We start from the raw sequence: 115,343 nt of genomic DNA, 5'->3' as shown, positions 1-115,343 counted from the left end.
GAACAGCACCGGCAGCGCTGATGAGAAGAAGAAGCAGCAGGAACTTATTCAGACCCAGATCAAAGTGCTTCAGGCGCAGCTCGCCTCACTGCAGCGCCAGCAGGCAGAAGAGGCCCAAAAGAAGCAGGATCAAAAGCTGGGCAAAGTGGAAGGTGTGAATAACCCTTCAGACAATAATCAGATTGATATCTACATCTAATCTTCTGATGCGTTAAACAGTGGGTCGCGTATGCGGGCTTCGGTTAATCGTTGTGCCTGGATACGCACCACTTCCCAGATAGCCTGCGCCGCCCCCGAGAGTGAGCGATTTTTTCTCCGCACCAGCATCAGCTTTCGCTCAACAACGGGCGCTAATCGCCTGACGGCCAGCCGGCTTCCCTGCGGCAGGGGAAGCGCCAGGGCGGGCAACACGCTGATGCCAATGCCGGCTTCCACCATGGGAAACAGCGTCGCCGGGTGACCAATCTCCTGCACGATCGTTGCTTTTACGCCCTGATTCACCAGCGCGGAATCAATCAGCGGACGACTGCCCGAGGCATAATCCTGTAAAACCAGGTTCGCGCCCGTCAGACACTGCCAGCTGACTTCCGGCAACGTGGCCAGCGGGTCGTCGTCACGGCAGAGCAGCAAGAATGGCTCGGAAAGTACGCTTTCACACGCCAGATCGCTCGCCTGGCCGGGATCGATCACAATACCAAAATCCACATCGCCCTGGCGGATGCTCTCCAGCACCCACTGCTGCGGCCTGTCATGCAGGACAAAATCAATATCCGGATAGCGGTGGCTTCCCTCGGCAATACACTGCGGGATAAGGTGCGCAGAGATTGTCTGGCTGGCCGCGACGCGCACGGTCCCCGAAAGCTGCTGCCCCAGCCTCCCCACGTCTCTGAGCGTGCTGTTCAGCTCATCCAGCAGCCGTTCAAGGCGCAGGGCCAGCTGCTGCCCCGCTTCGGTCAGCACTACTTCGCGCGTGGTGCGATCAAGCAACTTCACCCCGGTCTGATTCTCCAGCTCTTTCACGCTGTGGCTGACCGCCGACTGGCTCAGGCCAATCTTCTCGCCTGCCCGGCTAAAGCTGCGGGCGTGAGCGACGGTGACGAAAATACGAAGCTGACGTAAGGAATAATTCATCTGTTTCATTCATGAATGGATGCAATAAATCAATTTTATTTCTCAAATAGAAAAAAGCACAATAGCGACATCTGATTTCAGGAGTCATTATGAAACTATTTCGTATTCTTGATCCGTTCACGCTTACCCTGGTGGTTACCGTTTTACTGGCCTCGTTTTTCCCCGCCCGCGGGGGCTTCGTCCCGTTTTTTGAAGGGCTGACGACGGCCGCCATCGCGCTGCTGTTCTTTATGCACGGTGCAAAACTCTCCCGCGAAGCCATTATTGCCGGCGGTAGCCACTGGCGGCTGCATCTCTGGGTGATGTGTAGCACGTTCATTCTGTTCCCAATCCTCGGAGTGCTGTTTGCCTGGTGGGCGCCGGTTAACGTCGACCCGGCGCTCTACACCGGTTTCCTGTATCTCTGTATTCTGCCGGCTACCGTGCAGTCCGCCATTGCCTTTACCTCTCTCGCCGGAGGGAACGTTGCGGCCGCGGTCTGCTCGGCATCGGCATCCAGCCTGCTTGGGATTTTCGTTTCCCCGCTGCTGGTGGGCCTGCTGATGAACATGCACGGCGCGGAAGGCAATCTCGAGCAGGTTGGAAAAATTTGCCTGCAGCTGCTGCTGCCGTTTGTCCTGGGACATTTATCCCGTCCATGGACCGGGGCGTTCGTGGCAAAGCACAAGAAATGGATCTCAAAAACCGACCAGTCGTCGATTCTGCTGGTGGTCTATTCCGCCTTCAGTGAAGCGGTCGTTAACGGGATCTGGCATAAGGTAGGCGCAGGCTCGCTGCTGTTTATCGTGGTGGTCAGCCTCGTCCTGCTGGCGATTGTGATTGCGGTAAACGTCTTTGTGGCACGCAGGTGCGGCTTCAGCAAAGCGGATGAAATCACCATTGTCTTCTGCGGTTCGAAGAAAAGCCTGGCTAACGGTATCCCGATGGCCAATATTCTGTTCCCGACCTCGGTGATTGGGATGATGGTGCTGCCGTTGATGATTTTCCACCAGATCCAGCTGATGGTCTGCGCGGTGCTGGCGCGTCGCTACAAGCGCCAGACTGAAAAGCTGGCGCAGAAAGAGACCCGCGCCGCGAAGGCTTAAGGACGTTTCAGGGGCTGAACCAGCTGGGTCAGCCCCTCGGTTTTGATCAGTAACGTGATAGCCATCAGCTCGCCCAGTCGCCCTGCCGGGAATTCATCCTTGCGGGCAAACCACAGCAGATACTCCTCCGGCAAATCAATCAGCCTGCGGCCCTTGTATTTACCGAACGGCATCTCCGTATTGGCAATCTCAACGAGCTGTTCTTTCTCCACGTTACTCTCCTAACAGACGCATCATTTCCGCTTCGTCGATAACTTCAATGCCGAGCTCCTGGGCTTTCGCCAGCTTCGAGCCCGCCGCTTCCCCGGCGATCACCAGGTCGGTTTTCTTCGACACGCTGCCCGCCACTTTGGCCCCCAGCGCCACCAGGCGCGCTTTCGCATCGTCGCGTGAAAGCTGGCTCAGGCTGCCAGTCAGGACTACCGTTTTACCGGCGAACGGGCTGTCGATCTCTTCGGCGTTAACCACTACCGGCGCGGGCCACTTAATGCCCTCTTCCAGCAGCTTGCCGATAACTTCACGGTTGCTCTCTTCGGCGAAGAAGTTAAAGACGTGCGTGGCGACCACAATGCCAACGTCAGGGACTTTCTGCAGCTCGTCGATGCGAGCCTTTTCCAGCGCCTCCAGCGTACCAAAGTACGCCGCCAGACCCGCCGCCGTCGCCTCACCCACTTCACGAATGCCCAGCGCATACAGGAAGCGGGCAAAGGTCGTCTCTTTTGCGGCTTCCAGCGCGTTAACCACATTCTGGGCAGACTTTGGTCCCATGCGGTCGAGACCGGTCAGTTTACCTGCCGTCAACCTGAAGAGGTCCGCTGGCGTGTGGACATACTCTTTCTCGACCAGCTGATCGATAATCTTGTCGCCCATGCCGTCGACGTCCATCGCCCGACGGGAGACGAAGTGCTTCAGCGACTCTTTACGCTGCGCACCACAGATTAAGCCTCCCGTACAGCGCGCCACCGCTTCGCCTTCCACACGCTCAACGTCGGAGCCGCACACCGGGCAGTGGGTCGGGAAGACGATCTCGCGCGTATCGGCAGGACGTTCTGACTCCACAACGTTAACCACCTGCGGGATAACGTCGCCCGCGCGGCGAATCACCACTTTGTCACCAATGCGCAGGCCGAGGCGTTCGATTTCATCGGCGTTATGCAACGTGGCATTACTCACCAGCACGCCCGCCACCTGCACGGGCTCCAGACGGGCGACCGGGGTAATCGCCCCCGTACGGCCAACCTGGAACTCCACGTCGCGAACGAAGGTCATCTGCTCCTGAGCAGGGAATTTAAACGCCACCGCCCAGCGCGGAGCGCGCGCCACAAAGCCCAGCTGCTCCTGCAGCGCCAGTGAATTCACCTTGATGACGACGCCATCAATATCAAAACCGAGCGTCGGGCGGTCCTCTTCCACCTTGTGGTAGAACGCCAGCACCGCTTCCGGCGAGTCGCAAAGCTGAACGCGGTTGCTCACCGGCAGACCCCACGCTTTAAACTGCAGCAGACGTCCGAGGTGCGTATCCGGCAGCTCGCCGCCCTCCAGAATACCGACGCCGTAGCAGAAGAAAGTAAGCGGTCGCTTCGCGGTGATACGTGGATCAAGCTGGCGCAGAGAGCCTGCCGCCGCATTACGCGGGTTAGCAAACACCTTTCCGCCGGTGCGACGCGCCTCTTCGTTAATTTTCTCGAAGCCCGCCTGGGGCAGGAACACCTCGCCGCGCACTTCCAGACGTGCGGGAATGTTGTCACCCTGCAGCTTCAGCGGGATCGCGCGGATGGTACGCACGTTGGTGGTGATGTCTTCGCCCGTTGTACCGTCGCCACGCGTTGCGGCACGCACCAGCACGCCGTTTTCGTAGAGAAGACTGACCGCCAGGCCATCCAGCTTGAGCTCGCAGCACCAGGTGAGGGAGTCGCTGCTTTTAAGGCGATCCTGCACGCGTTTGTTAAACGCGAGGAAGCTCTCTTCATCGAAGACGTTATCCAGCGACAGCATCGGCACCTCATGGCGCACCTGGCTGAAAGCGCCCAGCGGCTCAGCGCCGACGCGCTGGGTGGGGGAATCCGGCGTGATGAGCTCTGGATGCTGCGCCTCTAACTCGCGCAGCTCGCGCATCAGGCGGTCATATTCCGCATCCGGGACTTCCGGCGCGTCCATAACATGATAGAGGTATTCATGATGGCGAAGCGTGGTTCGCAGTTCAGTGAGTTGTTGTTCGATTGAGTCCATATCGCACCATCAATGAGAAAAAACCCCCGACAGGCGGGGGTTGAGGAGGAGTTGAAGTAAACGCGACGATTACGCGTTAGCTTCCTTAACTTCGCGGATGCGGTCCTGATACTCGCGCAGCTTCTGCGGGGTCATCATTCGACGCTGATCGTCAAGCACCACGCCACCGACTTCGTCAGCGATGTGCTGAGCGGACTGCAGCATCAGCTTAAAGTTTTGCAGTTCGTCGCCGTAAGAAGGCACCTGCATAAAGATAGTGACGCCCGGGGTCACGAAATCACCGGTCATTTCCGGATCAAAGGTACCAGGGTTAACCATGTTGGCCAGGCTGAACAGCGCCGGGCCGCTACCGTCAGGGCTCAGGTGGCGATGGAAAATGTTCATATCGCCAAACTTGAATCCTGCCTGTTGAATACTGTTGAGCAGCACGTCACCGTTGAGATGGCTGCCGTGATGCGCGGCCACGTTCATGATGATCACCGCTTCTTTACGCTGTGGTTTTTCAACAACCGGCTCTGGCTCTACAACGGGCTCAGGCTCAACGTGCGGGGCCGGAGCAGGCTGAGGCGCAGGCTGTACGTGAACAGGCTGCTGCGGTTGTTGTACCGGCTGAGCAGGCTGTTGCTGCACGGGCTGCTGCACCGGCTGCTGTTGAACCGGCTGTGGCGCAGCAGGCTGCTGATAAACAGGCTGTTGCGGCGGCTGGCGCACCGGTTCTTCCACAGGCTGCGGCGCTGGCTGGCGCGGCTGTGCAGAAGCATACGGCGGTTGATACTGGTGCTGCGAAGGACGAGGCGCTTCATGCTCCCCATGGCCTGCGCCGGGCGCAGTATTGACCCGATGAACACGAACTTCACCCACGCCGTCGTCATCGCTGCCGTCGATGTCATCTTCACTGTCATCGTCGTCACGACTGGACTTCATGCGCTTCAGTGGGCGATCGCGGAACATCGAGGAACGCTCTTTACGGCTGGTCCAGAAACCATGTACCAGTAAAGCGATTATGGCGATCGCGCCAACAATGATTAATATCAGACGCAAATCCTGCATCATTATATTCTCTGTTGTTCTAACACCTTGCCACCACGGCAAACATTTACTCACTAAGAGTATTTGCCGTTTACGTCAAGTGCAAGTGTGTGCAGAGCATTCACAGCATAAAGATGAAGGAAATCGTGCTTTTTGCTGGTTTTTCGAACATTTCCGAACTGGTCATTGCTCCGTAAGTGGATAATATAGGCGGGCAATTCCACTGGTTGTGTAAAAAGGAGTACAGCCTGGCTATGGTTTCAACATCTTCTTCTCCCCCGCGCAGCGGCGTCTGGTATTTTTCTCAGGGCTGGAAACTGGTCTCCCTGCCGGGGATTCGACGCTTCGTGATTCTGCCGCTGTTGATCAACATTATTCTGATGGGCGGCGCGTTCTGGTGGCTGTTCACAAAGCTGGAGAGCTGGATCCCGTCGCTGATGAGTTACGTTCCGGACTGGCTGCAGTGGCTTAACTACCTGCTCTGGCCGGTGGCGGTAATCTCCGTGCTGCTGGTGTTTGGGTACTTCTTTTCGACGATTGCCAACTGGATAGCCGCACCGTTTAACGGTCTGCTGGCGGAACAGCTTGAAGCGCGGCTTACCGGCGCGACGCCGCCGGACACGGGCGTGCTGGGGATCATGAAAGACCTGCCACGCATCATGAAGCGCGAGTGGCAGAAGTTTGCCTGGTACCTGCCCCGCGCGATTGTGCTGCTTATCCTCTACTTTGTGCCAGGCATTGGCCAGACGGTGGCGCCGGTGCTGTGGTTTCTGTTCAGCGCCTGGATGCTGGCCATCCAGTACTGCGACTATCCGTTCGATAACCATAAGGTGCCGTTTAAAGAGATGCGCACTGCCCTGCGCAGTCAGAAGGTCGCCAATATGCAGTTTGGCGCGCTGACCAGCCTGTTCACCATGATTCCCTTCCTGAATCTGTTCATCATGCCCGTCGCCGTCTGCGGCGCGACGGCGATGTGGGTCGACTGCTACCGTGCTAAGCACGCGTTATGGAAATAATGCAAAAATGTGTAAAGCAGGGGTGGCTTATGCCGCCCCTTATTCCATACTGATCCCCATTATTTCCTTGCAGTATATAGATATGCGAATTCCTTACTTCCCCCTACCTGCTCAACAGGTATGCTGGGTCGGTATCCCAATTTCATACAGTTAAGGACAGGCCATGAGTAAGATTTATGAAGACAACTCGCTGACTATCGGTCATACGCCCCTGGTTCGACTGAACCGTATCGGTAATGGACGCATTCTGGCGAAGGTCGAATCACGTAACCCGAGCTTCAGCGTAAAATGCCGTATCGGTGCAAACATGATTTGGGATGCTGAAAAACGTGGCGTACTGAAGCCTGGCGTTGAGCTGGTGGAACCGACCAGCGGTAACACCGGTATTGCTCTGGCCTATGTTGCTGCCGCACGCGGCTACAAGCTGACGCTGACTATGCCAGAAACCATGAGCATCGAGCGTCGTAAGCTGCTTAAAGCGCTGGGCGCGAACCTGGTGCTGACCGAAGGCGCGAAGGGCATGAAGGGCGCCATTCAGAAAGCTGAAGAGATTGTGGCCAGCGATCCGGCGAAATATCTGCTGCTGCAGCAGTTCAGCAACCCGGCTAACCCGGAAATTCACGAGAAGACCACCGGTCCGGAAATCTGGGAAGATACCGACGGCCAGGTTGACGTATTTATCTCCGGCGTGGGTACCGGCGGTACGCTGACCGGCGTGTCACGCTATATTAAAGGCACAAAGGGTAAAAAAGACCTGATTACCGTTGCCGTTGAGCCAACTGACTCACCGGTTATCACCCAGGCACTGGCGGGTGAAGAGCTTAAACCAGGCCCGCATAAAATTCAGGGTATTGGCGCAGGCTTCATTCCGGGCAACCTGGATCTGAAGCTGATCGATAAAGTGGTGACCATCACTAACGAAGAAGCCATTTCTACCGCGCGTCGCCTGATGGATGAAGAAGGCATTCTGGCGGGTATCTCTTCCGGTGCAGCCGTTGCGGCAGCACTCAAGCTTCAGGAAGATGAAGCCTTTACCAACAAGAATATTGTGGTTATCCTTCCTTCTTCGGGCGAGCGTTACCTGAGCACCGCACTGTTTGCCGATCTGTTTACCGAAAAAGAACTGCAACAGTAGTGCCAGCATGTTAATAACGCGTAAAAAAGCACCTTTTCAGGTGCTTTTTTGTGGCCTGCTTCAAACTTTTGCCCCTCCTGGCATTGCTTCACCCCGTTGGGTCTGGTATTTAAACCAGCAATTATTTTGATGCGTGAAATTAATCGGTGAATGAAATAGCCTTGCTGAATCGATTTTATGATTTGGTTCAAGTCTTGCTTTCGCTGCATAATGTTTAATGACGATCGAAACGTCAGCGCTAACAATACAGGCTAAAGTTCAGTCGCCAGGCTAGACTTTAGTTCCACAACACTAAACCTATAAGTTGGGGAAATACAATGTTCCAGCAAGAAGTTACCATTACCGCTCCGAACGGTCTGCACACCCGCCCTGCTGCTCAGTTTGTTAAAGAAGCAAAAGGCTTCACTTCTGAAATCACTGTGACTTCCAACGGCAAAAGCGCGAGCGCAAAAAGCCTGTTCAAACTGCAGACTCTGGGCCTGACTCAGGGCACCGTTGTCACCATCTCTGCAGAAGGTGAAGACGAGCAGAAAGCAGTTGAGCATCTGGTAAAACTGATGGCTGAGCTCGAGTAAGTTTCCGGGTTCTTTTAAATATCAGTCACAAGTAAGGTAGGGTTATGATTTCAGGCATTTTAGCATCCCCGGGTATCGCTTTCGGCAAAGCACTGCTGCTGAAAGAAGACGAGATCGTCATCGACCGGAAAAAAATTTCTGCCGACAAGGTTGATCAGGAAGTTGAACGTTTTCTGAGCGGTCGTGCCAAGGCATCTGCGCAACTGGAAGCAATCAAAACTAAAGCTGGCGAAACTTTCGGTGAAGAAAAAGAAGCCATCTTCGAAGGGCACATCATGCTGCTCGAAGATGAGGAGCTGGAGCAGGAAATCATAGCCCTGATTAAAGATAAAGGCATGACGGCCGACGCGGCTGCGCATGAAGTTATCGAAGGTCAGGCAACTGCCCTGGAAGAACTGGATGATGAATACCTGAAAGAGCGTGCGGCTGACGTACGTGACATCGGTAAGCGCCTGCTGCGCAACATCCTGGGTCTGGCCATCATCGACCTGAGCGCAATTCAGGATGAAGTCATCCTGGTTGCCGCTGACCTCACTCCGTCTGAAACCGCACAGCTGAACCTGAAAAAGGTCCTCGGTTTCATCACCGACGCGGGTGGCCGTACTTCCCACACCTCTATCATGGCGCGCTCTCTGGAACTGCCTGCCATCGTGGGTACCGGTAGCGTCACCTCTCAGGTGAAAAACGGCGACTATCTGATTCTGGATGCCGTAAACAATCTGGTTTACGTCAACCCAACTAATGAAGAGATCGATAAACTGCGCGCGGTTCAGGAGCAGGTTGCGACTGAAAAAGCGGAACTCGCTAAGCTGAAAGACCTGCCAGCCATCACCCTGGACGGCCATCAGGTAGAAGTGTGCGCAAACATCGGTACCGTCCGCGACGTTGATGGCGCTGAGCGCAACGGTGCGGAAGGCGTCGGTCTCTATCGTACAGAATTCCTGTTCATGGACCGCGACGCGCTGCCAACGGAAGAAGAGCAGTTTGCTGCTTATAAAGCCGTGGCTGAAGCCTGCGGCTCTCAGGCGGTTATCGTCCGTACCATGGACATCGGTGGCGACAAAGAGCTGCCGTACATGAACTTCCCGAAAGAAGAGAACCCGTTCCTGGGCTGGCGTGCAATCCGTATCGCGATGGATCGTAAAGAGATCCTGCGTGACCAGGTTCGCGCGATCCTGCGAGCCTCTGCTTTCGGTAAACTGCGCATCATGTTCCCGATGATCATCTCTGTTGAAGAAGTGCGTGCACTGAAGAAAGAGATCGAAATCTACAAACAGGAACTGCGCGAAGAAGGTAAAGCGTTTGACGAGTCAATCGAGATCGGCGTGATGGTGGAAACACCTGCGGCGGCGACCATTGCGCGTCATTTAGCCAAAGAAGTTGATTTCTTTAGTATCGGCACCAATGATTTAACGCAGTACACCCTGGCAGTTGACCGTGGTAATGATATGATTTCACATCTCTACCAGCCAATGTCACCGTCCGTACTGAACTTGATCAAGCAAGTTATTGATGCTTCTCATGCAGAAGGTAAATGGACTGGCATGTGTGGTGAGCTTGCAGGCGACGAACGTGCTACACTTCTGTTGCTGGGTATGGGTCTGGACGAATTCTCTATGAGCGCCATTTCCATCCCGCGCATTAAGAAGATTATCCGTAACACGAACTTCGAAGATGCGAAGGTGTTAGCAGAGCAGGCTCTTGCTCAACCGACAACGGACGAGTTAATGACGCTGGTTAACAAGTTCATTGAAGAAAAAACAATCTGCTAATCCACGAGATGCGGCCCAAATTACTGCTTAGGAGAAGATCATGGGTTTGTTCGATAAACTGAAATCTCTGGTTTCTGATGATAAGAAAGACTCCGGAACTATTGAGATTGTTGCTCCGCTCTCCGGCGAGATCGTCAACATCGAAGACGTGCCGGATGTAGTGTTTGCTGAGAAAATCGTTGGTGATGGCATTGCTATCAAACCAACTGGCAACAAAATGGTTGCTCCAGTTGACGGCACCATCGGTAAAATTTTTGAAACCAACCATGCGTTCTCTATCGAATCTGATAGCGGTATCGAACTGTTCGTTCACTTCGGTATCGACACCGTTGAACTGAAAGGCGAAGGCTTCAAACGTATCGCGGAAGAAGGCCAGCGTGTTAAAGTTGGCGACCCGGTAATTGAATTCGATCTGCCACTGCTGGAAGAAAAAGCCAAGTCTACCCTGACTCCGGTTGTTATCTCCAACATGGACGAAATCAAAGAACTGATCAAACTGTCTGGCAGCGTCACCGTGGGTGAAACCCCGGTTATCCGCATCAAGAAGTAATTCTTGCCGCACAGTAAAATGGCGCCTTCGGGCGCCATTTTTGTTTATGCCGGCAGGATAAGCTCGTCGTAGCCTTTCGACTGGGTATAGAGCATCACGTCCGTCACCCGATCGCCAGCCATGCGAATGGCATCGGCAACGGTTTTCCCCTCAACAATGCCGCTCACCAGCTCTGAACAGAACAGATCGCCCGTCCCTTTCAGATCGGTTTCTACCCGCGGATGCGCGCTAACGGTAACGCCCTCGCGGGTGACCAGCACCACGTGGATGTTTTGCGGGTCGTCAGCGACCGGCGCACTGGTGATCGCCACCCATTTCAGGCTCTCAGAGAGCAGTCCCTGTGCCGCCGCGATGGCGCTTTCCGGCGTACGGCACGGTTTGCCGCTTAGCACTTCCAGCTCATAGACGTTTGGCGTAATCCCCTGCGCCAGCGGCAGCAGGTGCTCCCGATACGCCTCGGGGATCTCGGGCTTCACGTACATCCCGCTGTCGATATCGCCGATAACCGGGTCGACCAGCACCAGCAGGTCAGGATGCTGCGCTTTGACCGCCTTCAGCCACTGCGCCAGCAGGACGATCTGGCTGGCATTTCCCATATAGCCGGTAGTGACCGCCTTAAGCTCGCGCAGGATCTCGCGCTCTTCCAGCGCCTTCAGATAGCCGCTGAACCACTCGTCGGGGATCACGCCGCCGTAGAACGTGTCATAGTGAGGCGTGTTACTGAACAGTACCGTTGGCACGGCGGTGACGTTCAGCCTGTGGGTACGAATATTCGGTACCGCAATGCTGTTCCCCACGCTGCCGTAAACCACCTGCGACTGCACGGCGACAATGTCGGTTTGCTGCGCCCGGGTGTTATCCCGGAATAAAATCATCTCCATGACGCTTAAATCCCCGCCCCCTGCGAATAACTCTCTTCACCAAAGACGCCGGTAGACAGATAGCGATCGCCGCGATCGCAAATAATCGCCACCACTACGGCACCCGGGTTTGCCTGCGCTACCCGAATCGCACCCGCTACCGCGCCGCCCGAGCTGACGCCGCAGAAGATACCTTCGCGCACGGCCAGCTCACGCATGGTATTTTCCGCCTCGCGCTGGTGAAGATCCAGCACCTGATCCACCAGCTGCGCATTAAAGATGCCGGGCATATACTCCGCCGGCCAGCGGCGAATGCCCGGAATGCTGCTCCCCTCTTCCGGCTGGAGGCCAACGATGGTGACGGCTTTTACCTGCTCGCGCAGAAAACGCGATACCCCGGTAATGGTGCCGGTGGTGCCCATGCTGGAGACAAAATGGGTGATACGCCCGTCGGTTTGCTGCCAGATTTCCGGGCCGGTGGTGGTGTAGTGCGCGTACGGGTTGTCCGGATTGTTGAACTGATCCAGCAACTTACCTTCACCGCGTTCAGCCATCTCCAGCGCTAAGTCACGCGCCCCTTCCATCCCCTGCTCTTTGGTCACCAGAATCAGCTCGGCCCCGTAGGCACGCATCGCGGCGCGGCGCTCCTGGCTCATATTGTCCGGCATCAGCAGCTTCATGCGGTAGCCTTTCAGCGCCGCAATCATCGCCAGGGCGATACCGGTGTTGCCGCTGGTGGCCTCTATGAGCACGTCGCCTGGCTTAATTTCTCCGCGTTTTTCGGCCTGGACAATCATCGACAGCGCCGCTCGGTCTTTCACCGACCCCGCCGGGTTATTGCCTTCGAGTTTGACCCAGATTTCGCTGCCGTTGTCCGGCCCCATGCGCTGAAGCTTGACCAGAGGAGTGTTGCCGATGGTATTTTCTAATGTATTCATGATCGCCGTCCAATAAAAAGCCCGGTGGCGCTTCGCTTACCGGGCCTACAGACGTCATATTGTAGGCCGGGTAAGCGCAGCGCCACCCGGCAAAACTACGTAATCCTAACCTATCAGGCTGACTCCGCCAGAGCAATATCCTCGCGCGTCTCGATGCGCTCCTTCCCGTGATAAATCCGGGCATGCTGCAGCCCGACAAACAGGCGCTCACCCCGGTGCGGCGGCACGTCGTCGCGCATGACCACGGTCAGCGGCTCGGTATACCAGCCCAGCGGCTGTACCACCAGTTGGGTGTAGTGCCCTTTAGGGCTAGCTTCCAGCACCTGCACCGGCAGCGGTGAATCCAGGCTGGTTCGGCGGCTCACGTCCACTTCCCACGGACGCAGGAACAGATCGACCGGCCCCTGATGCGCGGAGGTATAGCCCAGCGGCCAGCGGTGCGCGCCCACGTGGAACTGTCCACCGCGAATAGTACCCTGAAGACGGTTTACCTCGCCCATAAACTCCAGCACGAAGCGGGTCGCCGGTTCACGCCAGAGCTGCTCCGGCTCGTCAACCTGCTCAATGTTGCCCTGGCTCATGACCACCACGCGATCCGCGACTTCCATCGCCTCTTCCTGGTCGTGGGTCACGAAGACGCTGGTAAATTTCAGCTCTTCATGGAGCTGACGCAGCCAGCGGCGCAGCTCTTTACGCACCTGCGCATCCAGCGCGCCGAAGGGTTCATCCAGCAGCAGAATTTGCGGCTCAACGGCCAGCGCGCGCGCCAGCGCCACGCGCTGTTTCTGCCCGCCGGACAGCTGGGCCGGGAAACGGTCCGCCAGATGAGCCAGCTGCACCATCTCCAGCAGTTTGGTCACTTTAGCCTTAATGGTTGCCGTATCCGGACGTTCGCGACGCGGCAGCACGGTCAGGCCAAACGCGATGTTGTCGAACACGGTCATGTGGCGGAACAGCGCGTAATGCTGGAATACAAATCCTACTTTACGATCGCGGGCGTGCAGGCGGCTCACGTCGGTGCCGTGAAAGCGGATGTGCCCGCTGGTCTGATGCTCAAGCCCGGCGATAATACGCAGCAGCGTGGTTTTGCCCGAGCCGGACGGCCCCAGCAGCGCCACCATTTGTCCGGAAGGGATATCCAGCGAGATATCATTCAGCACCTGGGTGCGACCAAAAGACTTCTTAATATTGGCAATCTCAATGCTCATGATTTCCCTCCTGATGCTGACGTTTTTCCTGATTTTCTAAACGCCACTGCACCACACTCTTCAAAAACAGGGTCAAAATGGCCATCAGCGTCAGTAACGCTGCGGCAGTAAACGAGCCGATGGTATTGTAGTCCTGCTGCAGCAGTTCAATCTGGAGCGGCAGCGACAGAGTTTCACCCCGGATGGAGCCGGAGACGACGGACACGGCACCAAACTCACCGATCGCACGGGCGTTGGTCAGCACCACGCCGTAAAGCAGCGCCCAGCGAATGTTCGGCAGCGTCACGCGGCGGAACATTTGCCAGCCCGAAGCCCCCAGCAGCACCGCCGCTTCGTCTTCGTTGCTCCCCTGGCTTAACATCACCGGCACCAGCTCACGCACCACAAACGGACAGGTCACGAAGATGGTGACCAGCACCATGCCCGGCCAGGCGAACATGATCTGCAGGTTATGCTCGTCCAGCCAGCCGCCCAACGGACCGTTGGAGCCGTAAAAGAGCAGGTACACCAGACCCGCCACCACCGGCGATACGGCGAAAGGAATGTCCAGCAGGGTCAGCAGCAGCTGACGTCCCGGGAAGTTAAAGCGGGTTACCAGCCAGGCCAGCAGGGTCCCGAACACGAGGTTCACCGGCACGGTGATCAGCGCAATCAGCACCGTCAGCCAGATGGCATGCAGCATATCCGGGTTCGCCAGATTTTCCAGCGCGGGCATCAGCCCTTTGCTGAACGCCTGGACGAAGATATAAACCGTCGGCACGACGAGAATGAGGGCGGAAACCAGCACGCCCGCCCCAATCAGAAACCATTTACCCCAGTTGATGCGGGGTGCATCGTATCGCTTCAATTGCGTAACTTCCGCCATCAGTGACCTACCACACGTCGACCAAAGCGACTTTGCAGAGTGTTAATCGAGTACAGCAGCAGCAGCGAGGCCGCCAGGATCACCGAGGCAATCGCGCTCGCTGCCGGATAATCAAACTCCTGCAAACGGATGAAAATCATCAGCGAGGTGACTTCAGTTTTCCAGGCGATGTTCCCGGCGATAAAAATCACCGCGCCGAACTCACCGAGGCTGCGGGTAAACGACAGCGCAACGCCCGCCATCAGCGCCGGAGAGAGTTCCGGCAGAACCACCTTGCGGAAGCTCTGCCAGCGCGTGGCACCCAGCGTTTCCGCCGCTTCTTCGTATTCCGGACCCAACTCTTCCAGCACCGGCTGCACGGTACGAACCACAAACGGGATGCTGGTAAAGGCCATCGCCACCGCGATACCGAGCCAGGTGTAGGTCACTTTGATATCAAATTTCGCCAGCCACTCGCCGTACAGCCCGTTCACCGAGAAGAGCGACGCGAGGGTTAAGCCCGCCACCGCCGTCGGCAGCGCAAACGGCAGATCCATCAGGGCGTCAAGCAGCGTGCGGCCCGGGAAGCGATAGCGGGTTAAGATCCACGCCATCAGCAGGCCAAACACGCCGTTAAAAATGGAGGCAACAAACGCCGAGAGCAGCGTCACCTTGTAGGCCGCCACCACCTGCGGGTTGGTGACCACGTCCCAGTACTGCGCCCAGCTCATCTGAGCAAGCTGCATCACCAGCGCGCTGAGCGGCAACAGCAGGATCAGGCAGACGAACAGCAGGCTTGTCCCGAGGCTCAAGGTAAAGCCCGGCAGCACGCGTTTTGTCGAAACTGCAAACATTACTTATGCCCCGCCGCCAGCAGTTTGTCTAACTCACCGCCGCTGGCAAAATGCGTTTTCATCACATCAGGCCAGGAGCCGAAATGATCTTCCACGCGGAACAAATCGGTCTGCGGGAACTTATCTTTCAGCTTGTTCATTACGTCCGGGTTGTTCACGCGGTAGTAGTAATCGGTAATGATGGTCTGCGCCTGCGGGCTGTACAGGTAGTTGAGATAGGCTTTTGCCGCTTTCTCGGTACCGTTTGCCTGCACGTTTTTATCCACCCACGCCACCGGGAACTCGGCCAGGATGTTGGTTTTCGGGATAACGACCTCGAAGCCCTGCGCTTCGTACTGTTTGCGGATGTTATTCACTTCCGATTCAAAGCTGATCAGCACGTCGCCGAGACCACGCTCCGCGAAGGTCGTGGTCGCCCCGCGGCCGCCGGTATCAAACACTTCGACGTTTTTCAGGAACTGGGTCATGAACTGCTCGGTTTTGGCTTTATCATTACCGTCAGCCTTGTCGGCCGCGCCCCACGCGGCTAAATAGGTGTAGCGAGCGTTACCGGAGGTTTTTGGGTTCGGGAAAATCAGCTTCACGTCGGAACGCACCAGGTCGCTCCAGTCGTGGATATTCTTCGGGTTGCCCTTACGCACCAGGAAGCCCATGGTGGAATAGAACGGGGAGCTGTTGTTCGGCAGACGACTCTGCCAGTCCGCCGGGATGAGCTTGCCTTTGTCATGCAGGATCTGCACGTCAGTCACCTGGTTGTAGGTCACCACATCCGCTTTCAGGCCCTGCAAAATCGCCAGCGCCTGCTTGGACGATCCGGCGTGGGACTGCTTGATGGTCAGCTTGTCGCCGTTATTGTCTTTCGCCCACTGCTGTTCAAACGGGGGATTAAGGGCGGCAAACAGCTCGCGGGAAACGTCATACGAACTGTTTAACAGTTCAGTCGCCTGCGCCTGTGCCACCAGCAGTAAACCTGCCAGCGCCAGAGTTCCTTTTTTCAGTACAGTAACGGCCATTACGCACCCTTATAAATGTGATGACTATCTTATAGTCATAATATTTATAACGGGGATGAAAGGAGTAACGGTTTTATATACCGTTTGGTGATTTAGAAGCAGAAAAGGGAATAAGGGTGAGGCCTGATGCCTTCACCCCAGCCCTCTCCCGCAGGGAGAGGGAGAAAGGACATTACAGCGCCAGCAGACGCTCAACGGACGGCGCAAAATAATAGCCGCCGGTCACCGGTTTGGTGAAGCGCAGCATGGCGTCGCGCTTGCCGTCGGTATCACCGAACATGCTCAGCAGCTGCTGCTCAATGTTATACAGGCGCGCGCAGTACGCGCAGAAGTAGAGGCCGTGCGTGCCGCTTGCCGTGCCGTAAGGCAGGCTCTGGCGAACAATCTTCAGCCCTTTTCCGTCTTCTTTGAGATCAACGCGGGACAGGTGAGAGGTTACTGGACGGTCGTCGCCGTCGATCTCTTCGTTGGCTTCTTTAGTGCGGCCAATCATCATCTCCTGATCGTGCACGCTCATGCGGTTAAGCTGCTTGAGGTTGTGCTCCCAGCGCTGCACGAACACGTAGCTGCCGCCCGCGTCCACGCCGTCTTTGATCACCGCCACGTCGCGACGCGTCTCTTCACCCGCCGGGTTTTCGGTGCCGTCGACGAAGCCGCTCAGATCGCGCTCTTCCACCCAGCGGAAGCCGTGAACCTCTTCCTGCACCTCAATGCTGTCGCCAAAAGCCGCTACTGCCGCCTGGGCAACGGAGAAATTCACGTCGTGACGCAGGGAGAGAATATGGATCAGCACGTCGTACTGAGTTGCCGGAGCCAGACCTTTGCCGTAAGGGATGAAGTCTTTCAGCTCTTCCGCCCCTTCGCCACCGCTCAGCTGACGCCAGACGTTATTGCCAAAGGCAACAACGGCGCCGAGGTGGGCTTCCGGGAATTTGGCCTGGAAGGTTGCCAGCTTATCAACAAACGCTTTACTGGCCGCACGCAGGGCATCCACGTCCCCTTTAACATTGGCTTCAATCCAAATCGCCGCGCGGCAATGTTCTGGCAAAATGCCACTCTGAACCTGAGACATCGCTCCTCCTGAAATAAAGATGCCACGTCAGCGTGGCATTGATGGCGGCTATTATACCCGGATTTCAGCGAGGCGGTTTGTTCAGGCGCAAATTACTGCTTCCAGAGTATTTTGCTCACTTTCCAGCTCTTGAGCGTGTCGTCAGACGGCATCAGTCCTTCCGGACCGCTCCAGGTTCCGGTGAAGACATAGCTGATGTGCTGGCTGCCTTCAGCCTTACATTCCACCGCGACTTTGTCGTCAGACGGCAGGCTGGTGCAGTTGCCAAAAGCCTGCTTATAAAGTTCGCTGAACGGCGTACCCACTTTTACACCGCTCGCCGTCGGAATATCTTCATCCATCACAGCGATACGGTTTACGGTGCCTTTGTCACCGTTGATCACCAGAGCAAGCTTGTCACCCTTCAGCGCTTCGTAATAGCGAACAATATTGCCATTCTCCGTTTTCATGCCGCTGCGCAGGCGGTAATCGCCGCTGAGCGCATCCTGAATAGCGTCCTGATCCAGCGCCGTCGCGGCGGTAATTTTCCCCACGCCCTGCTCGGTCACTTCCGTTGATGAGCCAAACCAGTTCCACGGGTACGCGGCGGACCAGTTAATGGAGGAGAGCGTCGAACAGCCGGTCAACGCCAGCGGGAGAGCGCATAAAAATAAACGCAGCGATTTCATTGAAACGTCCTTTCTTGTTAAATCAACGCTTGTTGGAGTGCGACATCGGCAAAAAGTGCCGGATTAATCATCCTGATGCGCAAAACAGGCGCGAAGACGCGGGTTGGTCAGCAGCCACAGCAGGGCCACAATATCGGCAACCACCAGCGCAACGCCGGTGCCCGTCAGCGGTTCACCGTACCACCAGAGTACCGGCTGCCAGAAGAGCAGCGCAACCTGGGCGAGGACCAGCAGCCAGCGAAGCGCGCCCCAAAAACGGGGGATCGCATGCCGTCGTCCGCTGCATAAAAAAGCGACCACCGCCGGTACGCCCGGCAGCAAGCCGAGCCAGAAGGCGTCATGATCGGGATAAAAGAGATTCAGCAGCGTGTCGCCCTGCCCGCGCGACGCGGCGGCCATCACAAACAGCACCCAGGTCCGGGCCTGGAGCAGCAGAACGCACCAGAATAAAAAGGGCAGCCTGACGCGGCCCTGCGCGTCATAGTCTGCCGGGTGGATCTCAGTACTCTTCATCTTCGATCAGACGCTTTCCTAAACTCAGCACGTCGGAATGCTCGTAGCCCAGGCGCTCATACATGCCCAGCACCACGTCGTTATCTTCCCGCACCATGATCTGGATTTTCGGGCAGCCGCGGGCGATCAGCTTCTTCTCGAGCCGGTTCAGCAGCGCATTGGCAATGCCGCGGCCACGGTATTCGGGGTGGACGCCCAGATAATAGGCCGAGCCGCGGTGGCCGTCATAACCGCCCATGACCGTCCCCACAACCTCGCCGTTGACTTCCGCGACCAAAAACAGACTGACGTCGTGATTCACCTTACGTTCGATATCCATTTCCGGATCGTTCCACGGACGCAGCAGATCGCAGCGCTCCCAAAGGGTGATCACCTCTTCGAAATCTTCCTGGCGAAAAACGCGTATCTCCATGGTATTAACCGCCTTTTCGGGTTTAAAAACAGTGATTATGGCGCGAAGCTCGCCTTTCGCCAATAACCGGGGAAAATCTCGCCAAAATTTGGCATAATGTCACTTTGTCACGTATTGAAATGAAAAGTAAAACAATTATCAATATGGACTGTCGTAACGGGAAACACGATACGATATAACACCAGGACCCCATTTTTTAGTATTCAGGCCGCATGAGCACATTCAAACCATTAAAAGCACTCACATCGCGTCGTCAGGTTCTCAAAGCGGGGCTGGCGGCCTTAACGTTAACGGGCATCGCAAAGCAGGCTCAGGCAAAAGACGAGAGCACGCTCAAAACCAGTAACGGACACAGCAAACCGAAAACCAAAAAGCCGGGCGCGAAGCGCCTGGTGATGCTCGACCCGGGCCACGGCGGTATTGATACCGGTGCTATAGGCAAAAACGGGTCGAAAGAAAAACACGTCGTGCTGGCAATTGCAAAAAACGTGCGCGCAATTTTACGCAGCAACGGCATTGACGCCCGTCTGACGCGCTCTGGCGACACCTTTATTCCGCTGTATGACCGCGTTGAGATCGCCCACCAGCACGGTGCGGATCTGTTTATGTCGATCCACGCCGACGGCTTTACCAACCCTTCCGCGGCCGGCGCCTCGGTGTTTGCGCTTTCCAACCGTGGCGCCAGTAGCGCCATGGCAAAATACCTCTCCGACCGCGAAAACCGCGCGGATGAAGTCGCCGGGAAGAAAGCCACTGACAAAGACCACCTGCTACAGCAGGTGCTGTTCGACCTCGTGCAGACGGATACGATCAAAAACAGCCTGACGCTCGGCTCGCATATTCTGAAGAAGATTAAGCCGGTGCATCGTCTGCACAGCAAAGGCACCGAGCAGGCGGCGTTCGTGGTCCTGAAATCGCCGTCCATCCCGTCCGTGCTGGTGGAAACGTCCTTTATTACCAACCCGGAAGAAGAGCGGCTCCTCGGCACCACGGCGTTTCGTCAGAAGATCGCCAACGCCATCGCCTCCGGCATTATCAGTTACTTCAACTGGTTCGATAACCAAAAAGCGCACTCCAGGAAACGTTGATGAAACCCGATGCTCAACTGGTCAAAACCTTCCTGCTGCAGCTGCAGGATGAAATCTGCCAGAAACTCGCCGCCGCAGACGGCGGTGAATTTCAGGAAGATACCTGGCAGCGCGAGGCCGGTGGCGGCGGGCGCAGCCGGGTGCTGCGTAACGGCGGCATCTTCGAACAGGCGGGCGTGAATTTTTCCCACGTTCACGGCGACGCCATGCCCGCGTCTGCGACGGCGCATCGTCCTGAACTCGCGGGCCGCAGCTTCGAGGCGATGGGCGTCTCGCTCGTAGTGCACCCGCACAACCCGTTCGTGCCCACCAGCCATGCCAACGTGCGCTTTTTCATTGCGGAAAAACCGGGCGCCGACCCGGTCTGGTGGTTCGGCGGCGGTTTCGATTTAACGCCCTACTACGGCTTCGAAGAGGATGCCGTGCACTGGCACACCACCGCGCGGGACCTTTGCCTGCCGTTTGGCGAAGACGTCTACCCGAAATTCAAAAAGTGGTGCGATGACTACTTTTACCTGAAGCACCGCGACGAGCAGCGCGGCATCGGCGGGCTGTTCTTTGACGATCTCAACGCGCCTGATTTTGATACCGCGTTCAGCTTTATGCGCGCGGTAGGCGAAGGCTACACCGACGCCTATCTGCCGATTGTCGAGCGTCGTAAAAATACCGATTACGGCGTGCGCGAGCGCGAGTTCCAGCTTTACCGCCGCGGGCGCTACGTGGAGTTCAACCTGGTATGGGATCGCGGGACGCTGTTCGGCCTGCAGACCGGCGGGCGCACGGAGTCGATTCTGATGTCGATGCCGCCGCTGGTGCGCTGGGAGTACTGCTACGAACCAAAAGAAGGCAGCCCGGAGGCTGCCTTGCGTGAGTTTATTCAGGTTCGGGACTGGGTGTAACCCTCCCTTCACCCCGGCCCTCTCCCTTTGGGAGAGGGTTAGGGTGAGGGTAAAAATTACAGCGGCTGCGTCTGCGCCTCAACCACCGCCAGCGCCACCATATTCACGATACGGCGCACGGAGGCAATCGGCGTTAACACATGCACCGGTTTCGCTACGCCCATCAGTACCGGTCCTACGGTCACCCCTTCAGAGCTGGAGACGCGTAGCAGGTTATAGCTGATACGCGCCGCTTCCACGTTCGGCATAATCAGTATGTTGGCCGATCCCTTCAGCGGGCTGTCCGGCATACGTTCGTTACGGATGCTTTCCACCAGCGCGGCATCGCCGTGCATTTCCCCGTCAATCATCAGCTCCGGCGCACGCTCGCGCACCAGCTCCAGCGTCTGACGCATTTTGCAGGCCGCCGCGGATTTAGACGAACCAAAGTTAGAGTGCGACAGCAGCGCCACCTTCGGCTCGATACCAAAGCGACGCACGGTCTCGGCGGCCATCACCGTGATTTCCGCCAGCTCGTCCGGGGTCGGATCGTCGTTAACGTAGGTGTCCGCAATAAAGGTGTTGCCGCTCGGCAGCAGCAGCGCGTTCATCGCCCCGGCGGTATGGACGCCGTCGCGATAGCCGAAGATCTCCTGCACCACGCTAAAGTGCTCGTGGTAATCGCCGATTGTGCCGCAGATCAGCGCGTCCGCCTCGCCGCGATGCACCATGATCGCGCCGATCACCGTCGTGTTGCTGATCACCGCTTTCTGCGCCTGCTCCTGGGTGATCCCCCGGCGCTTCATGATCGCGTAGTATTCGCTCCAGTACTCTTTGAAGCGCGGATCGGATTCGTTGTTCACGATCTCGAAGTCGACGCCCGGCTTAATCTGCAGGCCCAGCTTCTGGATACGCATCTCAATCACGCTCGGACGACCAATCAGGATCGGCTTCGCCAGGCCTAAGGTGATCAGCTCCTGGGTGGCGTGCAGCACGCGCGCCTCTTCCCCTTCCGCCAGCACCACGCGCTTCGCGTCGGCGCGCGCCTGGGAGAAGATCGGCTTCATGAACAGGTTCGTTTTATAGACGAACTCGGTGAGCTTATCGACGTACGCGTCGAAATCGTGAATCGGACGCGTCGCCACGCCGGAGTCCATCGCCGCTTTGGCAACGGCTGGCGCAATTTTAACAATCAGACGCGGGTCGAACGGTTTTGGAATGATGTAGTCCGGGCCGAAGCTCAGATCCTGATCGCCGTAGGCAGAGGCAACCACTTCGCTCTGCTCGGCGTGCGCCAGCTCCGCGATGGCGTGAACGGCGGCGAGCTTCATCTCTTCGTTGATCGCCGTTGCGCCGACGTCCAGCGCGCCGCGGAAGATGAACGGGAAGCAGAGCACGTTGTTGACCTGGTTCGGGTAGTCCGAACGGCCGGTACAAATGATGGCGTCTTCACGCACCGCTTTCGCCAGCGGCGGCAGGATTTCCGGTTCCGGGTTCGCCAGGGCCAGGATCATTGGCGCACGCGCCATCTTCTTCACCATCTCCTGGGTCAGTACTTTCGGACCGGAGCAGCCGAGGAAGATATCCGCGCCGTCAATCACGTCGTCCAGGGTGCGTTTACCGTCGTCGTCGACCGCGTACGCCGCTTTGGTTTCCGCCATGTTCGGCTCGCGGTCTTTATAGATAACGCCTTTGGAGTCGCAGACCACAATGTTGTGTTTCTGCATACCCAGCGCCACCAGCAGGTTCATACAGGCGATGGCCGCGGCGCCTGCGCCAGAGACCACCATGCGCACGTCGGAGAGATTTTTCTCGACCACGCGCAGGCCATTCAGAATCGCGGCGGTGCTGATAATCGCGGTTCCGTGCTGGTCATCATGGAACACGGGAATGTTCATACGCTCGCGCAGCTTCTGCTCGATATAGAAACATTCCGGCGCTTTGATGTCTTCCAGGTTGATCCCGCCGAAGGTCGGCTCCAGCGCGGCCACCACGTTGATGAATTTGTCAGGATCGAGTTCGTCCACCTCGATATCGAACACGTCGATACCGGCGAATTTCTTGAACAGTACCCCCTTCCCTTCCATCACCGGCTTACCAGCCAGCGCGCCGATGTTGCCCAGACCCAGCACCGCCGTGCCGTTAGAGATCACGGCGACAAGGTTGCCACGCGCGGTGTATTTGTAGGCCGCCAGCGGGTCTTTTTCGATTTCCAGACACGGTGCAGCCACGCCCGGCGAATAGGCCAGCGCCAGATCGCGCTGGGTTGCCAGCGGCTTGGTTGGGGAGACCTGGATTTTCCCCGGGACAGGAAACTCGTGAAAATCGAGGGCACTCTGTTTCAACTGCTCATCCATCTTATTTTTCCTTTCACGTATCGGTCAAAAGGGTGACGTAAGCGATCCTGATGCACACCCTGGTGTGCCGCCTAGTATCGCCTCAGGCCGCCTCCTAAACTTTGAAGGCAGCCAAACTCTCACCATCACACATTAAAAATTGTTATCAATTTATAACAGCCATGTTACCCGTCTCAAAAGCAATGCCTCCCCCGTCTGCTATGCTTTTTTGTTAAGTCCATCATGATTTTTTCAGAAGTGTGAACTAACGCACTCATCTAACTCTTTTATTTCCAAGGAGTAATCATTTATGAACCAGCTAGACGGCATCAAAAAATTCACCACCGTGGTTGCAGACAGCGGCGATATCGAGTCGATTCGCCACTATCAGCCGGAGGACGCGACCACCAACCCTTCGCTACTGCTCAAAGCGGCAGGGCTTGCCCATTTTAGCCATCTGATTGATGACGCCATTGCCTACGGTAAACAGCGCGGGAAAACGCAGGAGCAGCAGGTCGCCGAAGCCAGCGATAAGCTGGCGGTTAATTTTGGTGCGGAAATTCTTAAAAGCATCCCGGGCCGCGTCTCGACCGAAGTCGACGCCCGCCTCTCGTTCGATAAAGAAAAGAGCATTAATAAGGCGCGTCGCCTGGTGGAACTGTACGAGGAGCAGGGGATCGATAAATCACGCATTCTGATCAAGCTGGCCTCCACCTGGGAAGGCATCCGCGCGGCAGAGGTGCTGGAGAAAGAAGGCATCCACTGCAACCTGACGCTGCTGTTTTCGTTTGCCCAGGCGCGCGCCTGCGCTGAGGCGGGTGTGTTCCTCGTCTCGCCGTTTGTCGGGCGCATCTACGACTGGTATCAGGCGAAACAGCCGATGGATCCATACGTGGTGGATGAGGATCCGGGCGTGAAATCGGTCCGTAATATCTACGACTACTACAAACAGCACCGCTACGAAACCATCGTGATGGGGGCCAGCTTCCGCCGTACCGAGCAGATCCTCGCCCTGGCAGGCTGCGACCGTCTGACCATCTCCCCTAACCTGCTTCAGGAGCTACAGGACAAAGAAGAAACGGTGATCCGCAAGCTGGTGCCGACCTCCACCGTTCTGCCAAAACCGAAACCCATGACCGAAGCGGAGTTCCGCTGGGAGCACAATCAGGACGCCATGGCCGTGGAAAAACTGGCGGACGGCATCCGCCAGTTCGCCGTCGACCAGCGCAAACTTGAAGATCTTCTCGCCGCCAAACTTTAACCTTGCCACGGAGTGAACTATGTCCCGTAAAGAGCTAGCCAATGCCATTCGCGCCCTCAGCATGGATGCCGTGCAAAAAGCCAATTCCGGCCACCCCGGCGCGCCGATGGGCATGGCTGATATTGCCGAAGTGCTGTGGAACGACTTTCTGAAGCACAACCCCAATGACCCAACCTGGTACGATCGCGACCGCTTTATTCTCTCCAACGGTCACGCCTCAATGCTTCTTTACAGCCTGCTGCACCTTTCCGGCTACGATCTGCCGCTTGAGGAGCTGAAAAACTTCCGCCAGCTGCACTCCAAAACGCCGGGGCACCCTGAGATTGGCTATACGCCAGGGGTGGAGACCACCACCGGGCCGCTCGGTCAGGGGCTGGCCAATGCGGTTGGGCTGGCAATTGCCGAACGCACGCTGGCGGCGCAGTTTAACCAGCCGGACCACGAAATTGTCGACCACTATACCTACGTGTTTATGGGTGACGGCTGCCTGATGGAGGGGATTTCCCATGAGGTCTGCTCCCTGGCGGGCACGCTGGGGCTCGGCAAGCTGATTGGCTTCTACGATCACAACGGCATCTCCATCGACGGGGAGACCGAAGGCTGGTTTACCGACGACACGGCAAAACGCTTTGAAGCCTATCACTGGCACGTGGTGCACGAGATCGATGGCCACGACCCTGAGGCGGTGAAAAAAGCGATTCAGGAAGCGCAGAGCGTGAAGGATAAACCGTCCCTGATTATCTGCCGCACGGTCATCGGCTTCGGCTCGCCGAACAAGGCGGGCAAAGAGGAGGCGCACGGCGCGGCGCTGGGCGAGGAGGAAGTCGCGCTGACCCGGCAAAAGCTGGGGTGGAAATATCCGCCGTTTGAGATCCCGAAAGAGATCTACAGAGCCTGGGATGCCCGTGAGGCGGGTGAAAAGGCCCAGCAGGCCTGGAACGAGAAGTTTACCGCCTACAAAAAAGCGCACCCGGATCTCGCCGCCGAGTTCTCCCGCCGCATGAGCGGCGGCCTGCCGGAGGACTGGGACGATAAAACCCAGGCGCTGATTGAAAACCTGCAGTCCAACCCGGCGAAAATCGCCACCCGCAAGGCGTCGCAAAATACCCTCAACGCAATCGGCCCTCTTCTGCCCGAACTGCTCGGCGGCTCGGCGGACCTGGCACCGAGTAACCTGACCATCTGGTCGGGCTCAAAATCGCTTAAAGAGGACATTGCCGGGAACTACATCCACTACGGCGTGCGCGAGTTCGGGATGACCGCCATTGCCAACGGCATCGCCCATCACGGCGGGTTTGTGCCGTATACCGCCACCTTCCTGATGTTCGTCGAGTACGCCCGCAACGCGGCGCGCATGGCGGCACTGATGAAGGCGCGGCAGATTATGGTCTACACCCATGACTCCATCGGGCTGGGGGAAGACGGGCCTACGCACCAGGCGGTTGAACAGCTGGCAAGCCTGCGTCTGACGCCGAACTTCAGCACCTGGCGTCCGTGCGATCAGGTCGAAGCGGCGGTGGGCTGGAAGCTGGCGGTAGAACGCCACAATGGCCCAACGGCACTGATTCTGTCACGCCAGAACCTGGCGCAGATTGAGCGAACTCCGGAGCAGGTGAAGAACATCGCCCGCGGCGGCTACATCCTGAAGGACAGCGGCGGCAAGCCGGACGTGATCCTGATTGCGACCGGCTCCGAGGTGGAAATTACGGTGAAAGCGGCGGAGAAACTGACTGCCGAAGGACACGCGGTGCGCGTGGTGTCCCTGCCCTCAACGGATATTTTTGATGCCCAGGACGAGGCATACCGTGAATCGGTCCTGCCGTCCAGCGTCGCGGCTCGCGTAGCGGTGGAAGCCGGTATTGCCGACTACTGGTACAAGTATGTCGGGCTCAAAGGGGCGATTGTCGGCATGCGGGGTTACGGTGAATCCGCCCCTGCCGATAAGCTGTTCCCGTACTTCGGCTTTACCGTTGAGAACGTGGTGGAGAAGGCGCTGAGCGTGATCTAGTGCGGTCTGCGTTGCCGGGTGGCGGCTACGCCTTACCCGGCCTACAAAACCGCCAAACCGTAGGCCGGGTAAGCAACAGCGCCACCCGGCATAAAACTAGCGCGTGATCCATAGCGTGGGCCAGGCATCTGGCCCGTTCCAGTTGTCGCAGCTGGGCTCCTCGGCGTAGCGCACCAGGCGGAAACGCTGGCCGTCAAAACGCCAGCGCGTCTGGATCCCGCAATCGCCCAAACCGCGCCCCAGCGCGAGCGTTGTCAGCTCGCGCGTCTTTTCATCGAAGCTGGCGTTCATCAACTCCATTTCGCTCCCGTCGCCTGACGGCGTAAACGGCAGACGCAGCCTGACGCTGCGTGCGGTGAACGGTTTTTTACGCGATACCAGCCACGCCAGATCGACCGTGTTATAGGCCCCCGCCTCGCAGCTAACGATCAGTAGCGCTTTGTCATCGGTTAACGCGGTGACGCGTACTTCCCGACGGTTAGGATCCAGCGAGCACTGGCTGGCGTTCATCCGCCCGGTGCCATAGTCCAGCAGGTCGTTCAGTTCGGCGTGGGAGAGCGGCGTCGGGGTCGGGTTGACGACCGCCACCTTTTTAAGGGCAGGAGCAGGCGGAACGCTTAACGGCGGATCGTCACCTTTCTTGATCCACGCGGTTTCGCTGCCGACGCGCTTTTGCTGCGCATCAATGAACAGCAGCGCGGCTTTCAGACCGCTCAGTGAAATAACCTGCTTACCGTCGCGCAGGGTCAGGGCCTTCCCTTCCTGGATGTTTTTCAGAAAGGCGGTGATGGTGGCCGCATCGTCCGTTTTCAGATGCCAGGGCGTGAGCTGCCAGCGCTGTTTGTCCAGCTTCAGGGGAACGTTATCCAGCAGCAGCCGGGGGGCAATCTCTGGCTCTTTGACCGAGGGCGCATCAAGACCGCCGAGATCGATACGCAGCGTGGCGTCCGTTTTCGCCCCGGCGCTACGGGTGAGCGTCATTACCAGACCACGGTGTTCACCGGTATTGCGTGCGAGGCAAAAATTCTGGTTATTGCAGGTTACCTGCCAGTCGGAGAAGGCTTGCTGGGCAGGTGCAGCCCGCACCTGCGGCGCGAGGAGCACACAAAACAGGTAAAACAAAAAGACGCTGTAGCGCATGAATGACACAATCCCGGAACGAAAACGCTTAACTGGGCAGTATCTTCGTGTTCCCGACGGGGCTGCTCAATCGGATTTATCAGATATACCCGAAAAACAGGCTATATCCGTTCGAAAGTGGTGTTCATCAGCCCGGTTGTCTGTAAATACTGCAGTAATATCACCGCTTTACCATCCCTGATTTCGCCTGAACGCATCATCTCCAGCGCCCGGGCAAAAGGAAGCTCCAGCACTTCGATATCTTCATCCTCCACGCCACCGCCGCGGTGAGTGCGCTGCGCGTCGCTGTATTCCGCGATGAAGAAATGCACAATTTCCGTTACGCCGCCCGGCGACATAAACAACTCGAAGACCTTTTTGACCTCGCCCACTTCGAAGCCGGTTTCTTCCACGGCCTCTTTGCGGATACAAACTTCCGGCTCATCATCATCGAGCAGGCCCGCGCAGGTTTCAATCAGACGTCCGTCAGGGTTGCCATTAACCCATGTCGCCACCCTGAACTGACGGATCAGCACCACGCTCTGCTTTTCACGGTTATAGAGCAGAATGGTTGCCCCGTTGCCGCGGTCGTAGACCTCGCGTTTGTGGCGGATCACCTCACCGTTGTTACGCGTAAGGTCATAGGTGATGTTACGCAGGACAAAGTAGTTTTCAGAGAGAATTTTGTCTTTGATAACGTCAATTTTCAGGGTCATACGGGCTCCACAACACAATGAGTCGTCCTATACTACGCCGTGAATCCCGCTTTGTCGCCCGCCGGTTTAATGATGTTTTGGCGCGTTAACCCCAAGCCAGTCGAGTATCCCCTGCGCCGCATGACGCCCTTCCGCCATTGCGGTCACCACCAGATCCGCACCGCGTACCGCATCGCCCCCGGCGAAGATCTGTGGGTTAGTCGTCTGATAACGGTAGCGGCTCTCGACCGAAGCAACGATCCGCCCCCGGTCATCCGTTTCGACACCCTGCGCCTGCAGCCACGGCATCGCGTGCGGGTTAAAACCAAACGCCATGATGACCGCATCTGCCGCCATCACGAACTCGCTGCCCGCTACCGGAACGGGCCGACGCCGTCCCTGCGCGTCCGGTTCACCGAGCTCGGTACGCAGCATCCGGATACCGTTGACCTTACCGTTCGGATCCAGCGTCAGCTCAACCGGCTGAACGTTAAATTCAAACGCCGCGCCCTCTTCTCGGGCGTTCTTCACCTCTTTCTTCGAGCCCGGCATGTTGGCCTCATCCCGACGATAGGCGCAGGTTACCTTCGCCGCGCCGTGGCGTAACGCGGTGCGGACGCAGTCCATCGCGGTATCGCCGCCGCCAAGCACCACCACGTTTAAGCCATGGGTGTCGATGAACGGTTCGCTGGCCGTCGCCTCCAGCCCCATAACGTGTCGCGTGTTGCCCACCAGGAAAGGCAGCGCGTCATAGACCCCAGGCGCGTCCTCGTGCGGGATACCCGCCTTCATCGAGCGGTAGGTTCCCACGCCAATAAACAGGGCGTCGTAATCCTGCTTTAACTGAGACATCGACACGTCCTGACCCACCTCGCAGTTCAGCTCGAAGCGGATCCCCATCGCGGTAAATATCTCTCTGCGCCGCGCGAGCAGCGATTTGTCCAGCTTAAATGCCGGGATGCCAAAGGTCAGCAATCCGCCAATTTCCGGATGCCGGTCATAGACCGTCACACTCGCTCCGCGGCGCGCCAGCACGTCGGCGCACGCCAGCCCGGCGGGCCCGGCGCCGACGATCGCGACTCGTTTACCTGACGGCGTGACGGCGGAAATATCCGGCCGCCAGCCCATCGCCAGCGCCCGATCGGAGATATAGCGCTCGATGTTACCGATGGTCACGGATCCCGCCTCTTCACGTATTGTGCAGGCACCCTCGCATAATCGGTCCTGCGGACAGACGCGGCCGGTAATTTCAGGTAAACAGTTGGTCTGATGAGAAAGCTCGACCGCGCCGGCGATATCCCCCGCGTTGAGGCGCTCGATCCACTGCGGGATGTGGTTATGCAGCGGGCAGGTCCATTCGCAAATGCTGTGCTCGCCGCATTTCAGGCAGCGCGACGCCTCGCGGGCGGCCTGTTCGGCCCGAAACGGCAGGTAAATTTCGTTAAAATGGCCCACGCGCTCTGCGGCAGAGAGTTTATCGGGCTCGCCGCGTGGCGGGGTTGTTTGCATCTGCTGCAGTTTGGTGCGCGAAGCGTCTTCTCTGACGGCCTCCGCATGCCAGGGCTGCGCTTCCAGGCAGGCCGTGCGCTGGCGGCGCGATTTCGCCAGATTATCAAGGACAGCAGGCGTCGCGAGGGAGAGAACGTCTGCCGGGCAATTTTCGATACAGGCCGGGCCGCGTGGCCGCGTCAGACAGAGATCGCATTTATTCGCCAAAGCCTTCACGCTGCCGCTGTCGAGCGGGGTGACGATAATCTCCATCGTGCCAAACGGGCAGGCCACCGCGCAGGCCTTACAGCCGATGCATTTTTGTTGATTCACCTGTACGCTGTCATCGCATTTGCTGATGGCGCCGTTTGGACAGCTTTGCGCGCAGGGCGCATTTTCACAGTGATGGCAGGTGACGGGGCTACTCTTCTCGCCGGACCTCAGGACCGTAATGCGGGGGTGAAAATGGCGCTCGCTCAGGACGTGCTGCTCATCGTTGTGCGCCATCACGCAGGCCACTTCGCAGGCGCGACACCCGATGCACTGCTGGCTGTTAGCCATAATAAAACGATTCATAACCACACCTGTTTTTGGTTCAATAACCTTATTCTTTATATGAATATGGTATTTACGCATCACGGCGCGATCGGGCAATGTTCAAATGCCCGGAATGCCGAATTATTTACAGTGAACCTGTAGCAGATCAATTTTATTCAGAGAGCCGTTCTGTGACCGTCAAACGACCCGTTTCCGGAAGCCTTGCCTGGGCTTTCTTTTCGATAATTGCCTTATCCGTGCTGACCAGCACCGTCGCGCTGCTGACGCTTGCCAGCAGCCAGCGTGACGCCGAAGCCATTAATATCGCGGGTTCGCTGCGCATGCAGAGCTATCGTCTGGGCTACGAGATGCAGCGCAACAGCCCTTCCCTTGCCGCGCATCGCGACAGCTGGCAACGGACGCTGAGCGCGCCTGCCCTGCAGAAGCTGAACCGCTGGTACGTCCCGGACGATGTAAAAGCGCGCTACCAGCAGCTGCACGTGGCGTGGCTGGAAATGGATGCGCGCATCGCCCGCGGCGACAGCGCGTGGTATCAAACCCACATTGAGGATTTTGTTGGCCGCATTGATGCCTTTGTGCTCGCTCTTCAGCACTACACCGAACATAAAATTCAGACGGTGACCCTGCTCTCGCTGGCGGGCGCTCTCGGGATCCTGCTGCTGACGCTGTTTACCCTGCGACGCATCCGTCGCCAGGTGGTATTGCCGCTTAACAATCTGGTGGCGGCCAGCGAACGGGTTGAGCGTGGCGAATTTACAACCCCGGCACCGGATACCGCCCTGCCGAACGAGCTGGGCCAACTCTCCCGCGCCTTCAACCACATGTCCGCCGAGCTGGCTACGCTCTACCGTTCGCTCGAAGCCTCGGTCGCGGAAAAGACGCGGCATTTGCATGAAGCCCACCAGCAGCTCGACATGCTGTTCAAATGCTCTCAGGCGCTGAATACCGGCCAGATAGACAGCCACTGCTTCCGGCATATCCTGCAGATTGTCCATGACTATACGCAGATGAATTATCTCGAACTGCGCACCAGCGACGACTGGCGGCTGTCTGAAGGGACGGAGTCACATGGCATTCCTCTGCAGCACCTGCCGGTACTGATGCAGGACACCCTTTATGGCGAGCTGCGCTGGCAAAGCGAGACGGACAGCGTTCCCCTTCCGCTGATGAGAAGCGTGGCGACCATGCTCGGGCGCGGGCTGTACTTTAACCAGGCGCAAAAACATTACCAGCAGCTGCTGCTGATGGAAGAGCGCGCCACCATTGCCCGCGAGCTGCACGATTCGCTGGCGCAGGTCCTGTCGTATCTGCGCATTCAGCTTGCGCTGCTCAAACGCGCAGTGCCCGAGGAAAATATCCCGGCGCAGACCATCATCACCGACTTCTCCCGCGAGCTGAACAATGCCTGGCAGCAGCTGCGCGAGCTGCTCACCACCTTCCGCCTGACGCTGAACCACGCGAACTTACCCGCGGCGCTGCAGGAGTCTCTCGACGTCCTTCAGAGCCAGACGCAGGCGAAGCTGCATCTCGACTGCCGTCTCTCCTCGCTGGCGCTGGACGCGCAAAAGCAGGTGCATTTGCTGCAGATCGTGCGTGAGGCCGTGCTGAACGCCATTAAGCACGCGCAGGCCAGCGAGATCACCGTCAGCTGCGTGACCGCCATGGACGGTACGCACAGCGTCAGCATTCGTGACAACGGCATCGGGATTGGCGAAGCCAGCGAGCCGCCGGGACACTACGGCCTGAACATTATGCGCGAACGCGCGCAGCGGCTCGGCGGGATGCTGCACTTCTCGCAGCCGCAAAACGGCGGCACGCTGGTCAGCGTGACGTTCCCGGCGCCCACGCCGTTAACGGGTAAATAACGGTAAAGAGGGAAGCGCAGGGAAAAGCGCATGATAATTTACATTATCTCCTTTATTTCTCCACGTTTGGCCTGGGCCTTACCGCTAAAGTTATGCGGGCAATAAACAATAATGACGTGCAGCAAAACGAGGTCACTCTTTCATGGCGAATTTTTTCATCGATCGCCCCATTTTTGCCTGGGTGCTTGCCATCCTGTTGTGTCTGACAGGTGTCCTGGCGATTACTTCACTGCCTGTTGAGCAATACCCCGATCTGGCACCGCCTAACGTGCGCGTAACGGCAAACTACCCCGGCGCTTCCGCACAAACGCTGGAAAACACCGTGACGCAGGTTATCGAGCAGAACATGACGGGTCTGGATAACCTGATGTACATGTCCTCGCAAAGTAGCGCCACGGGCCAGGCGACGGTGACCCTGAGCTTTAAGGCGGGCACGGACCCGGACGAAGCGGTGCAGCAGGTGCAAAACCAGCTGCAGTCGGCCATGCGCAAGCTGCCCCAGGCGGTGCAGAATCAGGGCGTGACCGTGCGTAAAACCGGTGATACCAACATTTTGACCATCGCGTTTGTCTCAACAGATGGCTCGATGGATAAACAGGACATCGCGGACTACGTCGCCAGTAATATTCAGGATCCCATCAGCCGTATCAACGGCGTCGGGGATATCGACGCCTACGGCTCACAATACTCTATGCGCATCTGGCTCGATCCCAACAAGCTGAACAGCGTCCAGATGACGGCAACCGACGTGACGAATGCCATCAAGGCCCAGAACGCCCAGATTGCGGTGGGGCAGCTGGGGGGAACGCCGTCCGTCGATAAACAGGCCCTGAACGCCACCATTAATTCACAATCTCTGCTGCAGACGCCGGACCAGTTCCGCAACATTACCCTGCGCGTGAATCAGGACGGGTCGGAAGTGCGTCTCGGCGATGTCGCCACGGTGGAAATGGGGGCGGAGAAATACGACTACCTGAGCCGCTTTAACGGCAATCAGGCCTCCGGTCTGGGGATAAAGCTTGCCTCCGGCGCGAATGAAATGGCCACGGCGAAACTGGTGCTGGACCGTCTGGACGAGCTTTCACAGTATTTCCCGCACGGGCTGGAGTATAAAGTCGCCTATGAAACCACCTCCTTCGTTAAAGCGTCGATCGAGGACGTGGTGAAGACCCTGCTGGAAGCCATCGCGCTGGTGTTCCTGGTGATGTACCTGTTCCTGCAAAATTTCCGTGCGACGCTGATCCCAACCATTGCCGTCCCCGTGGTGCTGCTGGGGACTTTTGCGGTGCTTTACGCGTTCGGGTACAGCATTAACACCCTGACGATGTTTGCGATGGTGCTGGCGATTGGCCTTCTGGTGGATGATGCCATCGTGGTGGTTGAAAACGTCGAGCGCATCATGAGCGAAGAAGGACTCTCGCCGCGCCAGGCGACGCGCAAATCCATGGGGCAAATTCAGGGGGCGCTGGTCGGTATTGCGATGGTGCTGTCGGCCGTCTTTATCCCGATGGCCTTCTTTGGCGGCACAACCGGGGCGATCTACCGCCAGTTCTCGATAACCATCGTCTCGGCAATGGTGCTCTCCGTGCTGGTCGCATTGATCCTCACCCCCGCGCTCTGCGCCACAATCCTGAAGCCGCTGCACAAAGGGGAGCATCACGGCCAAAAAGGGTTCTTCGGCTGGTTTAACCGGATGTTCAACCGCAATGCCGCGCGATATGAATCTGCCGTCGGGCGAGTGCTTCACCGCAGCCTGCGCTGGATGATGATTTATGTTGTGCTGCTGGGCGGCATGGTCTGGCTGTTTATGCATCTCCCCACCTCGTTCCTGCCGATGGAAGACCGGGGTATGTTCACCACCTCGGTGCAGCTTCCGAGCGGCGCAACGCAGCAGCAGACGCTGAAAGTGGTCCAGAAAGTGGAGCAGTACTTCTTCACCAAAGAGAAAGATAACGTTGTGTCGGTCTTCTCCACCGTGGGCTCTGGCCCGGGCGGAAACGGGCAGAACGTCGCCCGCATGTTTGTTCGTCTGAAGGACTGGGACGAGCGCGATACCAAAACCGGAACGTCATTCGCCATCATTGAACGTGCGACTAAAGCCTTTGCGCATATTAAAGAGGCGCGCGTCTTCGCCAGCAGCCCGCCGGCGATAAGCGGTCTGGGCAGTTCTGCCGGGTTTGATATGGAGCTGCAGGATCACGCCGGCGCGGGCCACACGGCGCTGATGGCGGCACGCGATAAGCTGTTAGCGCTGGCGGGCAACGATCCTGACCTGACCCGCGTTCGCCACAACGGTCTTGACGACAGCCCGCAGCTGCAGGTGGATATCGATCAGCGTAAGGCGCAGGCGCTGGGCGTCTCGATCAACGATATCAACGACACCCTGCAAACGGCGTGGGGCTCGAGCTATGTGAATGACTTTATGGATCGCGGCCGCGTGAAAAAAGTGTATGTCCAGTCCGCCGCGCCGTTCCGCATGCTGCCGGACGATATTAACCGCTGGTTTGTCAGGAATAACGCTGGCGGCATGGTGCCGTTCTCTGCCTTTGCGACCTCGCACTGGGAGAGCGGTTCGCCGCGTCTGGAGCGCTATAACGGCTACTCTGCGGTTGAAATCGTCGGGGAAGCCGCGCCGGGCGTCAGTACCGGTACCGCCATGGATACCATGGAAAAACTGGTGCAGCAGCTGCCCGCCGGTTTTGGTCTGGAGTGGACGGCCATGTCCTACCAGGAGCGTCTCTCCGGCGCGCAGGCTCCCGCACTTTACGCACTCTCTCTGCTGGTGGTCTTCCTCTGCCTTGCCGCACTGTATGAAAGCTGGTCAGTCCCGTTCTCCGTCATGCTGGTCGTGCCGCTTGGGGTTATCGGTGCGCTGCTGGCGACCTGGATGCGCGGCCTCGAGAACGACGTTTATTTCCAGGTGGGTCTGCTCACCGTAATTGGGCTATCGGCGAAAAACGCCATTCTGATCGTTGAATTTGCCAACGAGATGAATGCCAAAGGCCACGAGCTGATGGCCGCCACGCTGCACGCCTGCCGTCAGCGCTTACGCCCGATCCTGATGACGTCGCTGGCGTTCATCTTTGGCGTACTGCCGATGGCAACCAGTACGGGCGCAGGCTCCAGCAGCCAGCATGCCGTCGGGACGGGGGTGATGGGCGGCATGATTTCGGCAACCATTCTGGCCATTTACTTCGTGCCGTTGTTCTTTGTGCTGGTGCGTCGTCGCTTCCCGCTAAAGGAACGCGCTGAGTAAGTGATTGAAATAAAAAAAGGCGGCATTATCGGCCGCCTTTTTATTGTGTGATTAATTCACACTATGGTTATTTTACTTATTTTAGTGCTCTTGCAATTCTTACTGAATGTCATTTACGAAGCATGCCTTCGATAAAATCTTTCCAGTTCCCCAGTTCACGTTCAATCATAACAACCTCTCTTATTATTATGCGCATTCTACAAAAACGGACCATCATTGTGAAGACTATTTAACCAATTGCTGTGATTGTACCCCACGTCCTGCGGGGATTTATGATAAATATGAACGGAGAGGTCTCAATTTTTTGTGACGGCTGGCAATATTTTGAAATAACCCTCCAAACGGGTGAGTTTTATTTTACCCGCTGAGTTTATTCGAAATTTAAACTTTATGGACATCTATGCTTAAAGGGTGAAAGAATATTCAGCGTACAGATGTGAGTTGAATTAAGAAGAAGTGTAAATCCAGACGATTCCTGAATGTGTTATATTCCACTTAAGGATATATCTTCGAATTTACTGAACATTTAATCATCATTAGGTCAAAAGGATTCACCATGATTGTGATGTACGGCATTAAAAATTGCGACACCATCAAAAAAGCCCGCCGCTGGCTGGAAGCAAACGGCGTGGAGTATCGCTTCCACGATTACCGTGCCGACGGGCTTGATGCAGAATTTCTGCATAGCGCGATCGGCGAACTGGGGTGGGAAGCACTGCTGAACACGCGCGGCACCACCTGGCGTAAGCTGGACGAATCTCTGCGCGCCAGCATCAACGACGCCGACAGCGCGGCAAAACTGATGCTCGAGATGCCGGCAATTATCAAACGCCCATTGCTCTGCGCGCCAGGGCAGCCTATGCTGCTGGGTTTCAGTGAAACCCTTTATTCCGACTTTTTTCGTTGAGGTGTAGTTTATGTCATGCCCGGTCATTGAGCTGACTCAGCAGCTTATTCGCCGTCCTTCCCTTAGCCCGGACGACGCAGGTTGTCAGGCACTTATGATTGAGCGCCTGCGTGCCATCGGTTTTACCGTTGAACGCATGGATTTTGGCGATACCCAGAACTTCTGGGCGTGGCGCGGCCAGGGTGAAACGCTGGCCTTTGCCGGGCATACTGACGTCGTTCCCGCCGGTGACGCGGATCGCTGGATCAACCCGCCGTTTGAGCCGACTATCCGCGACGGCATGCTGTTTGGTCGCGGCGCGGCAGACATGAAAGGCTCGCTGGCGGCGATGGTCGTGGCGGCAGAACGCTTTGTGGCTCAGCATCCAAACCACAAAAACCGTCTGGCGTTTTTAATCACCTCCGACGAAGAAGCCAGCGCCCATAACGGTACCGTGAAGGTCGTTGAAGCGCTGATGGCGCGTAACGAGCGTCTCGACTACTGTCTGGTTGGTGAGCCGTCCAGTACCGAAGTGGTGGGCGATGTCGTCAAAAACGGGCGCCGCGGCTCGCTGACCTGTAACCTGACCATTCACGGCGTTCAGGGGCACGTTGCTTATCCGCATCTGGCCGATAACCCGGTTCATCGCGCTGCGCCGATGCTGAGCGAGCTGGTGGGCATCGAGTGGGATAAAGGCAACGAATTCTTCCCGCCGACCAGCATGCAGATCGCGAACGTCAAGGCCGGGACCGGCAGCAACAACGTGATCCCGGGTGATTACTTCGTCCAGTTTAACTTCCGCTTCAGCACCGAACTGACCGATGAGACGATCAAGGCGCGCGTCGTCGCACTGCTGGAAAAATATCACCTGCGCTACACCGTGGAGTGGTGGCTTTCCGGCCAGCCGTTCCTGACGCAGCGTGGCAAACTGGTGGATGCGGTGGTGAACGCCATCGAGCACTATAATGAAATTAAGCCACAGCTGCTGACAACGGGTGGCACCTCAGACGGACGCTTTATCGCCCGTATGGGCGCCCAGGTTGTCGAACTGGGTCCAGTGAACGCAACCATTCATAAAATCAATGAGTGTGTCAATGCGGCAGATTTGCAACTGCTGGCCCGTATGTATCAACGTATTATGGAGCAACTCGTCACCTGACGAACGCTCTGAGAGGAATAGCGAATGGATTGGCTTTCAAAGTACTGGTGGATTCTGGTGTTAGTTTTTCTGGTCGGCGTACTGCTGAACGTGATTAAAGATCTTAAGCGCGTTGACCATAAAAAATTTCTCGCCAACAAACCGGATCTTCCCCCGCACCGTGATTTTAACGACAAGTGGGACGATGACGACGACTGGCCGAACAAGGACCAGAAGAAGTAATCGTTAAGTTCCCCCTCTCCCCGGGAGAGGGGGAAACCTCACATAAACTCTACAATATCATCGTTATCCGGCTTACCGCCGCTGAGCGCTTCATCAAAGTAGTGCTTCGGTACGGTATAGCGCAAACGATCGAGCGCGAACTGCATGCTACGGTCGTCAATCGCGTGGCCCAGATCGTCCACGATATCCAGCGTCACGTCCCCGCCTTCGCGAATCAGCGCTTCCTGGGCGGCAACCGCATGCGAGAGCTCAATCACCCGGTCTTCACCACCGTGGATCAGGTGGATCGTGGTCTGCGTGGTCGCGCTTGTCGGTAACGTCGCAAAGCGGCCGTTAAACGCGATGACGCGTGACGCCAGACCCGGCTTCGCTTTTACGCTTTCCAGCGACATGATTGACCCCTGCGAGAAGCCAATCAGCGCGGTCGCGTCAGCACCCACGCCGCTCTGCTGCTGCCAGTAGCGGACGATGTCGATAAAGGTCGGCATGATGGCGTCGATGCGAGCCTGACGATTCTCTTCCGTTACGCCCTGAACAGAGAACCACTGGCGTCCGTTCGGACCACATGGCTCTACGCCACCGATGCTGACAATCAATGCCTCCGGAAAAACGGGCGCAAACCAGCTGCCAATCTGACCCATATTGACGGCATTATCGCCAACGCCATGAAACAGAAGCAGTAACTGTTTAGCCGGTTTGTCAGGGCTTTGAACAACAAAATGGTCGTGTTTCATGGTGGTCTCCTTAATAGATGACCTGGATTCTACGCCTCCCGACGTGAATGACCATGCCACTTTACTGAAGAAGTCATTGAAAAAATTGCCATTGCAAAATGTCTTCTTTCAACTGCTGGCAGCGCGGATAATCTAGGCTTTCAAGCGCTTGCGCGGTTTCACTCCGCAACGTTGCCAGCAACGCTTTTCGCCCGACGTCTTCCACTTTCCCTTCCATTTTCCCACGCAGGGCCGGAAGCGGCATGTCCACGGTTAACAACAGCCGCGTCAGTGCGGCAACCGAGGTTGAAAACGCCCGATGCGCAAAAGCAAACCCCGCCAGCTCCAGCCAGTCGTCATTATTAAGGGTAGCTTCCCAGCCGTCTTCCACGGGGATCTTTTCACCGTTCCAGGCCGATAGCACCCGCGCATCGCGCTTCAGACGCCGCTGCGCCTGCTCGCACAGCTGACGCCCGGCCTCGCTCTGCGGCAGCAACGCCATCGCGGTGTAGCAGCCGCTGCTGGCTTCACGATGGCTGCCCATCCGCACCAGCACAAAGCCGCACTGCTGCCAGAAACGCCAAAGCTCATCGGTATAGCCGAAGCTCACCGACAGATAATCTTCGCCGCTGGCGCTGCGAACAAGCGCCTGGCCAATCCCTTCCCGCTGACGGTGAGGATGTACGGCAATACGGGTCACCCGACGTCCTCTGAGCGTCGCCGCCAGCGGAGAGCCGCCGTGCGCCGCCAGAGACTGCGCCACCAGGTTACCGCGCGGACGCCGGTATCCTGCCCACACGGCGCGGCTAAGCTCAGGGGAGAGCCCGCCCTCCTCCACCAGCCAGAGCGCCCCGGCGATATCAGGGTCCGTTTCTGCAACGGCAAACTGCTGCCCGGGCGCGTCCATCATGCGGCGTAAATCGAGCGGCGAGGTGCGATAATGCGCCGCGCAGAGGAGCTCGTATACGCTCGCTGCAAGCGCCGGGCGGCGTTCCCAGGCCTCCGGGGTCAGGGAGGTTAAACGCACCTCTCCCTCCGGGCGGCGGTCGATCAGCGTATCGTCAAACAGCAGCGCGCTGGCGACAACCCGCTCAAGCGGGCAGCCCGCCGCCCAGCGTACCGGTGTAGATAAGCTGTAGCGCTGCAGCCCGGTAAACCGACCGCAGAATTTAAGCAGGAATCCCCGGCCCGTCCCTTCATAGCCCTGCACCGTGGTGGTCAACAACACGCGAGGGAAACGGAAAGCCAGCTTTTCCAGCAGAGGTCCGGGGATAGCAGCGGCTTCATCAACAATCAGCCAGTCAGCCCGGCGTGAAGAGGCAAGCAGCGCGTCCGGGGCCATAAAATGAAAACGCTCTCCGGCGAAGCGGGCGATGATATCCGTCGCCCCTTTCGACGGCGCGGTAACCACGGCGCTGCCCGCAATGCGGTTCAGCAACATGCCTGCCAGGGCTGATTTTCCGCGCCCGCGCGCGGCGGTAACGGCCACGATGCCCTCCGCCATCCCCTGCAGCACATCCAGGATCTCAGCCTGCTCGCGCTGCGGTGCGCCGCTGGCAGGCTGCCAGTCTGGCGCGTCGAGTAAAGGCGGAAGGGAAAACGCGCGGCCCTGAAGCCAGACAATCGCGTCGGGATCGGCGGCAATCGTCCGGCAGAAATGGTGGACAAAATGCGGCGTGGCTATCGCTTCGGCGCCGTCGCTCCAGCGCAGTGAATCGCAGTCTGGCAACCCGGACCACGCGTCGAGCGGCGGAACCCGTAGCACCAGAAGGCTTCCGGCGCTTAGCGTTCCGCTCAGGGCGGCAAACGCGGCGACATCAAACCCGACGCTGGCGTCAAAAACGGCATGCCGGAACTCGCGTCCCAGCAGACCGCTGATGGCTTTTGAAGGATGTTCGTCAAGCCTTACCCAGTCTCCGGGCAAGGCGTCACGCAGGGCCAGTGCCTGGGTTAACGTCCACTGCGCCTCGCCGCTGAGCACCACCAGCCGACGATGGCCGGTGCGCTCAAGCTCGCTTATCAGCTGTTCAAACTGCAGCATTACATCGCTTTGCCGAAGGTATTACACTGCGCCGGATCGCCGCTGTCGAAGCCGCGTTTAAACCAGCTATAGCGCTGCTGTGAGGTACCGTGAGTGAAGCTGTCCGGCACGACGCGCCCCTGGCTTTGCTGCTGAAGGCGGTCGTCACCGATAGCCTGAGCGGCATTTAACGCCTCTTCAAGATCGCCGGATTCCAGCACGCCCTGCTGCTGCATGCTGTGGCCCCAGACGCCCGCGAAGCAGTCCGCCTGCAGTTCCATTTTAACGGAAAGGCGGTTCACTTCAGCCTGAGACGCATTTTGCTGGAGCTGGCGCACTTTTGGCTCAATCCCCAGCAGCTTTTGCACGTGATGGCCTACTTCATGCGCGATCACGTAGCCCTGGGCAAAATCACCGTCGGCACCAAGCTTGCGTTTCATGTCATCGTAAAAAGAGAGATCGATATAGACGGTGCCGTCTGCCGGGCAGTAGAACGGCCCCATCACAGATTGCCCGGTACCGCATCCGGTGCGGGTTGCCCCCCGGTACATCACCAGCTTCGGCTGCTGGTAGGTACGCCCCATCTTCTCAAACAGCTGACTCCAGGTGTCTTCTGTTGTGGCGAGAATAACGGAGGTAAATTTGGCCGCTTCATCTTCATTCGGGCTGATGGAGCGCTGAGAATGCTGCTGCTGTTGCAGCGGCTGACCGGTCATTAAACCGGTGAGATCGACGCCGTAGTACCCCGCGACTAAAACCACAATCAGCAGGATGATACCGCCCTTGCCGCTGGGTAACCGGAAGCCTGGCCCACCCATTGAAGGACCGCCGCCGCCATCACTGCGTCTGTCTTCTACATTGTCACTTTCACGACGCCCTTGCCAGCGCATAACCACCTCGAACTATTCCATTTATAATAGCTATGATCGTAGGCGGTTAACGGCAAGATTACCATAGGAAACAAAGGTAAGACGCCAAAGGATGCAAACATCCTTTGGCAAGTGAGGAAGTTAGTCGAGCTTAACGCCTAAACGGTGAGCAACCGCTTCGTACGCTTCAATCAGACCACCCAGGCTCTGACGGAAACGGTCTTTGTCCATTTTATCCAGGGTTTCTTTATCCCACAGGCGGCTACCGTCCGGTGAGAACTCATCGCCCAGCACCACTTCGCCTTTGAACAGACCAAACTCCAGCTTGAAGTCGACGAGGATCAGGCCCGCGTCATCAAACAGTTTTTTCAACACGTCGTTGGCTTTGTAGGTCAGCTCTTTCATGCGCGCCAGGTTCTTCTGGTTCACCCAGCCGAAGGTTTCGCAGTAAGATTCGTTGACCATCGGGTCGTGCATGGCATCGTTTTTCAGGAACAGGTCGAACAGCGGTGGATTCAGTTCGATACCTTCTTCAATGCCGAGACGCTTCACCAGGGAGCCCGCCGCACGGTTACGAATAACGCACTCAACCGGAACCATATCCAGTTTTTTCACCAGACATTCCGTATCGGACAGCAACGCTTCCATCTGGGTCGGGATGCCCGCTTCGGCCAGTTTGGTCATAATGAAGTGGTTAAACTTGTTGTTCACCATGCCTTTACGATCGAACTGCTCAATGCGTGCGCCATCCCCTGCTGACGTATCATTGCGGAACTCGAGCACCAACAGATCCGGGTTTTCCGTGCTGTATACGGTCTTCGCTTTGCCACGATACAACTCAGCTTGCTTCTGCATCTTCATTACTCCTGGTGTGATGATTTGTGTTCAAAACTGGGGATATTATGCCACGCACACGTTTGCGTAGCACTAAAATAAAAAGGGCTGGATTCACCAGCCCTCGTATTTATTTGCTGAATGCTGCCTGGAAGACAGCGACCAGCGCATCGTTCTGCGACTGGGTCAGCGTGTGACCTTTTGGATCGATAAACTGCAGACTGCTGCGGTTATCAAGGTCGCCTACCTGAATCTTGTAGTCACCGGAGGCAAGCTGAGGATCTTTCGCGCCCAGTTCCTGCCATGCGCTGTCGGAGAGCGGCTTATACGTTGCCGTCATGCTGCCGGTTGAACGCGTGCTGTCGGTCACTTTCATGCCCACTTTTTCCAGCGTCGCTGGCAGACGCTGCCAGGTCTGGTTAAACGGTGCACGCACCACCAGCATTGGCAGGCCGGTATCATCCGCACCGCTTTGTACATCGAAGGTCGCGCCGTTGCGGCTCTGCGCGGCGTTGGCGGCATCGGTAGCGGTCTTATCCAGACCCGCGGCAATCACGTTCAGCATTTCCGTGCTGTAACGCTGCAGGGACGCGGCATCCGCAACCGGTTTACCCGCCTGCTCCAGGTTCAACAGCTTAACGTTAACCGCCTGCTGGTAACCCTGTGGTTTAACGGAGACTTGATAGCGACCGCGGTACTGCTGGTCTTCATCCAGACGGTTCCATTCGATCCAGTCGGTGGTTAACGTCTGGCTGGCGTCATCGCGTTTATCGATGGTGTAGTTCTTCGACTGAATGACGCTGACAACCTGCGGCCACAGCGTGCTACCGCGCGCGCTCTCAACCATCAGAGACGCCGTATCACCGGTGAACTGGGTACGCGCCCCGTTGACCAGTGCCAGAGGCTGTGCTGGCGGACGAATATCAAGCGCTTTACCGACCGGGCCGCTGCCGTTGGTCACGGGAATATTATAATCGCCGTTCTGAATCGGCAGGATCATACCAGCCGGTGCGTGAAGTTCAGCAAGCGGGGTCGCATCCAGATAGGATTCATCACCGCTCACCTGGCGCTTGTAGCGCGAATCTGAACTACAGGCAGCGAGCAGCATAACAAGCGAAACACTCGCAACCTTCGCCAGGCGCGACTTCTGTACTGAATAAGCCATCAAATCTCCCTAAACTCTACAGCAAACCGGCATGCTTCAGCGCCGCCCTGACGATGTCACGACCGTGGTCGGTAATCGGTGTCATTGGCAGACGCAGCGTGTCGGATGCTACAAGTCCCAACTCCTTACATGCCCATTTCACTGGGATCGGATTGGGTTCGACAAATAATTTATTGTGCAGCGGCATCAGACGCTGATTAATGACACGCGCTTCATCAAAGTGACCGGCTGCGGCCAGTTTGCACATTTCTGCCATATCGCGCGCCGCAACGTTTGCCGTTACGGAGATCACGCCATGACCACCGAGCTGCATAAAGTCCAGCGCGGTCGCATCATCACCACTCAACAGGATAAAGTCGTCTGAAACCAGCTCTTTGATCTGATGAACGCGGCTTAAGTTCCCTGTCGCCTCTTTAATACCGATAATATTTTTTACTTCCGAGAGACGACCAACGGTTTCCGGCAGCATATCGCAACCGGTACGGGACGGCACATTATACAGAATTTGTGGCAAGTCAGTATGTTCAGCGATGGCTTTGAAGTGCTGGAACAAACCTTCCTGAGTAGGACGGTTGTAATAAGGGGTCACCGTCAGACAGCCAACGATGCCGCTGTCGTTAAAACGCTTGGTCAGGCTGATAGCTTCTGCGGTTGCATTAGCCCCTGTCCCCGCGATGACCGGAATACGTCCGTCCGCCAGTTCCAGGGTCAGCATCACCACATCGCCGTGCTCGTCGTGGCTCAGCGTTGCGGATTCACCGGTAGTCCCTACCGAAACGATCGCCGAGGTTCCGTTGGCGACATGGTAATCAATGAGCTTCTTCATGCTTGACCGGCAGACATTACCTTTTTCATCCATCGGTGTAACAAGCGCGACAATACTTCCCGTGAACATGAGCCATCCTCTGTGCGAACAAGAGCCTCAATGTTACGTTTGGAACTGTAATAAAAGCAAGCGACCTGAGGCTCTCAGGCGGTTGTATGCATGTTTTTTTTATGCTTTCCTTAGGAAGACTTAACCATGCAAAGGAAGAACAGGTTTGACAACCTCATCACAACATTACCTGGTTATCACTGCGCTGGGTGCCGACAGGCCGGGTATCGTGAACACCATCACCCGTCACGTAAGCAGCTGCGGCTGTAATATCGAAGACAGCCGTCTGGCGATGCTTGGCGAAGAGTTCACATTTATTATGTTGCTTTCCGGGACATGGAACGCCATTACGTTGATTGAATCGACCCTGCCGCTGAAAGGGGCCGAACTGGATTTGCTGATTGTCATGAAGCGCACCACCGCGCGTCCGCGTCCGGCACTGCCTTCTACCGTCTGGGTACAGGTTGAAGTGCCTGATTCTCCGCATCTGATTGAGCGTTTCACGGCGCTTTTTGACAGTCACCAGATGAATATTGCCGAACTGGTTTCCCGTACGCAGACAAGCGATGACCATGGTCTTCCGGTGCTGTTTATTCAAATTACCGCGCACAGCCCTGCCTCACAGGATGCGTCAAATATCGAGCAAGCGTTCAAAGCCCTCTGTACAGAATTAAACGCGCAGGGCAGTATAAGCGTCGTCAATTATTCGCAGCACGAACAGGATGGAGTTGAGTAATGAACCCACTGAAAGCCGGTGACATCGCACCGAAATTTAGCTTACCGGATCAAGACGGCGAGCAAGTAAATTTGACCGACTTCCAGGGACAGCGTGTTCTGGTCTATTTCTACCCGAAAGCCATGACCCCCGGCTGCACCGTACAGGCCTGCGGCTTACGCGACAACATGGACGACTTGAAAAAAGTCGGCGTGGAAGTGCTGGGTATCAGCACGGATAAACCAGAAAAGCTGTCACGATTTGCTGAAAAAGAGCTGCTGAACTTCACGCTGCTTTCTGATGAAGACCATCAGGTATGCGAGCAGTTCGGCGTCTGGGGCGAGAAGACGTTTATGGGTAAAACCTACGACGGCATTCACCGCATCAGCTTCCTGATTGACGCTGACGGTAAAGTTGAACATGTGTTTGACGACTTTAAAACCAGCAACCACCACGACGTGGTGTTGAACTGGCTGAAAGAGAACGCCTGATAAACAGCAAAACGGCAACCCAGGTTGCCGTTTTTATTGTTTTCCCCCTCTCCCATAGGAGAGGGTCGGAGTGAGAGCATCGGGCCGCACAAAAACTACTTCTCTTCCACCGCCGGCACATCCGGCCACGCGTGGACCACGGCTTTAATCAGCGTCGCCAGCGGAATCGCAAAGAACACGCCCCAGAATCCCCACAGCCCGCCGAAAATCACCACGGATAAGATAATCACCAGCGGATGCAGGTTCACCGCTTCGGAGAACAGCACCGGCACCAGCAGGTTACCGTCCAGGCCCTGAATAATCAGGTACACCGCAAAGCAGCTCCAGAACTCTGTGCCCAGCCCAAACTGGAACAGCGCGACCCCAACAACCGGAATGGTCACCACAAACGCGCCGATGTACGGAATCAGGACCGACAGCCCCACCAGCACCGCCAGCAGCAGCGAGTAGTTCAGCCCGAAAATAAGGAAGCCAATCCAGGTGGCTACCCCCACGACAATCATCTCCAGCACCTTGCCGCGAATGTAGTTGGTGATCTGCTGGTTCATCTCTTCCCAGACCTGCCCTGCCAGCCCGCGGTTGCGCGGCAGAATACGGCGCACGGCGTTGAGCATCTGATCTTTATCTTTCACCAGGAAGAAGACCATCAGCGGCACGAGCACAAGGTAAACCGCCAGCGTCAGCAGCCCGACCAGCGAGGCCAGAGAGTACTTCACCACCGAATCGCCCATCGTCATGATGCGGGCGCGCATATTTTCGGCCATCGCGTCGATAATCCCGGCATCCATCAGGGCCGGGTAACGGCGCGGCAGCGTGGCGGCAAAATCAGACAGCTTGTTCAGCATACCGGGCATGTCGCGGATCAGGTTAATTCCCTGCTGCCAGGCAACCGGCATCACCACAAAGGCCATCAACAGCAGGATGCCGACAAACAGCACCAGCACGATGCTGGTCGCCCAGCGCCGGGAACAGCCGATATGTTCCAGGCGCACCGTTGGCCACTCCAGCAGGTACGCCAGCACAATCGCCACCAGCAGGGGAGCGAGCAGGCCGCTGAAGAAGAACAGAATACCGAACCCGGCAACCAGAATAACCAACAAAGCAATGGCTTCCGGGTCGCTGAACCGACGCCGGTACCACTGCATTAACATTTCGAGCATACAACCCTTCCCTGAATCGAATGGCGGGAGTGAGACGGTGAATTGTATCTAACTGTCACAAAAAAGACTTTCGCTTTTTGTATCCCGATCGCAATCCGCAAAAGCCTGATGAATGGGATTTTCTTCATGCTGTAACACGGCTACACTCGCAGAGCAGCAGAGATGAACGTTATGCCGGTTCATCGGTCAAATTAGCACATCCAACATACAGGACAGTGGTTATGTTCAGGCAGTTGAGAAAAACACTGGTTGCAACACTGATTGCCGCGGTGACGGTCGGTCAGGTGTTGCCCGCTTTTGCTGACTCGTCCGATTCATTGCCGGACATGGGCACCACAGCAGGAAGCACGCTCTCTATTGGGCAAGAGATGCAAATGGGGGATTACTATGTTCGCCAGCTGCGCGGCAGCGCCCCGCTGATTAACGACCCTTTGCTGGTACAGTACATTAACGGGCTGGGGATGCGCCTGGTTTCGCACGCTGACTCGGTAAAAACCCCCTTCCACTTCTATTTAATCAATAATGACGAAATCAACGCCTTCGCCTTCTTTGGCGGTAACGTGGTGCTGCACTCGGCGTTATTTCGTTATTCCGACAATGAAAGCCAGCTGGCCTCGGTAATGGCGCACGAAATTTCGCACGTCACCCAGCGCCACCTGGCGCGCGCCATGGAAGACCAGAAACGTAACGCCCCCCTCACCTGGGTGGGCGCGCTGGGCTCTATTCTGCTGGCGATGGCCAGCCCGCAGGCCGGGATGGCGGCGCTGACCGGTACGCTGGCGGGAACGCGCCAGGGGATGATCAGCTTTACCCAGCAAAACGAACAGGAAGCGGACCGCATCGGGATTCAGGTGCTGCAGCGCTCGGGCTTTGACCCGCAGGCCATGCCGAGCTTCCTCGAAAAACTGCTCGATCAGGCGCGTTACTCTTCCCGTCCGCCGGAAATTCTGTTGACCCACCCGCTGCCGGAAAGCCGCCTGTCGGACGCCCGTAACCGTGCCAACCAGATGCGTCCGGTGGTGGTTCAGTCTTCGCAGGATTTCTACATGGCGAAAGTGAGAACGCTTGGGATGTACAATTCCGGGCGTAACCAGCTCACCAGCGACCTGCTGGATACCCTGGCGAAAGGCAACGTGCGTGAGAAAAACGCCGCGCAGTATGGTCAGGCGCTCCAGGCGATGGAAGCCAGCAAATACGACGAGGCGCGCAAAGCGCTGCAACCGCTTCTGGCTGCCGACCCGAACAACCCGTGGTACCTCGATCTGTCGACGGATATCGATCTGGGCCAGAAGAAAACGGCCGATGCGATTAACCGTCTGAAGGGGGCGAAAGACGTCCGTACCAACCCGGTGCTGCAGCTTAACCTGGCGAACGCTTACTTACAGGGCGGTCAGCCTGGCGAAGCGGCGACCATTCTGAACCGCTATACCTTTAACAATAAAGACGATCAAAACGGCTGGGATTTGCTCGCTCAGGCGCAAGCCCAGCTCGGCAACCGCGATCAGGAGCTGGCGGCGCGTGCCGAAGGTTTTGCCCTGGTGGGCCGCCTCGATCAGGCAATTTCCGCGCTCAGCAGCGCCAGCTCGCAGGTCAAGCTCGGCAGCCTCCAGCAGGCCCGTTACGACGCGCGTATCGATCAGCTGCGCGGCCTGCAGCAGCGCTTTAAGCCGTACGAGAAGATGTAATAAAGGAGAATTCACGTCATGACAGACGCCGTAAAAATTTATCACAACCCTCGCTGCTCCAAGAGCCGCGATACCCTTAGCCTGCTGAAGTCTAACGGCGTTGAGCCGGAAGTGGTGCTGTACCTCGACACCCCACCTGACGCGCAAACCCTCCGCCAGCTGCTGCACATGCTGGGAATGGGCAGTGCAAGAGAGCTGATGCGCCAGAAAGAAGATCTGTACAAGTCGCTTAACCTGGATGACAGCCGCCTCACCGAGGCTGAGCTGATCCAGGCGATGGTTGAAAATCCAAAGCTGATTGAGCGCCCGATTGTGGTGGCGAACGGCCAGGCGCGCATTGGACGCCCGCCGGAAGACGTGCTCGAGATCCTCTAGTTCTTATGCCGCAGCGCTTCCAGAAAGGCCTGCGGCGTACTCTCTCCCAGCTTTTTCTGCGCTTTTCCGCGGTTGTAAAATTCGCACAGCTGGATCAACAGCTCGCCTGCCGGTTCACTGCTCAGACGCGGGATGATTTCACATAGCGGTAGATCAACCTGAACGGCTCGGTACTGCTGCGGATGCGCTGTCACGGTGGTATTACGCTCCTCAAGCTTCACCTCAAAACCTAAAGTCTCAACAGATTGAATATCAGCCGGACAGGCTGCCAGCGCGTCGTTCGCCCAGTGGGCCAGCAGCTGCGGAGAAATGCCCGCGTACAGCCGGGCGTAGCACCAGCCGCTCACGGGTTCACGCGCCCACAGCAGATGCTGTTCCCCGCCATCGTCCATATGCAGCGACAGAGGCTGATGATGTAACAGGAGTTTTTGCGGCACGATGCCTGCCTTCAGCGCCTTTTTCCCCTGCAACGTCGCGCCCTTCTGCTTTACCGAAGCCGGTTTGAGATAGCGATTCAGGGTCGCGCGGGACACGGCGATCCCGAGTCCGCTATTGACCATCTGCAGCAGTTCGTCCAGCGGGGCGCCAGTGATATCCCGTAGGGCATTGACCAGCGCAACCTGCTCCTGTCTCAATGCTTTGTGTATCACTTTTGGCGTCGTATGGTTATCCGAAACCTGCTCGCGGTTGCGCCAGCGCCTGACGGTAGTGACCGAAATACCCAGCTCGGTAGCAAGCTCTCTGTCGCTTTTATCTGACTGCTGAAGATAGCGACGGATGCGCGGCGTCGTGGTGGCATTAGCATGCAGTTTAATTTCCATCGCAGGATCCTCAAAACTAATCTTATGAGATTTATAATACAACAGCGATTGCTTTGTGACCGATTTCACCTTTCGCACGCCGCGCTTCACTGATAATCCCCAGACATAACACAAACAACACCCCTCAATCTTGTACGGAGTTCACATGAACAATGTTCTGGGATTTCTTGAAGCAAAACTGATGCCGCTGGCGGCCAAAACGGCCCAGCAGCGCCATCTCGGGGCAATTCGCGGCGCCTACGTGTCATTCATGCCGTTTATCATCGTCGGCTCTATTCTGCTGGTAATTTCGTCGTTCCCCAATCAAGCCTATCAGCAGTTTATGTCTCAGGCCTTTGGTGAGAGCTGGAGCGCCATTATTGAAATCCCGTTCAACGCGGTGTTCTCCACCATGTCGCTGTTCATCAGCTTCCTGGTGGCGTTCCGTCTGGCGGAGCACTATGGCGAGGATCGCATCTCCTGCGGCATCCTGGCGCTGGTCGCCTTTCTCATCCTGACACCCTTTATCAAAGTGGCGGAAAACGGCAGTATCACCGTCATTCCGGTGGAGTGGATTGGCAGCAAAGGGCTGTTCGTGGCGATGATCGGTTCCCTGCTGTGGACGGAACTGTTCTGCTGGCTCAAGCGCAAAAAACTGGTGATCAAAATGCCGGACGGCGTGCCTCCGGCGGTGCAGGAGTCGTTCGCCGCGCTGATCCCGGCCCTGCTGGTGATGATTCTGGTACTGGGTATCCGCATCGTGTTTGAAAACACCCACTACAACACCATCCACCAGTTTATTTACGAAGTGGTTGCCACGCCGGTGCGCCACTACGGCACCTCTTACTTTGGCGCGCTGATGACGGTGTTCAGCATCACCATTCTGTGGTCAGTGGGTATTAACTCCGGCTCGATGATCAACGGCATCATTCGCCCACTGTGGATGGAGAACCAGACCGACAACATCGCCGCGATTCAGGCAGGCGCGACGCCGCCGCACATTATTACTGAACAGTTTTTTGACATGATCTGGATGGGCGGCGCGGGGGCCACGCTGTCGCTGGTGATTGCGATGCTGATTTTCGCCCGCAGCAAAAACATGCGTGAAGTGGCGCGCCTCGGCGCCGGGGCATCGGTGTTTAACATCAACGAACCGATCCTGTTTGGCCTGCCGGTGATCATGAACCCGATCATGCTCATCCCGTTCAACCTGGTGCCGCTGGTGCTGGTCACCGTGCAGTATGCGGCGATGAAGATTGGCGCGGTTGCCGTCACCACCGGGGTGTTTATTCCCTGGACGCTGCCGCCGGTCATCAGCGGCTTTATCGTTACCGGACACCTGAGCGGCAGCGTCATGCAGCTTATCAACCTGCTGATTGGCGCCATGCTGTACCTGCCTTTTATGCGTATCGTGGACAAACAGTACCGCGCGGCGGAAATGGCCACCGTTACGCAAACCGACACCACCCTTGCAAAACAGGAGTAAAGCATGTGGGGAATTATCGCGACCTGGAGAATGGCGCTTGAAGGCGTTGCGGAGTCTGCGTCAGCGCTGGCTGCGGGAAAACCGGTCTCTGCGGCAGTTGTTGATGCCGTTGCCGCCGTCGAGGACTTTCCGTTTTACAAATCCGTCGGCTACGGCGGACTGCCCACCGAAAATGGCGAAGTGGAGCTGGACGCCGCCTACATGGACGGCGATACGCTGGCGTTTGGCGCCGTGGGCAACCTGGTGAATATAGCCAACCCGGTGCGCGTGGCGCATGCGTTAAGCCGCCAGCGCTACAACAGCCTGCTGGTCGGCCAGGGCGCGCGGGAATGGGCGCTGAGTCAGGGCTTCGCCGACAAAACCATGCTCACTGACCGCGCCATGCAGCACTACCGCAAGCGCTGCCGCGAGACGCTGGATAAGGGCTTAAGTCCTTACGACGGGCATGACACCGTCGGCATTATCGGACTCGATAAACAAGGGTCAATGAGCGTCGCCACCTCCACCAGCGGCCTGTTCATGAAGAAACGTGGTCGACTCGGGGATTCGCCCATTATTGGTTCCGGATTTTACTGCGACAGTGAAACCGGCGCCGCCACCGCCACGGGCGTCGGTGAAGATCTGATGAAAGGCTGCACCAGCTACGAAATTGTCCGCCGAATGGCGCAGGGTATGACGCCGCAGCAGGCGGCGGATTCAGTGGTGTTCGAGCTGGAAGACAAGCTGATGTCGCGCTTTGGCCGCGCGGGCGATCTTTCCGTGGTGTGCATGAACAAGAGAGGCGAGTTCGGGGCCGCCACCAACATCAAAACGTTCTCGTTTGTGGTGGCGACGGCTCGCCAGCCCCTCACCGTTTTTCGTACCGAACGCCTGCGGGAGAAAACGCATTATTACGCCGTAGACGATGAGTGGATGCAGGCCTATGCCGCGCGGATCCGCGCGCCGATTGAGGAATCATGATGATTACGTATCAGTTTATCAACGCGCTTTCTGACGCTGCTCCGCAAAGCCATTTGATTGCGTCCGCCTCCTGTACGCATTTGCCCGAAACGGCGCTTGTCGCGGAAATGCGCGAGTCTGCCAGCATCGCTGACACCCGCTTTGGCTGCGCCCCGTTTGCCCGGATCACCCTACTGCCGGATGCCCTCTGGCAGGATAGCCTGACCGAAGGATTGCTGACGGCGCTGCGCCCGCTGCTGGCCTCGCCCGTCAGCCCCGAGCTGATACTGGACGTTACTGCTATCGACGATGTGGTGCTGGCGCAGGTGCTGCGCTTTCTCTTTAATCAGGCGCACAGGCTGAGCGACCTGAAGCTGAAGAAAACGGATGAATCGGCGGTGCGACTTGCGAACATCACCGCCCTCTGCCTGCCGGAACAGCAGGCAAAACTGGAGGGTGTTTTCCGCCAGCAGCAGGCCATCGCCCACGGCATGGTCGCGGCGCGACGTCTGGCGGATATCCCGTCCGACCGATGCACGCCGCAGTTTGTGGTGGAAGAGGCGCAAAGGCACTGTGCCGCCTTCCCCGCCCTGCGCTGCGAAGTGCTGAACGAAAAGGCTATTGCTGAGCAGGGTCTGGGGCTGCTGCAGGCCGTTGGCAAAGGGGCGACCTGTCCGCCGCGCCTGCTGGCTATTCATTATGACGGCGTCAACGACGGCCCGGTGCGCTGCTATGTGGGAAAAGGCATTACCTTCGATACCGGTGGCCTGTGGCTGAAGGAAGGCGCGGGCATGTACACCATGAAATACGACATGTGCGGTGCGGCTAACGTGCTGGGCCTGATGCTGACCGTGGCAGAGCTGGGGTTACCCGTGCGCATCATGGGCGTGCTGGCGCTGGCAGAAAACGCCATCGGCCCCGACGCCATGCAGCCCGGCACGGTGGCGACGGCCTGCAACGGCATCACGGTTGAAATCAACAACACCGATGCCGAAGGCCGACTGGTGCTGGCGGACGCCATCGCCTGGGCCAGCCAGCGCCATCCGCAGGCGCGCTATATTATTGATATGGCGACCTTAACCGGCGCGGTCGTGAAGGCGCTGGGGTATGAATTGAGCGGATTAATGACGCAGGATGAACCGCTGCGCGCGACGCTGACGCTGGCGGGTAAGCAGAGCGGCGATGAAGTGTGGTCCCTGCCGCTGGATGCGCGGCTGAAAAAACAGACCGACAGCGCCATCGCCGATCTGTGCAACACGCCGACCAACAATGCGGCGATCAGCGCCTCGGCAGCGTGGCTGCTGCACCACTTTTGCCCGCCGACGATCCCGTGGGCGCATCTGGACATTAGCGGTACGGCGCTGTGGCGAGAGAGCGGCAGGAGCGTGGCGTCGGGAAGACCAATTCCGCTTTTGGTTGAGCACTTGCTGGGGGATGTCTAATTTTCGTAGGCCCGGTAAGGCGTAGCCGCCACCGGGCGAACAAACTCAAAGCTTGAGAATATCTTTCACAAACGGAATGGTCAGCTTGCGCTGGGCGGTAATGGAGGCGCGATCGAGCTGATCGAGCGTGTCAAACAGCGTGCGCATTTCGCGATCCAGCCGCTTGAGCAGGAAGCGCCCCACGTCCTCCGGCAGCTCAAACCCGCGCTGCTTTGCGCGCAGCTGTAACGCCTGAAGCTTATCTTCATCCGACAGCGGCTGAAGCTTGTAGATTTGCCCCCAGTCCAGACGAGACGCCAGGTCCGGCAGCCCCAGATTGAGCTGTCTCGGCGGACGATCGCCGGTGATCAGCAGCCGGGTTTTGCCCGACTCCAGAATGCGGTTATAGAGGTTAAAGATCGCCATTTCCCACGGCTCGTCCCCCGCCACGCATTCGATATTATCGATGCAGACCAGCGAGAGATGTTCCATTCCCTCCAGCACCTCAGGTACGAACCAGGTGCGTTTATCCAGCGGCACGTAGCCTACCGCATCTCCGCGCGCCGAAAGTTCCGCGCAGGCGGCATGCAGCAGGTGGCTGCGCCCCGCGCCTTCGCGTGACCAGATATAGATGTATCCGCTGTGATCCTGGCGCAGCACGTTTTGCAGTGCAGCCAGTAAAGAGGGGTTATCACCCGGCCAGAAACTCGCGAAAGTTTCGTCGTCAGGGAGATAGAGTGGCAGAGAGAGCTGTGCCGGTCCGTTCAGAAATACCTCAACCAGAGATCCTACGTAAAATCGGAATGGAGTTTAACACGGAACCTGCAAGGAGAGAACCGGGCGATCCCTCGCCCGGTAATACGATCAATGTGACGCTTTTTCGCTGTCGTCCGCGTCCAGAATTTCCTCTTCCGGGCGGATGACCGAGATCAGCTTGAAGATCAGGCTCAGGCCCACGCCGACGATGGTCGCCAGCGCCATGCCCTTCAGCTCGGCCGCACCAATGTGCACCTTCGCACCGCTCACGCCGATGATCAGGATAACGGAGGTCAGGATCAGGTTTTGCGCCTTGCTGTAATCCACTTTGGATTCAATCAGCACGCGAATACCGGAGGCGCCGATCACGCCGTACAGCAGCAGAGAAACGCCGCCCATTACCGGTACCGGAATGATCTGAATCGCTGCCGCCAGTTTACCGACGCAGGAGAGCAGAATGGCGATGATCGCCGCGCCGCCGATAACCCAGGTACTGTAGACGCGGGTAATCGCCATCACGCCGATGTTCTCGCCGTAGGTGGTGTTTGGCGTCGAGCCGAAGAAACCGGAGATGATGGTGGAGAAACCGTTCGCAAACATGGAGCGGTGCAGACCCGGGTCGCGGATTAAATCGCGCTTAACGATGTTCGCCGTCACCACCAGGTGGCCGACGTGCTCCGCAATCACCACCAGCGCCGCAGGCAGAATGGTGAAAATAGCAAACCATTCAAAGCGTGGCGTATAGAAGGTTGGCAGCGCGAACCAGTGGGCCTGAGCGATCGGGGTGGTGTCCACCACGCCCATCGCGAAGGAGAGCGCATAGCCCGCCAGCACGCCGATCAGGATCGGGATAATCGCCATGAAGCCGCGGAACAGCACGGAGCCAAACACCGTTACGCCCAGCGTTACCAGCGAGATGATAATGGTTTTGGAATCCGGTGACTGGCCGTCAGCAGGCAGCAGACCGGCCATATTCGCCGCGACGCCCGCCAGCTCAAGACCGATGACGGCAACGATTGCGCCCATCGCCGCAGGGGGGAACATCACGTCCAGCCAGCCGGTACCGGCTTTCTTCACAATGAAGGACACCACGCAGAACAGGACGCCACACATGATAAAGCCGCCCAGCGCGACTTCATAACCCAGCGGCAGCAGCAGTAACACCGGCGAGATAAAGGCGAAGCTCGACCCGAGATACGCCGGGATTTTGCCTTTACAGATAAAGAGGTACAGCAGCGTACCAATGCCGTTAAACAGCAGCACGGTGGCTGGGTTAATGTGGAACAGGATTGGCACCAGCACGGTTGCGCCAAACATGGCGAACAGGTGCTGCAAACTAAGCGGGATAGTCTGTAAAAGCGGCGGTCTTTCACTCACCCCGATAGCACGGCGCGTCATAGTGTTTTCCTCTGTGTAGTATTGTTGGTGTTTTATTCAAAAAAAAGCCGACTATCAAAGTCGGCTTATTTATCGTTATTCGATTATTTCGTACCAAAGATCTTATCGCCGGCATCGCCGAGCCCCGGGATGATGTACCCGTGCTCGTTCAGCCCCTGGTCGATAGAGGCGGTATACAGCTCAACGTCCGGGTGCGCTTTTTCCAGCGCCGCGATCCCTTCCGGAGCAGCAACCAATACCAGCACCTTAATGCTGTTACAGCCCGCGTTTTTCAGCAGGTCGATGGTGGCGATCATAGAGCCACCGGTCGCGAGCATTGGGTCAACCACCAGCGCCATACGCTCGTCGATGTTAGACACCAGCTTCTGGAAGTAAGGAACAGGCTCAAGGGTTTCTTCGTTACGGTAGATACCCACCACGCTGATACGCGCGCTTGGCACGTGCTCCAGCACGCCTTCCATCATGCCGAGACCGGCACGCAGGATTGGCACCACGGTAATTTTCTTACCTTTGATCTGCTCAACCTGCACCGGGCCGTTCCAGCCTTCGATGGTGACTTTTTCTGTTTCCAGATCAGAGGTCGCTTCGTAGGTCAGCAGGCTGCCGACTTCAGATGCCAGTTCGCGAAAACGCTTCGTGCTGATGTCATGCTCACGCATCAGGCCCAACTTGTGTTTAACGAGTGGGTGTTTCACTTCCACAATCTTCATTCTCTTTCTCCTCTGAGGTGGCGTCCGCAAAAAAATCGCGGGATTATACCGCTTTTTTCAGATTAGGCCATACCCATGTTGCTTGACAGGGATCAAGCAAAGACAAAAAAGCCGGAGACTGGGCTCCGGCTTTTTTGCGGGGTTCTGCCGGGTGGCGCTTAGAGCTGCTCTCCGTTGCTGGCAATCACCTGCTTATACCAGTCGAACGATTTCTTTTTACTGCGGTTCAGCGTGCCGTTGCCTTCATTGTCTTTATCCACAAAGATAAAGCCGTAGCGTTTTTTCATTTCGCCCGTGCCGGCAGACACCAGGTCGATACAGCCCCAAGGGGTGTAGCCCATCAGATCCACGCCATCTTCCACCACCGCTTTTTTCATCTCGCGGATGTGGGCGGCCAGATAATCAATACGGTACTGGTCGTTCACCGTGCCGTCGCTCTCCTGCACGTCGATCGCGCCAAAGCCGTTCTCAACGATAAACAGCGGCAGCTGGTAGTGATCCCAGAACCAGTTCAGGGAGTAGCGCAGCCCGACCGGGTCAATCTGCCAGCCCCAGTCGGATTTCTGGACGTACGGGTTAGAGACCAGGCTCTTGCTTTCGTCGTAATCCAGCTGCGGGTTATCCGCCGTCGCCTTGGTGGCGAAGGACATGTAGTAGCTGAAGCCGATGTAATCGACGCAGCCCTGCGTCAGCGCGGCTTTATCTTCTTCGGTTATATCCAGCGCGAAGCCGCGACGTTCGAAGTAGTTGAGCAGGTGCTGCGGGTACCTGCCGCGCACGTGCACGTCGGTAAACCAGTAGCGGCGGTGCATGGCGTTCATCGCCATCATCATATCGTCCGGCGCACAGGTCAGCGGGTAGATAGGACACATGGCAATCATGCAGCCAATCTGCAGCGACGGGTTAATCTCGCGCCCCGCCTTCACCGCCAGGGCGCTGGCCACCAGCTCATAGTGCGCCGCCTGGAACATCACCGGTTCACGGTCTTCACCCGGCGCGTACTTCAGCCCGGAGTTCGTAAACGGCGCAAAGTCTTCGTGGAAGTTAGCCTGGTTGTTGATCTCGTTGAAGGTCATCCAGTACTTCACCTTATGCTGGTAGCGCTGGAACACCACTTTTGCAAAACGAACGAAGAAGTCGATCAGCTTACGGTTGCGCCAGCCACCGTATTCGGTGACCAGATGGAAAGGCATCTCGAAGTGAGAAAGAGTGATAACCGGTTCGATGCCGTACTTCAGGCATTCGTCGAACAGATCGTCATAGAATTTCAGGCCAGCCTCGTTAGGCTCAAGCTCGTCGCCTTTCGGGAAGATCCGCGTCCAGGCAATAGAGGTGCGGAAGCATTTGAACCCCATCTCGGCAAAGAGTCTGATGTCTTCTTTATAGCGGTGGTAGAAATCGATGGCTTCATGGTTAGGATAATTTTTCCCCTCCAGCACGCCGTTGGTGATTTCACGCGGCACGCCGTGCGCCCCCGCGGTCATGACATCGGCAACGCTCACGCCCTTGCCGCCCTCTTTCCAGCCGCCTTCCAGCTGGTGCGCCGCAACGGCCCCGCCCCACAGAAAATCTGCTTTAAATCCTGACATTCGCTTTCCCTCATTCTGCGTTATTTTCTGCAAAAACAATTACAGAAACCGGTTTCAGTTCGATGATGTGCAAAGGGCATAGCTGTTGCAAGCAGTTCTCAGAAACCGGTTTCATTTTCGTGAACAGAGTCAAGTTTGGCTGCATTCATAAGGCACACAGAAAAAAAGATCCCCACGTCCAGAATAGGCTCGCAAACGTTTGCCTGGACTGTTAGAATTGCGCCGATTTTTCTTACTAGCTATGCAATCGCGTGGGGATTTAAGCCGTGACCAACAAAACTTCTCTCAGCTACAAAGATGCCGGTGTTGATATTGACGCAGGTAATGCGCTGGTTGACCGAATCAAAGGTGTGGTGAAAAAAACCCGCCGCCCGGAAGTGATGGGTGGTCTGGGTGGATTCGGCGCACTGTGCGCGCTGCCGCAAAAATATCGTGAACCTGTTCTGGTCTCGGGTACTGACGGTGTAGGCACCAAACTGCGCCTGGCGATGGATTTAAAACGTCACGACACGATCGGTATCGATTTGGTCGCGATGTGCGTGAATGACCTGGTGGTACAGGGCGCAGAGCCGTTGTTCTTCCTCGATTACTACGCGACCGGCAAACTGGACGTGGATACCGCTGCCAGCGTGATTAACGGTATCGCCGAAGGCTGTCTGCAGTCCGGCTGTGCGCTTGTCGGTGGTGAAACCGCGGAAATGCCGGGCATGTATCACGGCGAAGATTATGACGTCGCGGGCTTCTGCGTCGGCGTAGTAGAAAAATCAGAAATTATCGACGGCAGCAAAGTGGCCGATGGCGATGTGCTGATCGCGCTGGCCTCCAGCGGCCCGCACTCCAACGGCTACTCCCTGGTGCGTAAAATCCTCGAAGTGAGCGGCTGTGACCCGCTGACGACCGAGCTTGACGGCAAACCGCTGGCTGACCATCTGCTGGCGCCGACCCGCATCTACGTGAAAAACGTGCTTGAGCTTATCGAGAACGTCGACGTTCACGCTATCGCTCACCTGACCGGCGGCGGCTTCTGGGAAAACATCCCGCGCGTCCTGCCGGACAACACCCAGGCGGTGATCGACGAATCGTCATGGCAGTGGCCAGCCGTGTTTAACTGGCTGCAGACCGCGGGCAACGTGAGCTCTCACGAAATGTACCGCACCTTTAACTGCGGCGTGGGCATGGTTATCGCCCTGCCGGCAAGCGAAGCGGATAAAGCGGTTAAGCTGCTGACTGAAAAAGGTGAAAACGCGTGGAAAATCGGTACGATTAAAGCTTCCGATTCCGAACAGCGTGTGGTCATTGAATGAAAAACATCGTGGTGCTCATTTCCGGCAACGGAAGCAATTTGCAGGCCATCATAGACGCCTGCAAACAGAAGAAAATCAATGGCACCATTCGGGCAGTTTTCAGCAACAAGGCCGACGCGTTCGGCCTTGAGCGCGCGCGGGAAGCGAACATTCCCGCGCACGCGCTGGAAGCCAGCCAGTTCGCCGGGCGTGAAGCCTTTGACCGCGAGCTGGTGCATGAGATTGATGCCTACGCGCCGGACGTGGTCGTGCTGGCGGGCTATATGCGTATTCTGAGCCCGGCCTTCGTCGAACACTTCGCCGGTCGTCTGCTGAATATCCACCCTTCCCTGCTGCCAAAATATCCCGGCCTGCATACCCATCGTCAGGTTCTGGAAAACGGCGATGAGGAGCACGGTACCTCCGTGCATTTCGTTACCGACGAGCTGGACGGCGGTCCGGTGATCCTGCAGGCGAAAGTTCCGGTCTTTGACGGCGACAGCGAAGAAGACGTGACCGAACGCGTGCAGACCCAGGAACACGCCATTTACCCGCTGGTGGTCAGCTGGTTTGTCGACGGGCGTCTCGAGATGCGCGACGGTGCAGCCTGGCTGGACGGCGTGAAGTTACCCCCGCAGGGTTATGCGGCCGAAGAGTAGTTTGTTATGTCGGGTGGCGCTGCTGCGCTTACCCGACCTGTACATTGCATTATCCGATATCCCCTTCTCCAACCTTCTAAAATCCCCAACAAAAAAAATAACTGTCATACTTTTCTGGCACTGTTGGACATATCGTGGAATTGCTCGCCATAATAAGGACGAGACGGATTTACCACGTCCTGTGATTGAACTGGAGTGTGAGCTGTAATGGGTCAGGAAAAGTTATATATCGAGAAAGAGCTAAGCTGGTTAGCATTCAACGAACGTGTACTCCAGGAAGCGGCAGACAAAAGTAACCCGCTTATCGAGCGCATGCGTTTTTTGGGCATTTATTCCAACAACCTGGATGAGTTCTACAAGGTTCGCTTTGCCGAGCTGAAAAGACGCATCATCATCAGCGAAGAACAGGGCTTAAACTCGCACTCGCGGCATCTGCTGGGCAAAATCCAGTCCCGCGTGCTGAAAGCCGATCAGGAATTTGACGGCCTGTATAACGAACTGCTGCTGGAGATGGCGCGCAATCAAATCTTCCTGATTAACGAACGCCAGCTTTCCGTTAACCAACAAAACTGGCTGCGCCACTACTTCAAACACTACCTGCGCCAGCACATTACCCCGATTCTCATCAACCGCGAAACCGATCTGGTTCAGTTCCTGAAAGATGATTACACCTACCTGGCGGTGGAAATTATTCGCGGTGAGTCTATCCGTTACGCGCTGCTGGAGATCCCGTCCGACAAGGTGCCCCGTTTTGTGAACCTGCCGCCGGAAACCCCGCGCAGACGCAAGCCGATGATCCTGCTGGACAACATCCTGCGCTACTGCCTGGACGACATCTTCAAAGGCTTCTTCGATTACGATGCGTTAAACGCCTATTCGATGAAGATGACCCGTGACGCCGAATATGACCTGGTGCACGAGATGGAAGCCAGCCTGATGGAGCTGATGTCCTCCAGCCTGAAACAGCGCCTGACGGCCGAGCCGGTGCGCTTTGTCTATCAGCGCGATATGCCGGACGCCATGGTGGAGATGCTGCACGATAAACTGACCATTTCGCGCTATGACTCCATCGTGCCGGGCGGTCGTTACCACAACTTTAAAGACTTTATTGGCTTCCCGAACGTCGGCAAAGCCAATCTGGTGAACAAGCCGCTGCCGCGCCTGCGCCATCTGTGGTTCGATAAATTCCGCAACGGATTCGACGCCATTCGCGAACGCGACGTGCTGCTTTACTATCCGTATCACACGTTTGAGCACGTGCTCGAACTGCTGCGTCAGGCCTCGTTCGATCCGAGCGTGCTGGCGATCAAAATCAACATCTACCGCGTGGCAAAAGATTCCCGCATCATCGACGCGATGATCCACGCGGCGCACAACGCCAAAAAAGTAACCGTGGTGGTTGAGCTGCAGGCGCGCTTCGACGAAGAGGCCAACATTCACTGGGCGCGACGTCTGACGGAAGCCGGTGTGCACGTGATCTTCTCCGCGCCGGGGCTGAAAATTCACGCCAAGCTGTTCCTGATTTCCCGTAAAGAGGGTGACGATGTGGTGCGTTATGCCCACATCGGTACCGGGAACTTTAACGAGAAAACGGCGCGAATTTATACCGACTACTCGCTCTTAACCGCCGACGCCCGCATTACTAACGAAGTGCGCCGGGTCTTTAACTTTATCGAAAACCCGTACCGTCCGGTGAGCTTTGACTATCTGCTGGTCTCGCCGCAGAACTCGCGCCGCCTGCTGTACGATATGATCGATAAAGAGATCGCCAATGCCCAAAAAGGGCTGTCGTCCGGCATCACGCTGAAGCTTAACAACCTGGTCGACAAAGGGCTGGTGGACAGGCTGTACGCGGCGTCCAGCTCAGGCGTGCCGGTTAACCTGCTGATCCGCGGCATGTGCTCGCTGATCCCGGAACTGGAAGGCATCAGCGACAATATTCGTGTGATCAGCATTGTTGACCGTTACCTGGAACACGATCGGATCTATATTTTTGATAATGCGGGTGATAAACAGGTCTATCTCTCTTCGGCAGACTGGATGACGCGCAATATTGACTACCGTATTGAAGTCGCGGCACCGCTGCTGGATCCGCGTCTGAAGCAGCAGATCCTCGACATCATCGAGATTCTGTTCAGCGATACCGTGAAAGCACGCTATATCGACAAAGAACTCAGTAACCGCTATGTGCCGCGCGGCAACCGCCGCAAAGTGCGGTCGCAACTGGCGATTTACGATTATATCAAATCACTCGAGCAACCCGATTAACCTATGCCGATAAATGATAAGACCCCACGCCCGCAGGAATTCGCCGCGGTCGACCTTGGCTCTAACAGTTTCCACATGGTCATCGCCCGTGAGGTGGATGGCGCGCTGCAGATCATCGGTCGTCTGAAGCAGCGCGTACACCTGGCGGATGGTCTTGATGAACGCAGCATGCTCAGCGAAGAGGCGATGGAGCGCGGGTTAAACTGCCTGTCGCTGTTTGCTGAACGCCTGCAGGGCTTCTCGCCCTCCAGCGTGTGCATCGTGGGCACTCATACCCTGCGCCAGGCCCTGAACGCCCCGGAGTTCCTTAAGCGGGCAGAAAAAGTGATCCCCTACCCGATTGAGATCATCTCCGGCAACGAGGAAGCGCGTCTGATTTTCATGGGCGTTGAGCACACCCAGCCGGAAAAAGGCCGCAAGCTGGTTATCGATATCGGCGGTGGCTCAACGGAGCTGGTGATCGGCGAAGATTTTGAGCCGCGCCTGGTGGAAAGCCGCCGTATGGGCTGCGTCAGCTTCGCGCAGATGTATTTCCCGGGCGGCACCATCACCCGCGAGAACTTCCAGCGCGCGCGTATGGCGGCTGTCCAGAAGCTGGAAAACCTGGCCTGGCAGTACCGTATTCAGGGCTGGAACGTGGCGCTGGGCGCGTCGGGCACCATCAAGGCGGCGCATGAAGTGCTGCTGGCGATGGGTGAAAAAGACGGGTTTATCACGCCCGAACGCCTGACGTTGCTGACCGAAGAAGTGCTGAAGCATAAAAGTTTTGACGCCTTAAGCCTGCCGGGTCTTTCCGACGAGCGTAAAGCGGTATTCGTGCCGGGGCTGGCTATTCTCTGCGGCGTGTTTGATGCCCTCGCCATAAAAGAGCTGCGTCTGTCGGACGGCGCGCTGCGTGAAGGCGTGCTGTATGAGATGGAAGGCCGCTTCCGCCATCAGGATATTCGCAGCCGCACCGCGCAAAGCCTGGCCAACCAGTACAACATCGACCGTGAACAGGCGAAGCGCGTGCTGGACACCACGGTGCAGATGTATGAACAGTGGCAGGAGCAAAATCCTAAGCTGGCGCACCCGCAGCTTGCCGCGCTGTTGAAATGGGCCGCGATGCTGCACGAGGTGGGGCTGAACATCAACCACAGCGGGATGCACCGCCATTCGGCCTATATTCTGCAAAACAGCGATCTGCCTGGCTTCAACCAGGAGCAGCAAACCATGATGGCCACCCTGGTGCGTTATCACCGCAAAGCCATCAAGCTCGACGACCTGCCGCGCTTTACGCTGTTCAAGAAAAAACAGTTCCTGCCGCTTATTCAGCTCCTGCGCCTTGGCGTATTGCTCAATAACCAGCGCCAGGCCACCACCACGCCGCCCACGCTGAAGCTTAAAACCGACGACCATCACTGGACGCTGAGCTTCCCGCACGACTGGTTCAGCCAGAACGCGCTGGTCCTGCTGGACCTGGAAAAAGAGCAGCAGTACTGGGAAGCGGTCACCGGCTGGCTGCTTAAGATTGAAGAAGAGAGCGCTGACGTCGCCGCGTAACGGTTCAGGCGTCCGCGCAGGACGCCTCTGCTTCCGGCAATGACTCAAGCGGCACCGGTCTGCCAATCAGATAGCCCTGCACATAATCGATGCCTAGCGCGTGAACCGCGCTACGTATCTCTTCGGTTTCAACATACTCCGCCACCACCAGCATCTTTTTCATGCGCGCCAGATGGCAGATAGACGCCACAATCTGATAATCCAGACTGTTATTGACGATATTGCGAATAAAGCTGCCGTCAATCTTGAGAATATCCGCATCCACGCTTTTCAGCCGCGCATAGCTCGCATAGCCGGTGCCAAAATCATCAATCGCAATACGTACCCCCATTTTCTGCAGCTGCCGGAGGATGTGTTGCGCCTGCTCCGCATTGCAAAAGGTGCTGCACTCCGTCACTTCAAAGATTAGCTGCCACGGCTCAATGGCGTATTTCGCCAGCAGGCGGCTCACCTCAAGCGGAAACTGCACCCGACACACGGTCGACGGGGCCAGATTAATGGCAAAGCGCTGGCCGGGCAGTCTTTCGCGATGCGCGGCGAGAAAGCGCAGGGTGTGCTCGAGCACCCACAAATCTACCCGAGAAGAGAGACCAAACTCCTGCGCGACGGGCAGGAACTGGTCGGGGGAGATCAATAGCCCGTTGATATCCGGCATCCGGAGCAGGACTTCGTGATAGCAATCGCCACGCATGCCGCGAACGGGTTGAACCAGCAGGGTGAATTCGTCGTTATCAAGCGCCTTTTGCAGGCGGCTCATCATCGCGACTTTATCCTTCAGGTTGCGCTGCAAATGGACGGCACCCCGCTGCTGAAGGTTTTCCGGATGGTTGGAGGAGAGAGACAGGTCGGCAACCACGCCCAGCTCGCCCAGCACCAGATAAAGATGGTTAACCGGGGACCGGACATAGCAATAGCTCACGCCCACCTGCGGCTGCAGCGGCATGCCGTCCCAGACAAAGCGGAACTGCTTGATATGCTCGTCCAGGGCTTCAATCCGCTGCTGGTGCGATTCCGCGTTGAGCCGTACCGCCAGGTCATACCCGGTCAGGTGATACACCAGCTCATTGGGCTGGAGAATGCCATTCACCCACTGCGCCAGCTGCTGCTTGTACTGAATCCGCAGCAACACGCCGTAATTTCGGCCCAGAATTTCCAGCTCCGGAATGCGCAGCAGGCAGAGCGCCGACCACGGGTTTTTCGCCAGATCGCGCGACAGCGCCCGCAGGTTAGGCATATGAACGACCGGGTCGAGCAGCGCCAGCCTGCGGGAGCGTTTGTTCGCCGCGCGCTGCCGTGTTGCCAGCATCGACATATAAATCACCACGAAGGAGAAGACCAGGTAACTGGAAGAGGTGATCGCCAGCTGAATGTCATACCCCGGATTTACCGGGATATAGCGATAAAAATAGTGAATAGACACCAGCAGTATCGGCGTCCAGATAAGCGAAATCAGCTTATAGCCAAAACGCATCGCGCCCCAGAGCATCACCGGCATCAGCAGGGAAAGAGTGTAGTTGGTGGTGAAAATGGAGCTGTTCTCATTCATCGGAATCAGCAGCAGCGAAAGCAGCACGCCAAGCGCGATAGCCCACACCAGCAACTCAACGACCGTCACCTTTTTGTCTATCTCGGAACGGATCTGCGAGAGAAGGCTTTTGATATAGCGCGGATGTCGAAGCAGGCGGATCAGCAGATAGCTCAGCGGCACGCCCGTTAGCCCGCTGACCAGCAGCGTCTGATAGTTGATGAGCGTGCGAATATTGAGGGGATTTAATCCCGCAAGGCTCTGACGGCTCTCATACACGCCTAAATACACCGCAAACTGAAACAGCACCAGAAATAGCGTCGCGGGGCAGAACGCCTGCCAGAAGATGCGCTGCGCCATCAGCCGCACGTCGCCGTACGCGGTCATATTCCGTCTGGGCGCAAACACCCGGTAGCCACCCCAGCTGAGCACTAAAGGGACGACAAAATGGAGGATCCCCGCGACGGTTTCAAACATCCCGACCGACGGGTAATAGCGGATAAACAGCGACAATACGATCCCGGGCAGCGCTTCCAGGCCAAAGAACATCATCAGCGAAAGCAAAAATGAGAGGGGGAAATAATAGAGTGCCGCAATGCCGTCGCCCAGCTGCGTGAATGTATTCGCGATGCTCAGCACGGGAAGTAAAACCACAGGCAAAATAAGCGGTAATGCCCACCAGCGGTTTTCATTTTTTTTCAGGAAAGCCAGAATGTTCATAGATGCCCGGTTAAACCCCTTTCGCTCCAGAGGGAAAATAAAGACAGGCATCCAACCTGACGTACGCGCCGCCCGGCGGCGTGCGGGGCGAACAGTATGGAGGAAGGATTTTAAATATCAGGGCCGGGAAGCCGTTGACTTAAATCAAACTACTTTACGCAAATAACTTTTTGCGGCATTTTTTTGAAATTATTTTCTTCATATTATCAATATGGTAAATGCATTAATTAATTTCAATAACATTAATCAATGTAAACATTGACGGTTATTTACACACTTCAGAATTGACCCCATCTTCCCCCTGTGCCTTAATATCCTTGTCGCCCAAAAGGGCTTATCCAGGAAAAACAGAGTGAGTCAGGTCACGCGTATGCGAAAACGACATCAATTTAATACCCGAATGACCCGCATCATACTGCTCATCAGCTTCCTGTTTTTCTTTGGCCGCTTCGTTTACTCTTCAATTGGTGCCTGGTACCACCATCAGGACAAAACCCAGTCGCAGCAATCCAGCCTGACCGTCGACACCACCGATCGCTAAACTGCCGCAGGATGCTGCACGAGCCGAATAATGGCCGCGATCCCTTTGCTGAGGATTTTATCCTGTCGCATTACCACCGCCAGCTGCCGCAGCAGCATGGGCGTAAGCGACATCACGCATAGCCCTTCGCGATCGGCATCCTGTTCGACCGCCATTCGCGGCACAATACTGTAGCCCAGCCCCGCGCGAACCATGCGTTTGATCGCCTCGATGCTGCCAAGCTGCATCACCGGTGCGATCGCTAATCCATTAGCCGCAAACCAGCCATCGATCAGCGCCCGGGTACCGCTGCCTGATTCAAAGGCAATCAGCGGCTGAGCGTGCAGCGCCTCCGGGGTAAAGTCCCTGAAAGCATCCTGCTGCTCCCGCGACGCGATAAAGACAAACTCTTCGTCCATCACCGGCATGACGTCCAGCGCTCTGCCGCTCACCGGCAGCGTCACCAGCCCCATATCGAGCCGGTTCTCTTCGATGGCCCTGACGATGTCGAGGGTGTTGCCCGTCGTCACCCCCACGCTCAGGAGCGGATAGTCCTGGCGCAGCTTCTCCAGCAGCGGGGGCAGAAAATGGATGCAGGCCGTTGCCCCCGTGCCAAGCGTAATGGTGCCGCTCACATCGTGGCTGAATGCGCTCACGGACCGAATGGCGGCATCCACCGCCTGCTGAATACGCTCCCCATGCGCCAGCAACGCTTCTCCGGCAGGAGTCGCCTTTATCCCTCGCCCGGTACGCTCCACCAGCCGCGTTTGCAGAAATTGCTCCAGCTGGCGTATTTGCAGGCTGACGGCGGGCTGGGAAATACCCAGCACATCCGCTGCCGCTGAAAAGCTGCCGCGCTGGATCACCAGACGGAACGTGGCGAGATAGCCCAGATTAAGCGTTGTCATTCAAAGTTTCTCTTATACCGCGCATAAGGTTGCTGCCCTGCCAGCACAATAGCGCGCGAGTTATGCTCAGGACAACTGCATAACGGAATGAAAAACAATGGAAACACCCGCCCTGCCACGCCGCCTCGCCCTCACGGCGGGATGTAATCAGCTTATCAACTGGGGGATCTCGTTTTATATGCCCGGCACCTTTGCAATGGCGATTTCAGCCGACCGGGGATGGTCATCACCGCAAATTTACCTCGGCCTGACGCTGGCGATGCTGGTGATGGCGGCGGTTTCTCCGTTTGTCGCCCGCCTGCTGGCACGCTTTGGCGGTCAGAAAGTGGTGATGAGCGGCACGTTGCTGATCGCCGCAAGCTGCGCAGGGATGGCGTATACCCAGACGCTTTTTGGCTGGTACTGCGCCTGGCTTATCGGCGGCACAGGGATGCGCCTGTCGCTGTACGACGCGCTGTTCGCCGGGCTGGTAAACCTCTACGGGCAGCAGGCGCGAAGAACGATCTCACGCGTCACGCTGGCGGGCGGGCTGGCCTCCGCCGTTTTCTGGCCGCTGGGTGATGCCCTGCTTCAGGTCATGAGCTGGCAGGAGGCGCTGCGCGTCTATGCTCTCTTCGGCCTGCTGAGCGCGATGCTGATTCGAACGCTTCCCCGGCAAAGGCTGACGGTGACGACAAAGGTCACCGCGCCGCCGCTGAACAACGAGCGGCATAACGCCTGGCTTTATGCTGCCTTCATTGCCCTCATCACCTTTGTCTCTAACGGCACATCCACCCATCTGCCGGAGTTTATTGCCCACTTTGGCCTGCCGGTCGCCATCGGCATGCTGTGGGGGATCGGCCAGACGGGCGCCCGCTCGCTGGAAGTGCTGGCGGGTGCCCGCTTAACCCCCTTCAAACTCACGCTTTTTACCGCGATCGCCATGCCGCTCTGCTTTCTACTGGGGATAAGCAGCGCCCTGTTTGCGTGGTGTGCAGCCGGGTTTGTGCTGGGCTACGGCGCCATCAACGGGCTGGTCACCATCGTAAAAGCCACCCTGCCGCTGGAGCTGTTTAGCACCGAAAGCTATGCCCGCCGCACGGGGATGCTGCTGATCCCAGGCCAGCTAATGGCGGCAGCCTCACCGTTTGCCTATGCGTGGCTGAATAAAACCCTGGGGATCGCGGGTGCAATGTGGGTTTCAACGGGGCTGACGCTGGTGATTGCCGGGGTGGCGATAGCGATTGTGCGCCGTCCAGGCAGGCAAACTGTATCGCACTGTATCCAGAGCGCCACGCTGACAAACGGGTACAAAACGCCGCCTCCGGCAAATATCTCCGATACATAAAAATGGTTTTCTTTCCCTGTCGCCATTCAGAACCGATGAGGAGAGAACCCATGATTCGTCGTTATGCACTTATCCCCCTGCTTGTCCTGGCATCTGTAGCCCATGCCCGGGCCACACCGCTGGACAGCCTGAGCGCCGCGGACGTGAACGGCCCCGCCGCCGTTGCGCCGCTGGCGCAGCCGCAGCCGCCCGCAAAGCTGATAGTCGATCCCCCGCTTGCCGGGCCGCTGAGCAAAGGCGCGGTGTTTATTCAGTACCGTGCCGAAAACCTGCGCATCGAGCCGGTATTCGGCCCCGAAGCGCTCAAGGTTACCCCGCGCATCGGGCACATTCACGTGGTGGTGGATGACGCGCCTTGGCACTGGGCTGACGCCAGCGGAGAGCCGGTGATCCTGGTGGGGCTGCCCGCCGGTAAACACAAGGTGACAATTATTCTGGCCGACCCGACGCACAAGCCGCTCGACCACAAAACCGTTGAATTCACCGTCCCGCCCCACGCGGCGGTCCACCATTTTTAAGGAGTCTGAAGATGAAAGCACTGTCTGTAGTGACGGCAGGCCTGCTGGCGCTTTCCGCCAGCGCCTTTGCACAGAGTAAAACCAGCGTGGTGCTGGTCCACGGCGCGTTTGCCGACGGCAGCAGCTGGAATAAGGTGATTACCCTGCTGCAGAAACAGCACGCCGAGGTCATTGCCGTCCAGCTCCCGCTCACGTCGCTTAAGGATGACGTTGAGGCCACGCGGCGGGCCATCGCCCGCGCCGAGGGTAACGTGGTGCTGGTGGGCCACTCCTGGGGCGGCACCGTGATTAGCGAGGCGGGCAACGATGCGCGGGTAAAATCGCTGGTGTACGTGGCGGCGTTCGCGCCGGACTCCGGCCAGTCGACGGCGGATCTGGCAGGAAGCTACCCTGCACCGCCGGGCAGCGCAGGCATTGCTAAATCGGCGGACGGCTATTTATACCTGCCGACAGGAGCCGTCAGAAAGGACTTCGCGCCTGACGTGAAGCCAGCCATTCAAGATACGATTGCAGCCACGCAGGGGCCGATTAAGGCCGAGGCGTTTGGTGAAAAGGTCGCCCACGCGGCGTGGCATGATAAACCGAGCTGGTATGTGGTCAGCAAGAATGACCGTATGATCAACCCCGATCTTGAACGGGCAATGGCGAAGACGATCCATGCGAAAACCGCCGAGGTGGCGGCAAGCCACGTGTCGATGGTCAGCCAGCCGCAGATCGTTGCCCGGACGATTGAGCAGGCGATAAGCAGTAATTAACCGGAGTGACTCATTCGATCTTCTGCACTTCCGTATCCACCGGCAGCAGCGCAGTGCCGTCATGCGCTGCTGGCGCCATAAAGGGAACCGGCCTGCCCGTCCGCCTGTCGACCAGCAGCGAGTGACGCTCGCCCTGCGCAAACAGATTTTGCTCTCCCCACTGACGCAGCGCCACGATCACGGGGAAAAGACGTTCGCCTTTGTCGGTCAGAACATATTCCTGATAAGCCGTGCCGTCCGATGCTCCCTGTAACGTCAGGATTTCCGCCTCAACCAGCTTGCGAAGCCGGTCAGAAAGGATGTTGCGCGCCACCCCAAGGCTGCGCTGAAAATCCCCGAAGCGCGTCATGCCGTCAAACGCATTACGCACAATAAGAAGCGACCAGCGATCCCCGAGCAGGTCAACGCTGCGGGCAACGGGACAATATTCCTCTTTTACCGTATTTCGGGACATCACCTGTTTTCCTCGCAAAGGCCACCCTATAACTAGTTGCATTTTAAAACTGCTTAGCCTAGCATTCAACCAGTTTCATTTTAAAACCAGGTTATCACAGGCGAGGATTTTGAATATGTCACTGACGTCAGCCCTTCCTTCAGCCGACATGCCGCGCAGCATGGTCTGGCTGTTCGCCACCGCCAGCGGCCTAAGCGTGGCAAACGTCTATTACGCCCAGCCTTTGCTTGACGCGCTGGCGAACGATTTCGGCATCAGCCATGCGGCCGTGGGTGGCGTGGTGACCGCGACACAAATTGGCTGCGCGCTGGCTCTTTTGCTTGTCGTTCCTCTGGGTGACAAAGTGGATCGTCGACGACTCATGGCAGTACAGCTGATTGCTCTGGTGGTGGCGCTGGTTTCCGTCAGCATGGCACAGTCCTCTTCAGCGCTGCTTATCGGTATGCTTGCGACCGGTATGTTGGGCACGGCCATGACGCAGGGGCTGATCGCCTACGCCGCCAGCGCCGCGTCGCCCCATGAACAGGGACGCGTTGTCGGCGCGGCACAGGGCGGCGTGTTCACAGGTTTGCTGCTCGCTCGCGTCTTTGCCGGTGGCATCAGCGATATCGCGGGCTGGCGCGGGGTTTATCTTTGCGCTGCCGCGCTGATGCTTATGATTGCGTTACCTCTGTGGTGGCGACTCCCCGCCCTGCCAGCCGTCACTGCCACGATGAGCTATCCGCACCTGATTGGCTCAATGCTCACGCTGCTGCGGCAGGAAAAAGTGCTGCAGATACGCGGCGTGCTGGCGCTGCTGATGTTTGCATCGTTCAACATTTTCTGGAGCGCACTGGTGCTGCCGCTGAGCGCACCGCCGTTTAACTTTTCGCATACAGCGATTGGCGCGTTTGGGCTGTCTGGCGCGGTGGGCGCGCTGGCGGCTGGCCGGGCAGGACGCTGGGCCGATCGGGGATATGCCCAACGCACCAGCGCGGCGGCGCTGAGTATCTTACTGTTAGCCTGGTGGCCCTTGTCGCTGATGGACCGTTCACTCGGGATCTTGCTTATCGGCATCATACTGCTCGATTTGGGCGGTCAGGCGCTGCACGTCACTAATCAGAGCATGATTTTCCGCACCCGTCCCGAGGCGCACAGCCGGCTGGTCGGGCTTTACATGCTGTTTTATGCCGTCGGCAGCGGGCTCGGCGCGCTCGGCACAACGATGACGTATGCCTGTGTCGGCTGGCCGGGCGTCTGCCTGCTTGGCGCCTCGGTCAGCCTGCTGGCGCTGGTGTTCTGGTGGCTAACCCGCGCTAGCCACCGCTGTCCGCGGGATAATCCCGATTAATCCACGCGTGGTCCTCTTCCCAGGTGAACATCCATTTGCGCACCGGGCCAGCCATCACGTTGAGATAGTAGCTGTCATACCCGGCCATCGTCGCGACCGGGTGGTAGCCCTTCGGCACCATCACCACGTCACGGTTATAGACCGCCATACACTCATCCAGCGTTCTGTCATCGGTGTAGACGCGCTGCATGCAGAACCCCTGCTCCGGGTTAAGGCGATGATAGTAGGTCTCCTCCAGGTAGGTCTCCTGAGGCGGGTTATCCGTGTCATGCTTGTGGCTCGGGTACGAGCTGGCGCAGCCCTCGTTGGTCCACACCTCCACCACCAGCAGGCTATCGGCGGGCCTGTCTTCCGGCAAAATGTTGTGCACGTAGCGCTGGTTGTGGCCTTTGCCGCGCGCTTCACCGTCGATATCCTGCGGGGCAATCAGCCGCGTCGGATAGGTGCCCTTGCCCGGCGCGGCGCAGACCGCCAGCTCCAGCGTCGTCAGCGCCTTCACCTGCACCGTCTCCTGCGGGGTGACGTACACCGCCCAGGGCTTGATGCGCTCGAACGGGCTCATCCGCTCGCCGATATCGTTAAACTGCGCGGAAGGCGTGCTGATGGAGGCCCGCCCGGCAACCAGCACCAGGCAGCGCTCTTCGCTGACGGCGGGCAGCGTCAGCGTCTGCCCCTCCTGCAACTCATACGCCTCAAAGCCGACGTAGCCCCACCCCGCGCTTTCCGGCGTAACGGACTGGGTGCGCCCCTCCGCGTTCGGCTGCTGCCAGCGTGATAACAGACGTGACATATTCCCTCCTTAAATCAGTCCGGCGTCGCGGGCCAGACGGCTCAGGTTGTTATACCCCAGACGGGCGTAGGTCAGCGGATGGGCAATCGCCGGATCCTGCTCGGCCTCGACCACCAGCCAGCCGTGATAATTCTGCGCCTTCAACAGCCGCATAATCGGCGGGTAATCGACGCAGCCGTCGCCCGGCACGGTAAACACGCCGCTCAGCACCGCATCGAGGAAGCTGGTTTTGCGGTTTTTCACGTCCGCCAGCACGTCGGCACGCACGTCTTTACAGTGAACGTGGTTGATGCGCGACGCCCAGCGCTGCGCCACCGCCAGCGGATCGGCCCCGGCAAAGGTCAGATGGCCGGTATCCAGCAGCAGTCCGACCGCCTCCCCGGTGTGGATCATCAGGTTGTCCACGTCCTCGGCGGACTCAATCACCGTGCCCATATGGTGATGGTAGGCAATCTGCACGCCCTGCTGCTGCGTATAGCGGGCAAATTCGGTGAGCTTCTCGCCGTACTCCTTCCAGCGCGCCTGCGGGAAGCGCGGGCGCAGATGCACCGGGGTCTGCTGCTCGCCGTGAATGCAGCCGCTCACTTCCGCAAACACCAGCACCTTCGCCCCCAGCTCGCGCAGCAGAGTCAGGTGGGACTGCACGGCGGCGATCTCCTCCTCCACGCTGCGCTCCAGCAGGCGGCCGGAGTACCAGCCGGAGACCAGCCGCAGGTCGTGACGCTGCAGGATGGGGCCAAGCAGGCGCGCTTCGCGCGGGAATTTATTGCCCAGCTCGAAGCCGGCAAAACCGGCCTCTTTACCTTCACTCAGACAGGTCTCCAGCGAGGTTTCCGCGCCGAGAGAAGGCAGATCGTCGTTCGTCCAGGTCAGCGGGTTAATGCCTAATTGCACACTCATTTTCGTCTCCATTATGCGTGTCCGCGCTCGCGCCACCAGGCGATAAGCTGCAGGTAGTTGTCCCGGATGCGCGTCACCAGCTGCGCATCGTCAATATCGTGCTTCAGCCACGCGCGGGAGGCATCGCCAAACAGCGTGCGCCCCACTGCGAAGCCTTTAACTACCGTCTGCCCCGCTGCGGCTTTGAAGTCCGCGCGCAGCTGTTCCGCCGGGGCGTCCAGGCCGAGGATCACCACCCCGCGGCAGTGCGGATCGCGGCGTTCGATAATCTCGCTCAGCGCCGTCCAGCCGTCGGCCGAGAGCGGCGGCAGCTTCCACCAGTCCGGGTAAATGCCCAGGTTGTAGAAGCGGGAGATGGCACGCAGGTAGAGCTCGTCGCTGCGCGGCATGCTGGCGGGCAGGATCACCTCCAGCAGCAGCTCGTGCCCGGACCGACAGCAGGCGTGGTACACCTCGGCGATTTTCTGCTCCTGCTCCAGGCGCAGGCCGTGGGCATCTTCCGGGTGGAAGAAGACCAGGCACTTCACCACGTGCTCCTGCGGCCAGCTGATAAGCTGGGTGCCGATGTTGCCGTGCTCCATCTCCAGCGGCCGGGAACCCGGCAGCTCGATGGGACGCCCAATCCACCACCCTTCCCCGGTGATCGCGTTCAGCGCCTCCTGACCAAAGGTGCCGTCGCACAGCAGGCCGGCTTTGCCCTCCAGCCCGGCGCGGCTCGCCGCCTCGCGGCTGGCCTGCAGGATCAGCTGCTTCAGCGCGGGAATGCGCTTAAGCGACGCGCCGCACTGCATCGCCATATCCTCAAGCTGGCTGCGGTGATCGAAGGCCATCACGCACAGCTCCGGCCATTCGCGGCGGCGGGTGGTCACCCGGTGGAGATGGTTAAGACGCGGGTCAAGATCCGGGCGCGGCACCATCGCGGCGCGGGAGAGATAGTCATCCAGCTCGATTTTGCTCGGCATCGCCGGGGCGCAGCCGTGACGCGAGACCACCAGCGCGCCGCAGGCGTTGGCGTAGCGGCACGCCTGCTCCCAGCCCTCGTCGTTCAGGTAGCCGCGCAGCAGGCCGGACATAAACGCGTCCCCCGCCCCAAGAACGTTCAGCACCTCCACGCGCACGCCGGTCACCGTCAGGCCGTCGTCCAGCCGGGACGGAATAGCGTCGGTATAGACCGAGCAGCCGAGCGCGCCGCGTTTGCAGACCAGCGCAGCGTCACTGACGGCGCGCACCTGCTCCAGCGCCTGCAGGGTATCCGTGCTGCCGCCCGCAATGTGAAACTCCTCTTCGGTGCCGACAATGACGTCGAAGAGGTGCAGCACCTCCTGCAGCTCGCGGGTGACCTTATCGGCGGCGATAAAGCGCGTTTCACCGTCGCCTAAGGCGGTGAGCCCCCACAGCACCGGACGGTAGTCGATGTCCAGCACCGTGCGCACGCCGTGACGGCGGGCATAGCCCAGCGCCGTCAGCACCGCCTCGCGGGTCTGCGGATGAGAAAGGTGAGTCCCTGTGATGGCAAGACAACGTGCGGAGGCAATGTAGCTTTCATCCACATCGCTGGCGGTAATCGCCATGTCCGCGCAGTTATCGCGATAAAAAATCAGTGGAAAGGTGTCCCGGTCTTTAATGCCGAGCAGCACCAGCGCCGTGAGGCGTTGTTTATCGGTAATCAGATGGCTGATATCGCAGCCCACCTGGTTGAGCTCTTCCCGCAGGAAGCGGCCCATATGTTCATCGCCGACGCGCGCCAGCATCGACGAACGTAAACCCTGGCGCGCGGTGCCGTACGCCACGTTACCCGACGACCCGCCGAGATATTTGGCGAAGCTCGACGCGTCTTCCAGGCGGGCACCAATCTGCTGACTGTAGAGGTCTACCGCCACGCGGCCCATGCATATCACATCAAACTGCTTTTCCACGTTGATACCTCATCAGACAATGTCGTTCACATTCAGCCAGCGGCCTTCCTGGTGAGAGAGCGCGATCGCGTCCAGCACGCGCGACACCTTCCAGCCCTCTTCGAAGTCCGGCCACATCGGCGCGTCGGCGGCAATCCCGTCCACCAGGTCGCGCACCTCCACCGTTTTTTGATCGTTAAAGCCAATCCCGTGACCCGCGCCCATACAGAACGCGGCGTAGTCCGGGTGCGCCGGGCCGACGAGAAGAGTCCGGAACCCCTGACGATTCACCGGATCGTCATGCAGATAGAGCTTCAGCTCGGCCATGCGCTCCTGGGTGAAGCTGATGGCGCCTTTCGTCCCGGTGATGACGTACGACAGCCCCATCTTACGGCCGCAGGCAACGCGGGAGGTTTCAATAACCCCTTGTGCGCCGCCCGCAAAGCGCACCATCGCGTGGGCCTGATCCTCGTTTTCGACGGCAATCATTTCCGACGATCCGGCCTTCGCCGGGCGCGCCGGGACCACGATCTTCAGGTCGCCGCAGACCTGCTCGATCTCCCCGACCAGGTACTGGGCCATATTGACGATATGCGCCGCGAGGTCGCCCAGCGCCCCCAGCCCGGCGGTCTCTTTAAAGCAGTGCCAGTGAATGGGCGAGAGCGGGTCGGCCATATAGTCTTCGTTGTGGGTGCCGTAGAAGTGGATCACCTCGCCAATCTCGCCGCGGGCGATAATCTCCTTCGCCAGCTGCGCGGTCGGGTTCTTCATGTAGTTGAACCCCACCAGCGTTTTCACCCCGGCCCGCTTCGCGGCGTCGACCATCTCGCGCGCGTCGTGGGCGTTAAGCGCCAGCGGCTTCTCCGAGTAGACGTGCTTGCCGTGGCGGATCGCCTCCAGCGCCATCTCCTTATGCAGGTGGTTGGGTGAACAAATATCCACCACGTCAATAGCAGGGTCGGCCACCAGAGCCCGCCAGTCGCCGGTGGAGCGGTTGAAGCCAAACGCCTGCGCGCGCTCTGCCGCCAGCTCCGGCGTGACTTCCGCCACCATCTCGCGCACCAGCCTGCCGCGCAGGTTGAACACCGTCGGGGCCTGGGCGTAGGCGATAGCGTGCGCCTTGCCGATATACCCGGTGCCAATTAATCCAATACGAACCTCTTTCATCGTGATCCTCACAGTGCGCCGCGACGGCTCTTGGCATAGGTATCGAATGCCACCGCCAGAACGATAATTAATCCGGTGATAATCTGCTGGTAGTAGGCCGAGACGTTCATCAGCACAAGGCCGTTAATCAGAATCCCCATGATGATGGAGCCGATAATGGTGCCGCCGATGCGCCCGTAGCCGCCCATCAGCGAGGTGCCGCCGATCACCACCGAGGCGATGACGCGCAGCTCAAAGGAGATCCCGGCCACCGCCTCGGCGCTCCCCAGACGCGCGCTCAGAATGAAGCCCGCCAGCCCGGCCAGACAGCCGATCAGCACATAGACGCTGACCAGCACGCGCTTGACGTTCACCCCCGCCAGGCGCGCCGCCTCCGGGTTACCGCCGATGGCGTAGACGAAGCGGCCCCAGCGGGTTTTATGCAGCGCCAGATAGCCGCCGAGGGCGACGATGGCGAAGATCCAGATCGGAATGGAGATGCCGAGCAGCTCCCCGCGACCCCACCAGCGGTAGCCAGGGTCGAAACCGGCGATCGGCGCGCCGTCGTTAATCACCAGCGTCAGGCCGCGCCAGATGGTCATCCCGCCGAGGGTGACGATGAACGGCGGCAGGCGCAGGCGGGTGACGCCCAGACCGTGCAGGAAGCCAATCGCCGTGCCCATGGCCAGACAAATCCCCAGGCCGATCAGCCAGCTCATGCCGCCCCAGGCGTTCGGGTCGACGGTGGTGAAGTTGTCGCCCTTGATCACGTACGCCGCGGTCATGGCGCAGACCGCCAGAATGGAGCCCACGGAGAGGTCAATCCCGGCAGTCAGGATGACGAAGGTCATCCCCACGGCCATGATCCCGTAGATGGAGACTTCGGTCAGGATGTTGAAAATATTGCGTTCAGAGAAAAAGTTGCTGTTCTGCGACTGGAAGAAGATCAGCAGCAGGATCATGAAAATCAGCACCCCGAAGCGCTCGAAGAAGGCGATGGGATCGATGCGTCCGGCGCGTTTGACCGGGGCCTGCGTTTTAGAAATCATCTGCGTCATGAGAAACTCCGTTATGCCGCGTTCAGGGCGTTGTGGTTGATGGCCATCATCGTCATCAGCCGTTCTTCGTTAGCGTCGTCACCGTGGATCTCGCCGGTCACCCGGCCTTCGCTGAGGGTGATGATCCGATCGGACACCGCCATCACCTCAGGCAGATCGGAGGAGATCACAATCACCGCCACGCCCTTTTTCGCCATGTCAAACAGCACCTGGTGCACTTCCGATTTGGTCCCCACGTCGATGCCGCGCGTCGGCTCATCAACGATCAGCACCCGCGGGTTGAGCGCCATGCAGCGCGCGAGGATCACTTTTTGCTGGTTGCCGCCGGAGAGCTTGCGCACCTCCTGCGCGCTGTTGACCATTTTGATCTGCAGCGCCTTGCGGTAGGACTCAATCAGATCGTCCTCCTTACGGGTGTTTACGAACCAGCGCCACTGCAGCAGCGAGGAGAGGCAGGAGAGCGACAGGTTGTCGCGAATGGAGAGCCCCAGCACCGCCCCCTCTTTTTTGCGGTCTTCCGGCACCAGCGCCACGCCCTGATCGAGAGCATACAGCGGGTCGCGCGGCTGGTACGGCACGCCGTCCAGCTCAAAGCTGCCCGAGGTAAACGCGTCTGCGCCAAACAGGCAGCGGGCCACTTCGGTACGTCCCGCGCCCACCAGCCCGGCAATGCCCAGAACTTCCCCGGCGTGGACGTGGAAGCTGATGTCGTGCAGGGCGATGCCGTGCGGATCCAGCGGCGGCTTTTCGCGGCTCAGCCCCTTCACCGCCAGGCGGACGGGTTTGTCCTCATGATGGGTTTCGCTGGCGGGGCGACGGTTAAAGGCCACGTCGCGTCCGACCATCAGGCGGATCAGCTGTTCAACGTTGGTCTCCGCCACCGCGCCGGTGCCGGTAAAGCGGCCGTCCTGGAAAACGGTGAAGCGATCGCAGAGCTGGAAAACTTCATGCAGGCGGTGGGTAACGTAAATAATGCTCACGCCGCGGTTTTTAAGCTCCCGCACCACGCGGTGCAGGCTTTCCACTTCGCTGTCGCTCAGCGCGGCGGAAGGTTCGTCCATAATGATTAACCGGGCGTTGAGGGTCAGCGCCCGGGCGATCTCCACCATCTGCTGCTGGGCGACGCTCAGGCGGGCGACAGGCGTGGTCGGCGCAACGTTCAGCTGGAGGTAATCGAGAATGACCTGCGCCTCCTGGTTGACCGCCCTTTCGTCGACGATCAGGTTACGCCTGCGCGGCTCGCGCCCGAGAAACATGTTTTCCGCGACGGTCATGTTGGGCAGCAGGTTGAACTCCTGATAGATGGTGATAATGCCCTTGTTCTGGCGTTCCACCGGGGAGTCGTCCACCGGCAGCGTTTCGCCGTTGAACCAGATATCCCCGCGCGTTTGCGGCTGCGCGCCCGCTAGCGCCTTCAGCAGCGTGGATTTTCCCGCCCCGTTTTCCCCCAGCAGGGCGTGAATTTCGCCGCTGCCGACGGTTAGCTGAGCGCTGCTCAGCGCCCAGACGCCGGAAAAGCTTTTTGCCAGGTCGGTCACTTTCAGTAAGGGTTGCGACATCGGTCTGCTCCTCCTTTAGAGTGAGCCGCCGCGCCAGCGGCGGCTGCGGATAAATCAGTTACCGGCCTCACCGATACGCTCAGCCTGCTGCAGGTTCTCTTTGGTGATCAGCGTCGGCGGGTAGTCGGCCCCGGTAATGGCTTTCTTCTCGCGCACGTTGGCCACCAGCTGGCTCATCGCCGTCTGCACCGCAAAGCCCGGACGCTGATCCGCCGTTACCGCCAGCCAGCCGTCGCGCACGCGGGCCAGCGCTTCCGGCACCGCATCAAACCCGGTCACGAGGATTTCGCCCGGCTTCACGCCCTGACTCTGCAGCGCTTCAATCGCCCCCAGCGCCATATCGTCGTTGGCGGAGAGGATCACCTGCGGGCGTTTCGGCAGCGAAGGCAGAACGCTTTCAACAATGCGCATCCCTTCAGAACGCATCCAGTTGCCGGTCTGATCGGCGACGATCTTGTATTTATCCCCGCCCGCCTTCAGGCTGTCGCGGATCCCTTTGGTGCGTTCGATGTTGGAGGAGGAGCCCGGCTGGCCGGTGAGGAGAATGATGTCCGCGCCGTTAGGGAATTTGGTTTTGACGAAGTCGCCAATCGCCTGGCCGCCCTTGTAGTTGTTGGCGCCAAAGTGCGGCACTTTTTTCTGGCTGTCGACGGATCGGTCAAGGGTGACCACCGGCAGCTTCGCATCCTGAATTTCATCCACCGCGCTGGAGACCGCGTTGACGTCGTTCGGGGAGACGATAAAGCCCTGCGCCCCACGGGTGATGGCGTTTTCCAGGTCAGCTACCTGCTTCGGCGAGCTGCCCTGCCCGTCCAGCACCTGAAGCTTCACGCCCATCTCTTTTGCGGCTTTCACCGCCGTGCGCTGCATGTGAACTTCAAACGGCATGGCCAGGTTTGGCGTACTGAATACAATTTGCTCGTTTTCGGCGAGGGCGGCCCCGGACGTCATGGCGATGAGGGCGGCTACGATCAGTTTTTTCATTATTATGTCTCTCTGTGTAGGGTTGTTGTGTTTAGAGGACGATCTCGCGCTGGCTGCGCAGTGACTCCAGCGCTTTATCCGCAAGGTACAGCGCACGTTCACCATCATCGCCGCTGCAGTCAGGCACCGCTTCGCCGCGCAGAACCGCGACAAAGTGTTCCCATTCCGCGGCGTAAGCGGATTTGTAGCGCTGCAGGAAGAAGTGTTCTGGCAGCGCGCTGGTGCAGCCCTGTTTGCCGTAGTGCTGCACCTGGTTTTCAAGAATATTGCCCGCGCACAGCAGCCCTTCGGAGCCGTGCAGCTCCAGGCGCTGGTCGTAGCCGTAAGATGAACGGCGGCTGTTGACGATGGTCGCCATCGCGCCGGAGGCATATTTCAGAACGATAAACGCGGTGTCGATATCCCCCGCCTCGCCAATCGCCGGATCCACCAGGTTGCTGCCCTGGGCATACACCGACACCGGCTCTTCGCCCATGATGAAGCGCGCCATGTCAAAGTCGTGAATGGTCATATCGCGGAACATGCCGCCGGAGACGCGAACGTACTCCGCAGGCGGCGGGGACGGGTCGCGGGAAACGATCAGCAGCGATTCCGGCTTGCCGATGCGCCCGGCCTGCGCATCGGTTTTCACGCGGCGGAACTGCGGGTCAAAGCGGCGGTTAAAGCCGATAAACAGCGGCACATCGTACTCTTTGACCACCTTCAGGCAGTCGCGCACGCGGGCGAGGTCGAGATGTACCGGCTTTTCACAGAAGATGGCCTTGCCGTGGCGGGCGGCCATTTCAATCAGGTCCGCGTGGGTATCGGTCGCGGAGGCGATCAGCACGGCGTGAACGTTAGGGTCGGTCATCGCCTCGTTCAGGCTCTGCTGGCGGGCCTGATACTGCGCGGCGAGGCGGGTGGCAAATTCCTGATTCGGGTCAACTACGGACCAGAGCGTGGTCGCGCCGTGGCTGGCGATGTTAGCTGCATGTACCTGGCCAATTCGGCCAGCGCCCAGTAAAGCAATGTTAAACATAACGGCTCCCGGTGTTGGTGAATGCTGTGAACTAACGACCCTATAAATAAAACATTTATTTCATTTTTATAAATAGTGAAAATTATGTTTTTGAGTGCGGGTTAACACTTTTGAGATGAATGAGATAAATTTTGTTATCAATCTCACAACATAGGTGAACGTGCGGCAACTCCCCTTCCCCGGCTCTCTCCCTCAGGGAGAGGGAGTAAAAAACCGCACCGAGCCGTCCCCTCTCCCTGTGGGAGAGGGGACGGGTGAGGGGAAAACAAAAATGAAATGAAAATTTCGTTACGGCAGGAAAACTTAATACTGACGGGCTTTTTTCACCTGGGCCTGCGTTTGCTCGGCGGCTTCACGCACGGCAGACGACGCCGCCACCTGCGCATCACCGGTTCGCCACCACGAGGCGTAATCGTGGGTCATGGTCTTCGGCAATACCTTGATGTCCAGCAGCGTCGGGCCCGGATGCGCCCGCGACGCCTCAAGCGCCGCCAGCAGGCTTTGCTCATCGTTCACCCGCCACGCGCGGCAGCCGTAGCTCTCCGCGTTTTGCGCAAAGTCGACCTTCACCAGCGGCCCGTCAAGCCGCCCGGTTTCCGGGTTGCGATGGCGGTTTTCCGTGCCAAAGCTGCCCATGCCGTGCCCCATCTGCAGGTTGTTAATGCAGCCGAAGCTGGCGTTATCAAACAGCAGAACGGTGATCTTAATGCCCTCCTGAACGGCGGTTTGCAGCTCGGAGTGCAGCATCATGTAGGAGCCATCCCCCACCATGGCGTACACCGGCAGTTCGGGTCTGGCGAGCTTCGCGCCGATGGCCGCCGCAATCTCGTAGCCCATGCAGGAGTAGCCGTACTCCAGGTGATAGCTGTCCGGCGTTTTGACCTGCCAGAGGCGCTGTAAATCCCCCGGCAGCGAACCGGCCGCGCCCACCACGATGGCGCTATCTTCAATATGCTGGTTGATCAGCCCCAGCACCCGCGTCTGGGTCAGGCGGGTGTTGAGCGTCTCGCCGTATTCCGCCAGCTGCGCGTCCATGTGCCCTGCCACTTCGGGCGCGTCGTCAGGGCGCCACTGGCGATCCCACAGGCGGCGGCACTCCTCGCGCCAGACGGACTTCACCTCGGCTATCGCCTCTCCCCAGCCGCTGCGGTACTCCCCGAGCGCGTGGGTTAAGGCCTGCAGTCCGGTTTGGGCATCGGCAACCAGCGCGGTGGCGTCCAGCTTCAGGGCGTCAAACTCGGCCACGTTCAGCAGCAGAAACTCAACGTCCGGGTGGGAAAAGAGCGCCTTGGAGCCGGTGGTAAAATCGGTCAGGCGCGTGCCGATGCCAATCACTAAATCGGCCTGCGGCGCGAGCTGGTTGGCGGCCATTCCTCCCGTCACCCCTATGCCGCCCAGGTTAAGTTGGTGGTCACTTACCAGCGCTCCCTTTCCGGCCTGGGTTTCGGCAAACGGCAGCCGCAGCGCCTCGACAAATTCGCGAAACGCCTCATGCGCCCCGGAATAGCGCACGCCGCCGCCGCACACCACCAGCGGACGACGCTTGCGGGCGATCAGCGCCCGCGCCTGCGCCAGACGCTGCGGATCGGGCGGACGGCGTTCGATGTGATGCACGCGCCGCGCGAAGAAGCTCAGCGGGTAGTCCCAGGCCTCCCCCTGCACGTCCTGCGGCAGGCAGATGGTCACCGCGCCGGTATTGGCGGGGTCAGTAAGCGTTCGCATCGCGCTTAGCATGGCGCACATCAGCTGCTCAGGGCGGTTAATCCGGTCCCAGTAGCGGGAGACCGGACGGAAGCAGTCGTTGGTGCTGATGCTGAGATCGTGATACTGCTCAATCTGCTGCAGCACCGGGTCCGGCTGGCGGCTGGCGTAGATATCGCCCGGCAGCAGCAGCAGCGGGATGCGGTTCGCCGTGGCGGTGGCCGCCGCCGTGACCATATTGGCGGCGCCCGGCCCGACGGAGGAGGTGACGGCAAAGATGCGCTTACGGCGGTGCTGTTTGGCGAATCCCGTCGCCATGTGGGCGATACCCTGCTCGTTACACCCCTGCATGATGTGCAGATGACCGGGGTCCTGCTCCAGCGCCTGGCCGATACCCAGCACGTTGCCGTGACCAAAGATGGTGGCGACGCCCTCCACGAAGGGCGTTTCGTCACCGTCCACGCTGACGTACTGTTGATTAAGGAACCGGACCAGCGCCTGGGCCATGGTCATACGTTCGGTTTGCATAAAACCTCCTGTCAGCCCAGCGTTGGCATAGAGAACGCAGCGCCTGTCTCCTGCTGCATTTCCGGCCAGCGCGCGGTGATGGTTTTCATTCGGGTGTAGAAGCGCACGCCGTCGCTGCCGTGAACGTTGAGCGCGCCAAAGATAGAACGCTTCCAGCCGCCGAAGCTGTGGAATGCCATCGGCACCGGGATCGGCACGTTGACGCCCACCATGCCCGCCTGCACCTCTTCGCAGAAGCGGCGCGCGCAGCCGCCGTCGCGGGTGAAGATCGCTGAACCATTACCATATTCATGGCGGTTAATCAGATCCACCGCGCTGGCGTAATCTGCTACGCGCACCACAGAAAGCACCGGGCCAAAAATCTCTTCTTTATAGATGGTCATCTCCGGGGTGACGTTATCGAACAGCGTCGGCCCGACGAAGTAGCCCTGCTCGTGGCCCTTCACGCTGAAGCCGCGACCGTCCACGCGAAGCTTCGCCCCCTGCGCTTCCCCGCTGTCGATGTAGCCCAGCACCTTGCTGCGGTGCGCGGAGGAGATGAGCGGCCCCATTTCGTTTTCCGGCGACTGGTCCAGGCCCGGCCCGACGCGCAGCGCGGCAATCTGTTTTTCGAGCCGGGCGCAGAGATCATCGGCGGTTTTATCTCCCACCGCCAGCACTACCGAGAGCGCCATGCAGCGCTCGCCCGCCGCGCCGTAGGCCGCGCCCATGATGGCGTTGGTCGCCATCTCCATGTCGGCATCCGGCATTAAAATGCAGTGGTTTTTCGCACCGCCCAGCGCCTGGCAGCGCTTACCGTGGGCAGATGCGGTCTGATAAATGTATTCCGCAATCGGCGTGGAGCCGACAAAGCTCACCGCCTGCACGCGCGGGTCGGTCAGGAGCACGTCAACGGACTCCTTATCGCCCTGCACCACGTTGAACACGCCGTCCGGCAGGCCGGCCTCTTTCAGCAGCTGCGCCAGCGCGAGCGCCAGAGAAGGATCTTTTTCCGACGGTTTCAGCACGAAGGTGTTGCCGGTCGCCAGCGCAATCGGGAACATCCACATCGGTACCATCGCCGGGAAGTTAAACGGGGTGATCCCGGCGCAGACGCCGAGCGGCTGCATCAGCGAGTGGCTGTCGACGCCCGTGCCGACGTTCGCAGAGTGTTCACCCTTTTGCAGATGCGGGATGCCGCAGGCAAACTCCACCACTTCCAGGCCGCGGGTCAGTTCGCCCACCGCGTCGGAGAAGACCTTGCCGTGCTCTTCGCTGATGATGCGGGCCAGGCGCTCCATGTTCTCCTCCAGCAGCGCCTTGAAGCGAAACATCACGCGCGCGCGCTTCAGCGGAGCATGGCGCGCCCACGCCGGAAACGCCTGCTGCGCGGCGGCAATCGCCTGCTCCGTTTCCTGCGCCGTACTCATCACCACCTGGCGGATCTGCTCGCCGGTGGCCGGGTTGAAGATCGCCTGAACGCGCTGGCCTGAACCGGTGACACATTCGCCGTGAATAAAATTCGCTACCGTCTCCATCCTTAACCTCTCGCTGTTGATACGTGACTGTTACCTGAACACTGTGTACTGAACACTATATATGAAACAAATATTCCATTTTAAGTTGAAATAAAATAAATGATGATTATTGTGATCAAGGATGGATTTTTATGTTAACAGCCAACAACACTGGTGCAGCGTGCGCTATTAAGGATTTCGGGCGAGGAAATGACTGAAGTTTCTGTTTCATTTTTGCTGCCAGATGGATGGCCGACATTTAAAAGACGCGGTTTTGCGTTTAGAATCATAAGACTGTATTTGGGGGATAAGATGACGACAGCAACCAGCCTGAACGAACTGCAGCAGCAAATCCGCGATCGCTACGATAGCCTGAGCAAGAGGCTGCAGCAGGTCTCCCGCTACGTGCTGGATAACACCAACAGCGTGGCCTTTGATACGGTTGCCGTCATTGCCGAGCGTGCCGACGTGCCGCCCTCGACGCTGATCCGCTTTGCCAACGCCTTTGACTTCACCGGCTTCAACGAAATGAAACAGCTGTTTCGTATGAACCTGGTGGAGGAGACCGCCAGCTACAGCGACCGCGCCCGGCTGTTCCGCGAGATGGAGAGCGAGGCCGTGCCGGAAACGCCGCTTGATATCCTGCAGGAGTTCGCCCGCTCGAACGCGCAGGCGCTGCAGCAGCTGGCCGCCCGCGCCGAACCGGAAATGCTGGAGCGCGCGGTACAGCTGCTGGCCGACGCCGACACCATCTACATCGCCGGACTGCGCCGCTCCTTCAGCGTCGCGGCCTACCTCACCTACGCTCTAAGCCACCTCGAGTGCCGCCCTATCCTGCTCGACGGCATGGGCGGCATGCTGCGCGAGCAGATCAGCCGCATTAAGGCGCGCGACATCGTGGTGTCGATCAGCTTCTCGCCGTACGCGGAAGAGACGGTGATGGTCAGCGAAACCGCCGCCAGCGTCGGCGCGCGGCAGATCGTGATTACGGACAGCCAGATTAGCCCGCTGGCGACGTTCAGCGATCTCTGCTTTGTGGTGAAGGAGGCTCAGGTGGATGCGTTTCGCTCGCAGTCGGCGACGCTGTGCCTGGTGCAGTCGCTGGTGGTGGCGCTGGCGTATCGGCTGGGAGAGGGGAAGTAAGGCAATAAAAAACCCCCTGCACAGGCAGAGGGTTTTGGTGTTAATTCAGCGGGGAATTATTCCCATTCAATCGTAGCCGGTGGCTTACCGCTGATGTCATACACCACGCGGGAAATACCGTTCACTTCGTTGATGATGCGGTTAGACACGCGGCCCAGGAAGTCATACGGCAGGTGCGCCCAGTGCGCGGTCATGAAGTCGATGGTTTCCACCGCACGCAGGGAAACCACCCAGTCATACTTGCGGCCATCGCCCATCACACCAACGGAGCGAACCGGCAGGAACACGGTGAACGCCTGGCTTACCTTGTTGTACAGGTCAGCTTTGTGCAGCTCTTCGATGAAGATCGCGTCCGCGCGACGCAGCAGGTCGCAGTACTCTTTCTTCACTTCGCCCAGCACGCGCACGCCCAGACCCGGACCCGGGAACGGGTGACGGTAGAGCATATCGTACGGCAGACCCAGTTCCAGACCGATCTTACGCACTTCGTCTTTGAACAGCTCGCGCAGCGGTTCAACCAGGCCCATCTTCATCTCTTTCGGCAGGCCGCCCACGTTGTGGTGAGATTTGATGACGTGCGCTTTACCGGTTGCAGAGGCCGCAGACTCGATCACGTCAGGGTAGATGGTGCCCTGCGCCAGCCACTTCACGTCTTCCAGCTTCAGCGCCTCTTCGTCGAACACTTCCACGAACACGCGGCCGATGATTTTACGTTTGGCTTCCGGATCGTTCTCGCCTTTCAGCGCGTCCAGGAAGCGCTGCTCGCCTTCCACGTGAACGATGTTCAGACCGAAGTGGTCGCCAAACATGTCCATAACCTGCTGGGCTTCGTTCAGACGCAGCAGACCGTTGTCCACGAACACGCAGGTCAGGTTTTTGCCGATGGCGCGGTGCAGCAGCATCGCGGTCACGGAGGAGTCCACGCCGCCTGAGAGGCCGAGAATTACCTTGTCATCGCCAACCTGCTGGCGGATACGCTCAACGGCGTCGTCGATGATTTTTGCCGGGGTCCACAGGGCTTCACACTGGCAGATGTCACGCACGAAGCGCTCCAGCATGCGCATACCCTGACGGGTGTGGGTCACTTCCGGGTGGAACTGCACGCCGTAGAAGCGTTTTTCTTCGTTCGCCATGATGGCGAACGGACAGCTTTCGGTGCTGGCAACGGTCACGAAGTCAGACGGGATGGCGGTAACTTTGTCGCCGTGGCTCATCCACACGTCCAGCAGCGGTTTGCCGTCTGCGGTCAGGGAGTCTTCGATACCGCGCACCAGCGCGCTGTCGGTGACGACTTCTACCTGTGCGTAGCCAAACTCACGCTCGTTGGAGCCTTCTACGTGGCCGCCCAGCTGCATTGCCATGGTCTGCATACCGTAGCAAACGCCGAATACAGGCACGCCAGCTTCGAACACGTACTGCGGCGCGCGCGGGCTGTTCTCTTCGGTGGTGCTTTCCGGGCCGCCGGACAGGATGATGCCGCTTGGATTGAATTCGCGAATCTGTGCTTCCGTGACATCCCACGCCCACAGCTCACAGTAAACGCCCAGTTCACGTACGCGACGCGCCACCAGCTGAGTGTACTGAGAACCGAAGTCCAGGATGAGAATGCGATGTTTATGAATGTTTTCCGTCATTGACGCTAATTCCGAGGCAAGTGAAACAAAAACAGAGCGCCCGGCTGAAGCCGGGCGCGGAAACTTATCAGGAGCCCAGACGGTAGTTCGGGGACTCTTTGGTGATCGTCACGTCGTGAACGTGGCTCTCCTGGATACCCGCACCGCTGATGCGTACGAATTCCGCTTTAGTACGCAGCAGGTCAATGGTACCACAGCCGGTCAGACCCATACAGGAGCGCAGGCCGCCCATCTGCTGGTGAATGATCTCTTTCAGACGGCCTTTATAGGCAACGCGACCTTCGATGCCTTCCGGCACCAGTTTGTCAGCGGCGTTATCGGTCTGGAAGTAACGGTCAGAGGAGCCTTTTGACATCGCGCCCAGGGAGCCCATGCCGCGGTAAGATTTGTAAGAACGACCCTGGTAGAGTTCGATTTCACCCGGGGATTCTTCGGTACCGGCCAGCATGGAGCCTACCATTACGGCAGCTGCGCCCGCGGCGATCGCTTTGGCGATGTCGCCAGAGAAGCGGATACCGCCGTCAGCGATAACCGGAATACCGGTGCCTTCCAGCGCTTCAACCGCGTCAGACACCGCGGTGATCTGCGGAACGCCCACGCCGGTGACGATACGGGTAGTACAAATGGAGCCAGGGCCGATACCCACTTTCACCGCGCTGCAGCCAGCGTCAGCCAGCGCGCGAGCGCCTGCGCCAGTTGCCACGTTACCGCCAATGATCTGCAGATCAGGGTATTTGGCGCGGGTATCGCGAATACGTTGCAGAACGCCTTCGGAGTGGCCGTGAGAGGAGTCAATCAGCAGGACGTCAACGCCCGCAGCGACCAGCGCGTCAACGCGCTCTTCGTTACCGGCACCTGCGCCAACCGCAGCGCCGACGCGCAGACGGCCATGCTCGTCTTTACAGGCGTTAGGCTTACGTTCTGCTTTCTGGAAATCTTTAACGGTGATCATGCCGCGCAGGTGGAAGCCGCTGTCAACAACCAGCGCTTTTTCAACGCGTTTTTCGTGCATTTTTGCCAGCACCACGTCGCGGGTTTCACCTTCGCGAACGGTTACCAGACGCTCTTTTGGCGTCATGTAAACGCTAACAGGCTGGTTCAGGTCAGTCACGAAACGCACGTCACGACCGGTAATAATACCGACCAGTTCGTTCTCTTCGGTCACCACCGGGTAACCGGCGAAGCCGTTACGTTCGGTCAGGGCTTTCACTTCGTGCAGCGTGGTGGTTGGCAGAACGGTCTGTGGGTCAGACACGATGCCGGATTCATGTTTCTTCACGCGGCGAACTTCTTCCGCCTGACGTTCGATAGACATGTTTTTGTGAATAAAGCCAATGCCACCTTCCTGTGCCAGGGCGATAGCCAGGCGCGCTTCAGTCACGGTGTCCATTGCCGCAGAGAGCATAGGAATGTTCAGGCGAATGGTTTTAGTCAACTGCGTGCTGAGATCGGCAGTATTCGGCAGAACAGTGGAGTGAGCGGGAACGAGGAGGACGTCGTCAAACGTCAGTGCTTCTTTAGCGATACGTAGCATGGGCAATATCTCTGACCTGGGTGGTTAAATATTGCCGTGGCATTATACAGAGCGTAACCGATTGCATCTACACTTTTTTATAAAAAAGCTTGCGATTGCCTCTCAGCAGGTTACTATCGACTGAATAACTTGCTGATTTAGAATTTGATCCCGCTCACATGTTATCCTCTCAATCCCCCTCAATTTATACCGTCAGCCGCCTGAATCAGACGGTGCGTTTGCTGCTTGAGCAGGAAATGGGGCAGGTCTGGATCAGCGGTGAGATCTCTAACTTCACGCAGCCGTCCTCCGGTCACTGGTACTTTACCCTAAAAGACGACACCGCCCAGGTGCGCTGCGCGATGTTCCGCAACAGCAACCGTCGCGTGACGTTTCGTCCTCAGCACGGCCAGCAGGTTCTGGTTCGCGCCAATATCACCCTGTATGAGCCGCGCGGCGATTATCAGATTATCGTCGAGAGCATGCAGCCCGCGGGCGAAGGCCTGCTGCAGCAGAAGTATGAACAGCTAAAAGCCAGGCTCTCTGCCGAAGAGCTGTTCGACCAGCAGTACAAAAAGACGCTGCCCTCCCCCGCCCACTGCGTTGGGGTCATCACCTCGAAAACCGGTGCGGCACTGCACGATATTTTGCACGTGCTGAAGCGTCGCGACCCTTCCTTGCCCGTCATCATCTACCCGACCGCCGTTCAGGGTGACGATGCGCCGGGCCAGATAGTTCGCGCCATTGAGCTGGCGAACGTGCGTCAGGAGTGTGACGTCTTAATCGTCGGACGCGGCGGCGGCTCGCTGGAAGATCTGTGGAGCTTTAACGACGAGCGCGTGGCGCGGGCAATCTTTGCAAGTATTATCCCCGTGGTGAGCGCCGTCGGCCACGAAACGGACGTAACAATTGCGGATTTCGTCGCGGATCTGCGTGCGCCTACCCCGTCCGCGGCGGCGGAAGTGGTCAGCCGCAACCAGCTGGAGCTGCTGCGTCAGATTCAGAACGTACAGCAGCGTCTTGAGATGGCGATGGACTACTTTCTTGCCAACCGTACCCGCCGCTTTACCCAGCTTCATCATCGTCTTCAGCAGCAGCATCCGCAGCTGCGTCTGGCGCGCCAGCAGACCGTGCTGGATCGTCTGCGTCAGCGCATGAACGTTGCGGTGGACGCGCAGCTTAAGCGCGCGGTATCGCGCCAGCAGCGCGTGACGCAGCGCCTGAACCAGCAGAACCCGCAGCCGAAAATCTATCGCGCGCAAACGCGGATCCAGCAGCTGGAGTATCGTCTGGCGGAGACAATCCGGGCGCGGCTGAGCACCACCCGCGAGCGTTTTGGCAATGCGGTGACCCACCTTGAAGCCGTCAGCCCCCTCTCCACGCTGGCGCGCGGCTATAGCGTGACGACGGCGACGGACGGCAAAGTGCTGAAGCAAACTAAACAGGTAAATACCGGCGATGTGCTGACGACGCGTCTTTCCGACGGCTGGGTAGAAAGTGAAGTGAAATCAATTAAACCGGTGAAAAAAACGCGTCAGCGTAAAACCGGATAATTCTTCGCCGGTTACTTACTATACTGCTGCTATTCCCTTTTTTAATAAGGAGAGCAGCATGCCCCATCTTCATAGCGTTATTCCCCCTTATATTCTTCGTCGTATTATCGAAAGCGGTTCCGAGCCGCAGCAGCGCTGCGCCCGTCAGACCTTAACCCATGTCCAGACGCTGATGGCCCACATGCCGGGCAAACCCGCCGCGCCGCACGTGAATAAAGCCGGGCAGCTGGAGCGCGATATTTACGACGCGAAGCAAACCCAGGAGCTGCCGGGTATGCAGGTGCGTTACGAAGGCCAGCCGTCGAACGGCGATGTGGCGGTGGATGAAGCCTACGATTATTTGGGTATTACCCATGATTTCTTCTGGAAAGAATATCAGCGTGATTCGCTCGATAATAAAGGGCTTATTTTGACCGGCACCGTGCATTACGGCCGGGAATATCAGAACGCCTTCTGGAACGGTCAGCAGATGGTATTTGGCGACGGCGACGGGGAAATATTTAACCGCTTTACCATCGCCATCGACGTGGTGGCGCACGAACTCAGCCACGGCGTGACCGAGACCGAAGCCGGGCTTATCTATTTTGAACAGTCGGGCGCGCTGAACGAGTCTCTGTCGGACGTGTTTGGCTCGCTGGTCAAACAGTACCATCTGAAGCAAACCGCCGATAAAGCTGACTGGCTCATTGGCGAAGGGCTACTGGCGAAAGGGATTAACGGCAAAGGGCTGCGCTCAATGTCTGAACCCGGCACAGCCTATGACGATCCTCTGCTCGGCAAAGACCCGCAGCCTGCGCACATGAAAGATTTCATTAAAACGCGCGAGGATAACGGCGGCGTGCATCTGAACTCCGGCATTCCCAACCGGGCATTTTATCTGGCTGCGACGGCGATCGGCGGCTACGCCTGGGAAAAAGCGGGTTATGCCTGGTACGACACGGTTTGCGATCGCAAACTGGCGCAGGATGCGGATTTTGAGGCCTTCGCAAAACTGACGATCGCGCACGGAGAGAAACGCTCCGGCGGCGACGCTGGTGCGGCCATTAAACAAGCCTGGGAACAGGTGGGAGTGTTGTAAATGCAGGTTCCGGAACTGACGGATGACGCCGTGGTTGAGCTGGCCCGGGAAGGCGGCGTCGCTTTTATCCCCAGGCTGAGCGGACAGCGCACCATCGCGCTCTCCTCGCTCAATGAAGCCCAGCGCCAGCGCCTGGTGAGCATCCTGGAGCAGGCTTTTCCACGCGGCCAGCCGCCGGGGCAAGCCTCTTCACCCGGCAGCGGCGACCAGCGCTATTTCCGCATCCAGATTATCTGGACCGGGCAAAATCAGGCGCACTACGCCGATATCGTCGTGCTGGTGCCGGAGCAGGAAGCGCCAGAGTCGCTGGTTGAGCTGTGGAAGAAAGGCGAAGGCTGCGTCTGCGATTAACCTTCGGCCCGAACAAACTCCACGCGTTTTTTAGAGATAAGGCCGTGGCCATTCTGGCAGAAATAGTCCACCGCGCCGCAGGCTTTTAATACCTGGAGCGGCTGATGGCACTCCGGGCAGCGGGCTTCAAGCGCAATATCTTTATTGCAGCTGTCGCAGTGCGCTACGCCGTTCTGGGGCTCCAGCGGTGCCTGGCATTCCGGGCAGGTAATCGACATATTCTCTCCTGTTGGGTTTTACCGGGACAGGATAACTGTCCCGGTAGGCTGAACATTATCAGGCTTCAGCTGCCGGTTTAGTCTGCGCATTTTCCAGCATGCGGCGCACCGGAACAATAAGGACGATCAGTACCGCGGCACAGATCAGCAGCGCGATGGAGCAGCGCGCAAAGAGATCCGGCAGCATATCCAGCTGATCGGCCTTCACGTGGCCGCCAATCAGGCCCGCCGCCAGGTTACCGAGCGCGCTGGCGCAGAACCACAGCCCCATCATCTGGCCGCGCATTCTTTCCGGCGCAAGCAGCGTCATGGTCGCCAGGCCAATCGGACTCAGGCACAGCTCGCCGAGCGTCAGCATCAGGATGCTGCCCACCAGCCAGAACGGCGACACGCCCGCTCCACCGCTGCTCAGCACGTTCTGTGCCGCCAGCATCATCAGGCCAAAGCCCGCCGCCGCGCACAGAATACCAATAACAAACTTGGTGATGCTGCTCGGACGAATGTTTTTGCTCGCGAGCTTCGGCCATGCCCAGCTAAACACCGGAGCCAGCAGAATGATGAACAGGGCGTTGATTGACTGGAACCACACCGCCGGGATTTCAAAATCACCAATCATGCGGTTAGTGTAGTCGTTGGCAAACAGGTTGAATGAAGTTGGCTTCTGCTCAAACGCGGACCAGAAGAACGCCGCGGAGATCAGCAGAATAAAGCAGACCAACAGCCTGGCGCGCTCTTTACGATTCAGGCCCGCAAAAACAAACAGATAAATAAAGTAGAGGGCAACGGATGCCGCAATCACGTAGACCAGCACGCTGGCTACCGCGACCGGGTTAATCACAATCACGCCCTGCGCAATCAGCGTCACGATCGTTGCCACGCCTGCCGCCAGCGCCAGCAGCCAAACGCCCACGCCGTTACGCTTCACCACCGGGCTGTTCCAGGTGGAGTCGAGGCCGACTTCGCCGTCATAGCGTTTCATCGCCGGAACGGCAAACACGCGGAAGATAATCAGCGCCACCAGCATCCCGATGCCGCCAATACCAAAGCCCCAGTGCCAGCCGTGGGTTTTAATCAGCCAGCCGGAAATCAGCGGCGCGATGAACGAGCCCATGTTGATGCCCATATAGAACAGCGAGAAACCGCCGTCACGACGCGCGTCGCCTTTTTTATACAGGGTGCCGACCATCACCGAGATACAGGTCTTAAACAGCCCGGAGCCAAGCACGATGAACATCAGGCCGATAAAGAACAGGTTGTTCCCCATTACCGCAGAGAGCGCAATCGACAGGTGGCCGAGCGCAATCAGAATTGAACCGTACCAGACGGCTCTCTGCTGACCGAGCCAGTTATCCGCCAGCCAGCCGCCCGGCAGCGCGGCCAGGTACATGGTACCGGCAAAGATACCGACAATCGCCGAGGCGTTTTCACGCGCCAGGCCCATCCCGCCGTCATAGACGGTGGCGGCCATAAAAAGGATCAGTAACGGACGAATGCCGTAAAATGAGAAACGCTCCCACATCTCGGTGAAGAACAGGGAACCGAGCGGATACGGATGGCCGAAGAACGTTCGGCTCTCTTTTTGATTAACAGTGGATTGCATAATTCTCCCGAAAGGTATGTCGTCGTGCTTGTAAACACCAGCAGGTACGCCGGCCAGTTACGTATCTGGCCGATTTTTTACATGCGGCGAAAAGTTAGTTAACCATTTGATAACCAGGCGCTAGTTTTGTCTAGTACCGGACCCTGGACTTTAAGATGAAAATTCGACGATTGTCTACTTTCTTAGATTTAAACTTGGTTAAAAGTGAATAGTGATTGACTTCACACAGAGAAAACCGGCGGTATGATTGGGCAAAAAAAGCCCGCGATAAACGCGGGCTTTCGTGAAGCAGGTAAAGCTTATTTGCTTTTCTTAATGTGCTTAATCAAGCGCTTACGCTTACGCATCTGATTTGGCGTCAGGGTGTTGCGCTTGTTGGCAAACGGGTTTTCCCCTTCCTTAAACTGGATACGGATAGGCGTGCCCATTACGTCCAGCGATTTACGGAAGTAGTTCATCAGATAGCGCTTGTAGGAATCCGGCAGGTCTTTCACCTGGTTGCCGTGAATTACTACGATTGGCGGGTTGTAACCACCGGCGTGGGCATATTTCAGCTTCACGCGACGGCCGCGCACCAGCGGCGGCTGATGGTCTTCTGCAGCCATATTCATGATGCGGGTCAGCATGGCGGTGCTCTGACGACGGGTGGAGCTGTCGTACGCTTCACGCACGGATTCGAACAGGTTACCCACTCCGCTGCCGTGCAGCGCAGAGATGAAGTGCACGCGGGCAAAGTCGATAAATCCCAGACGGAAGTCGAGAGTCTCTTTCACCTGCTCGCGCACTTCATTGCTCAGGCCATCCCACTTGTTGACTACGATAACCAGTGAGCGCCCACTATTGAGGATAAAGCCGAGCAGAGAGAGGTCCTGATCGGAGATACCTTCGCGTGCGTCGATGACCAGCAGCACTACGTTAGCATCTTCGATCGCCTGCAGGGTTTTGATAACGGAGAATTTTTCCACCACATCGGTGATTTTCCCGCGCTTACGCACCCCGGCGGTGTCGATGAGGACATACTCACGCTCATCGCGCTGCATAGGAATGTAGATACTGTCACGGGTGGTGCCCGGCATGTCGTAAACGACCACGCGCTCTTCACCCAGAATACGGTTAGTAAGCGTAGACTTACCTACGTTTGGACGACCCACGATGGCCAGCTTGATCGGCAGGTCCTGCGGGTTGAAGTCGTCTTCAGGCTCTTCTTCGCCCTCTTCTCCGTCTTCGAACTGCGCCCAGTATTCAGCGTCTTCGTCCACCTCTTCCGGCGGGTTCACTTCATCAACCCACGGTAGCAGAACGGTTTCCAGCAGGCTGGTGACGCCACGGCCATGCGATGCCGCAATCGGGTAGATCTCACCCAGGCCCAGAGACCAGAAATCCGCGACGGCCTGATCGGCATCGATGCCGTCAGTTTTGTTCGCCACCAGGAAGGTCGGCTTTTCGCGTGAACGCAGGTGTTTGGCAATAGCGGAGTCCGCCGGCATCAGGCCAGCGCGCGCATCCACCATAAACAGCACCACATCCGCTTCTTCAATCGCCAGCAGCGACTGTTCCGCCATGCGGGTTTCAACGCCGTCTTCTGTGCCGTCAATACCACCGGTATCAATACAGATGAACTCACGTCCTTCCACCTCTGCACGACCGTACTTACGGTCACGCGTCAGCCCCGGGAAATCCGCAACCAGCGCATCACGGGTGCGTGTTAAACGGTTAAAAAGAGTGGATTTTCCAACGTTAGGGCGCCCGACAAGCGCGACCACAGGTACCATGTTTGAAGCCTCATAAAATTCAAAATAACGTCGCTTTTGCGGCGTTTTTAAAAATGTCAAAACGGCTCCTGAGTGAACAGGAGCCGTTTAGTATACTACAACCGCCGGGTAATTAACGCGTGATCGCGTACAGCGTGCCGTCTTTTGCCTGAATCAGCAGTTTGCCGTCGGCCACAACCGGATCGGTCAGGAAACCAGAGCTGTCGACTTTTTGCTGTGCAACAAAGCGGCCGTTATCCGGATCGATCCAGTGCATATACCCTTCGCTGTCGCCAACCACCAGGCTACCGTTGTACAGTGCCGGAGCAGTCAGCAGACGGTGCAGCAGATCGCTTTGCGTCCACAGCGTCACGCCGCCTTCAGTGCTCAGAGCCAGCAGACGGTCGTTCTGATCGACCATATAGATGCGGTTGCCCTCAACGATGAAATCGTTCACAGAGCCCAGCTCACGTTTCCACATGATCTGGCCGCTGCGCAGATCCAGCGCGGTCAGGTTGCCGTTATAGGCCAGCGCGTAAACCACACCGTTAACGATGACTGGCGTTGTGTCTACGTCGCTCAGACGGTCAATTTCCGTTGAGCCAGTAGCCTGAGAGATACGCTGCTGCCAGATCATCTGGCCCTGCTGCATCAGCACTGCGCTCACGCGACCGTTGTCACCGCCCACAATGGCAGCACCAAATGCGGTAGCCGGCGCGGATTCGCCGCGCAGAGAGAGCGCAGGCATATCCAGGTTAACGGTCCATTTCACCAGACCGTCCGCTTCATTCAGCGCCTGCAGCTGGCCGTTGCTGGTATGAATCAGCACCAGACCGTCGCTTACTACCGGACGAGACAGGGATTCACCCGCTACGGTTGTTTGCCAGGCAATGGAGCCGTCGCTGCTGTTCAGCGCATAAACCTGCGCTTTTTCGCTGCCCACGTAGACATGACCACCGGCAACGGTCAGACCGCCAGACAGCAGTGCAGGTTTACGGGAGAACCAGCCGTCTTTTTCCGCCAGGTTAACGGACCATACTTCTTTCCCGTCATCGGCGTTCACCGCTTTCACGGTACCTTTTCGGTCAGCGGCATAGACAACGCTGTCGGCATACGCAGGATGAAGGTTGGAATAGAAATCACCAATCCCATTGCCCACGGAGACATCCCACGCGGTGGATGGGGTAAACTGGTTTTCAACCGTCGGCAGTGGGGACATTTTCACAACGTCTTCTTCGCCACTGAACAGTGAACAACCACTCAATAACGTAACAGAAAGCAGTCCTGGCAGAAGTAATTTACGCAATTGCATCGGGTCCCTCTCAGACGGACAAATTATTTATTTTCATCTGCATCATTTCGCTCAGCGCAGGTGAAGCATTGCTCTCTACGCCAGCTTGCCACGCTTTACGCGCGCCCGCTTTGTCACCTTTGCTCAGCAGTGCTTCACCGCGCAGATCGGCAACGATGGCAGCAAAACCTTCGCCTTTGATGGTATCGAGCGTTTTCAGCGCATCGTCAGCTTTTTTCTGCTGAACCTGAATACGTGCCAGGCGCAGATTGATCACCGCTTTCAGGTTCTCATCGCTGGCCGCAGCAAGGCTCTGCGAGAGCTGTGCAGCGGCTTTATCCAGTTCGTTCTTATCAACGTACTGCTGAGCCACTTCCAGCGCAGCCAGTGCACCGTAGGTGTTTTTGTTGTCAGCCGCAAATTTTTCTGCCGCAGCCAGCGTTTGCGGCTGATCGGCACGAATTGCGCTCACGGTATTTTCATAGGACAGGGACGCGCCACGCGCGGAATCTGCCTGATGATTGTTCCAGTAACGCCACCCCACCAGCGCACCGATACCTAAAATAACCCCAACAACCAGCGCTTTGCCGTTTTCAACAAAGAAGCGCTTAATCGCGTCGACCTGATCGTGTTCGTTCTCGTAAATTTCCACGCAGTCCTTCTCCTTAGCCCAATAGAGTGCGCAAGTGCGCCGCAACGCCGTCCTGCGTTACCGTTGTCTGCTCACCAGAGCGCAGGTCCTTCACCACCACTTCGCCGTTAGCCACTTCGGACTCGCCCAGCACCAGTGCAATACTTGCGCCCCACTTATCGGCACGAGCAAACTGTTTTTTGAAGTTGCCGCCGCCATGGTTGGTCATCAGCTTAACGTCCGGGAGCGCATCGCGCACGCGTTCGGCAAGCTGCATCGCCGCAGACTGCGTTTCCGCGCCTGAAGCCACCAGGTATATATCGACAACAGAATCTGCTTTAAATTCCGGATTAACTGCCTGAACCAGCAAAACAAGTCGCTCAAGGCCCATCGCGAAGCCAACAGCAGGGGCTGCGCGACCGCCAAGTTGCTCAACCAGACCGTCATAACGGCCGCCCGCACATACGGTACCCTGAGAACCGAGGCTGGTGGTCACCCACTCAAACACGGTACGGTTGTAGTAGTCCAGACCGCGCACCAGGCGCTGATTCACGGTATAGGCGATGCCTGCCGCCTCAAGCAGCTTGCACAGGCCCGCGAAGTGTTCGCGAGATTCTTCATCCAGGTAGTCACCCAGAGCAGGCGCATCGTTCAGCAGTGCCTGAACATCCGCGTTTTTGGAATCCAGTACGCGCAGCGGGTTGCTGTACATGCGACGTTTGCAGTCTTCGTCCAGCTTCTCTTTATGCTGTTCCAGGAACGCTACCAGCGCATCGCGGTAGTTAGCGCGAGCTTCCAGAGAACCGATAGAGTTCAGCTCAAGGGAAACGTGATCGGCGATACCGAGGGCGCGCCACCAGCGGGCCGTCAACATAATCAGTTCGGCGTCAATGTCCGGACCCTGCAGGCCAAAGACTTCCACACCCAGCTGATTGAACTGACGATAACGACCTTTCTGAGGACGTTCGTGGCGGAACATCGGGCCGATATACCACAGGCGCTGCTCCTGATTGTACAGAAGACCATGTTCGATGCCGGCGCGTACGCAGCCCGCCGTACCTTCCGGACGCAGGGTCAGGCTGTCGCCGTTGCGGTCCTCAAAGGTGTACATCTCTTTTTCAACCACGTCGGTGACTTCACCGATCGCGCGTTTGAATAACGGGGTCTGCTCTACAATCGGCAAACGGATTTCGCTGTAACCGTAGCTGCCGAGCACCTGCTTCAGTGTGCCTTCAATGCGCTGCCAGATGGCGGTTTCGCCAGGCAGATAATCGTTCATGCCGCGGATGGCTTGAATGTTTTTTGCCACGTTTATTCTCTTTCTATATACAAAAAAAACCCAAAGAATGGGTTCAATCATACATGGGAAGCGGCACGCTTCCCATCACGTTATTTTTCAACCTGCTGAACGCTGATACGCTGTGTTTCGTCCATCATGGCGGCTTTGGCGCGGATGCGGGCTTCAAGCTGGTCGATCATGTCGCTATTATCCAGACGATCTTTACGAACGCCATCTTCATAGAGACCACTTTTCTTGTTACCGCCGGTCACGCCCAGGGTTGACACCAGCGCTTCACCCGGACCGTTTACCACACAGCCGATGATGGAGACGTCCATCGGGGTGATAATGTCTTCCAGACGCTGCTCCAGGGCATTCACCGTCCCGATCACATCAAACTCCTGACGTGAGCAGGTTGGGCAGGCAATGAAGTTGATCCCACGCGCGCGAATGCGCAGTGACTTCAGGATATCGAAACCGACTTTGATCTCTTCGACCGGATCGGCCGCCAGCGAGACGCGCAGGGTGTCACCGATCCCTTCGGAGAGCAGCAGCCCCAGACCGATCGCAGATTTTACAGAGCCGCTGCGCAGGCCGCCCGCTTCGGTGATCCCGAGGTGCAGAGGCTGGTCGATCTGTTTTGCCAGCAGACGATAAGACTCTACCGCCAGGAACACGTCGGACGCTTTTACGCTGACTTTGAACTGATCGAAGTTAAGACGATCGAGATGATCGACATGACGCATCGCGGATTCGAGCAGCGCCTGTGGCGTCGGCTCGCCGTATTTTTCCTGCAGGTCTTTTTCCAGGGAACCGGCGTTAACGCCGATACGGATAGGAATATTTTTATCGCGGGCGCAGTCCACGACCATGCGGATACGCTCTTCGTTACCGATGTTGCCCGGGTTAATGCGCAGGCAATCGACGCCGTATTCGGCCACTTTCAGCGCGATGCGGTAGTCGAAGTGAATATCAGCCACCAGCGGAACGCTGACCTGCTGTTTGATCAGTTTGAACGCCTCAGCGGCATCCATGGTCGGGACGGAGACGCGAACAATGTCCGCGCCTACACGTTCTAATGCTTTGATTTGATTGACCGTCGCTTCTACATCGGTAGTGCGCGTGTTGGTCATCGACTGAACGGCGATAGGTGCCCCATCGCCGATTGGCACATTCCCAACGTAAATCCGTTTCGATTTTCTACGTTGAATCGGAGCCTGGTTATGCATGAAAAATCTCCCGCGTTGCCCGTCTGTTACTGTGCTGCTGATTGTTCGGCATTAACGGTAAGACGTGCAACCTGGTTAGTTCTGATAAAGCGGCTCAGGTCGACAGGTTTTCCTTGATACTGGATCTGTACCGCTGCCGGAGCGCCGATTTTAAGTTTATAGGGAGCCTGGCCGGTTAGGTTTAACGTGCCATCTTTACGCTGCAGGCCGCTGAACAGTTTTTTACCTGTCGCGTCAGTCACTTCCAGCCAGCAGTCAGCGCTGAAGTTCATCACCAGCGCGTTGGGATCGGCTGCTGTCGCCGTACCCGCCGGGCTGGTTGGCAGAGTCGCTGCGCTATTGTCCGCAGGCTGAGCAGCCGCAGGCGCGTTCGCCGCAGGCGCGTTCGCCGCAGTATCAACATTAGCCTGAGAAGGGGCAACAACCGCGTTTTGATCCTGAGCCTGCGGCGCAGCGGTGTTAGCCGTTGCTGCCGGAGCCTGTACAGCATCGGTCGCCGAGGCGTCTGGCGCTGCGGTCTGTGGCTCGCTTGAGGAAGCTGCGCCGTCGGTATTCAGCGGCACGTTCTGGGCATTCTCACTTCCGGCCTGGTTGAGTTCGGCGGAGGATTGATCGGCCATGGTGGTGATCTCTTCCTGCTGGGCCTTGTGGTTTTGCCACCACCATGCGCCGGTCAGACCGATCACCACAAACAGCACCAGCCAGGTAAAGCTCATCAGCCAGCCATCGCGTTTTTTACGACGTTTCCCCAGGGAGAAAGTCTGCATCGGCGCAACTTTTGCTGCACGGACCGGTGCCTGCTTCTCCATCATTGGCAGTAATTCGTTTTCGGGGATATGCACCAGTTTTGCGTAAGAGCGGATATAACCGCGCAAGAACGTTGAAGCCAGATCGGCAGGTGCCTTATCTTCTTCAATATCGCGAACCGTGGAAACCTTCAGGCACAAGCGTTCCGCAACGGCTTGCTGGCTGAGTCCGAGTTGTTCACGGGCGTTGCGAAGACGAACGCCAGTGGAGAGTGCTTCATGTTGGTCGTGAGTGGCTTCAGTATTCATTCGCTACAACTACTGGTACGTGAAAAATAAGGGTTCAGGTGCCGGTGAGTCACAATGCCACCCGCACCGCGAAACTTCTGGTCAGTTAACCTTGAACAGAGAGTATAAGACTGTCAGCCCGGAGATGACAGTACAGCCCTGCCCGTACGGCTAAACTGTTGTTACGTCGTTACATACTGCCCGAAAGTCGGATGAAACGCACCGTAATTATTGTTCAGTCATCACGAATCTGACTGATTATTCAGTAAGAGTATGCTTCACGGCGCAGATAATGCGCCGTGGGTGCATAATAATCAAACAGCTTTAACCGCGATCGTCTCGCCCTGCATGCGTTTACGCAGGGTACGTTTGGTACGGTCAATAACGTCACCAGCCAGCTGTCCGCATGCTGCATCAATATCATCACCCCGGGTTTTACGCACGATGGTGGTGAAACCATACTCCATCAGCACCTTGGAGAAACGGTCGATACGGCTGTTCGAGCTACGGCCATACGGCGCGCCCGGGAACGGGTTCCATGGGATCAGGTTGATTTTACATGGCGTATCTTTCAGCAGTTCAGCCAGCTGATGTGCATGTTCGGTACCGTCGTTGACGTGGTCAAGCATCACGTACTCGATGGTGACGCGGCCCTGGTTGGCGTTGGATTTCTCCAGATAGCGACGCACCGCAGCGAGGAAGGTTTCGATATTGTACTTTTTGTTGATCGGCACAATTTCGTCACGAATTTCGTCGTTTGGTGCATGCAGGGAGATCGCCAGCGCAACGTCAATCATATCGCCCAGCTTGTCCAGCGCAGGCACAACGCCAGAGGTAGACAGCGTGACGCGACGCTTGGACAGACCAAAACCGAAGTCATCCAGCATGATTTCCATCGCCGGAACGACGTTGGTCAGGTTCAGCAGCGGCTCACCCATCCCCATCATCACCACGTTGGTGATAGGACGCGTACCGGTTACTTTTGCCGCACCGACGATTTTCGCGGCACGCCAGACCTGGCCGATAATTTCTGACACCCGCAGGTTACGGTTAAAGCCTTGCTGCGCGGTAGAGCAGAATTTGCACTCCAGCGCACAGCCTACCTGAGAGGAGACACACAGCGTGGCGCGGTCTTCTTCCGGGATGTAGACGGTCTCAACGCGCTGATCGCCTACCGCAATCGCCCATTTGATGGTGCCATCCGCTGAGCGCTGCTCTTCCACCACTTCCGGTGCGCGGATTTCAGCCACTTCCTTAAGCTTGTTGCGCAGGACCTTGTTGATGTCAGTCATGTCATCAAAATTGTCGCTGCAGTAATGGTACATCCACTTCATGACCTGATCGGCACGAAACGGCTTTTCGCCCATCTCTTTAAAGAACTCGCGCATCTGCTGACGGTTCAGATCCAGCAGGTTGATTTTTCCATTTTTATTGGGAACCGCAGGAATGGCGACTTCGGAGGTATTCACTAATTCAGACATAATATTTTCCGGCCTCGTTGTTACACGTTATGGCCCATGGAGGGTTGAATAGAAACGCCCCGGAAAGCAGTCTGCTCGTCCGGGGCGTTGCATTGTACAAAGTCTGGCGCAGGGATGCCACGTCTGGACGCGGCATTTACGAAAATAATGTGTAAACGAAACCGTTAAATTAACGGGTGCGTGGACACACTTCGCCTTCAGCGAAGAAGAAAGCGATTTCGCGTGCAGCAGATTCAACAGAGTCAGAACCGTGGGTACCGTTCTCGGTGAAGCTGTCTGCATAGTCAGCGCGCAGAGTACCCGCCAGCGCGTTGTCCGGGTTGGTTGCGCCCAGCAGGTCACGGTGACGCTGTACTGCGTTTTCGCCTTCCAGCACGGATACCACAATTGGACCGGAGGTCATGAACTCAACCAGGCCGTCAAAGAATGGGCGACCTTCGTGCTCAGCGTAGAAACCGCGAGCCTGCTCAACGGTCAGGTGCAGCATTTTGGTGCCAACAATTTTGAACCCTGCAGATTCAAAGCGAGCGAAGATGCTGCCAATAACGTTTTTTGCCACCGCGTTTGGTTTGATGATGGAAAAAGTACGTTCAATAGCCATGATAACCTCTGTCAATGTTCTGTTGTTTTGCATACCTGAGTATGGTGTGGCGCGGATTATAATGAGCAATAGCGCCATTGCCTATGGATTCAGGTAACATTTTTTTAAAATAAGACGAGTTTTAGCAACAGCTCACATCTGAAAGCTGTTTTCAGATTACTGCAGCGTAAAATTCACCGTCGCGACCTGCCCGGTCTCATCCATAACGAGTAACTGATAATCGCCAGATTTATCAAGCTGTAATGTGTAAACTCTTCCCTTCACATTCAGCGGTTCACCGTTCAAAAACCACCAGCGCTCACCGCTATTGCCGGTCGCCTGAAGCGGCAGCGAAACGCGGGATTCCCCCGGCAGACGTTTGATGACGGCCCCTTCACGCACGCCTGTCAGGATGAGTGGCGCAGGTGCATCCTGCGACAGCGGAGGACAGGTGGTTGATGAAGGAGGGACCCGTACCGCGCGACGCTCGGTCGCCGGCAGCCACGGCTCCAGCGGCAGCGGCCAGACATCCAGGACTTTTTCAGTTGCATCAGGGCAATCTGCCGCCACGCGTTTACCCGTTTTATCCAGCCAGACCGGGAAACGAATGCCGCGTATCCCTTCCTGTTCGGGCAATAGCAGCGTGGGCGGTTCACTCCCTTCCAGCAGCCAGGTCGACAGGCGACGCCGACAGTTTTCACTCCCTTCCGGCAGCGACTGGCCGCCCGGCCAGCAGATCACGCCCCGCCCGACGTTCTCCGGACGCGGGTCGCGCGGCAGGCGGGCCTCGTCTACCGATGAGCGTGACTGAAGCAGGTTATTCACCTGGTTTAATAGCGGAACCGCGCTGGCGAAACCAAACTGCCCCGCTACGGGCGTGCCGTCCGGTCGTCCTGTCCAGATGCCTATTACGTAACGGGCATTCAGACCAATCGCCCAGGCATCACGGTAGCCGTAGCTGGTGCCGGTTTTCCACGCCAGCGGCGCGATTTGCGGTAGCGCATTATCCGGCAGCGGCTGCGCCTCGTTCGCCAGAATACGGCGAATAATCCACGCCGAGCCTTGCGAAAGCAGCGGACGGTCAATGAGCGGATCGCCCGGCCGTAAACGCAGCCTTCCCGCCTTACCGTGTCGGGCAAAGGCGCTGTAGGCCGCTGTGATATCCGCCAGCCGGGCGCCTGCCCCACCGAGGATCAGGGACAGATTCGGCTGCGCCCCCGCGGGCAGGATCAGCGGCAATCCCGCGTTGCTCAGCATCCCGGCAAAACGTTTTGGCCCGTAGGCTTCCAGTACCTGTACCGCGGGCAGGTTGAGGGAGCGCACCAGCGCTTCACTCATGCTGACCGGTCCGTGGAACCCACTGTCAAAATTCCCGGGGCGATAATCACCGGTTTTTCTGGGAACGTCCTGGAGCAGCGAGGCGGGATGGATCAGGCCATCGTCCAGCGCCATACCGTAAATAAAGGGCTTTAACACCGATCCCGGGGATCGGATCGCATTGACCATATCCACGTGGCTGAAACGCGTGTCATCGTTAATATCCACCGAGCCGACCCAGCCGCGCACTTTCATATCGGTATGATCCACGACGATCATCGCCAGCGAGCTGCGTGCCGGCAGGCGAGATTTCCAGTTCATCGCCAGCTCTTCCAGCTGCCGCTGTAGCCCGGCATCCAGCGTGGTGACAATTTTAGTGTCGCGGCTTTTGCCTAGCATCATGCGCGCAAAGAGCGGTGCCAGCTGCGGCATCTGCCGGGGCGCCAGCCATACCGATTCCTCCCGTGATTCTTTGACCTGCTTCGCGGACCAGACGCCCTGCGTGACCATGCGGTCTAGCACTTTGTTGCGCGCCGCCTCGGCCCGTTCAGGCCAGCGGTCCGGACGCAAGCGGCTGGGTGCCTGCGGCAGTACCGCCAGCAGCGCCGCTTCGGAATAGCTGAGCTGCGACGGCGGTTTGCCAAGATAGGTCCAGCTTGCCGCTCCGACGCCCTGCAGCGTGCCGCCAAACGGAGCGCGGTTGAGATAGAGGGTGAGAATGTCTCGCTTGGAAAGATGCCACTCCAGCTGCATCGCCCGCCAGAGCTGACGAACTTTGCCGCCAAAGGTGCGCGGATGTGGGTCCAGCAGGCGTGCCACCTGCATTGTGAGCGTGCTTCCGCCAGAGACGACTTTGCCAGAACTGAGATCCTGCCAGGCAGCGCGCAGGACAGAAAGCGGGTTTACGCCAGGGTGATCCCAGAACCAGCGATCTTCATACTGGATCAGCGCCTCAAGGTAGCGGGGAGAGACCTCTTCAATGGTAACCGGGTAGCGCCAGATACCGTCGCTATCGGCAAAACGCCAGAGCGGCGTGCCCTTCTCATCCACCACCACCCGGGCGGGGTTAACCTCTTTCAGAGGCAGCGGCCACAGGCGGTCGGCGGCGACAATCAGCCCCCATAAAACGAGAAGCGCTCCCGCCAGCCATAGCCAGCGGGAGCGTGTCAGACGTGCCATTCGCATATTACGGAACAACAATCAGCGGGCCGCTGGCCGACCCCGTTGCCCGCCACTGCGGAACGTACATAGACTCCACCATCGGGACCGGCACCTGATAGGTTCCCGGCGTCACGGCGCGCGCCAGATAGACCAGCGTGACTGGCTGACCTTCATTTACCGGCACGGCGGCCACAAAGCGGTCGTCGCGGAATTCCATATGCTGAATGTCCGCCTGCTGCATCTGGCTGAGCAGGTTCTGTACTTCGCTACCGCTGTCCTGCAGGCTGGCGCTGCTGCTTGCCAGGTTCTGGTTTTCCAGCTCCAGACCCGCAGGGAGGAGATCCACCACCAGCGCATCCGGCACGTTCTGGCTGGCTTTAACTTCCAGCCACACCAGCACCAGCTCACCGCTCTTCAGGGAAGAGAGTGATTTAGTGCTGCCGTCGGTTGCCAGGATATGACGTTCAACCTGCAGCACGTTCGCGCTCGGCTGAGGCGCGTATTCCGGATAGCCGGTGCTGTCCAGACGCACCCACAGCGGAGTCGTGCCAGTATTGGTCACCTGCAGCGCGCCAAGCTGGTCGCCGCTCACGTTTTGTACCAGTGACTTATCGCCGCCAGATGCGGTCTCAGACAGAGAGGTTTTCGCCTGCCATGTACCGGACAAGGTTTGCAGCGAACGTCCGGCCAGGAACAGCGCATTGCTCTCCTGCGTTGACAGCCAGCGCTGGCTGAAGGCCTGTTCAGACAGAGCATTCAGCAGCGTATTCTGCGCAACCGGCAGCAGCTTGTACTCCTCCAGCAGGGAGAGCATCAGAGCGTTATCGCGAAGCTGGCTGCCGTAATCGGCCATCCAGGTTTTGCTGTCGTTACGCGGCGTTTTGAGTGCCAGGTCCAGCGCCTGCTGGCTGCGCGGTGCATCGCCCATCAGCTTGAGCGCCATGCCCAGCTGCATCAGCGGCAACCCGGAAGCCGCCTGCTCGTGGCGATCCCAGATTTCACGCAGCGCGCCCAGCGGCGCTTTTTGCTGACGTGCCAGCACCAGCGCGGCATAGGCCTGCACGGCGAACTTGCTGGCCTGAGTATCATCGCTGTAGCGAATGGACATCATTCCCGGATCCTGCAGGTAGCGCAGCAGGCGGTTATTGGCGTTATTCACCGCATCGGCAGGTACGCTGTAACCCTGCTCGCCCGCGCGCACCAGGAAGTCGGTCACGTAGGCCGTCAGCCAGTACTCTTCCGGGCCGTTTTTATCCCATAGCGCAAAACCACCGTCCTCACGCTGCATCTGCAGCAGGCGAGAGATGCCAATATCAATCGCCGCACGGCGCTTATCATCGGTGTCGCCTTTGATGCCAAGTGCAGTCAGCTGCGCCGCGTTGGTGTAGAGCGACGGGAACAGGCCACTGGTGGTCTGTTCCAGGCAGCCATACGGATACGCCTGCAGTTCGCGAATATAGCGCGCCAGGTTAAGCGGTGGTTTGCCGCTCAGCAGCAGCTGTCCCTGCAGGGTAGCAGGAGAGAAACCGTTACTATGCTGCGCCGGTGCGGTCCAGGACTCGCCGGGATTCAGCATGGCACCGGTATTCACCGTCTGCGCCGGGAACGCCGGACGCACGCCGATTTTCCAGCTCTTTTGCTGCGGGGCGAAGGTCTCACCCGGGAGCTGCAGGCCGGTCACCTGAGCGATCACTTCACCGTCACCATAACCGTCCAGCGCACGCACCGGAATAAACAGGGTGTTGCGTGCGCCAGGAGACAGCTGAATCGGCTGCGGCTGCCCGCCTTCCAGCGACAGTTTTCCTGTCGCGGTCAAGGCGACGTTCAGCGTTTGCGGCTGGTCGGTGAGGTTAGTGATATCCAGCGTCAGCCGCGAGGTATCCCCGCTTGCCAGGAAGCGCGGCGTGTTAAGCTCGGCAATGACCGGCGCGGCCACCACAACCTTGCTTTCACTGCTGCCGAAATCGTCCTCCGTCCAGGCCTGCGCCATCAGACGCAGCTCACCGTTGAAGTCTCCTATCGGCAGCGCAACCGTGCCTTCTCCGTTGGCATCCAGCGTGACCGGCTGTGCCTGCTGAGCAATAATGGTGACGTGGTTCACCGGCGGCTTACCGCCGCGCTTAAGTTCATCACCGTCACCACCAAAGCGCAGCGCGGCCAGGCGGCCCTGCCCTTCGATGACCTGGCCGTAGATATCGTAAATGTCCGCGCCATAGCGCTTCTGGCCGAAGAAAGCCTGCCACGGATCGGGCGTAACGTAATCGGTAATATTCAACACGCCGCTGTCTACCGCCGAGACCAGTACGTTAACCTTCTGCGGCACGGCACCCTCTTTCACGCTGGCTTTCACCTTCACCGAGAGCGTCTGATTTGGACGCATCTTCTGTGGGTTATCAAGCGCAATGTTCAGACGGCGATTTTCGTCGCCCATCGGCAGATGCAGCAGGCCGACCGCGCGTTTCGGCGTGGCGGATTTGGATTTATCACCAGGACGCACCACCAGCGTGCTGAGGTAGAGATCGTGACGTTTCCAGGCTTTGTCGACCGGGATAGCGAGATCAAGCCCGTTTGCCGGTACATCGATCTCTTTCCACCACAGCGGCCCTTCGCTGGACTCAATCATCGCATAGCCCTTGCCTGCTGCCGGCGCGGCAATGTGCAGGTTGATGGTATCGCCTGGCTGATAGGCTGGCTTATCCAGCTTCAGCGTCACGCGGTCAGGGCGTGCAGCCCCTGTGCCGTCGCTGTTATCCTGCCAGCTGTATCCCGCCCAGAAGCGTACGCTGCTGACCATCTCATCAGGCGCTTTCACCTCCAGACGATAAGAGCCCCACTCCACCGGGAAGGAGACTTTACCCGTCTCGTCGGCCTTGAGCGTCAGCTCCTGCTCGCCTTCAACCAGATCTTTCTGATCGAACTGAGACTGCCAGCCTTCGCTCTCTGACCAGTTCCAGAAGTAGTCCCGACGCTCGCGAATCAGGCGAACCTGTAACCCGGAAACGGCCTTTTTCGCGCCGCTGGCATCGGCGTAAACAATGTCGAAGCTGGCGTTACCGTTCTCGTCAACAATCGGCTGGTTGACGGTGGTATCGGTGCGGTAGTCGTAAACGGCTTTACTGGCGAACTGAGGGCGAATACCCGGCAGCTCAGCCGCTGGCCAGATGGCCTGCTCGGTGCGACGCGTCACCGGACGACCGCCCGACTCCAGCAGGCTGGCCTGCAGGATCAGCTGCAGCGGAGAGTGCACCTCTTTCCACTGGCTTTCGGTAGAAACCTGTCCACGCCCCTGCTCATCAAGCGTAAGCTGAACTTCATCCAGGCTGCGGCTCAGGTTCTCCTCGGCGATATCGCCAAACTGGAAGCCCGGCAGCGCAGCCACCGCGTCACGCAGCGGACGCAGGAAAAGCTGGCCCTGCAGAGAATTACCGTTGGCCGGTGCGCCATACAGGTAATAGCCCACCACGTTAAAGTCCACGTTATCCTGCGGTGAAACCGGCGATTTTTGTCCGCTCAGGTTCAATGCCATACGCTCGGGCATGAAGTCTTCGACGTGGAAGTCCCACAGGCGCTGCAGGTTATCGCCCGTGTTGGCACGGATATGCCACATACCGGTCTGCGCTCCGCTGTCCAGCGGATAGTTAAAGCGATAGAGCCCATTCTCTGGCTTGACGACAATCGTACGCGCGACCTGTCCATCCGGGCGCAGCACGTCAAGCTTCACGGGCTGATCGGGAAGCGGCTTACCGTCACTGTCGCGCAGCAGGCCGTTGAGGATCACTGTTTCACCCGGACGATAGAGATCGCGCGGGCCAAACATAAAGAATTGCTTGCTGTAGCCGGGGCTACCGGCAATATCGAACTCCGCCAGATCCAGCGCCGGAAGCTTGAGGTCAAGCAGCGTGGTCTGGCCGTCTTTGCTCGCCAGAATCAGCGCGGCTTCTTTGTCCGTTTCAAGCTTCGCATGACCGTCGGCATCGCTCTTCGCCTCAGCGAGAGTCTGGCCTTTGTCGTTCAGCAGCGTGACGGTCACGCCGGACTGCGCCGCACCGTTTTCCAGACTCTGAGTGAAAATATCCAGGCGGTTATGATAACGGTGAGCGGACAGACCAATATCGCTTAAGGTAAAGAGCGTTGCGGCGTTGCTGTAGTTGTAGTGCCCTGCCTGGTTCATGACCGCGATGTAAACGCCAGACTGCTGGAGCGGTTTAATATCCTTCAGGGGCAACAGCAATTTTTCGCGCGTATTGCGCGCCGGATTAAGATCGAATCGACCGGTGTAAACCAGCTCCGCCATCTTCAGCAGGTTATCGGATTCCCAGTTGGTCAGCGAGTTACGGTACTCCCACTGGCTGACAAGGGAGGCCAGCGATTCCGGCTTCACGCGGTAAAAGTTGACATCGACATTGTTGACGTTGAGCGCCATCACCGGCAGACCTTCCACCACCTTACCCGGCAGCAGCGAGCCGCGGCTGGCAAAACCAACGGTCGGTTCAATGTCCCGGGTGGTCAGGGCTTTTTCATAATCAATGCCAAACGTCGCCTTGTTCAGCGCCTGCAGGTCACGTTCAACGGTGACGACCAGGTTACGGTTAGGTTCCAGATGGCGCAGTCGAAGCTCTTTCAGGTTAGGCGCAAGTTCCCACGCCCCGTCAACCTTACCGCTTTTCTTATCCACGACATGCACCGTTTTGGCGAAATCCTGATCGGGATTTAGCGGAACAGAAAAGGTCAGCACCAGCGTGGCGGCACCGTCGAGCTGAACTTCTGAGGTATCCAGCAACGTCAGCGCTTTTCCCTGACTCTGGGCAGCCAGTTTAGCCAGCGTTTCTGCGTTGGGTTTTTCTGCAGCTTTCGGTGTGGATGCGGTGGTTGCCGCGGGAGCCGCAGCCTGGGGTTTATCGTCGCTGTTATCACAGCCGACAAGCGTAAACGTGGTAAGCAGCGCAAGAGAAAGCGCGGCTAAGCGAAACGGTTTCATCCTTTATCCCTGGCCCATGGAGCCTGTTGGTCGTCGTCCGGATAAGTATTATCCGCAAGTTTCATTAATTCAAAAAGGCCAATTTTAAAAACTGGAAAGCGTCTCGCAGAATGGCATCACGTCGCTACGCCGTGATGGAACCGCGATCACAGCACATAACGTCACATGTTACCTTTCAAGTCATTTGTTTTTAAAACAAGAAGATAGCTGGATATGCGCGCGTGAAGACTGCTAGTTTTATGACCATGACGCACCCCGAGTGCGCGGTTCAAAAAGAGAGAAAGCCATGAAACGAGCCGTGAACGCCCTACAAAATTTCGGAAAATCATTGTACGGACCGGTACTTATCTTACCGATCGTCGGTCTGTTTATCGCCTTTGGTAACGTGCTGGGTAACGGTAGTCTCGCTGAATACCTGCCGTTTCTTGGACATCCTCTGATTCAGCATACTGGTCAGCTTATCGCGAAATCTGCCGTGTCGGTGCTGGTTAACCTGGCGCTGGTGTTTGCCGTCGGGATCCCGATTGGTCTGGCGACGCGTGATAAAGGCTATGCCGCGCTGATTGGTCTGGTGACCTTCGTCGTGTTCATCAACGCCATGAACGTCACGCTACAGCTGCAGGGCGCGCTGGCGCCAGCGGCCCAGATGAAAGCGGCCGGACAGACCATGGTGCTGGGCGTGCAGGTGCTGGAGATGGGCGTTTTTGCCGGGATCCTGACCGGGGCGCTATCCGGATATCTGTACAACAAATACTCCGGCGTACAGTTTAACGGCGCGATGGCGATTTACTCCGGCCACTGTTTTGTCGCCATCGTCATGCTTCCCGTCTCCATGCTGCTCGGCGTGGTGATGAGTGAACTGTGGCCGTTTGCCCAGCACGGCATTAGCGCCCTGGCGCTGGCCATCAAAGGCTCCGGGCCGTTTGGCGTGGCAATCTACGGTTTCCTGGAACGAATTCTGGTCCCCACCGGCCTGCACCATCTGGTTTATACCCCGTTCCTCTATACCGAGCTGGGCGGCACGCAGGAGGTGTGCGGCGCAACCTATCAGGGCGCGCGCAATATTTATTTCGCCGAGATGGCCTGCCCGGACGTGAAGCAGCTCAGCAGCACCGTGGTGTGGGACGCGCGCGGCATCAGCAAGATGTTCGGCCTGCCTGCCGCCGCGCTGGCGATGTATATGACCGCCAGGCCGGAGCGTAAAGCCATTGCGAAAGCCATTCTGATCCCGGCGGCGCTGACCTCGCTGCTGGTCGGCGTAACCGAGCCGATTGAGTTCTCCTTCCTGTTCGTCGCCCCGCTGCTGTTCGTGGTGCACGCGGTGCTGACCGGCATCGGCATGATGCTGTTCTCGCTGCTGGGCGTTCACGCCATCGGCGCCAACGGGATTATCGACTTCATCCTCTACAACCTGCCGCTCGGCACGGAGAAGTCCAACTGGCCGATGTACATCGTGGTCGGGCTGATCATGTTTGCCCTCTACTTCGTGGTGTTCCGCTTCCTGATCCTGCGCTTCAACATGAAAACGCCGGGCCGTGAGGATGACGATCGGGAGACGCGCCTCTACAGCAAGCAGGAGTACCAGGCGAAGGGCAATAACGACGGGCTGGGCGAATCCATCGTGACGGGTCTGGGCGGCAGGGAAAACATTGAGGTGGTGGACAACTGCTACACCCGCTTACGCGTCACGGTGAAGGACGTCGCCATTATCGACGAGCCGCGGCTCAAGGCGACCGGCGCGAAAGGGATTATCAAACAAGGTAACAACGTTCAGGTGGTCTACGGGCTGCACGTCAAAAAAATGCGAGAAGCCGTTGAGACGTTTCTCTGAAAGGAGCTAAAGATGTTTACACCCCCATTCATTCTGTCGATTGCCGGCGGCGGTAGCACCTACACGCCGGGCATTGTGAAAAGCCTGATGGTGCGCCTGCAGGATTTCCCGCTGGCTGAAATCCGCCTTTATGACATCGACGAGGCGCGCCAGAACACCATTGCGCCCGTCGTCGAAAAGGTCATTCGCGACCACAGCCAGAGCATCAAGTTCACCGTTACCAGTGACCCGGAAGTAGCGTTCAGCGGCGCGCATTTCGTCTTCGCCCAGATGCGCGTCGGCCAGTATAAAATGCGCGAGCAGGATGAGAAGATCCCGCTGCGCCACGGCGTGGTCGGGCAGGAAACGTGCGGGCCCGGCGGCCTGGCGTACGGGCTGCGCACGATCCTGCCGATGGTGGAGCTTATCGATCTGGTCGATCGCTACGCGCACGAAAAAGCCTGGATCGTGAACTACTCCAATCCGGCGGCGATCGTCGCAGAGGGCGTGCGCCGCCTGCGGCCAAATGCGCGGGTGCTGAACATCTGCGATATGCCGGTGGCCGCGATGCGCAATATGGGGGCGATTCTGGGTGTCGATCGCCGCAGGCTGGAGGTGGACTACTTCGGCCTGAACCACTTCGGCTGGTTTACCCGCGTGCTGGTGGACGGCGAAGACAAGCTTCCCGAGCTGCGTAAACATATCGCGAAGTTTGGCCTGCTGACGGAAGACGCGGCCAAAACCGACCCGCAGCACTCGGATCCTTCGTGGGTAAAAACCTGGCGCAACATTAAGCCAATCATGGACAACTTCCCGGAGTATCTGCCGAACCCGTATCTGCAGTACTACCTGATGCCGAACCAGATTGTGGAGCATCAGAACCCGGACTATACCCGCGCCAATGAAGTCATGGACGGGCGCGAGAAAAAGCTGTTCGCCGCTGCCGAAGAATACAAGCGCACCGGGATCCTGCCGGACGCCTTCCACGTGGGCGTCCACGGCGAGTTTATCGTCGATGTCGCCTGCTCGCTGGCCTTTAACCTGCGAAGCCGCCATCTGGTGATGGTGGAAAACCGCGGGGCGATTATCAACCTGCCTTACGATGCGGTGGTGGAAGTGCCCGCTTATATCACCTCCGAAGGCCCGGAACCGATTCGCGTCGGTCAGGTGCCGCTGTTCCATCAGACCCTTTTGCAACAGCAGCTTGCGTCTGAGCAGCTGCTGGTGGAAGCGACCATCGAGGGGAGCTATGAGAAAGCCCTGCAGGCGTTTACCCTCAACCGCACCGTGCCGACCATGGAACACGCGAAAGCGATTCTTGATGAGATGATCGAGGCCAACCGCGACTACTGGCCTGCGCTGCAAAAAGCCTGGCAGGACGGCGAAACGGTGAAAAAATAGGGGCTTGCTCGCGAGTTGAACGTGGTTTGCTTGTCGGTGTCAGAAAAAACACCGACAATCCTTTTTTACGGAAAAGAATGGAGGCAACCCATGTCCACCTCATATTTTGTCGCCGCCGACTGGCTGATTGAGCACGGTGACGATCCGGAAGTTCAGATAATTGACGCGCGTATGGCCCCGCCGGGGCAAGAGCATCGCGACGTGCCCGGTGAATACCGTGCAGGGCATCTGCCTGGCGCGGTATTTTTTGATATCGAAGCCCTCTCCGATCGCAACTCTCCCCTGCCGCACATGCTGCCGCGCCCGGAAGCGTTTTCTGTGGCGATGCGCGAGCTGGGCGTCAGCAAAGACAAACACCTTGTTGTCTATGATGAAGGTAACCTCTTCTCCGCCCCGCGCGCGTGGTGGATGCTGAAGAACTTCGGCGTGGAAAAAGTCTCGATTCTGGCGGGCGGGCTGGCGGGCTGGAAGCGCGACGAGCTGCCGCTCCAGCAGGGTGACGTGACGCTTCCGGAAGGCGAGTTCGACGCCACGTTCGACGCGCACGTGGTAAAACGCCTGACCGACGTGCTGGTCGTGAGCCATGAAAAAACGGCGCAAATCGTCGATGCCCGTCCTGCTCCGCGCTTCAATGCCGAAGCGGATGAACCGCGTCCAGGGCTGAAGCGCGGACATATTCCGGGGGCGCTGAACGTGCCGTGGGGCGATCTGGTGTTTGAGGGCGAGCTGAAAACCACCGACGAGCTGCGGGCTATTTTTGACCGTGCTGGCGTTGATTTACATCGTCCGATTATTGCCAGCTGCGGCTCCGGCGTAACGGCCTGCGTGGTGATCCTGGCGCTCGCCACGCTTGGCGTAAACGACGTCACGCTTTACGATGGCGCCTGGAGCGAATGGGGTGCGCGGGACGATCTGCCTGTCGAACCCGCGAAATAATGGATAACCGCCTGTTCACGCTGTTAACGCGCGGTGCGTCGCTGACCCGCGCGGAGTATCGCGTCCTCGCCCACCTCACGGAGCACCCGATGCTGGTGGGCAACATCACGGTGCGAGAGCTGGCGCAGGCGACATTTGTTTCCACCGCCACCATCATGCGGCTGTGTCAGAAGCTGGGGTTTAGCGGCTTTAGCGAGTTTATCTGGCACTGCAAGCAATTGCTCTCCGACACGCCGCATATTGCCGCCCAGGCGCCCTCCCTTCCAGAACTCCCGGTGCTGTTTAATCAGTTTATCGCCAACTATCAGCACACCTTCCAGTGGGTCACGCAGGAGAAGCGCCAGCAGTTTGCCGACCTGCTGCGCCAGAAAGAGAGCTTCTTTCTCTACGGGGCTGGTTTTTCCTATCTGTTTGCGGAGTACCTGACCAAGAAGCTGCAGGTGCTGGGCAAAACGGCGTTTATCTCCGGGCCGGGAGACAGCCGGAATATTTTCCTCAGCAACGCCTCACGCTATCAGGTGTTTATTGCCGTCTCGCGCAGCGGCGAAACCGAGCAGGTGCTGGATAAAGCGCGGATTGCCAAAAACGTCGGTATGACGATTGTCGCGTTTACCCGCGCCTCGGCCAATACGCTGGCGGGGATGGCGGACGTGCATTTTGCCCTCTATGACGAAGCGGTACACTTCGCCGCCGAAGCCGCGGGGGTGACGTCGTTTGAGTCGAATCTGGTGCTGCTGATGGATTTACTGCTGCTGGAAGCAACGGGG

At 58.0% G+C, this 115,343-nt stretch carries 98 protein-coding genes (1 of these 98 running past the window's edge); 40 read left to right on the top strand and 58 right to left on the bottom strand.

Annotation, left to right across the window (positions count from 1 at the left end; genetic code table 11):
* Window positions 1–199, top strand: partial view of a FlxA-like family protein gene (locus ADJ24_RS20830; RefSeq protein ID WP_023308723.1) — the 3' portion only. It extends 140 nt beyond the left edge of the window; only the last 199 of its 339 coding nucleotides appear in the window; its start codon lies beyond the left edge, outside the window; it ends in the stop codon at window positions 197–199.
* Here ADJ24_RS20830 and ADJ24_RS20825 read toward each other — a convergent pair.
* On the bottom strand, window positions 196–1,131 hold the full coding sequence (locus ADJ24_RS20825; protein ID WP_032668258.1) for a LysR family transcriptional regulator: 936 nt from the start codon (window positions 1,129–1,131) through the stop codon (window positions 196–198). The genes ADJ24_RS20830 and ADJ24_RS20825 overlap by 4 nt on opposite strands.
* Before the next feature lie 89 nt (window positions 1,132–1,220).
* Between ADJ24_RS20825 and ADJ24_RS20820 the strand changes: the two genes are divergently transcribed.
* Window positions 1,221–2,216: a bile acid:sodium symporter family protein gene (locus ADJ24_RS20820; protein WP_023308725.1), complete on the top strand. Its 996-nt coding sequence runs from the start codon at window positions 1,221–1,223 to the stop codon at window positions 2,214–2,216.
* Here ADJ24_RS20820 and ADJ24_RS20815 read toward each other — a convergent pair.
* The 3 genes from ADJ24_RS20815 to zipA all read right to left on the bottom strand — a co-directional run bounded on the left by ADJ24_RS20815 (window position 2,213) and on the right by zipA (window position 5,498).
* Window positions 2,213–2,428, bottom strand: coding sequence for a DUF3820 family protein (locus tag ADJ24_RS20815; protein ID WP_003861328.1), 216 nt, complete (start codon window positions 2,426–2,428; stop codon window positions 2,213–2,215). The genes ADJ24_RS20820 and ADJ24_RS20815 overlap by 4 nt on opposite strands.
* Before the next feature lies 1 nt (window position 2,429).
* Window positions 2,430–4,445 carry an NAD-dependent DNA ligase LigA gene (ligA, locus tag ADJ24_RS20810; RefSeq protein WP_032667905.1) on the bottom strand — a complete coding sequence of 672 codons (2,016 nt, stop codon included), beginning with the start codon at window positions 4,443–4,445 and terminating at the stop codon, window positions 2,430–2,432.
* A gap of 69 nt (window positions 4,446–4,514) precedes the next feature.
* Window positions 4,515–5,498, bottom strand: a complete 984-nt coding sequence (gene zipA, locus ADJ24_RS20805; RefSeq protein ID WP_023308727.1) for a cell division protein ZipA — start codon at window positions 5,496–5,498, stop codon at window positions 4,515–4,517.
* A gap of 230 nt (window positions 5,499–5,728) precedes the next feature.
* On the opposite strand from zipA, the gene cysZ reads away from it, so the two are divergent.
* From cysZ to crr, 5 genes are all read left to right on the top strand, one after another.
* Window positions 5,729–6,490, top strand: coding sequence for a sulfate transporter CysZ (cysZ, locus tag ADJ24_RS20800; protein ID WP_023308728.1), 762 nt, complete (start codon window positions 5,729–5,731; stop codon window positions 6,488–6,490).
* 163 nt (window positions 6,491–6,653) lie between these two features.
* A complete protein-coding gene (cysK, locus tag ADJ24_RS20795) occupies window positions 6,654–7,625 on the top strand; it encodes a cysteine synthase A (protein ID WP_014884739.1) in 972 nt (323 codons plus the stop codon).
* 317 nt (window positions 7,626–7,942) lie between these two features.
* Window positions 7,943–8,200 carry a phosphocarrier protein Hpr gene (ptsH, locus tag ADJ24_RS20790; protein ID WP_000487600.1) on the top strand — a complete coding sequence of 86 codons (258 nt, stop codon included), beginning with the start codon at window positions 7,943–7,945 and terminating at the stop codon, window positions 8,198–8,200.
* A 44-nt stretch (window positions 8,201–8,244) separates the two neighbouring features.
* Window positions 8,245–9,972, top strand: a complete 1,728-nt coding sequence (gene ptsI / locus ADJ24_RS20785; protein WP_023308729.1) for a phosphoenolpyruvate-protein phosphotransferase PtsI — start codon at window positions 8,245–8,247, stop codon at window positions 9,970–9,972.
* 40 nt (window positions 9,973–10,012) lie between these two features.
* Window positions 10,013–10,522, top strand: a complete 510-nt coding sequence (gene crr / locus ADJ24_RS20780; protein WP_003861316.1) for a PTS glucose transporter subunit IIA — start codon at window positions 10,013–10,015, stop codon at window positions 10,520–10,522.
* A gap of 44 nt (window positions 10,523–10,566) precedes the next feature.
* On the opposite strand, the gene pdxK is transcribed toward crr, so the two are convergent.
* The 10 genes from pdxK to ADJ24_RS20730 form a co-directional block, all read right to left on the bottom strand.
* Window positions 10,567–11,403: a pyridoxine/pyridoxal/pyridoxamine kinase gene (gene pdxK / locus ADJ24_RS20775; protein WP_023308730.1), complete on the bottom strand. Its 837-nt coding sequence runs from the start codon at window positions 11,401–11,403 to the stop codon at window positions 10,567–10,569.
* Between the two features lie 5 nt (window positions 11,404–11,408).
* Complete coding sequence (gene cysM / locus ADJ24_RS20770) at window positions 11,409–12,320, bottom strand: cysteine synthase CysM (protein WP_023308731.1); 912 nt, start codon at window positions 12,318–12,320, stop codon at window positions 11,409–11,411.
* 113 nt (window positions 12,321–12,433) lie between these two features.
* Window positions 12,434–13,528: a sulfate/thiosulfate ABC transporter ATP-binding protein CysA gene (cysA, locus tag ADJ24_RS20765; protein ID WP_023308732.1), complete on the bottom strand. Its 1,095-nt coding sequence runs from the start codon at window positions 13,526–13,528 to the stop codon at window positions 12,434–12,436.
* Window positions 13,518–14,393 carry a sulfate/thiosulfate ABC transporter permease CysW gene (cysW, locus tag ADJ24_RS20760; protein WP_023308733.1) on the bottom strand — a complete coding sequence of 292 codons (876 nt, stop codon included), beginning with the start codon at window positions 14,391–14,393 and terminating at the stop codon, window positions 13,518–13,520. Before cysW ends, cysA begins: the two co-directional genes overlap by 11 nt.
* Window positions 14,393–15,226, bottom strand: coding sequence for a sulfate/thiosulfate ABC transporter permease CysT (cysT, locus tag ADJ24_RS20755; protein ID WP_004123378.1), 834 nt, complete (start codon window positions 15,224–15,226; stop codon window positions 14,393–14,395). The genes cysW and cysT overlap by 1 nt, the downstream gene beginning before the upstream one ends.
* Window positions 15,226–16,239, bottom strand: a complete 1,014-nt coding sequence (locus ADJ24_RS20750) for a sulfate ABC transporter substrate-binding protein (protein ID WP_023308734.1) — start codon at window positions 16,237–16,239, stop codon at window positions 15,226–15,228. Before ADJ24_RS20750 ends, cysT begins: the two co-directional genes overlap by 1 nt.
* A gap of 172 nt (window positions 16,240–16,411) precedes the next feature.
* Entirely contained in the window at window positions 16,412–17,311 is a 900-nt protein-coding gene (locus ADJ24_RS20745; protein WP_023308735.1) for a Dyp-type peroxidase, read from the bottom strand.
* 92 nt (window positions 17,312–17,403) lie between these two features.
* The gene (locus tag ADJ24_RS20740; protein ID WP_023308736.1) at window positions 17,404–17,979 is read right to left on the bottom strand and encodes an RpoE-regulated lipoprotein; all 576 of its coding nucleotides are present in this window, start codon (window positions 17,977–17,979) and stop codon (window positions 17,404–17,406) included.
* A gap of 63 nt (window positions 17,980–18,042) precedes the next feature.
* A complete protein-coding gene (locus ADJ24_RS20735; RefSeq protein WP_023308737.1) occupies window positions 18,043–18,492 on the bottom strand; it encodes a DUF2919 domain-containing protein in 450 nt (149 codons plus the stop codon).
* Window positions 18,479–18,904, bottom strand: a complete 426-nt coding sequence (locus ADJ24_RS20730) for a GNAT family acetyltransferase (protein ID WP_023308738.1) — start codon at window positions 18,902–18,904, stop codon at window positions 18,479–18,481. The genes ADJ24_RS20735 and ADJ24_RS20730 overlap by 14 nt, the downstream gene beginning before the upstream one ends.
* A gap of 212 nt (window positions 18,905–19,116) precedes the next feature.
* Here ADJ24_RS20730 and amiA point away from each other — a divergent pair, with 212 nt between their 5' ends.
* A complete protein-coding gene (gene amiA, locus ADJ24_RS20725) occupies window positions 19,117–19,992 on the top strand; it encodes an N-acetylmuramoyl-L-alanine amidase AmiA (RefSeq protein ID WP_023308739.1) in 876 nt (291 codons plus the stop codon).
* Entirely contained in the window at window positions 19,992–20,891 is a 900-nt protein-coding gene (gene hemF / locus ADJ24_RS20720; protein ID WP_023308740.1) for an oxygen-dependent coproporphyrinogen oxidase, read from the top strand. The genes amiA and hemF overlap by 1 nt, the downstream gene beginning before the upstream one ends.
* A gap of 56 nt (window positions 20,892–20,947) precedes the next feature.
* Here the strand turns inward: hemF and maeB are convergent, their stop codons facing one another.
* Entirely contained in the window at window positions 20,948–23,227 is a 2,280-nt protein-coding gene (gene maeB, locus ADJ24_RS20715) for an NADP-dependent oxaloacetate-decarboxylating malate dehydrogenase (RefSeq protein ID WP_023308741.1), read from the bottom strand.
* 289 nt (window positions 23,228–23,516) lie between these two features.
* Here maeB and tal point away from each other — a divergent pair, with 289 nt between their 5' ends.
* Window positions 23,517–24,467 carry a transaldolase gene (tal, locus tag ADJ24_RS20710; RefSeq protein ID WP_023308742.1) on the top strand — a complete coding sequence of 317 codons (951 nt, stop codon included), beginning with the start codon at window positions 23,517–23,519 and terminating at the stop codon, window positions 24,465–24,467.
* Window positions 24,468–24,486: 19 nt separating this feature from the next.
* Window positions 24,487–26,475, top strand: coding sequence for a transketolase (gene tkt, locus ADJ24_RS20705; RefSeq protein ID WP_023308743.1), 1,989 nt, complete (start codon window positions 24,487–24,489; stop codon window positions 26,473–26,475).
* A 96-nt stretch (window positions 26,476–26,571) separates the two neighbouring features.
* Here the strand turns inward: tkt and ADJ24_RS20700 are convergent, their stop codons facing one another.
* From ADJ24_RS20700 to aegA, 3 genes are all read right to left on the bottom strand, one after another.
* Window positions 26,572–27,615 (bottom strand): DUF1176 domain-containing protein, encoded by a 1,044-nt coding sequence (locus tag ADJ24_RS20700; protein ID WP_023308744.1) that lies wholly within the window; start codon window positions 27,613–27,615, stop codon window positions 26,572–26,574.
* A gap of 101 nt (window positions 27,616–27,716) precedes the next feature.
* Window positions 27,717–28,310, bottom strand: coding sequence for a GDP-mannose pyrophosphatase NudK (gene nudK, locus ADJ24_RS20695; protein WP_023308745.1), 594 nt, complete (start codon window positions 28,308–28,310; stop codon window positions 27,717–27,719).
* A 66-nt stretch (window positions 28,311–28,376) separates the two neighbouring features.
* Window positions 28,377–30,353, bottom strand: a complete 1,977-nt coding sequence (aegA, locus tag ADJ24_RS20690; protein ID WP_023308746.1) for a formate-dependent uric acid utilization protein AegA — start codon at window positions 30,351–30,353, stop codon at window positions 28,377–28,379.
* Between the two features lie 152 nt (window positions 30,354–30,505).
* Between aegA and narQ the strand changes: the two genes are divergently transcribed.
* Both narQ and acrD read left to right on the top strand, forming a co-directional pair.
* Window positions 30,506–32,200 (top strand): nitrate/nitrite two-component system sensor histidine kinase NarQ, encoded by a 1,695-nt coding sequence (narQ, locus tag ADJ24_RS20685; protein WP_023308747.1) that lies wholly within the window; start codon window positions 30,506–30,508, stop codon window positions 32,198–32,200.
* Between the two features lie 142 nt (window positions 32,201–32,342).
* A complete protein-coding gene (gene acrD / locus ADJ24_RS20680) occupies window positions 32,343–35,456 on the top strand; it encodes a multidrug efflux RND transporter permease AcrD (protein ID WP_023308748.1) in 3,114 nt (1,037 codons plus the stop codon).
* 109 nt (window positions 35,457–35,565) lie between these two features.
* On the opposite strand, the gene ypfM is transcribed toward acrD, so the two are convergent.
* The gene (ypfM, locus tag ADJ24_RS25210; protein ID WP_015572204.1) at window positions 35,566–35,625 is read right to left on the bottom strand and encodes a protein YpfM; all 60 of its coding nucleotides are present in this window, start codon (window positions 35,623–35,625) and stop codon (window positions 35,566–35,568) included.
* 387 nt (window positions 35,626–36,012) lie between these two features.
* Here ypfM and ADJ24_RS20675 point away from each other — a divergent pair, with 387 nt between their 5' ends.
* Genes ADJ24_RS20675 through ADJ24_RS20665 form a run of 3 tightly spaced genes read left to right on the top strand, consistent with a single transcriptional unit; the run spans window position 36,013 to window position 37,723 of the window.
* Window positions 36,013–36,363: an ArsC family reductase gene (locus ADJ24_RS20675; RefSeq protein ID WP_023308749.1), complete on the top strand. Its 351-nt coding sequence runs from the start codon at window positions 36,013–36,015 to the stop codon at window positions 36,361–36,363.
* Between the two features lie 10 nt (window positions 36,364–36,373).
* A complete protein-coding gene (gene dapE, locus ADJ24_RS20670; RefSeq protein ID WP_023308750.1) occupies window positions 36,374–37,501 on the top strand; it encodes a succinyl-diaminopimelate desuccinylase in 1,128 nt (375 codons plus the stop codon).
* Window positions 37,502–37,525: 24 nt separating this feature from the next.
* Window positions 37,526–37,723, top strand: coding sequence for a hypothetical protein (locus ADJ24_RS20665; protein WP_023308751.1), 198 nt, complete (start codon window positions 37,526–37,528; stop codon window positions 37,721–37,723).
* 38 nt (window positions 37,724–37,761) lie between these two features.
* On the opposite strand, the gene ypfH is transcribed toward ADJ24_RS20665, so the two are convergent.
* From ypfH to dapA, 6 genes are all read right to left on the bottom strand, one after another.
* Window positions 37,762–38,457 (bottom strand): esterase, encoded by a 696-nt coding sequence (gene ypfH, locus ADJ24_RS20660; protein WP_023308752.1) that lies wholly within the window; start codon window positions 38,455–38,457, stop codon window positions 37,762–37,764.
* 73 nt (window positions 38,458–38,530) lie between these two features.
* Window positions 38,531–40,477, bottom strand: coding sequence for a tRNA(Met) cytidine acetyltransferase TmcA (locus ADJ24_RS20655; RefSeq protein ID WP_023308753.1), 1,947 nt, complete (start codon window positions 40,475–40,477; stop codon window positions 38,531–38,533).
* Window positions 40,477–41,346 carry a neutral zinc metallopeptidase gene (locus ADJ24_RS20650; protein WP_023308754.1) on the bottom strand — a complete coding sequence of 290 codons (870 nt, stop codon included), beginning with the start codon at window positions 41,344–41,346 and terminating at the stop codon, window positions 40,477–40,479. The genes ADJ24_RS20655 and ADJ24_RS20650 overlap by 1 nt, the downstream gene beginning before the upstream one ends.
* 120 nt (window positions 41,347–41,466) lie before the next feature.
* Complete coding sequence (purC, locus tag ADJ24_RS20645) at window positions 41,467–42,180, bottom strand: phosphoribosylaminoimidazolesuccinocarboxamide synthase (protein ID WP_023308755.1); 714 nt, start codon at window positions 42,178–42,180, stop codon at window positions 41,467–41,469.
* 109 nt (window positions 42,181–42,289) lie between these two features.
* Complete coding sequence (gene bamC, locus ADJ24_RS20640) at window positions 42,290–43,324, bottom strand: outer membrane protein assembly factor BamC (protein WP_023308756.1); 1,035 nt, start codon at window positions 43,322–43,324, stop codon at window positions 42,290–42,292.
* Between the two features lie 16 nt (window positions 43,325–43,340).
* The gene (gene dapA / locus ADJ24_RS20635) at window positions 43,341–44,219 is read right to left on the bottom strand and encodes a 4-hydroxy-tetrahydrodipicolinate synthase (RefSeq protein WP_023308757.1); all 879 of its coding nucleotides are present in this window, start codon (window positions 44,217–44,219) and stop codon (window positions 43,341–43,343) included.
* Between the two features lie 145 nt (window positions 44,220–44,364).
* On the opposite strand from dapA, the gene ADJ24_RS20630 reads away from it, so the two are divergent.
* Both ADJ24_RS20630 and bcp read left to right on the top strand, forming a co-directional pair.
* Window positions 44,365–44,934, top strand: a complete 570-nt coding sequence (locus ADJ24_RS20630) for a glycine cleavage system transcriptional repressor (protein WP_023308758.1) — start codon at window positions 44,365–44,367, stop codon at window positions 44,932–44,934.
* Window positions 44,934–45,404: a thioredoxin-dependent thiol peroxidase gene (bcp, locus tag ADJ24_RS20625; protein WP_023308759.1), complete on the top strand. Its 471-nt coding sequence runs from the start codon at window positions 44,934–44,936 to the stop codon at window positions 45,402–45,404. Before ADJ24_RS20630 ends, bcp begins: the two co-directional genes overlap by 1 nt.
* 95 nt (window positions 45,405–45,499) lie before the next feature.
* Here bcp and ADJ24_RS20620 read toward each other — a convergent pair whose 3' ends face one another.
* The gene (locus ADJ24_RS20620; protein WP_023308760.1) at window positions 45,500–46,564 is read right to left on the bottom strand and encodes an AI-2E family transporter; all 1,065 of its coding nucleotides are present in this window, start codon (window positions 46,562–46,564) and stop codon (window positions 45,500–45,502) included.
* A gap of 221 nt (window positions 46,565–46,785) precedes the next feature.
* Between ADJ24_RS20620 and bepA the strand changes: the two genes are divergently transcribed.
* Window positions 46,786–48,249 (top strand): beta-barrel assembly-enhancing protease, encoded by a 1,464-nt coding sequence (gene bepA / locus ADJ24_RS20615; protein WP_023308761.1) that lies wholly within the window; start codon window positions 46,786–46,788, stop codon window positions 48,247–48,249.
* An 18-nt stretch (window positions 48,250–48,267) separates the two neighbouring features.
* Window positions 48,268–48,624, top strand: a complete 357-nt coding sequence (gene arsC, locus ADJ24_RS20610) for an arsenate reductase (glutaredoxin) (RefSeq protein ID WP_023308762.1) — start codon at window positions 48,268–48,270, stop codon at window positions 48,622–48,624.
* Here the strand turns inward: arsC and ADJ24_RS20605 are convergent.
* A complete protein-coding gene (locus ADJ24_RS20605) occupies window positions 48,621–49,445 on the bottom strand; it encodes a helix-turn-helix domain-containing protein (RefSeq protein ID WP_023308763.1) in 825 nt (274 codons plus the stop codon). The two genes, arsC and ADJ24_RS20605, sit on opposite strands and share 4 nt — an antisense overlap.
* Before the next feature lie 145 nt (window positions 49,446–49,590).
* Here ADJ24_RS20605 and celB point away from each other — a divergent pair, with 145 nt between their 5' ends.
* The 3 genes from celB to ADJ24_RS20590 are packed head-to-tail and all read left to right on the top strand — an operon-like array spanning window position 49,591 to window position 53,291.
* The gene (celB, locus tag ADJ24_RS20600) at window positions 49,591–50,910 is read left to right on the top strand and encodes a PTS cellobiose transporter subunit IIC (RefSeq protein WP_023308764.1); all 1,320 of its coding nucleotides are present in this window, start codon (window positions 49,591–49,593) and stop codon (window positions 50,908–50,910) included.
* Between the two features lie 3 nt (window positions 50,911–50,913).
* On the top strand, window positions 50,914–51,870 hold the full coding sequence (locus ADJ24_RS20595; RefSeq protein WP_023308765.1) for a N(4)-(beta-N-acetylglucosaminyl)-L-asparaginase: 957 nt from the start codon (window positions 50,914–50,916) through the stop codon (window positions 51,868–51,870).
* On the top strand, window positions 51,870–53,291 hold the full coding sequence (locus tag ADJ24_RS20590) for a leucyl aminopeptidase family protein (protein ID WP_023308766.1): 1,422 nt from the start codon (window positions 51,870–51,872) through the stop codon (window positions 53,289–53,291). The genes ADJ24_RS20595 and ADJ24_RS20590 overlap by 1 nt, the downstream gene beginning before the upstream one ends.
* A 45-nt stretch (window positions 53,292–53,336) precedes the next feature.
* Here ADJ24_RS20590 and ADJ24_RS20585 read toward each other — a convergent pair whose 3' ends face one another.
* The 4 genes from ADJ24_RS20585 to ADJ24_RS20570 all read right to left on the bottom strand — a co-directional run bounded on the left by ADJ24_RS20585 (window position 53,337) and on the right by ADJ24_RS20570 (window position 57,723).
* On the bottom strand, window positions 53,337–54,038 hold the full coding sequence (locus ADJ24_RS20585; protein ID WP_211438414.1) for a DnaA inactivator Hda: 702 nt from the start codon (window positions 54,036–54,038) through the stop codon (window positions 53,337–53,339).
* Between the two features lie 96 nt (window positions 54,039–54,134).
* Window positions 54,135–55,424, bottom strand: a complete 1,290-nt coding sequence (gene uraA / locus ADJ24_RS20580) for a uracil permease (RefSeq protein WP_023308768.1) — start codon at window positions 55,422–55,424, stop codon at window positions 54,135–54,137.
* A gap of 83 nt (window positions 55,425–55,507) precedes the next feature.
* A complete protein-coding gene (upp, locus tag ADJ24_RS20575; RefSeq protein ID WP_023308769.1) occupies window positions 55,508–56,134 on the bottom strand; it encodes a uracil phosphoribosyltransferase in 627 nt (208 codons plus the stop codon).
* A gap of 158 nt (window positions 56,135–56,292) precedes the next feature.
* Window positions 56,293–57,723: a 6-phospho-beta-glucosidase gene (locus ADJ24_RS20570; protein ID WP_023308770.1), complete on the bottom strand. Its 1,431-nt coding sequence runs from the start codon at window positions 57,721–57,723 to the stop codon at window positions 56,293–56,295.
* Between the two features lie 266 nt (window positions 57,724–57,989).
* On the opposite strand from ADJ24_RS20570, the gene purM reads away from it, so the two are divergent.
* From purM to ppx, 4 genes are all read left to right on the top strand, one after another.
* Window positions 57,990–59,027, top strand: coding sequence for a phosphoribosylformylglycinamidine cyclo-ligase (gene purM / locus ADJ24_RS20565; RefSeq protein ID WP_008501643.1), 1,038 nt, complete (start codon window positions 57,990–57,992; stop codon window positions 59,025–59,027).
* Window positions 59,024–59,665: a phosphoribosylglycinamide formyltransferase gene (gene purN / locus ADJ24_RS20560; RefSeq protein ID WP_023308771.1), complete on the top strand. Its 642-nt coding sequence runs from the start codon at window positions 59,024–59,026 to the stop codon at window positions 59,663–59,665. The genes purM and purN overlap by 4 nt, the downstream gene beginning before the upstream one ends.
* Before the next feature lie 207 nt (window positions 59,666–59,872).
* Entirely contained in the window at window positions 59,873–61,933 is a 2,061-nt protein-coding gene (gene ppk1 / locus ADJ24_RS20555; RefSeq protein ID WP_023308772.1) for a polyphosphate kinase 1, read from the top strand.
* A gap of 3 nt (window positions 61,934–61,936) precedes the next feature.
* The gene (gene ppx / locus ADJ24_RS20550; RefSeq protein WP_023308773.1) at window positions 61,937–63,475 is read left to right on the top strand and encodes an exopolyphosphatase; all 1,539 of its coding nucleotides are present in this window, start codon (window positions 61,937–61,939) and stop codon (window positions 63,473–63,475) included.
* 4 nt (window positions 63,476–63,479) lie between these two features.
* Here the strand turns inward: ppx and ADJ24_RS20545 are convergent, their stop codons facing one another.
* Window positions 63,480–65,720, bottom strand: coding sequence for an EAL domain-containing protein (locus tag ADJ24_RS20545; protein ID WP_023308774.1), 2,241 nt, complete (start codon window positions 65,718–65,720; stop codon window positions 63,480–63,482).
* A 370-nt stretch (window positions 65,721–66,090) separates the two neighbouring features.
* Here ADJ24_RS20545 and ADJ24_RS20540 point away from each other — a divergent pair, with 370 nt between their 5' ends.
* Window positions 66,091–66,261, top strand: coding sequence for a YfgG family protein (locus tag ADJ24_RS20540; RefSeq protein WP_023308775.1), 171 nt, complete (start codon window positions 66,091–66,093; stop codon window positions 66,259–66,261).
* On the opposite strand, the gene ADJ24_RS20535 is transcribed toward ADJ24_RS20540, so the two are convergent.
* A complete protein-coding gene (locus ADJ24_RS20535) occupies window positions 66,258–67,148 on the bottom strand; it encodes a LysR family transcriptional regulator (protein WP_023308776.1) in 891 nt (296 codons plus the stop codon). The genes ADJ24_RS20540 and ADJ24_RS20535 overlap by 4 nt on opposite strands.
* A 97-nt stretch (window positions 67,149–67,245) precedes the next feature.
* Here ADJ24_RS20535 and ADJ24_RS20530 point away from each other — a divergent pair, with 97 nt between their 5' ends.
* Genes ADJ24_RS20530 through ADJ24_RS20520 form a run of 3 tightly spaced genes read left to right on the top strand, consistent with a single transcriptional unit; the run spans window position 67,246 to window position 69,748 of the window.
* The gene (locus ADJ24_RS20530) at window positions 67,246–68,475 is read left to right on the top strand and encodes an MFS transporter (protein ID WP_023308777.1); all 1,230 of its coding nucleotides are present in this window, start codon (window positions 67,246–67,248) and stop codon (window positions 68,473–68,475) included.
* A gap of 50 nt (window positions 68,476–68,525) precedes the next feature.
* Window positions 68,526–68,993 (top strand): DUF6130 family protein, encoded by a 468-nt coding sequence (locus ADJ24_RS20525; protein ID WP_023308778.1) that lies wholly within the window; start codon window positions 68,526–68,528, stop codon window positions 68,991–68,993.
* An 11-nt stretch (window positions 68,994–69,004) separates the two neighbouring features.
* On the top strand, window positions 69,005–69,748 hold the full coding sequence (locus tag ADJ24_RS20520) for an alpha/beta fold hydrolase (protein ID WP_023308779.1): 744 nt from the start codon (window positions 69,005–69,007) through the stop codon (window positions 69,746–69,748).
* A gap of 10 nt (window positions 69,749–69,758) precedes the next feature.
* On the opposite strand, the gene ADJ24_RS20515 is transcribed toward ADJ24_RS20520, so the two are convergent.
* Window positions 69,759–70,202: a winged helix-turn-helix transcriptional regulator gene (locus ADJ24_RS20515; RefSeq protein WP_023308780.1), complete on the bottom strand. Its 444-nt coding sequence runs from the start codon at window positions 70,200–70,202 to the stop codon at window positions 69,759–69,761.
* A 115-nt stretch (window positions 70,203–70,317) separates the two neighbouring features.
* Here ADJ24_RS20515 and ADJ24_RS20510 point away from each other — a divergent pair, with 115 nt between their 5' ends.
* Window positions 70,318–71,532: an MFS transporter gene (locus tag ADJ24_RS20510; RefSeq protein ID WP_023308781.1), complete on the top strand. Its 1,215-nt coding sequence runs from the start codon at window positions 70,318–70,320 to the stop codon at window positions 71,530–71,532.
* Here the strand turns inward: ADJ24_RS20510 and iolB are convergent.
* From iolB to ADJ24_RS20460, 10 genes are all read right to left on the bottom strand, one after another.
* Window positions 71,498–72,322 (bottom strand): 5-deoxy-glucuronate isomerase, encoded by an 825-nt coding sequence (iolB, locus tag ADJ24_RS20505; protein WP_048703621.1) that lies wholly within the window; start codon window positions 72,320–72,322, stop codon window positions 71,498–71,500. The genes ADJ24_RS20510 and iolB overlap by 35 nt on opposite strands.
* A gap of 9 nt (window positions 72,323–72,331) precedes the next feature.
* Entirely contained in the window at window positions 72,332–73,222 is an 891-nt protein-coding gene (gene iolE, locus ADJ24_RS20500; protein ID WP_023308783.1) for a myo-inosose-2 dehydratase, read from the bottom strand.
* An 11-nt stretch (window positions 73,223–73,233) separates the two neighbouring features.
* Window positions 73,234–75,138, bottom strand: coding sequence for a bifunctional 5-dehydro-2-deoxygluconokinase/5-dehydro-2-deoxyphosphogluconate aldolase (locus ADJ24_RS20495; RefSeq protein WP_023308784.1), 1,905 nt, complete (start codon window positions 75,136–75,138; stop codon window positions 73,234–73,236).
* A gap of 12 nt (window positions 75,139–75,150) precedes the next feature.
* On the bottom strand, window positions 75,151–76,284 hold the full coding sequence (locus tag ADJ24_RS20490; RefSeq protein ID WP_023308785.1) for a Gfo/Idh/MocA family protein: 1,134 nt from the start codon (window positions 76,282–76,284) through the stop codon (window positions 75,151–75,153).
* An 8-nt stretch (window positions 76,285–76,292) separates the two neighbouring features.
* The gene (locus ADJ24_RS20485; protein WP_023308786.1) at window positions 76,293–77,321 is read right to left on the bottom strand and encodes an ABC transporter permease; all 1,029 of its coding nucleotides are present in this window, start codon (window positions 77,319–77,321) and stop codon (window positions 76,293–76,295) included.
* An 11-nt stretch (window positions 77,322–77,332) separates the two neighbouring features.
* A complete protein-coding gene (locus ADJ24_RS20480) occupies window positions 77,333–78,880 on the bottom strand; it encodes a sugar ABC transporter ATP-binding protein (protein WP_023308787.1) in 1,548 nt (515 codons plus the stop codon).
* Window positions 78,881–78,934: 54 nt separating this feature from the next.
* Window positions 78,935–79,864 carry a sugar ABC transporter substrate-binding protein gene (locus ADJ24_RS20475; RefSeq protein WP_023308788.1) on the bottom strand — a complete coding sequence of 310 codons (930 nt, stop codon included), beginning with the start codon at window positions 79,862–79,864 and terminating at the stop codon, window positions 78,935–78,937.
* 31 nt (window positions 79,865–79,895) lie between these two features.
* On the bottom strand, window positions 79,896–80,882 hold the full coding sequence (iolG, locus tag ADJ24_RS20470; RefSeq protein ID WP_023308789.1) for an inositol 2-dehydrogenase: 987 nt from the start codon (window positions 80,880–80,882) through the stop codon (window positions 79,896–79,898).
* Between the two features lie 303 nt (window positions 80,883–81,185).
* A complete protein-coding gene (gene iolD / locus ADJ24_RS20465; protein WP_023308790.1) occupies window positions 81,186–83,111 on the bottom strand; it encodes a 3D-(3,5/4)-trihydroxycyclohexane-1,2-dione acylhydrolase (decyclizing) in 1,926 nt (641 codons plus the stop codon).
* Between the two features lie 11 nt (window positions 83,112–83,122).
* Complete coding sequence (locus ADJ24_RS20460; protein ID WP_023308791.1) at window positions 83,123–84,628, bottom strand: CoA-acylating methylmalonate-semialdehyde dehydrogenase; 1,506 nt, start codon at window positions 84,626–84,628, stop codon at window positions 83,123–83,125.
* A 291-nt stretch (window positions 84,629–84,919) separates the two neighbouring features.
* Between ADJ24_RS20460 and ADJ24_RS20455 the strand changes: the two genes are divergently transcribed.
* Window positions 84,920–85,750, top strand: a complete 831-nt coding sequence (locus ADJ24_RS20455) for a MurR/RpiR family transcriptional regulator (RefSeq protein ID WP_008502123.1) — start codon at window positions 84,920–84,922, stop codon at window positions 85,748–85,750.
* Window positions 85,751–85,806: 56 nt separating this feature from the next.
* Here ADJ24_RS20455 and guaA read toward each other — a convergent pair whose 3' ends face one another.
* Both guaA and guaB read right to left on the bottom strand, forming a co-directional pair.
* Window positions 85,807–87,384 (bottom strand): glutamine-hydrolyzing GMP synthase, encoded by a 1,578-nt coding sequence (guaA, locus tag ADJ24_RS20450; protein ID WP_006811514.1) that lies wholly within the window; start codon window positions 87,382–87,384, stop codon window positions 85,807–85,809.
* 67 nt (window positions 87,385–87,451) lie between these two features.
* Entirely contained in the window at window positions 87,452–88,918 is a 1,467-nt protein-coding gene (guaB, locus tag ADJ24_RS20445; protein WP_023308792.1) for an IMP dehydrogenase, read from the bottom strand.
* Window positions 88,919–89,076: 158 nt separating this feature from the next.
* On the opposite strand from guaB, the gene xseA reads away from it, so the two are divergent.
* The 3 genes from xseA to ADJ24_RS20430 are packed head-to-tail and all read left to right on the top strand — an operon-like array spanning window position 89,077 to window position 91,879.
* On the top strand, window positions 89,077–90,450 hold the full coding sequence (xseA, locus tag ADJ24_RS20440) for an exodeoxyribonuclease VII large subunit (RefSeq protein ID WP_023308793.1): 1,374 nt from the start codon (window positions 89,077–89,079) through the stop codon (window positions 90,448–90,450).
* A 58-nt stretch (window positions 90,451–90,508) separates the two neighbouring features.
* A complete protein-coding gene (locus ADJ24_RS20435; protein ID WP_023308794.1) occupies window positions 90,509–91,528 on the top strand; it encodes a M4 family metallopeptidase in 1,020 nt (339 codons plus the stop codon).
* Window positions 91,529–91,879, top strand: a complete 351-nt coding sequence (locus ADJ24_RS20430) for a protealysin inhibitor emfourin (protein ID WP_023308795.1) — start codon at window positions 91,529–91,531, stop codon at window positions 91,877–91,879.
* Here ADJ24_RS20430 and ADJ24_RS20425 read toward each other — a convergent pair.
* The 12 genes from ADJ24_RS20425 to ADJ24_RS20370 form a co-directional block, all read right to left on the bottom strand.
* The gene (locus ADJ24_RS20425; RefSeq protein WP_023308796.1) at window positions 91,876–92,097 is read right to left on the bottom strand and encodes a zinc ribbon domain-containing protein; all 222 of its coding nucleotides are present in this window, start codon (window positions 92,095–92,097) and stop codon (window positions 91,876–91,878) included. The two genes, ADJ24_RS20430 and ADJ24_RS20425, sit on opposite strands and share 4 nt — an antisense overlap.
* A gap of 58 nt (window positions 92,098–92,155) precedes the next feature.
* Window positions 92,156–93,697 carry a peptide MFS transporter gene (locus tag ADJ24_RS20420; RefSeq protein ID WP_023308797.1) on the bottom strand — a complete coding sequence of 514 codons (1,542 nt, stop codon included), beginning with the start codon at window positions 93,695–93,697 and terminating at the stop codon, window positions 92,156–92,158.
* Between the two features lie 299 nt (window positions 93,698–93,996).
* The gene (der, locus tag ADJ24_RS20415; RefSeq protein WP_023308811.1) at window positions 93,997–95,469 is read right to left on the bottom strand and encodes a ribosome biogenesis GTPase Der; all 1,473 of its coding nucleotides are present in this window, start codon (window positions 95,467–95,469) and stop codon (window positions 93,997–93,999) included.
* A 112-nt stretch (window positions 95,470–95,581) separates the two neighbouring features.
* Window positions 95,582–96,760, bottom strand: coding sequence for an outer membrane protein assembly factor BamB (gene bamB, locus ADJ24_RS20410; protein WP_008502135.1), 1,179 nt, complete (start codon window positions 96,758–96,760; stop codon window positions 95,582–95,584).
* Window positions 96,761–96,770: 10 nt separating this feature from the next.
* Complete coding sequence (locus ADJ24_RS20405; RefSeq protein WP_023308812.1) at window positions 96,771–97,391, bottom strand: YfgM family protein; 621 nt, start codon at window positions 97,389–97,391, stop codon at window positions 96,771–96,773.
* A gap of 13 nt (window positions 97,392–97,404) precedes the next feature.
* Window positions 97,405–98,679, bottom strand: a complete 1,275-nt coding sequence (hisS, locus tag ADJ24_RS20400; RefSeq protein ID WP_045355313.1) for a histidine--tRNA ligase — start codon at window positions 98,677–98,679, stop codon at window positions 97,405–97,407.
* Between the two features lie 80 nt (window positions 98,680–98,759).
* A complete protein-coding gene (ispG, locus tag ADJ24_RS20395; protein ID WP_023308814.1) occupies window positions 98,760–99,878 on the bottom strand; it encodes a flavodoxin-dependent (E)-4-hydroxy-3-methylbut-2-enyl-diphosphate synthase in 1,119 nt (372 codons plus the stop codon).
* 26 nt (window positions 99,879–99,904) lie between these two features.
* Complete coding sequence (gene rodZ, locus ADJ24_RS20390; protein WP_048703608.1) at window positions 99,905–100,933, bottom strand: cytoskeleton protein RodZ; 1,029 nt, start codon at window positions 100,931–100,933, stop codon at window positions 99,905–99,907.
* A gap of 293 nt (window positions 100,934–101,226) precedes the next feature.
* On the bottom strand, window positions 101,227–102,393 hold the full coding sequence (locus ADJ24_RS20385; protein WP_014171168.1) for a bifunctional tRNA (adenosine(37)-C2)-methyltransferase TrmG/ribosomal RNA large subunit methyltransferase RlmN: 1,167 nt from the start codon (window positions 102,391–102,393) through the stop codon (window positions 101,227–101,229).
* Window positions 102,394–102,562: 169 nt separating this feature from the next.
* Complete coding sequence (ndk, locus tag ADJ24_RS20380; RefSeq protein ID WP_003860625.1) at window positions 102,563–102,994, bottom strand: nucleoside-diphosphate kinase; 432 nt, start codon at window positions 102,992–102,994, stop codon at window positions 102,563–102,565.
* A gap of 156 nt (window positions 102,995–103,150) precedes the next feature.
* Window positions 103,151–105,475 carry a peptidoglycan glycosyltransferase PbpC gene (gene pbpC, locus ADJ24_RS20375; RefSeq protein WP_032667907.1) on the bottom strand — a complete coding sequence of 775 codons (2,325 nt, stop codon included), beginning with the start codon at window positions 105,473–105,475 and terminating at the stop codon, window positions 103,151–103,153.
* Between the two features lies 1 nt (window position 105,476).
* Window positions 105,477–110,429, bottom strand: coding sequence for an alpha-2-macroglobulin family protein (locus tag ADJ24_RS20370; RefSeq protein ID WP_048703604.1), 4,953 nt, complete (start codon window positions 110,427–110,429; stop codon window positions 105,477–105,479).
* A gap of 286 nt (window positions 110,430–110,715) precedes the next feature.
* On the opposite strand from ADJ24_RS20370, the gene ADJ24_RS20365 reads away from it, so the two are divergent.
* The 4 genes from ADJ24_RS20365 to ADJ24_RS20350 all read left to right on the top strand — a co-directional run.
* Window positions 110,716–112,260 (top strand): PTS transporter subunit EIIC, encoded by a 1,545-nt coding sequence (locus ADJ24_RS20365; protein ID WP_023308818.1) that lies wholly within the window; start codon window positions 110,716–110,718, stop codon window positions 112,258–112,260.
* A gap of 12 nt (window positions 112,261–112,272) precedes the next feature.
* The gene (locus ADJ24_RS20360; protein ID WP_023308819.1) at window positions 112,273–113,640 is read left to right on the top strand and encodes a 6-phospho-alpha-glucosidase; all 1,368 of its coding nucleotides are present in this window, start codon (window positions 112,273–112,275) and stop codon (window positions 113,638–113,640) included.
* A 90-nt stretch (window positions 113,641–113,730) separates the two neighbouring features.
* Window positions 113,731–114,576 carry a 3-mercaptopyruvate sulfurtransferase gene (gene sseA / locus ADJ24_RS20355; protein WP_023308820.1) on the top strand — a complete coding sequence of 282 codons (846 nt, stop codon included), beginning with the start codon at window positions 113,731–113,733 and terminating at the stop codon, window positions 114,574–114,576.
* Window positions 114,576–115,343, top strand: a 768-nt coding sequence (locus ADJ24_RS20350; protein WP_048703599.1) for a MurR/RpiR family transcriptional regulator, incomplete at its 3' end; no start/stop codon positions are given. The genes sseA and ADJ24_RS20350, both read left to right, overlap by 1 nt.

The organism is Enterobacter sp. 940_PEND (genome assembly GCF_001059415.1).
GTDB lineage: Bacteria > Pseudomonadota > Gammaproteobacteria > Enterobacterales > Enterobacteriaceae > Enterobacter > Enterobacter cloacae_M.
This window is presented reverse-complemented; position numbering and strand designations above follow the sequence as displayed.

What these genes read in the sequence shown, in the direction of transcription:
- ADJ24_RS20825 (WP_032668258.1), bottom strand. Translation starts at nt 1,131, where the DNA reads ATGAATTATTCCTTACGTCAGCTTCGTATTTTCGTCACCGTCGCTCAC.
- ADJ24_RS20820 (WP_023308725.1), top strand. Translation starts at nt 1,221, where the DNA reads ATGAAACTATTTCGTATTCTTGATCCGTTCACGCTTACCCTGGTGGTT.
- ligA (WP_032667905.1), bottom strand. Translation starts at nt 4,445, where the DNA reads ATGGACTCAATCGAACAACAACTCACTGAACTGCGAACCACGCTTCGC.
- zipA (WP_023308727.1), bottom strand. Translation starts at nt 5,498, where the DNA reads ATGATGCAGGATTTGCGTCTGATATTAATCATTGTTGGCGCGATCGCC.
- cysZ (WP_023308728.1), top strand. Translation starts at nt 5,729, where the DNA reads ATGGTTTCAACATCTTCTTCTCCCCCGCGCAGCGGCGTCTGGTATTTT.
- cysK (WP_014884739.1), top strand. Translation starts at nt 6,654, where the DNA reads ATGAGTAAGATTTATGAAGACAACTCGCTGACTATCGGTCATACGCCC.
- ptsH (WP_000487600.1), top strand. Translation starts at nt 7,943, where the DNA reads ATGTTCCAGCAAGAAGTTACCATTACCGCTCCGAACGGTCTGCACACC.
- ptsI (WP_023308729.1), top strand. Translation starts at nt 8,245, where the DNA reads ATGATTTCAGGCATTTTAGCATCCCCGGGTATCGCTTTCGGCAAAGCA.
- crr (WP_003861316.1), top strand. Translation starts at nt 10,013, where the DNA reads ATGGGTTTGTTCGATAAACTGAAATCTCTGGTTTCTGATGATAAGAAA.
- pdxK (WP_023308730.1), bottom strand. Translation starts at nt 11,403, where the DNA reads ATGGAGATGATTTTATTCCGGGATAACACCCGGGCGCAGCAAACCGAC.
- cysM (WP_023308731.1), bottom strand. Translation starts at nt 12,320, where the DNA reads ATGAATACATTAGAAAATACCATCGGCAACACTCCTCTGGTCAAGCTT.
- cysA (WP_023308732.1), bottom strand. Translation starts at nt 13,528, where the DNA reads ATGAGCATTGAGATTGCCAATATTAAGAAGTCTTTTGGTCGCACCCAG.
- cysW (WP_023308733.1), bottom strand. Translation starts at nt 14,393, where the DNA reads ATGGCGGAAGTTACGCAATTGAAGCGATACGATGCACCCCGCATCAAC.
- cysT (WP_004123378.1), bottom strand. Translation starts at nt 15,226, where the DNA reads ATGTTTGCAGTTTCGACAAAACGCGTGCTGCCGGGCTTTACCTTGAGC.
- ADJ24_RS20750 (WP_023308734.1), bottom strand. Translation starts at nt 16,239, where the DNA reads ATGGCCGTTACTGTACTGAAAAAAGGAACTCTGGCGCTGGCAGGTTTA.
- ADJ24_RS20745 (WP_023308735.1), bottom strand. Translation starts at nt 17,311, where the DNA reads ATGTCTCAGGTTCAGAGTGGCATTTTGCCAGAACATTGCCGCGCGGCG.
- ADJ24_RS20740 (WP_023308736.1), bottom strand. Translation starts at nt 17,979, where the DNA reads ATGAAATCGCTGCGTTTATTTTTATGCGCTCTCCCGCTGGCGTTGACC.
- ADJ24_RS20735 (WP_023308737.1), bottom strand. Translation starts at nt 18,492, where the DNA reads ATGAAGAGTACTGAGATCCACCCGGCAGACTATGACGCGCAGGGCCGC.
- ADJ24_RS20730 (WP_023308738.1), bottom strand. Translation starts at nt 18,904, where the DNA reads ATGGAGATACGCGTTTTTCGCCAGGAAGATTTCGAAGAGGTGATCACC.
- amiA (WP_023308739.1), top strand. Translation starts at nt 19,117, where the DNA reads ATGAGCACATTCAAACCATTAAAAGCACTCACATCGCGTCGTCAGGTT.
- hemF (WP_023308740.1), top strand. Translation starts at nt 19,992, where the DNA reads ATGAAACCCGATGCTCAACTGGTCAAAACCTTCCTGCTGCAGCTGCAG.
- maeB (WP_023308741.1), bottom strand. Translation starts at nt 23,227, where the DNA reads ATGGATGAGCAGTTGAAACAGAGTGCCCTCGATTTTCACGAGTTTCCT.
- tal (WP_023308742.1), top strand. Translation starts at nt 23,517, where the DNA reads ATGAACCAGCTAGACGGCATCAAAAAATTCACCACCGTGGTTGCAGAC.
- tkt (WP_023308743.1), top strand. Translation starts at nt 24,487, where the DNA reads ATGTCCCGTAAAGAGCTAGCCAATGCCATTCGCGCCCTCAGCATGGAT.
- ADJ24_RS20700 (WP_023308744.1), bottom strand. Translation starts at nt 27,615, where the DNA reads ATGCGCTACAGCGTCTTTTTGTTTTACCTGTTTTGTGTGCTCCTCGCG.
- nudK (WP_023308745.1), bottom strand. Translation starts at nt 28,310, where the DNA reads ATGACCCTGAAAATTGACGTTATCAAAGACAAAATTCTCTCTGAAAAC.
- aegA (WP_023308746.1), bottom strand. Translation starts at nt 30,353, where the DNA reads ATGAATCGTTTTATTATGGCTAACAGCCAGCAGTGCATCGGGTGTCGC.
- acrD (WP_023308748.1), top strand. Translation starts at nt 32,343, where the DNA reads ATGGCGAATTTTTTCATCGATCGCCCCATTTTTGCCTGGGTGCTTGCC.
- ADJ24_RS20675 (WP_023308749.1), top strand. Translation starts at nt 36,013, where the DNA reads ATGATTGTGATGTACGGCATTAAAAATTGCGACACCATCAAAAAAGCC.
- dapE (WP_023308750.1), top strand. Translation starts at nt 36,374, where the DNA reads ATGTCATGCCCGGTCATTGAGCTGACTCAGCAGCTTATTCGCCGTCCT.
- ADJ24_RS20665 (WP_023308751.1), top strand. Translation starts at nt 37,526, where the DNA reads ATGGATTGGCTTTCAAAGTACTGGTGGATTCTGGTGTTAGTTTTTCTG.
- ypfH (WP_023308752.1), bottom strand. Translation starts at nt 38,457, where the DNA reads ATGAAACACGACCATTTTGTTGTTCAAAGCCCTGACAAACCGGCTAAA.
- ADJ24_RS20655 (WP_023308753.1), bottom strand. Translation starts at nt 40,477, where the DNA reads ATGCTGCAGTTTGAACAGCTGATAAGCGAGCTTGAGCGCACCGGCCAT.
- ADJ24_RS20650 (WP_023308754.1), bottom strand. Translation starts at nt 41,346, where the DNA reads ATGCGCTGGCAAGGGCGTCGTGAAAGTGACAATGTAGAAGACAGACGC.
- purC (WP_023308755.1), bottom strand. Translation starts at nt 42,180, where the DNA reads ATGCAGAAGCAAGCTGAGTTGTATCGTGGCAAAGCGAAGACCGTATAC.
- bamC (WP_023308756.1), bottom strand. Translation starts at nt 43,324, where the DNA reads ATGGCTTATTCAGTACAGAAGTCGCGCCTGGCGAAGGTTGCGAGTGTT.
- dapA (WP_023308757.1), bottom strand. Translation starts at nt 44,219, where the DNA reads ATGTTCACGGGAAGTATTGTCGCGCTTGTTACACCGATGGATGAAAAA.
- bcp (WP_023308759.1), top strand. Translation starts at nt 44,934, where the DNA reads ATGAACCCACTGAAAGCCGGTGACATCGCACCGAAATTTAGCTTACCG.
- ADJ24_RS20620 (WP_023308760.1), bottom strand. Translation starts at nt 46,564, where the DNA reads ATGCTCGAAATGTTAATGCAGTGGTACCGGCGTCGGTTCAGCGACCCG.
- bepA (WP_023308761.1), top strand. Translation starts at nt 46,786, where the DNA reads ATGTTCAGGCAGTTGAGAAAAACACTGGTTGCAACACTGATTGCCGCG.
- arsC (WP_023308762.1), top strand. Translation starts at nt 48,268, where the DNA reads ATGACAGACGCCGTAAAAATTTATCACAACCCTCGCTGCTCCAAGAGC.
- ADJ24_RS20605 (WP_023308763.1), bottom strand. Translation starts at nt 49,445, where the DNA reads ATGGAAATTAAACTGCATGCTAATGCCACCACGACGCCGCGCATCCGT.
- celB (WP_023308764.1), top strand. Translation starts at nt 49,591, where the DNA reads ATGAACAATGTTCTGGGATTTCTTGAAGCAAAACTGATGCCGCTGGCG.
- ADJ24_RS20595 (WP_023308765.1), top strand. Translation starts at nt 50,914, where the DNA reads ATGTGGGGAATTATCGCGACCTGGAGAATGGCGCTTGAAGGCGTTGCG.
- ADJ24_RS20590 (WP_023308766.1), top strand. Translation starts at nt 51,870, where the DNA reads ATGATTACGTATCAGTTTATCAACGCGCTTTCTGACGCTGCTCCGCAA.
- uraA (WP_023308768.1), bottom strand. Translation starts at nt 55,424, where the DNA reads ATGACGCGCCGTGCTATCGGGGTGAGTGAAAGACCGCCGCTTTTACAG.
- upp (WP_023308769.1), bottom strand. Translation starts at nt 56,134, where the DNA reads ATGAAGATTGTGGAAGTGAAACACCCACTCGTTAAACACAAGTTGGGC.
- ADJ24_RS20570 (WP_023308770.1), bottom strand. Translation starts at nt 57,723, where the DNA reads ATGTCAGGATTTAAAGCAGATTTTCTGTGGGGCGGGGCCGTTGCGGCG.
- purN (WP_023308771.1), top strand. Translation starts at nt 59,024, where the DNA reads ATGAAAAACATCGTGGTGCTCATTTCCGGCAACGGAAGCAATTTGCAG.
- ppk1 (WP_023308772.1), top strand. Translation starts at nt 59,873, where the DNA reads ATGGGTCAGGAAAAGTTATATATCGAGAAAGAGCTAAGCTGGTTAGCA.
- ppx (WP_023308773.1), top strand. Translation starts at nt 61,937, where the DNA reads ATGCCGATAAATGATAAGACCCCACGCCCGCAGGAATTCGCCGCGGTC.
- ADJ24_RS20545 (WP_023308774.1), bottom strand. Translation starts at nt 65,720, where the DNA reads ATGAACATTCTGGCTTTCCTGAAAAAAAATGAAAACCGCTGGTGGGCA.
- ADJ24_RS20540 (WP_023308775.1), top strand. Translation starts at nt 66,091, where the DNA reads ATGCGAAAACGACATCAATTTAATACCCGAATGACCCGCATCATACTG.
- ADJ24_RS20535 (WP_023308776.1), bottom strand. Translation starts at nt 67,148, where the DNA reads ATGACAACGCTTAATCTGGGCTATCTCGCCACGTTCCGTCTGGTGATC.
- ADJ24_RS20530 (WP_023308777.1), top strand. Translation starts at nt 67,246, where the DNA reads ATGGAAACACCCGCCCTGCCACGCCGCCTCGCCCTCACGGCGGGATGT.
- ADJ24_RS20525 (WP_023308778.1), top strand. Translation starts at nt 68,526, where the DNA reads ATGATTCGTCGTTATGCACTTATCCCCCTGCTTGTCCTGGCATCTGTA.
- ADJ24_RS20520 (WP_023308779.1), top strand. Translation starts at nt 69,005, where the DNA reads ATGAAAGCACTGTCTGTAGTGACGGCAGGCCTGCTGGCGCTTTCCGCC.
- ADJ24_RS20515 (WP_023308780.1), bottom strand. Translation starts at nt 70,202, where the DNA reads ATGTCCCGAAATACGGTAAAAGAGGAATATTGTCCCGTTGCCCGCAGC.
- ADJ24_RS20510 (WP_023308781.1), top strand. Translation starts at nt 70,318, where the DNA reads ATGTCACTGACGTCAGCCCTTCCTTCAGCCGACATGCCGCGCAGCATG.
- iolB (WP_048703621.1), bottom strand. Translation starts at nt 72,322, where the DNA reads ATGTCACGTCTGTTATCACGCTGGCAGCAGCCGAACGCGGAGGGGCGC.
- iolE (WP_023308783.1), bottom strand. Translation starts at nt 73,222, where the DNA reads ATGAGTGTGCAATTAGGCATTAACCCGCTGACCTGGACGAACGACGAT.
- ADJ24_RS20490 (WP_023308785.1), bottom strand. Translation starts at nt 76,284, where the DNA reads ATGAAAGAGGTTCGTATTGGATTAATTGGCACCGGGTATATCGGCAAG.
- ADJ24_RS20485 (WP_023308786.1), bottom strand. Translation starts at nt 77,321, where the DNA reads ATGACGCAGATGATTTCTAAAACGCAGGCCCCGGTCAAACGCGCCGGA.
- ADJ24_RS20480 (WP_023308787.1), bottom strand. Translation starts at nt 78,880, where the DNA reads ATGTCGCAACCCTTACTGAAAGTGACCGACCTGGCAAAAAGCTTTTCC.
- ADJ24_RS20475 (WP_023308788.1), bottom strand. Translation starts at nt 79,864, where the DNA reads ATGAAAAAACTGATCGTAGCCGCCCTCATCGCCATGACGTCCGGGGCC.
- iolG (WP_023308789.1), bottom strand. Translation starts at nt 80,882, where the DNA reads ATGTTTAACATTGCTTTACTGGGCGCTGGCCGAATTGGCCAGGTACAT.
- iolD (WP_023308790.1), bottom strand. Translation starts at nt 83,111, where the DNA reads ATGCAAACCGAACGTATGACCATGGCCCAGGCGCTGGTCCGGTTCCTT.
- ADJ24_RS20460 (WP_023308791.1), bottom strand. Translation starts at nt 84,628, where the DNA reads ATGGAGACGGTAGCGAATTTTATTCACGGCGAATGTGTCACCGGTTCA.
- ADJ24_RS20455 (WP_008502123.1), top strand. Translation starts at nt 84,920, where the DNA reads ATGACGACAGCAACCAGCCTGAACGAACTGCAGCAGCAAATCCGCGAT.
- guaA (WP_006811514.1), bottom strand. Translation starts at nt 87,384, where the DNA reads ATGACGGAAAACATTCATAAACATCGCATTCTCATCCTGGACTTCGGT.
- guaB (WP_023308792.1), bottom strand. Translation starts at nt 88,918, where the DNA reads ATGCTACGTATCGCTAAAGAAGCACTGACGTTTGACGACGTCCTCCTC.
- xseA (WP_023308793.1), top strand. Translation starts at nt 89,077, where the DNA reads ATGTTATCCTCTCAATCCCCCTCAATTTATACCGTCAGCCGCCTGAAT.
- ADJ24_RS20435 (WP_023308794.1), top strand. Translation starts at nt 90,509, where the DNA reads ATGCCCCATCTTCATAGCGTTATTCCCCCTTATATTCTTCGTCGTATT.
- ADJ24_RS20430 (WP_023308795.1), top strand. Translation starts at nt 91,529, where the DNA reads ATGCAGGTTCCGGAACTGACGGATGACGCCGTGGTTGAGCTGGCCCGG.
- ADJ24_RS20425 (WP_023308796.1), bottom strand. Translation starts at nt 92,097, where the DNA reads ATGTCGATTACCTGCCCGGAATGCCAGGCACCGCTGGAGCCCCAGAAC.
- ADJ24_RS20420 (WP_023308797.1), bottom strand. Translation starts at nt 93,697, where the DNA reads ATGCAATCCACTGTTAATCAAAAAGAGAGCCGAACGTTCTTCGGCCAT.
- der (WP_023308811.1), bottom strand. Translation starts at nt 95,469, where the DNA reads ATGGTACCTGTGGTCGCGCTTGTCGGGCGCCCTAACGTTGGAAAATCC.
- bamB (WP_008502135.1), bottom strand. Translation starts at nt 96,760, where the DNA reads ATGCAATTGCGTAAATTACTTCTGCCAGGACTGCTTTCTGTTACGTTA.
- ispG (WP_023308814.1), bottom strand. Translation starts at nt 99,878, where the DNA reads ATGCATAACCAGGCTCCGATTCAACGTAGAAAATCGAAACGGATTTAC.
- rodZ (WP_048703608.1), bottom strand. Translation starts at nt 100,933, where the DNA reads ATGAATACTGAAGCCACTCACGACCAACATGAAGCACTCTCCACTGGC.
- ADJ24_RS20385 (WP_014171168.1), bottom strand. Translation starts at nt 102,393, where the DNA reads ATGTCTGAATTAGTGAATACCTCCGAAGTCGCCATTCCTGCGGTTCCC.
- ndk (WP_003860625.1), bottom strand. Translation starts at nt 102,994, where the DNA reads ATGGCTATTGAACGTACTTTTTCCATCATCAAACCAAACGCGGTGGCA.
- pbpC (WP_032667907.1), bottom strand. Translation starts at nt 105,475, where the DNA reads ATGCGAATGGCACGTCTGACACGCTCCCGCTGGCTATGGCTGGCGGGA.
- ADJ24_RS20370 (WP_048703604.1), bottom strand. Translation starts at nt 110,429, where the DNA reads ATGAAACCGTTTCGCTTAGCCGCGCTTTCTCTTGCGCTGCTTACCACG.
- ADJ24_RS20365 (WP_023308818.1), top strand. Translation starts at nt 110,716, where the DNA reads ATGAAACGAGCCGTGAACGCCCTACAAAATTTCGGAAAATCATTGTAC.
- ADJ24_RS20360 (WP_023308819.1), top strand. Translation starts at nt 112,273, where the DNA reads ATGTTTACACCCCCATTCATTCTGTCGATTGCCGGCGGCGGTAGCACC.
- sseA (WP_023308820.1), top strand. Translation starts at nt 113,731, where the DNA reads ATGTCCACCTCATATTTTGTCGCCGCCGACTGGCTGATTGAGCACGGT.